Annotated in this window: 94 protein-coding genes, 1 tRNA gene and 2 pseudogenes (1 of these 97 only partly in view); 39 read left to right on the top strand and 58 right to left on the bottom strand. The window is 70.9% G+C overall.

What is annotated here, in order from left to right; translation table 11 throughout:
- Together ACZ6I3_RS05180 and ACZ6I3_RS05175 are read left to right on the top strand one after the other, a co-directional pair.
- On the top strand, positions 1–99 hold the end of the coding sequence (locus ACZ6I3_RS05180; protein ID WP_469411859.1) for a TetR family transcriptional regulator. The gene continues 567 nt to the left of window position 1, outside the view; only the last 99 of its 666 coding nucleotides appear in the window; its start codon lies beyond the left edge, outside the window; the stop codon is at positions 97–99.
- 162 nt (positions 100–261) lie between these two features.
- A complete protein-coding gene (locus tag ACZ6I3_RS05175; RefSeq protein WP_469411857.1) occupies positions 262–1,620 on the top strand; it encodes an MFS transporter in 1,359 nt (452 codons plus the stop codon).
- 12 nt (positions 1,621–1,632) lie between these two features.
- Here the strand turns inward: ACZ6I3_RS05175 and ACZ6I3_RS05170 are convergent, their stop codons facing one another.
- Together ACZ6I3_RS05170 and ACZ6I3_RS05165 are read right to left on the bottom strand one after the other, a co-directional pair.
- Positions 1,633–2,043 carry a VOC family protein gene (locus ACZ6I3_RS05170; protein ID WP_469411855.1) on the bottom strand — a complete coding sequence of 137 codons (411 nt, stop codon included), beginning with the start codon at positions 2,041–2,043 and terminating at the stop codon, positions 1,633–1,635.
- Positions 2,044–2,169: 126 nt separating this feature from the next.
- Positions 2,170–2,559, bottom strand: a complete 390-nt coding sequence (locus tag ACZ6I3_RS05165; RefSeq protein WP_469411854.1) for a VOC family protein — start codon at positions 2,557–2,559, stop codon at positions 2,170–2,172.
- 151 nt (positions 2,560–2,710) lie between these two features.
- Between ACZ6I3_RS05165 and ACZ6I3_RS05160 the strand changes: the two genes are divergently transcribed.
- Positions 2,711–3,940: a serine hydrolase domain-containing protein gene (locus ACZ6I3_RS05160; protein ID WP_469411852.1), complete on the top strand. Its 1,230-nt coding sequence runs from the start codon at positions 2,711–2,713 to the stop codon at positions 3,938–3,940.
- 6 nt (positions 3,941–3,946) lie between these two features.
- On the opposite strand, the gene ACZ6I3_RS05155 is transcribed toward ACZ6I3_RS05160, so the two are convergent.
- The 3 genes from ACZ6I3_RS05155 to ribA form a co-directional block, all read right to left on the bottom strand.
- A complete protein-coding gene (locus tag ACZ6I3_RS05155; protein WP_469411850.1) occupies positions 3,947–5,104 on the bottom strand; it encodes a saccharopine dehydrogenase family protein in 1,158 nt (385 codons plus the stop codon).
- The gene (locus ACZ6I3_RS05150; RefSeq protein WP_469411848.1) at positions 5,094–6,155 is read right to left on the bottom strand and encodes a saccharopine dehydrogenase; all 1,062 of its coding nucleotides are present in this window, start codon (positions 6,153–6,155) and stop codon (positions 5,094–5,096) included. Before ACZ6I3_RS05150 ends, ACZ6I3_RS05155 begins: the two co-directional genes overlap by 11 nt.
- Positions 6,156–6,243: 88 nt before the next feature.
- On the bottom strand, positions 6,244–6,903 hold the full coding sequence (gene ribA / locus ACZ6I3_RS05145) for a GTP cyclohydrolase II (RefSeq protein WP_468184156.1): 660 nt from the start codon (positions 6,901–6,903) through the stop codon (positions 6,244–6,246).
- Between the two features lie 41 nt (positions 6,904–6,944).
- On the opposite strand from ribA, the gene ACZ6I3_RS05140 reads away from it, so the two are divergent.
- Positions 6,945–7,688, top strand: coding sequence for a creatininase family protein (locus ACZ6I3_RS05140; protein ID WP_469411845.1), 744 nt, complete (start codon positions 6,945–6,947; stop codon positions 7,686–7,688).
- A 140-nt stretch (positions 7,689–7,828) separates the two neighbouring features.
- Here the strand turns inward: ACZ6I3_RS05140 and ACZ6I3_RS05135 are convergent.
- The 5 genes and pseudogenes from ACZ6I3_RS05135 to ACZ6I3_RS05115 all read right to left on the bottom strand — a co-directional run.
- Positions 7,829–8,812 (bottom strand): annotated as a pseudogene (locus ACZ6I3_RS05135) (lysylphosphatidylglycerol synthase transmembrane domain-containing protein); the annotation flags it as partial.
- Positions 8,809–9,891: a methyltransferase domain-containing protein gene (locus ACZ6I3_RS05130; protein ID WP_469411844.1), complete on the bottom strand. Its 1,083-nt coding sequence runs from the start codon at positions 9,889–9,891 to the stop codon at positions 8,809–8,811. The pseudogene ACZ6I3_RS05135 and the gene ACZ6I3_RS05130, both read right to left, overlap by 4 nt.
- Positions 9,888–11,090, bottom strand: coding sequence for a glycosyltransferase family 4 protein (locus ACZ6I3_RS05125; protein WP_469411842.1), 1,203 nt, complete (start codon positions 11,088–11,090; stop codon positions 9,888–9,890). The genes ACZ6I3_RS05130 and ACZ6I3_RS05125 overlap by 4 nt, the downstream gene beginning before the upstream one ends.
- Complete coding sequence (locus ACZ6I3_RS05120) at positions 11,087–11,485, bottom strand: 6-pyruvoyl trahydropterin synthase family protein (protein WP_184588322.1); 399 nt, start codon at positions 11,483–11,485, stop codon at positions 11,087–11,089. The genes ACZ6I3_RS05125 and ACZ6I3_RS05120 overlap by 4 nt, the downstream gene beginning before the upstream one ends.
- A gap of 195 nt (positions 11,486–11,680) precedes the next feature.
- The gene (locus tag ACZ6I3_RS05115) at positions 11,681–12,661 is read right to left on the bottom strand and encodes a zinc-dependent alcohol dehydrogenase (RefSeq protein WP_469411839.1); all 981 of its coding nucleotides are present in this window, start codon (positions 12,659–12,661) and stop codon (positions 11,681–11,683) included.
- A 108-nt stretch (positions 12,662–12,769) separates the two neighbouring features.
- Between ACZ6I3_RS05115 and ACZ6I3_RS05110 the strand changes: the two genes are divergently transcribed.
- The gene (locus ACZ6I3_RS05110; RefSeq protein ID WP_469411837.1) at positions 12,770–13,531 is read left to right on the top strand and encodes a CDP-alcohol phosphatidyltransferase family protein; all 762 of its coding nucleotides are present in this window, start codon (positions 12,770–12,772) and stop codon (positions 13,529–13,531) included.
- A gap of 25 nt (positions 13,532–13,556) precedes the next feature.
- On the opposite strand, the gene ACZ6I3_RS05105 is transcribed toward ACZ6I3_RS05110, so the two are convergent.
- Positions 13,557–13,940 (bottom strand): winged helix-turn-helix transcriptional regulator, encoded by a 384-nt coding sequence (locus ACZ6I3_RS05105; protein WP_469411835.1) that lies wholly within the window; start codon positions 13,938–13,940, stop codon positions 13,557–13,559.
- A gap of 124 nt (positions 13,941–14,064) precedes the next feature.
- Here ACZ6I3_RS05105 and ACZ6I3_RS05100 point away from each other — a divergent pair, with 124 nt between their 5' ends.
- On the top strand, positions 14,065–14,466 hold the full coding sequence (locus ACZ6I3_RS05100; protein WP_469411834.1) for a Rid family hydrolase: 402 nt from the start codon (positions 14,065–14,067) through the stop codon (positions 14,464–14,466).
- Positions 14,467–14,472: 6 nt separating this feature from the next.
- Here the strand turns inward: ACZ6I3_RS05100 and ACZ6I3_RS05095 are convergent, their stop codons facing one another.
- Positions 14,473–15,987 (bottom strand): ABC transporter substrate-binding protein, encoded by a 1,515-nt coding sequence (locus ACZ6I3_RS05095; protein WP_469411832.1) that lies wholly within the window; start codon positions 15,985–15,987, stop codon positions 14,473–14,475.
- A gap of 153 nt (positions 15,988–16,140) precedes the next feature.
- Between ACZ6I3_RS05095 and ACZ6I3_RS05090 the strand changes: the two genes are divergently transcribed.
- Positions 16,141–17,097: an ATP-binding protein gene (locus ACZ6I3_RS05090; RefSeq protein ID WP_469411831.1), complete on the top strand. Its 957-nt coding sequence runs from the start codon at positions 16,141–16,143 to the stop codon at positions 17,095–17,097.
- A gap of 20 nt (positions 17,098–17,117) precedes the next feature.
- Here ACZ6I3_RS05090 and ACZ6I3_RS05085 read toward each other — a convergent pair whose 3' ends face one another.
- Positions 17,118–17,660 carry a hypothetical protein gene (locus ACZ6I3_RS05085; RefSeq protein WP_469411829.1) on the bottom strand — a complete coding sequence of 181 codons (543 nt, stop codon included), beginning with the start codon at positions 17,658–17,660 and terminating at the stop codon, positions 17,118–17,120.
- A gap of 170 nt (positions 17,661–17,830) precedes the next feature.
- Here ACZ6I3_RS05085 and ACZ6I3_RS05080 point away from each other — a divergent pair, with 170 nt between their 5' ends.
- The gene (locus ACZ6I3_RS05080) at positions 17,831–18,454 is read left to right on the top strand and encodes an HD domain-containing protein (RefSeq protein WP_469411828.1); all 624 of its coding nucleotides are present in this window, start codon (positions 17,831–17,833) and stop codon (positions 18,452–18,454) included.
- Between the two features lie 284 nt (positions 18,455–18,738).
- Here the strand turns inward: ACZ6I3_RS05080 and fusA are convergent, their stop codons facing one another.
- The 8 genes from fusA to ACZ6I3_RS05040 form a co-directional block, all read right to left on the bottom strand.
- A complete protein-coding gene (gene fusA, locus ACZ6I3_RS05075) occupies positions 18,739–20,778 on the bottom strand; it encodes an elongation factor G (RefSeq protein ID WP_469411826.1) in 2,040 nt (679 codons plus the stop codon).
- 342 nt (positions 20,779–21,120) lie between these two features.
- Positions 21,121–22,035, bottom strand: a complete 915-nt coding sequence (locus ACZ6I3_RS05070; protein WP_469411824.1) for a YceI family protein — start codon at positions 22,033–22,035, stop codon at positions 21,121–21,123.
- Between the two features lie 168 nt (positions 22,036–22,203).
- The gene (locus tag ACZ6I3_RS05065) at positions 22,204–23,046 is read right to left on the bottom strand and encodes an NmrA family NAD(P)-binding protein (protein ID WP_469411823.1); all 843 of its coding nucleotides are present in this window, start codon (positions 23,044–23,046) and stop codon (positions 22,204–22,206) included.
- A gap of 85 nt (positions 23,047–23,131) precedes the next feature.
- Positions 23,132–24,127 (bottom strand): hypothetical protein, encoded by a 996-nt coding sequence (locus tag ACZ6I3_RS05060; RefSeq protein ID WP_469411820.1) that lies wholly within the window; start codon positions 24,125–24,127, stop codon positions 23,132–23,134.
- A 95-nt stretch (positions 24,128–24,222) separates the two neighbouring features.
- Positions 24,223–25,089, bottom strand: a complete 867-nt coding sequence (locus ACZ6I3_RS05055) for a GNAT family N-acetyltransferase (protein ID WP_469411818.1) — start codon at positions 25,087–25,089, stop codon at positions 24,223–24,225.
- Positions 25,090–25,142: 53 nt separating this feature from the next.
- On the bottom strand, positions 25,143–26,219 hold the full coding sequence (locus ACZ6I3_RS05050) for a maleylacetate reductase (RefSeq protein ID WP_469411817.1): 1,077 nt from the start codon (positions 26,217–26,219) through the stop codon (positions 25,143–25,145).
- A complete protein-coding gene (locus ACZ6I3_RS05045; protein WP_469412464.1) occupies positions 26,216–27,085 on the bottom strand; it encodes an intradiol ring-cleavage dioxygenase in 870 nt (289 codons plus the stop codon). The genes ACZ6I3_RS05050 and ACZ6I3_RS05045 overlap by 4 nt, the downstream gene beginning before the upstream one ends.
- A gap of 46 nt (positions 27,086–27,131) precedes the next feature.
- Positions 27,132–28,916, bottom strand: a complete 1,785-nt coding sequence (locus ACZ6I3_RS05040) for an FAD-dependent oxidoreductase (RefSeq protein ID WP_469411815.1) — start codon at positions 28,914–28,916, stop codon at positions 27,132–27,134.
- Between the two features lie 121 nt (positions 28,917–29,037).
- On the opposite strand from ACZ6I3_RS05040, the gene ACZ6I3_RS05035 reads away from it, so the two are divergent.
- Complete coding sequence (locus ACZ6I3_RS05035; protein ID WP_469411813.1) at positions 29,038–30,936, top strand: helix-turn-helix domain-containing protein; 1,899 nt, start codon at positions 29,038–29,040, stop codon at positions 30,934–30,936.
- Between the two features lie 92 nt (positions 30,937–31,028).
- Here the strand turns inward: ACZ6I3_RS05035 and ACZ6I3_RS05030 are convergent.
- A tRNA-Leu gene (locus ACZ6I3_RS05030) sits at positions 31,029–31,113 on the bottom strand.
- 142 nt (positions 31,114–31,255) lie between these two features.
- Here ACZ6I3_RS05030 and ACZ6I3_RS05025 point away from each other — a divergent pair.
- Complete coding sequence (locus ACZ6I3_RS05025) at positions 31,256–32,608, top strand: DUF2254 domain-containing protein (RefSeq protein ID WP_469411811.1); 1,353 nt, start codon at positions 31,256–31,258, stop codon at positions 32,606–32,608.
- 17 nt (positions 32,609–32,625) lie between these two features.
- Here ACZ6I3_RS05025 and ACZ6I3_RS05020 read toward each other — a convergent pair whose 3' ends face one another.
- The 3 genes from ACZ6I3_RS05020 to sucC form a co-directional block, all read right to left on the bottom strand.
- A complete protein-coding gene (locus tag ACZ6I3_RS05020; RefSeq protein ID WP_469412462.1) occupies positions 32,626–34,167 on the bottom strand; it encodes an aldehyde dehydrogenase family protein in 1,542 nt (513 codons plus the stop codon).
- 68 nt (positions 34,168–34,235) lie between these two features.
- Positions 34,236–35,150, bottom strand: coding sequence for a succinate--CoA ligase subunit alpha (gene sucD, locus ACZ6I3_RS05015; protein ID WP_469411810.1), 915 nt, complete (start codon positions 35,148–35,150; stop codon positions 34,236–34,238).
- Positions 35,151–35,164: 14 nt separating this feature from the next.
- Positions 35,165–36,295 carry an ADP-forming succinate--CoA ligase subunit beta gene (sucC, locus tag ACZ6I3_RS05010; protein ID WP_469411809.1) on the bottom strand — a complete coding sequence of 377 codons (1,131 nt, stop codon included), beginning with the start codon at positions 36,293–36,295 and terminating at the stop codon, positions 35,165–35,167.
- A 142-nt stretch (positions 36,296–36,437) separates the two neighbouring features.
- Here sucC and ACZ6I3_RS05005 point away from each other — a divergent pair, with 142 nt between their 5' ends.
- The 4 genes from ACZ6I3_RS05005 to ACZ6I3_RS04990 all read left to right on the top strand — a co-directional run bounded on the left by ACZ6I3_RS05005 (position 36,438) and on the right by ACZ6I3_RS04990 (position 43,035).
- Complete coding sequence (locus ACZ6I3_RS05005) at positions 36,438–38,120, top strand: thiamine pyrophosphate-binding protein (protein ID WP_469411807.1); 1,683 nt, start codon at positions 36,438–36,440, stop codon at positions 38,118–38,120.
- 9 nt (positions 38,121–38,129) lie between these two features.
- A complete protein-coding gene (gene frc, locus ACZ6I3_RS05000; RefSeq protein ID WP_382826065.1) occupies positions 38,130–39,371 on the top strand; it encodes a formyl-CoA transferase in 1,242 nt (413 codons plus the stop codon).
- A gap of 4 nt (positions 39,372–39,375) precedes the next feature.
- A complete protein-coding gene (locus ACZ6I3_RS04995; RefSeq protein ID WP_469411805.1) occupies positions 39,376–41,520 on the top strand; it encodes an acetate--CoA ligase family protein in 2,145 nt (714 codons plus the stop codon).
- 120 nt (positions 41,521–41,640) lie between these two features.
- Positions 41,641–43,035 (top strand): OFA family MFS transporter, encoded by a 1,395-nt coding sequence (locus ACZ6I3_RS04990; RefSeq protein ID WP_469411804.1) that lies wholly within the window; start codon positions 41,641–41,643, stop codon positions 43,033–43,035.
- Positions 43,036–43,126: 91 nt separating this feature from the next.
- On the opposite strand, the gene ACZ6I3_RS04985 is transcribed toward ACZ6I3_RS04990, so the two are convergent.
- From ACZ6I3_RS04985 to ACZ6I3_RS04915, 15 genes are all read right to left on the bottom strand, one after another.
- On the bottom strand, positions 43,127–44,185 hold the full coding sequence (locus tag ACZ6I3_RS04985; RefSeq protein ID WP_469411802.1) for a sugar phosphate isomerase/epimerase family protein: 1,059 nt from the start codon (positions 44,183–44,185) through the stop codon (positions 43,127–43,129).
- Between the two features lie 92 nt (positions 44,186–44,277).
- Entirely contained in the window at positions 44,278–45,696 is a 1,419-nt protein-coding gene (locus ACZ6I3_RS04980) for a nucleotide pyrophosphatase/phosphodiesterase family protein (protein WP_469411800.1), read from the bottom strand.
- A complete protein-coding gene (eboE, locus tag ACZ6I3_RS04975) occupies positions 45,693–46,862 on the bottom strand; it encodes a metabolite traffic protein EboE (protein WP_469411798.1) in 1,170 nt (389 codons plus the stop codon). The genes ACZ6I3_RS04980 and eboE overlap by 4 nt, the downstream gene beginning before the upstream one ends.
- Positions 46,863–46,865: 3 nt before the next feature.
- The gene (locus ACZ6I3_RS04970; RefSeq protein ID WP_469411796.1) at positions 46,866–47,786 is read right to left on the bottom strand and encodes a TatD family hydrolase; all 921 of its coding nucleotides are present in this window, start codon (positions 47,784–47,786) and stop codon (positions 46,866–46,868) included.
- Positions 47,786–48,520 carry an EboA domain-containing protein gene (locus tag ACZ6I3_RS04965; RefSeq protein WP_469411795.1) on the bottom strand — a complete coding sequence of 245 codons (735 nt, stop codon included), beginning with the start codon at positions 48,518–48,520 and terminating at the stop codon, positions 47,786–47,788. Before ACZ6I3_RS04965 ends, ACZ6I3_RS04970 begins: the two co-directional genes overlap by 1 nt.
- Complete coding sequence (locus ACZ6I3_RS04960) at positions 48,517–49,497, bottom strand: sugar phosphate isomerase/epimerase family protein (protein WP_469411793.1); 981 nt, start codon at positions 49,495–49,497, stop codon at positions 48,517–48,519. The genes ACZ6I3_RS04965 and ACZ6I3_RS04960 overlap by 4 nt, the downstream gene beginning before the upstream one ends.
- Positions 49,494–50,534 carry an SCO3242 family prenyltransferase gene (locus ACZ6I3_RS04955; RefSeq protein ID WP_469412461.1) on the bottom strand — a complete coding sequence of 347 codons (1,041 nt, stop codon included), beginning with the start codon at positions 50,532–50,534 and terminating at the stop codon, positions 49,494–49,496. The genes ACZ6I3_RS04960 and ACZ6I3_RS04955 overlap by 4 nt, the downstream gene beginning before the upstream one ends.
- Before the next feature lie 26 nt (positions 50,535–50,560).
- Positions 50,561–51,745, bottom strand: coding sequence for an inositol-3-phosphate synthase (locus ACZ6I3_RS04950; RefSeq protein WP_469411791.1), 1,185 nt, complete (start codon positions 51,743–51,745; stop codon positions 50,561–50,563).
- 81 nt (positions 51,746–51,826) lie between these two features.
- Positions 51,827–55,558: a ThuA domain-containing protein gene (locus tag ACZ6I3_RS04945; RefSeq protein WP_469411789.1), complete on the bottom strand. Its 3,732-nt coding sequence runs from the start codon at positions 55,556–55,558 to the stop codon at positions 51,827–51,829.
- A 102-nt stretch (positions 55,559–55,660) separates the two neighbouring features.
- On the bottom strand, positions 55,661–56,659 hold the full coding sequence (locus tag ACZ6I3_RS04940; RefSeq protein ID WP_469411787.1) for a sugar phosphate isomerase/epimerase family protein: 999 nt from the start codon (positions 56,657–56,659) through the stop codon (positions 55,661–55,663).
- A 14-nt stretch (positions 56,660–56,673) separates the two neighbouring features.
- Positions 56,674–57,888, bottom strand: coding sequence for a Gfo/Idh/MocA family protein (locus ACZ6I3_RS04935; RefSeq protein ID WP_469411785.1), 1,215 nt, complete (start codon positions 57,886–57,888; stop codon positions 56,674–56,676).
- A 61-nt stretch (positions 57,889–57,949) separates the two neighbouring features.
- Positions 57,950–58,996 carry a substrate-binding domain-containing protein gene (locus ACZ6I3_RS04930; RefSeq protein WP_469411784.1) on the bottom strand — a complete coding sequence of 349 codons (1,047 nt, stop codon included), beginning with the start codon at positions 58,994–58,996 and terminating at the stop codon, positions 57,950–57,952.
- Between the two features lie 17 nt (positions 58,997–59,013).
- The gene (locus ACZ6I3_RS04925) at positions 59,014–60,033 is read right to left on the bottom strand and encodes an ABC transporter permease (protein ID WP_469411782.1); all 1,020 of its coding nucleotides are present in this window, start codon (positions 60,031–60,033) and stop codon (positions 59,014–59,016) included.
- The gene (locus ACZ6I3_RS04920; RefSeq protein WP_469411780.1) at positions 60,030–61,547 is read right to left on the bottom strand and encodes a sugar ABC transporter ATP-binding protein; all 1,518 of its coding nucleotides are present in this window, start codon (positions 61,545–61,547) and stop codon (positions 60,030–60,032) included. The genes ACZ6I3_RS04925 and ACZ6I3_RS04920 overlap by 4 nt, the downstream gene beginning before the upstream one ends.
- A gap of 87 nt (positions 61,548–61,634) precedes the next feature.
- Entirely contained in the window at positions 61,635–62,816 is a 1,182-nt protein-coding gene (locus ACZ6I3_RS04915) for an ROK family transcriptional regulator (RefSeq protein ID WP_469411778.1), read from the bottom strand.
- 165 nt (positions 62,817–62,981) lie between these two features.
- Here ACZ6I3_RS04915 and ACZ6I3_RS04910 point away from each other — a divergent pair.
- Positions 62,982–63,239: pseudogene (locus ACZ6I3_RS04910) on the top strand (PaaI family thioesterase); the annotation flags it as partial.
- Between the two features lie 7 nt (positions 63,240–63,246).
- Here ACZ6I3_RS04910 and ACZ6I3_RS04905 read toward each other — a convergent pair.
- From ACZ6I3_RS04905 to ACZ6I3_RS04890, 4 genes are all read right to left on the bottom strand, one after another.
- Positions 63,247–63,924 carry a GntR family transcriptional regulator gene (locus ACZ6I3_RS04905; protein WP_469411776.1) on the bottom strand — a complete coding sequence of 226 codons (678 nt, stop codon included), beginning with the start codon at positions 63,922–63,924 and terminating at the stop codon, positions 63,247–63,249.
- 153 nt (positions 63,925–64,077) lie between these two features.
- Complete coding sequence (locus ACZ6I3_RS04900) at positions 64,078–65,016, bottom strand: beta-ketoacyl-ACP synthase III (protein ID WP_469411774.1); 939 nt, start codon at positions 65,014–65,016, stop codon at positions 64,078–64,080.
- A 163-nt stretch (positions 65,017–65,179) separates the two neighbouring features.
- On the bottom strand, positions 65,180–65,320 hold the full coding sequence (locus ACZ6I3_RS04895) for an MFS transporter small subunit (RefSeq protein ID WP_423569003.1): 141 nt from the start codon (positions 65,318–65,320) through the stop codon (positions 65,180–65,182).
- Positions 65,289–66,620 (bottom strand): OFA family MFS transporter, encoded by a 1,332-nt coding sequence (locus ACZ6I3_RS04890; protein ID WP_469411772.1) that lies wholly within the window; start codon positions 66,618–66,620, stop codon positions 65,289–65,291. The genes ACZ6I3_RS04895 and ACZ6I3_RS04890 overlap by 32 nt, the downstream gene beginning before the upstream one ends.
- Positions 66,621–66,847: 227 nt before the next feature.
- On the opposite strand from ACZ6I3_RS04890, the gene ACZ6I3_RS04885 reads away from it, so the two are divergent.
- The 5 genes from ACZ6I3_RS04885 to fdhD are packed head-to-tail and all read left to right on the top strand — an operon-like array spanning position 66,848 to position 73,284.
- On the top strand, positions 66,848–67,819 hold the full coding sequence (locus tag ACZ6I3_RS04885) for a 2-dehydropantoate 2-reductase (protein ID WP_469411770.1): 972 nt from the start codon (positions 66,848–66,850) through the stop codon (positions 67,817–67,819).
- On the top strand, positions 67,816–69,741 hold the full coding sequence (locus ACZ6I3_RS04880) for a molybdopterin oxidoreductase family protein (RefSeq protein ID WP_469411769.1): 1,926 nt from the start codon (positions 67,816–67,818) through the stop codon (positions 69,739–69,741). The genes ACZ6I3_RS04885 and ACZ6I3_RS04880 overlap by 4 nt, the downstream gene beginning before the upstream one ends.
- 6 nt (positions 69,742–69,747) lie before the next feature.
- On the top strand, positions 69,748–71,571 hold the full coding sequence (locus ACZ6I3_RS04875) for an NAD(P)H-dependent oxidoreductase subunit E (RefSeq protein WP_469411767.1): 1,824 nt from the start codon (positions 69,748–69,750) through the stop codon (positions 71,569–71,571).
- Positions 71,568–72,428 carry a 2Fe-2S iron-sulfur cluster-binding protein gene (locus tag ACZ6I3_RS04870; RefSeq protein WP_469411766.1) on the top strand — a complete coding sequence of 287 codons (861 nt, stop codon included), beginning with the start codon at positions 71,568–71,570 and terminating at the stop codon, positions 72,426–72,428. The genes ACZ6I3_RS04875 and ACZ6I3_RS04870 overlap by 4 nt, the downstream gene beginning before the upstream one ends.
- 7 nt (positions 72,429–72,435) lie before the next feature.
- Positions 72,436–73,284, top strand: coding sequence for a formate dehydrogenase accessory sulfurtransferase FdhD (gene fdhD / locus ACZ6I3_RS04865; RefSeq protein WP_469411764.1), 849 nt, complete (start codon positions 72,436–72,438; stop codon positions 73,282–73,284).
- A gap of 103 nt (positions 73,285–73,387) precedes the next feature.
- On the opposite strand, the gene ACZ6I3_RS04860 is transcribed toward fdhD, so the two are convergent.
- Positions 73,388–73,825: a MarR family winged helix-turn-helix transcriptional regulator gene (locus ACZ6I3_RS04860; protein ID WP_469411762.1), complete on the bottom strand. Its 438-nt coding sequence runs from the start codon at positions 73,823–73,825 to the stop codon at positions 73,388–73,390.
- Positions 73,826–73,928: 103 nt separating this feature from the next.
- Between ACZ6I3_RS04860 and ACZ6I3_RS04855 the strand changes: the two genes are divergently transcribed.
- From ACZ6I3_RS04855 to ACZ6I3_RS04845, 3 genes are all read left to right on the top strand, one after another.
- On the top strand, positions 73,929–74,846 hold the full coding sequence (locus ACZ6I3_RS04855; RefSeq protein ID WP_469411761.1) for a quinone oxidoreductase family protein: 918 nt from the start codon (positions 73,929–73,931) through the stop codon (positions 74,844–74,846).
- A 154-nt stretch (positions 74,847–75,000) separates the two neighbouring features.
- Entirely contained in the window at positions 75,001–76,872 is a 1,872-nt protein-coding gene (locus ACZ6I3_RS04850; protein WP_469411759.1) for an exo-alpha-sialidase, read from the top strand.
- Between the two features lie 11 nt (positions 76,873–76,883).
- On the top strand, positions 76,884–78,122 hold the full coding sequence (locus tag ACZ6I3_RS04845) for a DUF4185 domain-containing protein (RefSeq protein ID WP_469411757.1): 1,239 nt from the start codon (positions 76,884–76,886) through the stop codon (positions 78,120–78,122).
- Here the strand turns inward: ACZ6I3_RS04845 and ACZ6I3_RS04840 are convergent.
- The gene (locus tag ACZ6I3_RS04840; protein ID WP_469412459.1) at positions 78,058–79,071 is read right to left on the bottom strand and encodes a bile acid:sodium symporter family protein; all 1,014 of its coding nucleotides are present in this window, start codon (positions 79,069–79,071) and stop codon (positions 78,058–78,060) included. The two genes, ACZ6I3_RS04845 and ACZ6I3_RS04840, sit on opposite strands and share 65 nt — an antisense overlap.
- Before the next feature lie 169 nt (positions 79,072–79,240).
- On the opposite strand from ACZ6I3_RS04840, the gene ACZ6I3_RS04835 reads away from it, so the two are divergent.
- The 3 genes from ACZ6I3_RS04835 to ACZ6I3_RS04825 all read left to right on the top strand — a co-directional run bounded on the left by ACZ6I3_RS04835 (position 79,241) and on the right by ACZ6I3_RS04825 (position 83,142).
- Positions 79,241–80,119: a LysR substrate-binding domain-containing protein gene (locus ACZ6I3_RS04835; protein WP_469411755.1), complete on the top strand. Its 879-nt coding sequence runs from the start codon at positions 79,241–79,243 to the stop codon at positions 80,117–80,119.
- Positions 80,120–80,363: 244 nt separating this feature from the next.
- On the top strand, positions 80,364–82,190 hold the full coding sequence (locus ACZ6I3_RS04830) for an AMP-dependent synthetase/ligase (protein WP_469411753.1): 1,827 nt from the start codon (positions 80,364–80,366) through the stop codon (positions 82,188–82,190).
- A 160-nt stretch (positions 82,191–82,350) separates the two neighbouring features.
- Positions 82,351–83,142 carry an aldo/keto reductase gene (locus ACZ6I3_RS04825; RefSeq protein WP_469412457.1) on the top strand — a complete coding sequence of 264 codons (792 nt, stop codon included), beginning with the start codon at positions 82,351–82,353 and terminating at the stop codon, positions 83,140–83,142.
- An 84-nt stretch (positions 83,143–83,226) separates the two neighbouring features.
- Here ACZ6I3_RS04825 and ACZ6I3_RS04820 read toward each other — a convergent pair whose 3' ends face one another.
- On the bottom strand, positions 83,227–84,141 hold the full coding sequence (locus tag ACZ6I3_RS04820; RefSeq protein ID WP_469411752.1) for a class I SAM-dependent methyltransferase: 915 nt from the start codon (positions 84,139–84,141) through the stop codon (positions 83,227–83,229).
- Positions 84,142–84,290: 149 nt separating this feature from the next.
- Positions 84,291–86,012, bottom strand: coding sequence for a glycoside hydrolase family 6 protein (locus ACZ6I3_RS04815; protein ID WP_469411750.1), 1,722 nt, complete (start codon positions 86,010–86,012; stop codon positions 84,291–84,293).
- A gap of 407 nt (positions 86,013–86,419) precedes the next feature.
- Between ACZ6I3_RS04815 and ACZ6I3_RS04810 the strand changes: the two genes are divergently transcribed.
- Positions 86,420–89,338 (top strand): glycoside hydrolase family 48 protein, encoded by a 2,919-nt coding sequence (locus ACZ6I3_RS04810; RefSeq protein WP_469411748.1) that lies wholly within the window; start codon positions 86,420–86,422, stop codon positions 89,336–89,338.
- Positions 89,339–89,548: 210 nt separating this feature from the next.
- Positions 89,549–92,203 carry a cellulose binding domain-containing protein gene (locus tag ACZ6I3_RS04805; protein ID WP_469411746.1) on the top strand — a complete coding sequence of 885 codons (2,655 nt, stop codon included), beginning with the start codon at positions 89,549–89,551 and terminating at the stop codon, positions 92,201–92,203.
- Between the two features lie 201 nt (positions 92,204–92,404).
- Here ACZ6I3_RS04805 and ACZ6I3_RS04800 read toward each other — a convergent pair whose 3' ends face one another.
- Entirely contained in the window at positions 92,405–93,145 is a 741-nt protein-coding gene (locus ACZ6I3_RS04800; RefSeq protein ID WP_469411744.1) for a class I SAM-dependent methyltransferase, read from the bottom strand.
- A 259-nt stretch (positions 93,146–93,404) separates the two neighbouring features.
- Between ACZ6I3_RS04800 and ACZ6I3_RS04795 the strand changes: the two genes are divergently transcribed.
- The 3 genes from ACZ6I3_RS04795 to ACZ6I3_RS04785 are packed head-to-tail and all read left to right on the top strand — an operon-like array spanning position 93,405 to position 97,163.
- On the top strand, positions 93,405–94,694 hold the full coding sequence (locus tag ACZ6I3_RS04795) for a tyrosine-type recombinase/integrase (protein WP_469411742.1): 1,290 nt from the start codon (positions 93,405–93,407) through the stop codon (positions 94,692–94,694).
- Positions 94,688–95,617, top strand: coding sequence for a hypothetical protein (locus tag ACZ6I3_RS04790; RefSeq protein WP_469411740.1), 930 nt, complete (start codon positions 94,688–94,690; stop codon positions 95,615–95,617). The genes ACZ6I3_RS04795 and ACZ6I3_RS04790 overlap by 7 nt, the downstream gene beginning before the upstream one ends.
- Entirely contained in the window at positions 95,568–97,163 is a 1,596-nt protein-coding gene (locus ACZ6I3_RS04785; protein WP_469411738.1) for a tyrosine-type recombinase/integrase, read from the top strand. The genes ACZ6I3_RS04790 and ACZ6I3_RS04785 overlap by 50 nt, the downstream gene beginning before the upstream one ends.
- A 119-nt stretch (positions 97,164–97,282) precedes the next feature.
- Here ACZ6I3_RS04785 and ACZ6I3_RS04780 read toward each other — a convergent pair whose 3' ends face one another.
- Positions 97,283–97,912, bottom strand: a complete 630-nt coding sequence (locus ACZ6I3_RS04780) for a class I SAM-dependent methyltransferase (protein WP_469411736.1) — start codon at positions 97,910–97,912, stop codon at positions 97,283–97,285.
- Between the two features lie 588 nt (positions 97,913–98,500).
- On the opposite strand from ACZ6I3_RS04780, the gene ACZ6I3_RS04775 reads away from it, so the two are divergent.
- The 3 genes from ACZ6I3_RS04775 (at position 98,501) to ACZ6I3_RS04765 (ending at position 101,483) form a co-directional block, all read left to right on the top strand.
- Positions 98,501–99,133 (top strand): hypothetical protein, encoded by a 633-nt coding sequence (locus ACZ6I3_RS04775; RefSeq protein ID WP_469411734.1) that lies wholly within the window; start codon positions 98,501–98,503, stop codon positions 99,131–99,133.
- Positions 99,134–99,731: 598 nt separating this feature from the next.
- A complete protein-coding gene (locus ACZ6I3_RS04770; RefSeq protein ID WP_469411733.1) occupies positions 99,732–100,622 on the top strand; it encodes a hypothetical protein in 891 nt (296 codons plus the stop codon).
- An 84-nt stretch (positions 100,623–100,706) separates the two neighbouring features.
- Positions 100,707–101,483, top strand: coding sequence for a hypothetical protein (locus tag ACZ6I3_RS04765; RefSeq protein ID WP_469411731.1), 777 nt, complete (start codon positions 100,707–100,709; stop codon positions 101,481–101,483).
- Between the two features lie 382 nt (positions 101,484–101,865).
- Here ACZ6I3_RS04765 and ACZ6I3_RS04760 read toward each other — a convergent pair whose 3' ends face one another.
- Positions 101,866–103,737 (bottom strand): rhamnogalacturonan lyase, encoded by a 1,872-nt coding sequence (locus ACZ6I3_RS04760; protein WP_469411729.1) that lies wholly within the window; start codon positions 103,735–103,737, stop codon positions 101,866–101,868.
- A 38-nt stretch (positions 103,738–103,775) separates the two neighbouring features.
- Positions 103,776–104,744 carry a helix-turn-helix transcriptional regulator gene (locus ACZ6I3_RS04755; RefSeq protein WP_469411727.1) on the bottom strand — a complete coding sequence of 323 codons (969 nt, stop codon included), beginning with the start codon at positions 104,742–104,744 and terminating at the stop codon, positions 103,776–103,778.
- Positions 104,745–104,783: 39 nt separating this feature from the next.
- Here ACZ6I3_RS04755 and ACZ6I3_RS04750 point away from each other — a divergent pair, with 39 nt between their 5' ends.
- Positions 104,784–105,263: a hypothetical protein gene (locus ACZ6I3_RS04750; protein ID WP_469411725.1), complete on the top strand. Its 480-nt coding sequence runs from the start codon at positions 104,784–104,786 to the stop codon at positions 105,261–105,263.
- Positions 105,260–105,736 carry a hypothetical protein gene (locus ACZ6I3_RS04745; RefSeq protein ID WP_469411723.1) on the top strand — a complete coding sequence of 159 codons (477 nt, stop codon included), beginning with the start codon at positions 105,260–105,262 and terminating at the stop codon, positions 105,734–105,736. Before ACZ6I3_RS04750 ends, ACZ6I3_RS04745 begins: the two co-directional genes overlap by 4 nt.
- Here ACZ6I3_RS04745 and ACZ6I3_RS04740 read toward each other — a convergent pair.
- Together ACZ6I3_RS04740 and ACZ6I3_RS04735 are read right to left on the bottom strand one after the other, a co-directional pair.
- Positions 105,705–106,463: a class I SAM-dependent methyltransferase gene (locus ACZ6I3_RS04740; RefSeq protein ID WP_469411721.1), complete on the bottom strand. Its 759-nt coding sequence runs from the start codon at positions 106,461–106,463 to the stop codon at positions 105,705–105,707. The genes ACZ6I3_RS04745 and ACZ6I3_RS04740 overlap by 32 nt on opposite strands.
- 4 nt (positions 106,464–106,467) lie before the next feature.
- Positions 106,468–106,773, bottom strand: a complete 306-nt coding sequence (locus ACZ6I3_RS04735) for a 4a-hydroxytetrahydrobiopterin dehydratase (protein WP_469411719.1) — start codon at positions 106,771–106,773, stop codon at positions 106,468–106,470.
- A gap of 127 nt (positions 106,774–106,900) precedes the next feature.
- On the opposite strand from ACZ6I3_RS04735, the gene ACZ6I3_RS04730 reads away from it, so the two are divergent.
- A complete protein-coding gene (locus ACZ6I3_RS04730; RefSeq protein ID WP_469411718.1) occupies positions 106,901–107,716 on the top strand; it encodes a helix-turn-helix domain-containing protein in 816 nt (271 codons plus the stop codon).
- Here the strand turns inward: ACZ6I3_RS04730 and ACZ6I3_RS04725 are convergent.
- Complete coding sequence (locus tag ACZ6I3_RS04725; protein WP_469411716.1) at positions 107,698–108,123, bottom strand: hypothetical protein; 426 nt, start codon at positions 108,121–108,123, stop codon at positions 107,698–107,700. The two genes, ACZ6I3_RS04730 and ACZ6I3_RS04725, sit on opposite strands and share 19 nt — an antisense overlap.
- A gap of 238 nt (positions 108,124–108,361) precedes the next feature.
- Here ACZ6I3_RS04725 and ACZ6I3_RS04720 point away from each other — a divergent pair, with 238 nt between their 5' ends.
- Together ACZ6I3_RS04720 and ACZ6I3_RS04715 are read left to right on the top strand one after the other, a co-directional pair.
- Positions 108,362–109,225, top strand: a complete 864-nt coding sequence (locus tag ACZ6I3_RS04720; RefSeq protein ID WP_469411714.1) for a helix-turn-helix domain-containing protein — start codon at positions 108,362–108,364, stop codon at positions 109,223–109,225.
- A gap of 93 nt (positions 109,226–109,318) precedes the next feature.
- Positions 109,319–109,786: a nitrate reductase molybdenum cofactor assembly chaperone gene (locus ACZ6I3_RS04715; RefSeq protein ID WP_469411712.1), complete on the top strand. Its 468-nt coding sequence runs from the start codon at positions 109,319–109,321 to the stop codon at positions 109,784–109,786.
- A gap of 21 nt (positions 109,787–109,807) precedes the next feature.
- Here ACZ6I3_RS04715 and dnaK read toward each other — a convergent pair whose 3' ends face one another.
- The 3 genes from dnaK to ACZ6I3_RS04700 form a co-directional block, all read right to left on the bottom strand.
- Complete coding sequence (gene dnaK, locus ACZ6I3_RS04710) at positions 109,808–111,673, bottom strand: molecular chaperone DnaK (protein ID WP_469411711.1); 1,866 nt, start codon at positions 111,671–111,673, stop codon at positions 109,808–109,810.
- 72 nt (positions 111,674–111,745) lie between these two features.
- Positions 111,746–112,486: a glycerophosphodiester phosphodiesterase family protein gene (locus tag ACZ6I3_RS04705; RefSeq protein WP_469411708.1), complete on the bottom strand. Its 741-nt coding sequence runs from the start codon at positions 112,484–112,486 to the stop codon at positions 111,746–111,748.
- Positions 112,483–113,865, bottom strand: a complete 1,383-nt coding sequence (locus tag ACZ6I3_RS04700; RefSeq protein ID WP_469411707.1) for a hypothetical protein — start codon at positions 113,863–113,865, stop codon at positions 112,483–112,485. Before ACZ6I3_RS04700 ends, ACZ6I3_RS04705 begins: the two co-directional genes overlap by 4 nt.
- Between the last annotated feature and the right edge of the window lie 165 nt (positions 113,866–114,030).

Here is a 114,030-nt window from a genome sequence, read left to right as displayed (position 1 = left end):
GGCCGTGACCTGCTGGACCAGGCACGGCGGGCGCACTACCGCACCATGCTCGGCGACATGGTGATCGCGTACCTCACGGCCGAGCGCACGGCGGACTGAACGTCCGGCGCGCAACCTCTTGACACCGGCGGCATGCGGGCGCAGCATCACTGGCCATCCCCTACTAACTACCCAGTGGGTTAATTAGCCGCGATCCGGCCCGCCCTCTCTGCTCTCCGTTCGTCTCACTCCGCCTAGGGTGGAGCCCGCCAAGGAGCCGCCGTGTCCGTCCCCGCCACGCCCCAAGGGGCCGCAGCCCCACCCGGTCAGCCCAGGAAAGCCGCGACCGCCGCCTGGATCGGCAGCGCACTGGAGTACTACGACTTCTTCATCTACGGCAGCGCCGCCGCGCTGATCTTCCCCGCCGTGTTCTTCGACGAGTCCGACCCGGCCACCGCGACCCTGCTGTCGCTGGCCACGTTCGGCGTCGCGTACGCCGCCCGCCCGGTCGGCGCGCTGGTCCTCGGCCACTTCGGGGACAAGCTCGGCCGCAAGAAGATCATGGTCTTCACGCTGATGCTGATGGGCCTGTCGACGTTCCTCATCGGCTGTCTGCCGACCCGGGACCAGGTGGGCAACCTCGCCCCGGCCCTGCTGGTGCTGTGCCGGGTGCTCCAGGGCATCTCGGCGGCGGGCGAACAGGCCAGCGCCAACTCCATGACGCTGGAACACGCGCCACCGGGCCGGCGCGGCTTCTTCACCAGCTTCACCCTCAGCGGCACACAGGGCGGCCAGCTGCTGGCCACGCTGGTGTTCATCCCGGTCGCCGCGATGCCCGAGGAGCAGTTGCTGTCGTGGGGCTGGCGGGTGCCGTTCTGGCTGAGCGTCGGCGTCGCCGTCGTCGGCTGGGTCATCCGGCGCAAGCTGGACGAGACCCCGGCCTTCGCGCAGCAGACCGCCGAGGAGGGCGTCGTCAAGCTGCCGCTGGTGGTGCTGATGCGCGAGCACTGGGCGGATGTGCTGCGGGTGATCGGGGGCGCGCTCATCGCCTCGGTCAGCACGATCTTCACGGTGTGGGCGCTGGCGTACGCCACCAGCGACGCGGTGGGCATGTCGCGTACGGCCATGCTGTGGGTGGGCGCCCTGGCCAATGTCGTGGCGCTCGCCGCGATCCCGCTGTGGGCCACGCTGTCCGACCGGATCGGCCGCCGCCCGGTGTTCCTGATCGGCGCGGCCGGCAGCGCGGTGACGATGTTCCTGTACCTGTGGGCGGTCTCCACGGGCTCCTACCCGCTGACCTTCCTGACGGGCATCTTCTGCTTCGGCGTGGTCTACAGCGCCGCGAACGGTGTGTGGCCCGCCTTCTACGGCGAGATGTTCACGACCCGGGTCCGGCTGTCGGGCGTGGCCATCGGCACGCAGATCGGTTTCGCCGCGGCCGGTTTCGCGGTGACGTTCGCCGCGCAGATCGCCGGGCCGGACGGCGACGACTGGTCGGCGGTGGCGCTGTTCACGGCGGCGCTGTGCGTGCCGCCGGTGATCGCGGCGATGTCGGCGCGGGAGACGCACCGGGTTCCCACGGAGGTGCTGGGCGAGCGCGCCGCCAGGGAACCCGTCCAGTCGGAGAAGGTGACGGTCTGACCGCCCGTTGAGTCAGCTGTTGGACCAGCCCCGGCGGCACAGCACGAGCCGGTAGCCGTCGGGGTCCTCGATGGTGACACCCCATTCGTTCCAGTAGGGGTTGGGGGATTCCACCCGCTTGCCGCCGTGCTGCTCCAGGCGGGCGATCAGATCGTCCGGTACCGGGCCGTCGGCGTAGATCACCAGCAGGTCCTCCTCGGTGGGGCGGGGCTCGACGGGCCGGGCGGCCTCGTGCACGAGCTCCAGGTGCCAGTCGGCGTCGGGCCAGCCGAGCATCAGGAGATCGTGCTCCCCTGGTTCGCCCCCGCCCTCGGCCCGCCACACCACGTCGAGCCCGAGCCCCTCGCGCCAGAACCGCTCGGCAGCGGCGAGATCCCGGGAGGGGCGGGCGACGCGGATGTGGCTGCGACCGTGCACGGGCATGGCGACCTCTTCTCGTGGCGTCCTGGTCCGCGGCGGCCGCGCACCCGCCTCGCAGCATAGGAAGCCGGCCGCCCCATGACATCGGCCATCGGTCCTGCGCCCAGGGGCTTAGGTCGTGTCCGCGGTCTAGGCCTTGGTGTGCACGATCTGGATCAGGTTGCCGCAGGTGTCGTCCAGCACCGCGGTGGTGAGCGGGCCCATCTCCAGCGGCTCCTGGGTGAACCGCACCCCGAGCCCGCGCAGCCGCTCGAACTCCGCCTGTACGTCGTCCACGGCGAACGAGGCGGCCGGGATGCCGTCCTCGACCAGCGCCGTCTTGTACGGCTGCACCGCCGGATGGCCCGATGGCTCCAGGAGCAGCTCCATCCCGTCGAGATCCTCCGGCGAGACCACGGTCAGCCACCGGTCCGTCCCCACCGGGACGTCGTGCTTCTTCACGAAGCCCAGCACGTCGGTGTAGAAGCTCCGGGCTTTTTCCTGGTCGTCGACGAAGACGCTGGTGATGTGGATCCTCATGGGCTGCTCTCCGGAGTGTCGGACCTGATCTCGGACAGGCTGCGGCCGTCCCGTTCGACGGTACCGGTGACCTCTGACATTCACCTGTTCCCGCACGGCCCTGGCGGGGTATGCCGGATCTCACCTCGACGAGCGCGACGGAGGAAGAGCGATGGCACAGCTGCGACAAGAGGCCGATCCGGGTGAGGCGGGGCTCGACCCGCGGGTGCTGGACGACATGGACCGGCACTTCGCCCGACTGGTCGACGAGGGACGGCTGCCGGGCTTCCTGGTGTCCGTCGCCCGCGCCGGACGCGTCGCACACCTGGCGACGCACGGGCTGCGCGACATCGCGGCCGGGCTCCCGGTCGAGCCCGACACGCTGTGGCGGGTCTACTCCATGACGAAGCCGGTGACCGCGGTCGCCGCGCTGCTGCTGGTGGAGGAGGGTCGGCTGTCGCTGGACGACCCGGTCGCCGACCATCTGCCGGCCTTCGCCGAGCCCCGCGTGTACGTCGGCGGCTCCGGGGCCGACGTACGGACCCGCCCGGCCGAGAGCCCCATACTCGTCCGGCACCTGATGACCCACACCTCGGGTCTGACCTTCGGCTTTTACCACACCCACCCCGTCGACGCCCTGTACCGCGCGGCCGGCCTGGAGTCGTCCGTGCCGCCGGGTGCCGACCTGGCCGAGACCATCGAGGTGTACGCGAGTCTGCCGCTGCAGTTCGAGCCGGGCACCCAGTGGAACTACTCGGTGGCCAGCAATGTCCTGGGCCGGATCATCGAGGTCGTGTCGGGGCAGCCGCTCGACGTGTTCTGTGCCGAGCGGGTCTTCGGCCCCCTCGGCATGACGGACGCGGGCTTCCACGTCACGGACGAGCAGGCGCCCCGGCTGTCGGAGATGTACGGCGAGAAGGAGGGCGGCGGCATCGAGCCGATACCGGGGCTGCCGCTGCGCGGCCGGCCGCGGTTCCTGTCGGGCAGCGGCGGCATGGTGGCCTCCGCCCACGACTACCACCGCTTCATGGAGCTGCTGCGCCGCCGCGGCGAACTCGACGGCGTACGGCTCCTCGCCCCCGGGACCGTGGACCTGATGACCCGCAACCACCTGCCCGACGGCGCCGACCTGCGCGCCTTCGGCAGCCGTCCCGCCCATGACGAGCCGGGTAACGACGGGGTCGGCTTCGGCCTCAACTGCTCCGTGGTCATCGACCCGTCCCGCACGCTCGTACCGTCCGGACTCGGTGCCTACGGCTGGAGCGGGGTGGCGACGACGACGTTCTGGGTGGACCCGGGCCGCGACCTGACGGTGCAGTTCATGACGCAGGTGCGGCCGCGGTCCTCGCACACGGTGTTCCGGGACCTGAAGAGGCTGGTCCACGAGGCCCTGTCGGGCTGAGCCCCGCTACTGGTCGACGCGCAGGGTGAACTCGACTCCGTCCTGGGCGAGTTCACGCAGCCACTGTTCGGACCGGGCCGCCGTCTCGGCGGCGCGGTTCAGGCCCGGGGGCAGGGAGCCGTCCAGGACGTGGCGGACGCCCAGGGCGAGGGTGCGCGAGACGCAGCGGGCCATCGCGCTCTCCCCCGCGTCCCCCACCATGTCCAGGAGGTAGCCGCCGGCCCAGGTCCGCCCGGTCTCGGCCCGTACCTCCAGCGACACGGCGAGAACGACCCGGTCACGGTCCTCGTCCGTGGTGGGGTGGGCGGCGGCCAGCTCCTGGGCCAGGGCTGCGATCCGGGTGTCGTCGCCCCTCTTCAGCTCCTCGAAGACGCCGTCCCAGGCCCGCAGCCAGCCCTCCAGACGCAGGGTGCCGCGTACGAACGTCCGCGGCGTCCAGGCGCCGGGGAGTTCGTACTGCGCGACGAACGGGACGCTGTCGCGGTTGGGATAGACCTCGAACGTCTCCCCTTCGACGACATGCCGCCGGGTCTCCTCCCACGGACGGTCGGCGATGGTCTCGGCACCACCCTCGATGTAACGGGCCGGGGAGCGCAGGGCGTTGAGGACGCCCGCGGGTGCCCAGCTGAAGCGGTACGTGAAGTCGTTCGGGACGGCGGGGACACCGCCGCAGTACGAGGTGAGGGTGTACGAGGCAGGGGTCCCGTCGCCGATGGCGTCCCGGGCCCGGGCGACGAGGGCGTGCGCGAAGAGGTGGTCGATGCCCGGGTCGAGCCCGGACTCGGTGAGGACGACGACGCCGGCCTTCTCGGCGGCGGGCACCCGCTCCAGTACCTCCGGGGACACATAGCTGGAGCAGGCGAAGTGCGCTCCCTGCCGTACGCACTCGGCGAGCAGCGGCGCGTGCTCCGGCGCCGGCAGCATGGACACGACGACGTCACCGGGGGCGAGTTCGGCGGCGAGCGCGGCCAGCGTGTACGCACGGGGCTCGGCCCGTCCGGCGAGGCCCAGCCTGTCCAGGGCGTCGGCCGCGCGGCTCTCGGTGCGGTGCCAGAGCCGTACGCGCTCGGCGGTGTCGCAGAGCGCGGCCAGTCCGCTGCCGGTGGAGAGGCCGGCGCCGATCCAGTGGACGGTGCCGCTCGCGGGTACTGAGTCAGTGGTCATGGAACTCCCCCTTTTCGAGTCCGTGTTCACGGCTGGCCTGACGGAACCGGTCCAGGCAGCGCCCCCAGGGCCCGGCGACATCGAAATCGAGGAGATGCGGATACAGGGCGGCCGAGAAGTCGGCGCTGGACTCCAGCGGCAGCAGGGAGGGGAGGTTGTCGATGGCGATCAGGTCGAGCGGAGGGTCGTCGCGCAGCCGGCGTACGGGCGCGTCCCAGTCGGTGGTGTCGTCGTACACCGGAAGGACGTTGAGCGGGGAGCCGACGTCGCAGGTCACGTCGCACAGGGTGCGCAGCCGGCGGTGCGGGGTGTCGAGGTCCTGATCACGGAGGAAGGGCGGGACGGGGGTGGTGGCGAGGACCGCGTTCACCATCACGTCGTGGTCGAGCAGGGCGCGGCGGTCCAGGTCGCGGGTCTCGTCGAGGTCCCAGCAGGTCGGGTCCACCCCGGCGGCGGCGAACGCCACGCGGGCACCGCGGCCGCTGCGTCCCAGGGCGCCGATGACCAGGCCGGTGAACTCGGGGTCGTCGGCGGTGGGCTTGAGGGTCTCGTCCAGCTCCGCCTTGGTGGTGGGCGTCAGCGGTGCCCGCAGCCGGCCCCGGTGCTGGAGCACCGCGAGGGCGGCGCCCAGGTAGCCGGCCCAGAAACCGAAGGCGGCGAGGCGCCGCCCGGTGTCGTCGACCAGGTACTCCAGGTCGAACAGTGTCCCGCCCCCGGCCGTGAACCGGCCCAGCAGGTCGGCTGCTCCCGGCTGGCCCTTGTAGGCGTGGCCGAAGAAGATGTGCCGGTGCGTCAGTTCCGCCGGTTCTGCGGGCAGTTCCTTCAGGCCGAGCACGACGGCGTCCCGCGGCGCCGTCACCCAGGAGCCCGAGGGCGCGACACGGCAGCCGGCCGCCTCGTACTCCTCGATCGGGAAGACCCGCTGAGGGGACTCCTCGACGGTCAGTTCCACCCCGTGCCCGACGAGCCGCCGGGCGTCGTCGGGCACGATCGGTGTACGTCGCTCGGTCGTTCGAGCCTCGTGGCGCAGCCACAGATGGAGCTCGGTCATACCTGGTGTGCCTCCGGACGTGAGGCGTCGGCCGCTGAGGGCCGACGCTCAAGGGGCTGACGTCCACGAAGCGTACGCGGCAGGCACCTCAGGAGGAGCTGACCACCGCGTCCAGATGGGGCAGGTGGTGGTCGAGACGCTCCCGCTTCGTCCGCAGATAGGTGATGTTGTTCTCGCACGGCGGGATCAGCAGCGGCACCTGCTCGGCGACCTGGATGCCGTGGCTCACCAGGGCGTCGCGCTTGCGCGGGTTGTTGGACATCAGGCGGACGGACTTCACGCCGAGGTCCTCCAGGATCCGGGCGGCCACCCCGTAGTCGCGGGCGTCGACCGGAAGCCCCAGGGCGAGGTTGGCCTCCACCGTGTCCAGGCCCTCCGCCTGCAGGGCCATCGCGCGCAGCTTGGCGAGCAGGCCGATGCCACGGCCTTCATGCCCTCTGAGGTAGACGACGACACCGGCGCCCTCGGCGACGACCGCGCGCAGGGCGGCGTCGAGCTGGTCGCCGCACTCGCAGTGCTGGGAGCCGAAGGCGTCGCCGGTCAGGCACTCCGAGTGCAGCCGGATGAGAACGTCGTCCGTGCCGAGTTCGCCGTAGACCAGCGCCACCTGTTCGTCACCGCGGTCGTGGTCCAGGTAGCCGACCGCCTGGAATTTCCCGTACACGGTGGGCAGGGGCGCATTCACGACGCGTTCCACGCCGGTCCGCTGCGGTGACTTCTTGCCGAGTACACCAATTTTTTCTGTCATGATTCTCGAGTTCCTAAGCAGAGACGAAAGGCCGTGACGTAATGAGTGATCTGGTGCCGGCGGACACCACGGAAGACGTACGGACGCGGGGCGCCGGTGTCTCACGGCAGGTCGCGGTGCTTCCCGTGGGGAGCTTCGAGCAGCACGGTGCGTTTCTTCCCCTGGCGACCGACACGCTCGTCGCCTGCGCCGTCGCGCGGGAGATAGCCGGCGCGTACCCGGTGCACCTCCTTCCTCCGGTGACGATCTCGTGCTCGCACGAGCACGCGGCCTGGCCGGGGACCGTCAGCATCTCCTCGGTGACCCTTCATGCGGTGGTGCGGGACATTGCGGCTTCGCTCCGCCGGTCCGGCGTCGAGGCCCTGGTGGTGGTCAACGGGCACGGCGGAAACTACGTACTGGGCAACGTGGTTCAGGAGTCCTCCGCCCGCGGCGAGCGGATGGCTCTCTTCCCGGCCGCGGAGGACTGGGAGGAGGCGCGCGAGCGGGCGGGTGTGGTCACCTCGCTGCTCACCGACATGCACGCGGGGGAAATAGAAACCTCCATCCTTCTGCACGCTCATCCCGAAATGCTCCGACCCGGATATGAGACCTCCGATTTCGTCGCTGACGACCGGCGCCATCTGCTCACCCTCGGCATGTCCGGCTATACCGATTCCGGTGTCATCGGACGGGCTTCGCTGGGCTCGGCGGAAAAGGGGAAGGAACTCCTGGCGAGCCTCGCCGATTCCTTCGGGGCGTATTTCTCGATGCTGACCTCCGCGGACGGCGGGACTGACGGGTAGTCGTTCGCCGCGGCGGCCCGGGACCGGCCGCGCAGGCCCGTGTACCAGCGGGCGACGAGGACGATCAGGCCGGGCAGGCTCGCCGCGAGGCTGAGCACTCCGTAGACGACCGCGACGGCGAGTCCCCGGCCGGCGCCCAGACCCGCGGCGCCGAACGCCCAGGCGGTGACGCCCTCCCTCGGCCCCCAGCCGCCGACGTTCAGCGGCAGCCCCATCGCCAGCAGCGCGAGGACCGCGAGCGGCAGCAGGACGGCCACCGAGGCGGTGGTCCCGGCGACACGGGCGGCGAGGACGAACATGGCCACGTAACCTGCCAGAACGACCACCGAGGAGACAATGACTCCGGGCGCGTTGCGGCGGGACAGCAGCCCTTCGCGTGCCTCAGCGAGGACCCCGCGCAGCTTCCGGCCCCGGCGTGAGGGCGTCGCCCGGTTCATGCGCAGGGCCAGCACGACGGCGAGGGCGCCGACCGCGGCCAGGGCCGCGAGCGGGGCGATGTGCCGGGCCTCGGCCAGCACCGGGGACGGCATGGTCAGCAGCACCACGGCCCCGACGGCGAACAGGGCGATCTGCCCGGCGGCCCGTTCGAGAACGACCGCCTTCACACCCCGGCCCAGGTCGCCCTCGCTCTGCCCGTGCCGGACCGCCCGGTGCACGTCGCCGAGGACGCCGCCGGGCAGCGCCGCGTTGAGGAACAGCGCGCGGTAGTAGTCGGCGACGGCCGGTCCGAACGGCAGCCGGATCCGGAGCCCCCGGGCCACCAGTGCCCACCGCCACGCGCTGAACACCGTGGTGACGAGCCCGATCCCGAGCGCCAGCAGCAACGACGTCCCGTCGATCCGGCTGAGCCCGTCCAGGAAGACACCGGTACCGAGCCGCCACAGCAGCACACCGAGGATGGCGATCCCGGCGAGGGTGCCGAGATGGGTACGGACCTTGCGGGAGCCGATCCGGGCCAGGGCGGCCCGGACCGGGCCGGGCGACGGGGAACCGGCAGGGCGGGAGGCCTCCGGTGCCGGGGCATCGGATGCCCCGAGCGGACCCCCGCTGTCGCCGCTGCGGGGCAGCCGGTCGCTCTCGATGGACGTCGGTCGCGGACGTGTCCCCGTCGCCTGGGGGCTCATGACGCTCCGCCCGCCGGACGGCTCAGGGCCAGGAGATCGGTGTGGTGGACGATGACGCGCAACTCGCCGGCGGCACAGGCGGCCAGGCGTTCGGCGAGGTAGGCGTCGGCGCGGTCGCGCAGGTCGGGGCGTTGCTCGACGGCGGCGCCGACCCAGCCGCGCAGCCACTGCTCGGTGAGCGCGGCCTGCTCGGGGCCGAGCCGCCAGGGGCTCGGGTGCAGCCGTACGGTCGCGCCCTGTTCGGAGAACGCCTCGGCCGCCGCGGTGACCGCGTCCGGGCCGAGCAGGCCGTCGCGGCGCTGGTGCTCGTTGAACGCCTGGGCGATCTCCGTGTCCAGCGGGTGGGACGGGGTCAGTTCGACGCGCCCGGCGACGGACAGGGTCAGCAGGGCGGGGCAGCCGGCTCCGGCGCAGGCGGCGGCGAGGGCGTCGATCTCCTCGCGGGTGAGGACGTCCAGCAGCGCGGACGCCGTCACCAGGGACGCGCCCTTGAGGGCGTCCGGAGTGAGGCGGGCGACGTCACCGCGCCGCGTCTCCACCGAGACCCGGCTGCCGTCTGCGGCGGAGCGCGGGGAGGCGACGGCGGCGAAGTGCAGGAGGTAGGGGTCGCGGTCGTGCAGGACCCAGTGCTGGGCGCCGTCCAGGCGGGGGGCGAGCCAGCGGCCCATCGACCCGGTGCCGCAGCCCAGGTCGTGGATGGCGACGCCCGACTTCCCCGGCAGGTTGGCGAGCCGGATGCGCAGCGGGTCGAGCAGGTCGTGCGCCCGTGCGGCGGCGTCGGCCGGCTCGCGCAGCTCCAGCCACTCGGGCGCGTAGCGGGGCGGATCGTCGGGGTCGGCCTCGCGCAGCTTCACGGTGGGCCGCGAGCCGGGTGTGCCGCTGGGGCCGGCGCCCGGGATGACGGCGCCGTCGGCGCCCGCCGTCACGGCGTCACCCGCCCACGCGATCACCGAGTCACCCGGTGCCATCGCGGTGCCACCCGGCTTCGGAGCCGTGGCGTCCACCGGCTCGGCGACTTCTCTGGGTCCGGGCTGCGTCGGAATCGCCCCGCTCTGCTGGGTCGTCACCGGGTTCGTCATGCGGCCCTCCGGGGTTCGGTCGGAAGCCGGCGCAGTACCGCCGCCAGGCTCTGTGCGGTCGTCGCCCAGCCGTCGAGCGAGGCGCGGCGACTGCGGGCGGCGGCCTTGAGGCGACGCCGTACGTCCGCCTCGCCGAACCAGCCGCGCAGCTCGGCGGCGATGGCGGCGGGGTTCTCCGGCGGGACGAGGATGCCGGGCACGCCGCCGTCGGGGGCGCGGCCGACCGCCTCGGGGAGCCCGCCGACGTCCGTGGCCATGACCGGGATGCCCCGGGCCAGGGCCTCGGTGACGGCCATGCCGTAGGTCTCGGCGTAGGAGGTGAGGACCATCAGGTCGGCGGTGGAGTAACTGGCGTCGAGTGCGGCGCCGGACTTCGGGCCCGCCAGCTCCAGCCGGTCCTCGAGGCCGTGCTCGGCGATGAGGGACCGCAGATGGGCGACGTACTCGGGCTCCTGGGTGAGGCTGCCGACGAAGACGCAGCTCCACCGCAGGTCGGTCACCGTGGCCAGCGCCTCCACCAGCCGGTGCTGCCCCTTGCGCGGGGTCACGGCGGCCACGCACAGCAGACGCGAGACACCGTCGGTGCCGGGCGCGAGGGGCGCGATGTCGGCGCCCGGGGCCGCGACGTGGACCCGCTCCGGGGGGAGGCCGTGGTGGGAGACCAGGCGGCGGACCGCCCAGTCGCTGGTGGCGATGACCGCCGGCACCGCCCGCAGCACCGCCCGCTCCTTGGCGTCCAGTTCGGCGGCCACGACCGGGTCGAGCCCCGTCTCGTCGCCGAGCGGGAGATGGACGAGGACGGCCATGCGCAGCCGTTCCGCCTCCGGCACGACGATCTCCGGGACCCCGCAGGCCACCAGGCCGTCGAGCAGGACGGCGGCACCGTCGGGCAGTTCGCTCAGGGTGCGGGCCAGTGCCGTACGGGCCGCCGCTCCCGGCCGGGGCCAGTCACCGGCGACGGCGTGCTTGGTGACCTGCCAGCCGAAGCCGGGCAGGTCCAGGCAGACGCGCCGGTCGTAGGCGTTGCCGCCGCTGGGCGCCGCCGGGTCGTCGATGCCGCCCGGGAGCACGAAGTGCACGGTGCGCAGGGACATGGGGATGATCTCGGCGTTCTTCAGGGCGGCGTGCTGCACCGGAACGTAGTTCAGGCGTGCCGGTGGTCCGGTCTGCCCGGGCCGCTCGATGGTCGTGTCGGTCACAGCGCACGCTCGTAACTCGCCCAGGCGATGTGCGACTCGTGCAGCGTGACGGACAGGCCCGCGATGCCCTTGGCGCCCTCGCCGAGTGCCCCCTTGTGGATGCGCTCGGCGAGCCGGTCGGCGATGACCTTGGCGAGGAACTCCGTGGAGGTGTTGACCCCGGCGAAGTCGGGTTCGTTGTCGAGATTGCGGTAGTTCAGCTCGCTGACAACGGCTCCGAGTTCCTGGGTGGCCAGCCCGATGTCGACGACGATGTTGTCCTCGTCCAGCTGCTCGCGCCGGAAGGTGGCGTCCACGAGGAACGTGGCCCCGTGCAGGCGCTGGGCCGGTCCGAAGACGTCGCCACGGAAGCTGTGGGCGATCATGATGTGATCGCGGACGGTGATGCTGAACAACGGACGACCCTCCAGGTGCGGCGCGTCTGCTTCCCCGGCTGTTGGCTGCCGGGGATGCCGGGTAATACGGCTGCTTGCCTTCCCCTGTTCAGCCTCCGCTACGTCTTTTCTCAGGTCAGGCGCTCTTGTCGTGCCGATGTCGTACCGGATGGAACGAATCGTCAGCCGATGTGCCGATCGCTCTCGTCGTACGGGTTACTCACTTCGGTCGTAGCGGACGCGGTGACACAGCGCGGGAATCTCGCCCGAGGCGAGCCTCGGCAGCACGTCCGGCAGCTCCTCGAACGCGGATTCGCCGGTGACGAGGGCGTCGAGCGCCGGGTCGGCGAGCAGGTCGAGGGCGACGGCGAGCCGGTCGGCGTAGGTGCGGTTCGGGCGGGCCGGGGAGACGGTGCCGACCTGACTGGAGCGGATGACGAGCCGCCGGGAGTGGAAGGCCTCGCCGAGCGGCAGGCTGATCTGCCGGTCGCCGTACCAGCTCAGTTCGAGCACGGTCCCTTCGGCGGTGAGGAGTTCCAGGGACCTGGCGAGTCCCTGCTCGGTGGCGCTGGCGTGGACGACCAGGTCGCACTCGCCCTGGGCATCCGCGGGGGTGGCGAAGCCGACGCCCAGGGCCTTGGCGATGGCGGCGCGGGACGGGTCGGCGTCCACCAGCTGGACGCGGACGCCGGGGAACCGGGCGAGCAGGGCGGCCACCGAGCAGCCGACCATGCCGCCGCCGACCACGGCGATCCGATCGCCGACCAGGGGCGCGGCGTCCCACAGGGCGTTGACGGCGGTCTCCACGGTCCCGGCGAGCACGGCCCGTTCGGCCGGCACGGTGTCCGGCACTGGTGTGACGGCGTGCGCCGGGACGACGTACCGGCTCTGGTGCGGATAGAGGCAGAACACCGTACGTCCGGCCAGCTCTTCGGGCCCTTCCTCCACCAGGCCGACGTTGAGGTAGCCGTACTTCACCGGGCCCGGGAAGTCGCCCTCCTGGAACGGTGCCCGCATGGCCGTGTGCTGGCTGGCCGGCACGCCGCCGCGGAAGACGAGCGTCTCCGTGCCGCGGCTGACACCGGAATACAGCGTGCGGACCAGCACCTCGCCCTCGCCGGGCTGCGGCAGGGTGACGTCCCGGATGCCGCCTCGCCCAGGCGAGTCGATCCAGAACGCCCGTGCGGTGTGCTTCATCGAAGTCCTCCTGAACGATCGGGAAGCTGCTTGCGTACCGAGGGGTGCACAGGCCGCGCACAAGGTAGCGGCGTTGATCGACTCTGTCACACGGCCGGAGGGTGTTCGGTGGCCCTGAACAACACTTACGACGCGAGGCTCGTACAGCAGGAGACCGCCCTGGGGGCGGGAGTGCAGGTCCTGCTGCTCGCCCTGATCGGTACGGCGATCGGGATGGGCCCGGCGGGCTGGCTGACCGGCCTCGCGTTCGCCCTCGCCACCTGGGCGGTGCTCTCCCGGGCCCTGCACCGTTCCCGGCTGCGCTCCTTCGGCGCGGCCAACCGGGTCACCCTCGGCCGCGCCACCCTCGTCGGCGGGGTCACCGCGCTCGTCGCGGACTCCTTCCAGAGTTCGCCGCCCGTGTCGCTGTTCGTCGGCCTGACGGCGGTCGCCCTGATCCTCGACGGCGTCGACGGCAAGGTGGCCCGCCGCACGGGCACCTCGACGGCGCTGGGCGCGCGCTTCGACATGGAGGTCGACGCGTTCCTGATCCTGGTGCTGAGCGTGTACGTGTCGATGGAGCTGGGCCCGTGGGTGCTGCTCATCGGCGGTATGCGCTACGTCTTCGTCGCCGCCGCGCGGGTCTGGCCCTGGTTGACCGCCGCCCTCCCGCCGAGCACCGCCCGCAAGACGGTCGCGGCTCTCCAGGGCGTGCTGCTGCTGGTGGCGGGCGCCGATCTGCTGCCGTACGCGGGCAACTTCGGGGTCGCCGCCCTGGCCCTGGGCGCGCTGGTGTGGTCGTTCGGGCGTGATGTGCTGTGGCTGTACCGGACCTCGCGGGTCGAGGAGACCGCGGCCCGGCGGCAGGTGCGGGAACTGGTCGCGAGCTGACGCCCCGGGCCGGCCTCGGGGCCGGTCAGCCGTCGAACCGCCCCCGCGCCGTCTCGATGTGACCGAGGTACTGGTGGGTCCAGCCGCAGAGCAGGTCGACCGTGGCGCGCAGCGCCCGGCCCGGCTCGGTGAGTGTGTACTCGACCTTCGGCGGCACGGTGGGGTGCACCTTCCGGTCGACCAGGCCGTTGCGCTCCAGCATCCGCAGGTTCTGGGTGAGCATCTTGTGGCTGACGCCCTCGACCTCGTCGCGCAACTCGCTGAAGCGCAGGGTGCGTTCACCGAGGGCTTCGATGATCAGCAGCGCCCACTTGTTGGCGACGTCCGAGAAGATCTCACGCGCCAGCGAGTCCGCCCGCCGCAGATCCGCGTCCGCGGGCAGACCGCTCAACTCCTGCTTGGTCACCATCTGGTTCCCCAGTCACCGAAAAGTGCGTTCTTCCAGGTCGGCGGTCACTCTCCTACAGTTCCCGAGTAACCGCAAGAGAGCACGCGAGCGCGTGCTCGGCGGAAGGAACGGAAGGACAGGAACTGTGACGACTCCCGATGTCTACGACCACGCCATCCCGGCCGAGACCCACTTCGGCTATGCGCAGGCGATCAGGTCCGGCGACCTGATCCATGTCTCCGGGCAGCTCGCGTTCGACGAGGCGGGCGGCTTTCGCCCCGAGGACGACGTGGCCACCCAGCTCCAGCTGACCCACGTCAACATCGACAAGGTCCTGGCTCACTACGGCGTCACCCGCAACCAGGTCGTCTCCCAGACGCTGTACGCGGTGGACCTGATGCGCCATGCCGACGCGGTGGCTATAGCCAACCGGGCGTACTTCGGCGCCCACCGCCCGGTCGCCACGGCCCTCGGCGTCACCGAGCTGACCTTCCCCGGGCAGTTGGTCGAGATCAGCTGCGTGATCGACACCAAGCTGCCCGCGTGAGAGAGCTCAGCGACGCGTCCCGATCCCCACCAGGGTCCGCTCGTACGGGTCGAGGACGACGCCCTGGACCTTGGTGGAGACGCCGGCGATGATCTGCTGGTGGGCCAGCGGCACGACGGCGTCCGTACCGAGGATCGCGGCCTCGGCGGCCATGGCGGCGTCCTGCCGCTCACCGGTGCCGTCGGTGCTGTCGGCCTTGGTGACGGCCCGGTCGACGTTCTTGTCGCACAGCAGGGCCAGGTTGTAGCTGCCGTCGCAGGTGTAGTCGCTGCCGAGGACGCCGACGGGGTCGCCGGTGTCGAGGAGGCTGTTGCGGGCGCCGATGAACGCGTCGAACTTCCCGGCGAGCGCGTCGCTCTCCAGCCGTGAGTACTCGCGCACCTCCAGCTTCACCTTGAAGCCGGCCTTCTCCAGCTGCTGTTGCACCACCTGGGCCGTCTCGGGCAGCTCGGGCCGGTTGTCATAGGTGGCGAGGGTGATCTGCTCACCGTCGGGCTCGGCGGCGTCCGCACGCCCGGCCGGCTTCACCCGCTTGCTCTCGGCCCAGGTGACGGCGGGACCGTAGATACCGGCGCCCGGGTCGGCGTACCCCTCGAAGACGCCCTTGACGATGGTGGAGGAGTCGATCGCCGTGCGGGCGGCGGCGCGCAGCTTCGGGTCCTTGAAGGGACCGCTCTTGGTGTTGAGCTGCAGGCTGGTGGTGCGGGTGGTGCCGGCTTCCTTCAGGGTCGCCTTGTCGAGCGTGGCGGCCTGGGCGACGGGGATCGCCTCGGCGATGTCGATGTCGCCGGTGCGGACCGCGTTGGCGCGTGCGGTGCCGTCCTTGACGAAGCGCGCGTCGATGCCGGAGGCCTGGGCGCGGCCGCCCCAGTAGTCGTTGAAGCGGTCGAGGGCGGCGGAGCCGCCGCCGTTGACCTTCGTGATCTCGAAGGGCCCGGTGGCGGTCCCGACCGGGTCGGGGTTGCCCTTCTCCCCGTACGCCTTCGGAGAGAGGATCGCGAGGCTCGGGCTGGACAGCCGCATGGGCAGAACGGGGTCGGCGGCGGCCGTCGTGATGCGCAGGCCGCGATCGCCGTCGGCCTTCGCGTCGAGCGAGACACCGGCGAGGGCGGCGGGCGCGGGCTTCGCCTTCGTGGCGCGGGTGAGAGCAGCGGCCACGGCGGACGGGGTGACGTCCGCGCCGTCCTGGAAGGTGGCCTCACGCAGGGTGAACCGCCAGGTGCGCTCGCCCTCGCGGCGCCAGGACTCGGCGAGCGCGGGGGCCGCGGCGCCGTTGGCGTCCAGGGCCGTCAGTCCCTCGGTGACACCGAGACGGCTGAGGAGCGTGGCGTCGGCTCCGTACGGCGAGAAGTTCTCGGCGGGCGGGAAGGCGAGGGCGACCCGCAGCCGGGAGCCCGACTGCCCGCCGTTCGACGACGACTCCCCTCCCGGGGAGGCGAAGCAGCCGGCCAGGCACGGGACGAGGACAAGGGCGGCGAGGAACCGGGGGCGGCTCTTGATGCTGTGGGGACGCACTTGCACAGCATATGCATCAGCAGGACGGGACCGATCGGCCGGGTGAGCCACGCCCGGACGGAAGAACAATTCTCATATGGCCCAAGCGATTTGACAGTGACGGCGATCACTCCTTAAACCTAGCCACATGACAACCATTTCCAAAAAGGTGGAGCGGTCGTGAGGATCGCGTTCGTCGGCAAGGGCGGCAGCGGCAAGACCACGCTGTCGGCGCTCTTCTCCCGCCACCTGGCACGCTCCGGCGCCCCGGTCCTCGCCATCGACGGCGACATCAACCAGCACCTTGCCGAGGCGCTCGGCGGGCAGGAGAAGTCCGCCCCTCCCCTGGGCGCCCACCTGTCCTCGATCAAGGACTGCCTGCGCGGCACGAACCCCCGCATCACCTCCCCCGAGGCGATGATCAAAACGACCCCGCCCGGACGCGGCTCCCGCCTCCTCCGCCCGCTCGGCGACGACGAACTCCACACCCGGCACGTCGGCCGCGCGGGCGGCGTGCCCCTGATGGTCACGGGCGAGTTCGACGAGTCCGACCTGGGCGTGGCCTGCTACCACTCCAAGCTCGGCGCGGTAGAGCTGTACCTCGGCCACCTGCTGGACGGCCCCGGCGAGTACATCGTGGTCGACATGACGGCAGGCGCGGACGCCTTCGCCTCCGGCCTCTTCACCCGCTTCGACATCACCTTCCTGGTGGCCGAACCCACCCGCAAGGGCGTCTCGGTCTACCGCCAGTACCGCGACCACGCCCGCGAGTTCGGCATCCGTGTCGCTGTGGTCGGCAACAAGGTGACGTGCGAGGACGACCTGCTCTTCCTCAAGGAAGAGGTGGGGGACGACCTCCTGACCCACCTGGTCCACTCTCCCTGGGTCCGCGCGGCGGAGCAGGGCCACACGGAGGCCGGCCCGGAGGCACTGGCGTCATTGGAGCCGCAGAACCTCCACGCCCTCCGCGTTCTCCGTGAGACGGTCGACGCCCACGTCCGCGACTGGACCCGACTCCACCGCCACGCGGTCGAGTTCCACCTGCGCAACGCCCGGTCCTGGGCGGACGCCCGCACGGGCGGGGACCTGGCGGACCAGGTGGACCCGGACTATGTGCCGGACCCGGCCGTCCCGTAGACCGCTGCCCCACCCACCGGCTACTCGATCCCCGTCGCATCGAGTAGCCGGACCACGTCTTTGCGCCCGTATCCGAGCAGCCGGGCGCGGTCAGCGGCCATCAGCACCAAGTGCGCGACGGTCTTCGCCGCGTATCCGTTCTTGTTGTCCGCGTCGAACCATTCCTGGGGCTTCTCGACACCCAGGCTGTTCATCACCAGACCGTGCTCTTGCCGGACCTCCGCGACGGTACCGGCGACCGCGTCCATGAGCGTCTTGCCCGGCCGCTCGCACTCCAGGCCGAAGCACCCCCAGTCGACCGGGACGCACCCCTCCGGCGGACGGGCCCGCAGCCCCGCATACCTCTCGTCCCCGAACCCGGAGGCCCGGAACTCGTCGTGCACCAAAGAGAACCGATGGAACCCGGGCGGAACCGGGGGCGGTGGAGGTGTGTACTCCCACCCGGCGTCCTCGTACAACTGCCGCTTCACCTCTTCTTCTTCGGCATGCGTCACGGTGAAGCCGTTGGCCTCGTTGCGCCCGGTCGTCGTGCCGTCGGGGTTGCGGTGGAAGTGCAGGCCCATGGTGTTCTCCAGCTGCCGTGGTGTCGATGGACGAGAAGTCCCCGTCACCAGCTCGAACGGTCCGCACGGCCGGCCCGTGCCCGCTGCTCCGCGGCATCACCCGATCACGTGAAACAGGCAGGATCGGGAACTGGCCGACCGAGCGGGATCGGCGTTGTTACGCTCCTCCGGTGAGCATCCCGGGCCCCGCAGAGATCCGAGCGCTGCACGAGAAGCACGCGCCCACCGCCGAGGCGTTCACGCTCGTCCACACGCACTGCGAGATCGTCTGGGGAATCGCCGAGCAGCTGCTCTCCGCGCCCCACCTCGCTCACCTCGACGCCGAACTGGTCCGCGCGGGCTGCCTCCTCCATGACATCGGCGTCTACCGCCTCTACGGGTACGACGGTCGCCTGGACCACGAGAACTACATCCGGCACGGCCTGCTCGGCCACGAGATCCTCGAAGCGGAGGGCTTCCCCGAAACCCTCCGCCGCTTCTGCTCCCACCACACCGGAGTGGGACTCACGCGGCACGACATCGAGAGCCAGGGCCTACCCCTCCCTCCGGGGGACTACCTGGCGGTGACCGAGGAGGAGAGGCTGGTGATGTACGCCGACAAGTTCCACACCAAGTCCAGGCCGTCGACGTTCCTCTCCCCCGGCGAATACGCCGCCCACATCGGCCGCTTCGGCGCGGACAAGGTGGCCGCTTTCCAGGCACTGCGCGCGGAGTTCGGCGACCCGGACCTCACCGGGCCGGTGCCGGGCGCCGGAGCGGGCGAAAGCGCCACGACGGCCGCCGTTCAAACGTAGGGGTGGACCCCGCGCCGGTGTCCTTCACGACGAGAGGGCGGAGGCAGCACTGCTCGTGGTCGAGTGCGGCTCTTCCGTCGCCCAGTTGCCGCACACCATCGGCGAGCAGACGCAGGCGGCGGAGCGTTGACCGAACCAGCCACCAGCCGGCGCGCCGACCTCGAGAAGGCCGTGCGGACGTACGGCGGCTACCGGGACACCCGGCTTGACCAACCGCCCCTTCTCCACGATCCGGATCGGCCCCTCCTCTTCCGGCGCAGGAAGGGGAGGGGCCTGAGCGGGCGTCACCGCACCGGCGTCACCACCGGCGCCGGCGCATAACCGGTCGGCCGGGCCGTGAAGGTGCCGCGGCCCTGGGTGCGGCTGCGCAGCCGGGTCGCGTAGCCGAAGAGTTCGGCCAGCGGCACCGTCGCGGTGACGACCGCCGCGCTCGCCCGGGTGGCCGAGCCGGTCACCCGGCCGCGCCGGGCGGCGAGGTCGCCGAGCACGCCGCCCACCGCATCCTCGGGCACGGTGACCGTGACCTCGACGACCGGCTCCAGCAGGACCATCGCGCAGGCGCGCAGGGCCTCGCGGAGACCGAGGCGGCCGGCCGTACGGAACGCCGTGTCCGAGGAGTCCTTCACATGGGTCGCCCCGTCGGTGAGCGTGACGCGCAGCCCGGTCACCGGGTGACCGCCGAGCGGCCCTTCGGCGAGGGCGTCGCGGCAGCCGGCCTCCACCGCCCGGACGTACTCCTGCGGCACGCGCCCGCCGACGACGGCCGAGCGGAAGGCGAAGCCGTCGTCGTACGGCTCAACGTCGAGGACGACATGGGCGAACTGCCCCGCCCCGCCGTCCTGCTTGACGTGCCGGAACACCAGCCCGGACACACCCCGGCCGACCGTCTCGCGGTAACTGACCCGGGGGCGGCCGATGTTGACGTCCAGCCCCAGCTCGCGCCGGAGCTTCTCCACCGCCACCTCCAGGTGCAGTTCACCCATGCCCGACAGCACCGTCTGACCGGTCTCCGGGTCGGTCCGCGCGACCAGCGAGGGGTCCTCCTCGGTCAGCCGTGCGAGCCCCGACGCCAGCCGGTCGGTGTCGCCCGCCCTGCGGGACTCGACCGCGACCGAGACCACCGGCTCGGGCACGCCCGGAGGCTCCAGGACGAGCGGGGCGTCCGGCGCGCACAGGGTCGAGCCGGCGCGGGCGGACTTCAGCCCGACGACGGCGACGATGTCGCCGGCGACCGCCCGGTCCAGTGGTGCGTGCCGGTCGGCCTGGACGCGCAGGATCCGGCCGATCCGCTCGGTGCGCCGCGCGGTCGCGTCCCACAGGGTGTCTCCCTTCTCGATCGTTCCCGAGTAGATCCGCAGGTAGGTCAGCCGGCCCGTCGCGGTGGCGTGCACCTTGAAGGCGAGGGCCGCCGGCCGTGCCGCCGGATCGGCGGGCCGTTCCTGGTGTTCGTCGTCGTGTGTGCCCCGGACGGGCGGCACGTCCAGCGGCGACGGCAGATACGCGACGACCGCGTCCAGCAGCGGCTCGACACCGCGGTTGCGGTAGGCGGAGCCGCACAGCACGACCACGCCGTCGCCGTCCCGGGTCAGGTCCCGCAGCGCCGAGGAGAGGGTCCGCTCGCCGAGCGTGCCCGTGTCGCAGAACTCCTCCAGCGCGCCCGGATGGAGTTCCGCCACGGCTTCCTCCAGCGCCCGGCGGCGTGCCAGGGCTTCGTCCCGGAGATCGTCCGGTACCGGCAGCTCTTCGCAGGCGTCACTGTCGCTCCACAGCAGCGCGCGCAGCCGTACGAGGTCGACGACGCCGGTGAAGGCGTCCTCCGCGCCGACCGGCAACTGCACGACCAGCGGCGCCGGGTGCAGCCGCTCCCGGATCGATGCCACGGCCGCGTCGAGGTCGGCTCCGGCACGGTCCATCTTGTTGACGAACGCGATCCTCGGTACGCCGTGCCGGTCGGCCTGCCGCCACACCGACTCGCTCTGCGGCTCCACCCCGGCCACCGCGTCGAACACGGCCACCGCACCGTCGAGCACCCGCAGCGCACGCTCCACCTCGTCGGCGAAGTCGACGTGCCCCGGCGTGTCGATCAGATTGATCCGGTGACCGTCCCAGGCGCAGCTCACCGCCGCGGCGAAGATGGTGATGCCCCGGTCGCGCTCCTGCGGGTCGAAGTCCGTGACGGTCGTGCCGTCGTGGACCTCGCCGCGCTTGTGCGTGGTTCCGGTGGCGAACAGGATCCGCTCGGTGACGGTGGTCTTGCCGGCGTCGACGTGGGCGAGGATGCCGAGGTTGCGGACGGCGGCGAGCGGGTTGTGGTGGGTGCGCACGGCCCATGGCCTTTCGAGGCGATCAGGAAGGGGGCAGCGCGATTTCCGGGCGAGACAGGTGGGGTGACACACGCCTGCTTCGGCCTGCTGGCGTCAGGTCAGCAGGCCGAAGCAGGCGCTTCTCAGGCTTTCGTCCCGGTCATCCGGCACCCGCCGCGCAGCGGGCACCGGAGCGACGAGGACACGAGGATCACCTCGTAGCGCGGCAGGGAGACGGCGACAGCGGTGTGGTCACGCATGGCGGTCTCCCTTCGTTCGTCACGACGGCGCGCGCCGCTCACGTCGTGGGCGGCGCCGGGTACTCCGTGAGTGTAGGGAGGGCGGGTGGAATCGGGCCAGGGATTATTCCGGCGGGGTCGGGGTGTCGTGGGTCCGGTACATCGCCTGGACGTCCAGCTCCAGTTGGACCGTCGGCCCGACCACCGCGATGCCCCGGGCCAGCATGGTGCGCCAGTTGAGGGTGTAGTCCTCGCGGTGCAGCTCCGCCGTCGCCAGGGCCGCGCAGCGCAGCTCCTGCCCGTAGCCGCCGTTCACCGTGCCGAGGTACGTCGTGTCGAGCGACACGGAGCGGCTCACGCCGTGCATCGTGAGGGAGCCCAGCAGTGACCACTTGCTGCCGCCGCGATAGGCGAAGCGGGTGCTGTTGAAGTCGATGTACGGGAAGCGTTCGACGTCGAGGAAGTCGGCGGACCTCAGATGGTTGTCGCGGGTGGTGTTGCCGGTGGTGATGCTGGAGGCGTCGATCCGGACGGACACCCGGGAGCCGGTCATGTCCTGGGAGATCTGGATCCCGCCGTCGAAGCGTTCGAATCGGCCGTGGACGTTCGCCATGCCGACGTGCTTGGCGATGAACCGGATCGCGGTGTGCGGCGGGTCGAAGAGCCATGTGCCGGGCGCCGGCAGCTGGAGCGCCTCCGCCGGCTGCAGCCAGACGCGCTCGGTGGGCGTCGGTGTACCCGTGCCGATCTCGATCGTCTCGCGGTGCGGCCGCAGGCCCTCCGTCGCGACCATCAGGCTGTACCGGCCGGGCGGCAGCGCGGCGAGGAAGTAGCCGTACGGGTCGGTCGTCCCGCGGGCGGCCACCCGGTGGGTGTCCAGGGCGGTGACGGTGACGTCCGCGGCCGCCAGGGGCGAGCCCATCGGGTCCACGACCTCACGGGCCACGGCACCCGCGCCGGACGGAAGGGGGAGCGCGAGGCCCGCCGCCGCGGCGGAGGCGCCCTTGAGCCGCCGGCGCCGGAGCAGTGCGAGGGCCATGATGTTCACCTTTCATCAGGTGGCACGGCCGTACGCACGGCGGTTCAGCGCACGCCGACGGCCGCACCCTGTTGCGGTCACACCCCCCTTTTCGATCTTGCGGCAGCGGGCTCCGGGACGGGTGTCTCAATACGAGACAGTCAGGACGAGACCGTCAGGACGAGACCGTCAGGCCCGCTTCCGGAAGACGTCGGCGTGTTCGCCGGCCCACTGGGCGAAGGTGCGGGCCGAGCGGCCGGTGACCTTCTCGACGGTGCCGGACACCGTACGGCCCACCTCCGGGGTGTTCCCGTATGCCTCGAGCAGGAAGCCGATCACGTCCTCGGGGAGGTACGCCGCCCGCCACCGGGCGACGGCCTGCTCCTCGGTCAGCTCGACCAGGGCGATCTCCCGGCCTGACGCGGCGGCGACGGCCGCCACCTTGTCGCCGACGGTGAGCAGTTCGGGGCCGGTGATCACGTACTCCTGGCCCGCGTGCCCCTCCTCCGTGAGCGCGACCGCCGCGACGGCTCCGATGTCGCCCTCGTGGACCATGGCACTCAGCCGTGCGACGAACGGCTCCCGCACCTCGCCCGCCGCCTGGATCCCGTCGGCCCACTCCAGGGCGTTGGCCATGAACTCGACGGGCATGAGCACGGTCCAGCTCACTCCGTCGTCGCCGCGCACCGCGTCCTCCAACGGGGTGGGCCCGCCGCCGTGCAGCACGGTGATCCGTCGGACTCCGGCCGAGCGGGCCAGTTCCAGGATCCGGGGGCCCGTCTCCAGCGGGGTGAAGGCGGCCCCGCCGAAGGTGATCAGGTGGAGGCCGGTGATCCCCTCCAGGGCGGGGGCCAGGCTGCCGGGATCGGTCAGATCTCCCTCGACGACCTCGACACCGTCCGGGAAGACCGCTTTCGCGGCGTCCCGTGTGAGGGCGCGGACCGCGTGGCCCCGGGCGAGCAGTTCGGCGACGACCTGGCGGCCGACGGTTCCGGTGGCACCGGTGACAAGAATCCTCTGCGTCTGCGTCATGCCACGACCGTAGGAACCCTTGCGGTCACCTTCTGTCCGCGATCGCCCGGCCTCTCCATGGAGAGGCCGGGCTTGCGAGGGCCGGTCAACCGGACGACACGGTCCCCGCGTCCTCACGAGCGCGCAGCTCGCCGTGGAGCCGGGCGAACACCGCGCACACCAGCGGCATCACCACCGGGGGCAGCAGGAGAAGGGCCACGGCCGTGGGCAGGATCAGCACCAGCACGCCGGTGATCCACACATTGTCGTCGCTGAGCCACAGCATGCCGAGTCCGGCGAAGTGGGCGAGGGGCGCGGCCGCGTATCGGGCCGGCCAGAAGACGAGCACGGCGAACGCGGTGACCAGCGCGCCCACGCCGAGAACACGCCACCGTGCGGGGCGGGTGAGCACCCAGGAGCGGTACAGCGCCACGAACGGGGAACGGCGCTCCAGCACCGTCTCGGCGGTGGCCGGCGCCAGGCGGGCGTACAGCAGCGGGCCGAGACACCCGACGGCGATCGGCAGCACCCACCCCACCAGTGTGTACTGCGGGGACGCGGTCTCGCCCAGCGGCGTGGGCTCGACACCCGGCACCTCGCCGCTCTCGACGAGGGCCCACATCACCAGGGCCGCCAGCTCCACGGCGCCCACGGCCAGACCGGTCAGCGCGTTGACCGCGAGGGCGGCGGGAAACCGCCGACGGGTGCGCCGCCACAACTCGCGGACGGAGAGCGGCCCGCCGTCGCGCGTGGCATGGGAGTCGCCGACGGCGTACGCGGTGTGCAGGACGGAGACGACGAGGAGTCCCAGCACGAGCAACAGCACCGACACCACGGCACCCACCCGCACCAACGGGGGCCTGCCACCATCGGCGTAGGCCACATAGGAGTCCTCGTTGGCGATGTTGCTGTCCGCGTAGTCCCGGACGTTCTCGAAGGCGTCCCATGCCGCCGCGAATCCGCCGGCCAGGATCGCGCAGCCGAGCACGGCGGTCAGGACGGACACGAGCAGGGTGAAGCTGTACAGCGGGCGACGGTGGCGCCTGATGACGTCGAGCGCCCCGCCGATGCCGTCGGTCGGGCGGTTTCCGTCGTGTGCCATGAGCTGGGCCGGCCTCCGTGCGGATCTGTGGTGACAAGATCCAGGACGCCGCGCCGGCCGAATGGGGTTCCCGGGATTTTCCCGGACACGACGACCTACACGGGCCGGTACAGGTCCCGGACCTCGGGGCGTTGGCGGAAGCCGGCTGCCTCGTAGGTGGCGACGGCACCGGCATTGGAGCTCGGAGTGCAGACGAGCGCGCTCGAAGAGCCCAACTCCTGGAGTGCGGCCGCCGCGGCGACGGTGATCGCCTTGCCGTAGCCGTGCCGGCGATGTTCCCGGTGCACACCCATCGGTTCGAGCAACCCGGGCCTGCCCGGACCGGCCGACCACACCGTCACCGCCGCCACCGCGTCGCCCCGGTCGTCGTGGGCGACCAGACACCGGGCGTCGGCGTACGGCAGTCCGGCCGCCATCGCCCGCCAGTGCCCGTCCGTGAACCTCGACCCGTCGAACGACGCCCGCTGTACGGCGGCCCGGACATGTGCCTGCTCCGGCCCGGCCACCTCGATCCGTACGCCCGGGTCCTCCACCGGCTCCGTGAGGTCGCGGCGCAGCGGGGTCCACGGCTCGTCGGTGTTCCAGCCGTTCTCGGACAACAGGTCCTGGACCAGTGCGCCCATCGGCGCCTCGACGTTCGCCTTCCCCCCGGGCAGCACGCCGCGTTCCGGCTCGGTCACGTCCGCGACCAGTTGCCGTGCCAGCTCCTCGTCCCGAAGGGCGGCGGGCGCGATCGTCAGCCGTAGCAGCCCGGGCCCGTCCAGCAGACCGACGGCCAGGATCCGTCCGTCGCGGCTCCACGTCCGGACCGCCGCGGCGGTCGCTTCCGCACCCGACCGCCAGAACCAGCCCACGTCGCCCGGATGCAGTTGCGTCGGCGCCCCCTCGTACTGCCACTCCCGCAGTACGCCCACGGCCACCCTCAGCCCGTCGACTCCCGGCTCGCCCAAGACAATCGCCATGTCCCGATCACACACCACGGGACCGACAGCCCGCACCCGGTTTCCCACCGGCTCTAGGCGGGCTCCGGTGGCCCTCCCTCGTACGCCGCCCGCAACACGGCAAGGGCCCCGTCCGCCGTCACCGGGCGCGGGTTGGCGTACGGCTCGCCCGCGACCCGGGCCGCCGCCGGTGCCACGTCGGCTTCCGTGAGGCCGAGTTCGGCGAGGGAGCGCGGTGCGCCGAGGCGTCCGGCCAGCTCCCACAGGGCGCGCGGCACGTCGTCGGTGCCGAGCGCCCGCCCCAGTACGGTCAACGCCTCAGGGGCGGCGGGGGCGTTGTAGGCCAGGGCGTACGGCAGCACCACGGTGTGTGTCTCGGCGTGCGGCAGCCCGAAGGTGCCGCCCAGTACGTGGCACATCTTGTGGTGCAGCCCCATGGTGGTCGCGCCGAGGCACGCGCCGCACAGCCACGCCGCGTAGAGCGCCCGGCTGCGCGCGTCCAGGTCCTGCGGGTCTTCGGCCAGGTGCGGCAGTGCCCCGGCCATCGCCCGCACGCCCTCCTCGGCCATGACCGAGACGAGCGGCGAGGCGTCCGGGGCGTACAGCGCCTCGACGGCGTGCGCCAGCGCGTTGACGCCGCTGGTCACGGTCAGCGGCACGGGCAGGGAGAGGGTGAGCCGGGGGTCGTAGACGACGCTGCGGGGCTGGACGACCGGGTCACGGCCGGTGCGCTTGGCGCCGTGCTCGGTCAGGCCCCAGACCGGAGTCATCTCGGAGCCCGAGTAGGTCGACGGCACGGCGATCAGCGGCAGCCCGGTGCGCAGGGCGATGGCCTTGCCGAGCCCGATCGCGGAGCCACCGCCGACCGCGACACACCCGTCCGCCCCGGCCGCGCGCACCGCCTCGACGGCGCGGTCGGCGTCCTCGGCCGGTACATGCATCCGGGCCTCGGCGTGCACGCCCGCACAGGTGTCGCCGAGCGCGTCCGCCACCGCCCGGGCGACCGTTTCGCCCCGGCTGCCGCACACCACCAGCAGGCGCCGCAGGCCGAGGCGCGCGGCCTCGTCGGGGGTCGCGGTGACGGCCGCGCCGGGCCGGAAGACGACCCGCGCGGGCCGGGTCTCGTACGAGAACTCGCTGCGGAACGTCATACGGCACGCTCCAGGACGAGGTCGAAGCGGGCGAGCCGGAAGGGGTTCGGCACGCCGAACTCCTTGGCCAGGGAGGGGTCGTCGGTCTCCGTGAAGTCCTTGACCAGGCTCTGCTTCACGGCGAACACCGCGTCGGTGTCCAGGTACTCCCCGCCCGCCACGAAGATGTGGGTGGTGACGGGCGTGTGTCCCTCGGCCGTGGCGATGAAGTGGATGTGCGCGGGGCGGTAGGGGTGCCGCCCGGTCGCGCGCAGCAGCCCGCCGACCGGGCCGTCGGTGGGGATCGGATACGCGGCGGGAACGCAGGTGCGGAACCAGAAGCGGCCCTCGGCGTCGGCGGTGAACAGCCCGCGTCCGTTGCCCGCGGGCTGGACGCCGGGCTGCTGGACGTCGTAGTAGCCCTTGTCGTCGGCCTGCCAGACGTCGACGACGGCGCCGGGCAGCGGTGTGCCGTCCCCCGCCCGTACCCGGCCGCTGATCACGCACGTCTCGTCGCCGCCCACCAGGTCGATGTCGGCGCCGAGTTCACGGACCGGTGACTCGGTCATGTGGAAGGGGCCCAGCACGGTCGACTCGGTGGCGCCGGGCGCCCGGTCGCCGTTGACGGTCTCCACGAGCATGGACAGGCCGAGCACGTCCGACAGCAGGATGAACTCCTGCCGGGTGTCGGTGCAGGCCTGCCCGGTCGCCGTCAGAAAGGAGATCGCCCGCTCCCACTCCTCCTGCGTGAGCCGGGTCTCCCGCGCGAAGTCGTGGAGATGACGGACGAGTCCGGTGAGCAGCTCGCGCAGCCGCGGGTCGGCGGTCCCTCGGAGGCTGGCGAGGGCCTGCTGGGTGACGTCCGCCCCGGTCGCGTCGGTGGTCAATGTCGGCTCCCCTTCGTCGACGTCCGCTTCCTCCATGATTGCGCGTTCAGGCGTGACCGAGGATCCGCCGCAGCGTGTCCGCGAGCAGTTCTCCGGCGTCCGGAGCAGCGGACGCGCGCCGGAAGGCGACGAAGCCGTCGGGGCGTACGAGGAGGGCGCCGGTGTCCGTGATCTCGCGCAGCCGCGCCCAGTCGCCGTACGGGTCCTCGTACTCCTGCCCGGGACCGATCACCACGGTGGCGATCTCGATGTCCTGGGCCTCGGCCGCGCGCACCCAGGCCTCTCCCCCGATGCCGGTCAGCAGCGTGAAGCGGCCCCGGCCGACGGTGTCGAGGGTGGAGAGCGTGCGGGTGCCGGAGGTGATCCAGGCGTGCGGGATCCGGGCGCCGGGGCGGGAGGACGGCTGGTGGTGCAGCTCGGGGTCGCGGGCGAAGCCGGGGTCGGGCGTGCCGTCCGGGACGATCGCGGCGGAGCTCTCGGCCGTATAGCGCTGGTTGAGGTCGACGCCGTGCGCGTTGAACTCGTACACCTTGAAGGCGATCGCCTCGCGCAGTTGAGCGCGCTGCTTCTCGGCCGCCTCGGTGGCGTCCTTGCGGGCGGCGATGTTGGCCCACAGCTGCTCGGGGGTCTGCGGGGAGAGCCCGTCGAGGGCCTCGAAGACCGGGGCGGTCTCGCGGATGGACTGGTTGGCGCGGGTGACGATCTGCCGGCCGATGGGCGCGCGTTCGGCGGTGTAGCTGTCGAGCAGCCTGGGGTGGGCGGTACCGTCGAGGACGAGCTTGAGCTTCCAGGCCAGGTTGTAGGCGTCCTGGACGGAGGTGTTGGAGCCGAGGCCGTTGGACGGCGGATGCCGGTGCACGGCGTCGCCGGCGCAGAAGACGCGGCCGTTGGCGTAGCTCTGCGCGTACATCTCGTTGACCGTCCACGCGGAGGACGACTTGATGGTGACGGGGATGTCGTCGTCGCCGACAAGCTTGCGGACGACGGATTCCGCGTACGCGGTGGTCAGGTCGGGGGCGCCCGCGGTGACGTCGTAGCCCCACACGATCAGCCACTCGTTCCAGGGCCGGACACAGCGCACCAGGCCCGCGCCGATGCCGCCGACCGTCGCGCCGGGCGCGAGGACCCAGTAGAGGGTGGACGGCCGGTGGGCGGTGTACTTCGCCAGGTCCGCCTCGAACACGATGTTGACGCTGCCGGCCACGCCCATCTGGCCGCCCATCGGCAGCCCGGCGTCCGCGGCGACCTTCGACCGTCCGCCGTCGGCGCCGATCAGGTACTTGGCGCGGATCTCGTAGGTGTCCCCGCGCAGCCGGTCGCGGACGGTGGCCGTGACGCCGTCCGCGTCCTGGGTGTGGGACAGGTACTCGTTCTTGAAGCGGAGCTGGGTGCCACGGGCGACGGCCGCGTCCACGAGGACCGGCTCCATGAGGTGCTGCGGCATGTCGCACATGCGGGTGGGGCTGGCGAGTTCGTGTTCCGCCTGGACGAGCGGGTCGTTGCCCCAGGAGCGCACCCGGCCCAGTTCCTCGCCCGCCAGGCTGGTGCAGAAGGTCGTGTTGCCCATCAGGTGCTGCGGGGTCGCCCGCGCGACGACCTCCTGCTCCACGCCGAGGTCGCGCAGCACCTCCATGGTGCGCTGGTTGGTGATGTGCGCGCGGGGCGTGTCGGCGAGGCTCGCGTAGCGGGTCACCACGAGGTTGGGCACGCCGTAGGTGCTCAGGGCGAGCGCGGCCGAGGCACCGGCCGGGCCGCTGCCCACGATCAGGACGTCGGTCTCGACGACGGTGGTCACGGGGCACTCCTGCGGGGGGAATCGGACTTCGGCCATTCATGATCATGGAGGGGATCGGCGGGAGCCGGGTGTCTCATTACGAGACATCGTGTGGGCCGGACGTTCCGGACACGGCAGTTGTTGTCCGTTCAACGGAACCCGATACGGTGGACATGTCGTGACCACCACAGAGCACACCTCCGCCGCCGCCCTGCCCTCGCTGTACGACGCCCGCGAACGCTTCCTGACGGGGCGCGCGTTGCCCGACGGCGTACCGGAGGAGGTCGCCGCGGCGTGGCGGCGGGCCCGGTTCTTCGGAGTGCCGCACGACTTGAAGGAACCGGCAGTTCGCCCGGTACGTCCGGTGACGTCGGCCCTGCTCGACGCCGCCCGCCCGGTGCTCGACCGGATCGTCCCCGCTGTGGGCGCGGGCAGGTCGCTGCTCATCCTCACCGACGAGCGGCTGCGCGTGCTCTGGACGGCGGGGAGCGCGCCCGGGCTCGAGACGTGTCCCGTGCTGTCGGAGCAGGAGGTCGGCAACAACAGCGCGGCCCTCGCCCTGCGCACCCGGCGCCGGGCCGAGATGCACGGGCCGGAGCACTTCCTCGACCGGTGGCAGGACGTGTCCGCGGTCACCGTCCCCGTGCTCGACCCGGAGAGTGCCCACGTGCTCGGCACGGTGACCGTCGTGTCGCGGCTGTGCACCACGCGTTCGCCGCATCCGCAGGCGGCACTCGCCGAGGCCGCCGCGGCCGCGGTCGAGACGGAACTGCGCACGCGGGCGGGCCGGGCCGAGCGGGTGCTGCTGGACGCGTATCTGCGGGCGGCCGGGCCGGACGGGACACGCGGGGCGGACCTGGCCGTGGTCGCCCTGGACGGCCGCAACCGGCTGGTCAGCGAAGCTGCGCAGCGATTGCTGACTCCGGAGGTGCTCGAGGCGCTGGAGCGTACGGCGGTGAGCGTACGGCGTGGAGACGGCGCGGGCGGGGCTGAGGACACCGGGGAAGCCGGGTGCACCGCGCGACGTGCGGGCGGTGCGGGTGAGACGGAAGGGACCACCCTGCCCGCCCTGCCCGCCCGGCCCGGTGGGCTCGCCGCGCGGCTCGACGACGACGGCGACGGCGACGGCGACGGCGACGGCGGTGCGAGTGGGGCGGGGGCGGCCGAGGAAGCCGGATACGCCGCGCGGATCACCCCGGTGTGTCTGGACGACGGAACAGCCCTCGGGATCGTCGCCGTCCTGGAACCGCTCGGCGATCCCGTACCGTCGGCGCCGGTCCCGCCGCGCCCGCCCGTCGCCCTCACCGGCTCCTCGGTGTCGTGGCGGCACGCCGTCGCGCGTGCGGTGGAGCTGGCGCGCTCCCCGGAGCCGCTGCTGCTGACCGGTGAGCGCGGAACCGGCAAGTCCGCGCTGGCCCGGGAGTTGCTCGGCCAGGGCCCGGTCCGGGTCGCCGACGCGGCGCGGGACACCGGGCTCGACGGGGCCCTGACCGCGTGGCCTGCCGACCGGCCGCTCCTGCTGCTGCACGCCGAGCGCCTCGCGCAGCCGGGCGTGGCCGCGCTCAACTCGCTGCTCGACACGCGCCCTGACACCCGCGTGCTGGTCACCTACACGCCCGGCGCGCAGATCGGCCCCTGCCTGCAGCGTCTCCTGGACAAACTGTCCGCCCGCTCGGTGACCCTGCCCCCGCTGCGGGAACGCGCCGAGGACATCCGGGAACTCCTGCCGGTCCTCGCACCACGCCCGGCGCCCGGACAGCCCCCGCTGACCTGGACCCTGGACGCCCTGCGCGCGCTCGAACTGCACCCGTGGCCCGGGAACGTCACCGAGCTGGCCCATGTCGTCCGCGCCCTGGCGGAGCAACGGCGGATGTCGGGCCCGGTCCGCCGGGCCGAACTCCCGGACCCGGTGCGCGAAGGCCCGGCCGCGCGGCCCCTCAGCCCGATGGAGCACGCCGAGCGCGCCGCAATCCTGGAGGCACTGCGCCGCCACGGCGGCAACAAGGCACGCGCGGCGTCCGCGCTGGGGATCGGCCGGGCGACGCTGTACCGCAAGTTGCGGGGTTACCGGGACTGAGCGATCGGTCCCTCCCGGGCTTCGGCACCGGGGGACCACGCACAACAGCTCGGGCGGGTCGAGGAGAACCTCGACCCGCCCGAGCTGATCTGTGTCCGAGGGGGGACTTGAACCCCCACGCCCGATAAAGGGCACTAGCACCTCAAGCTAGCGCGTCTGCCATTCCGCCACCCGGACAAGGTGTCCGCCGCCTGGTCAGGAGTGCTCCCCGCGGCGACATGGACAACAATACCAAGGTTTCGGAGTGCCTTTCACCTGCGTTTCCGTCCACCTGGCGGGGGTCCGGGACCTCGCGGCCCGATACCCCTAAGGTCGCACCATGAGTGACTGGATGGTTACGCGGAGCCCCGCTCCGGGTCGTCGCCCGCGTGCGCTGTCGCCGCTCCGGGAGCATCTGCGGGACACGTTCTGGTTCGCTCCCACCCTGGCCATGGTGAGCGTCTTCGTGGTCTGGGTGGGGGCGGAGGTTCTCGACACGGTCATCGTCGACGCGCTCCAGGAGGACGGCGACTACGAGACGCTCGACGAGCTGTTGCGGTTCGCGGAGGACGCGAAGGCCGTCGTGACCGTGGTCGGCTCGGCGATGATGACCTTCATCGGTGTGGTCTTCAGCATCTCGCTGGTGGCCGTGCAGATGGCGAGCGGGCAGTTCACACCGCGCGTGGTGCGGCTCTTCGTGCGGAGCCGGATCACCAAGGCGACCTTCGCGGTGTTCCTGGCGACCTTCGTGCTGACCCTGCTGGTCCTGACGTCCTTCGACACCGCCGACGACCCCCGTGACGTGGCGTCCGTGCCGCTGGTGCAGTCGGTCCTCACTCTCTGCATGGTCGCGCTGAGCCTGTTCCTCTTCGTGCTGTACGTGAACACCACCCTGCGGCTGATGCGGATCAGCCATGTCATCGCGCGGATCGCCACGGAGTCCTTCCGGGTGGCCGCCTCGATGCCCGTGCCGACGGGCGGACACGACGGGCACGACGGGCACGAAGAAGCAGCCCTCCTCGGCTCCGCGACCGCGTGGGTACCGCACGAGGGCCGGGCGGGTGTGCTGCGGGACGTGCACATCGCGCGATTGGTGCGGGTGGCGCGCAAGCACGGAATCGTTCTGCGGCTGATCCCGAGGATCGGGGACTTCGTGGTGCCCGGTACGCCCGTGCTGGCCGTCCACGGCGGGCCCGCCCCGCCGCGCGGGGCGCTGCGCTACACGGCCTCGGTCGGGGTGGAACGGACCTACCACCAGGATCTCGGCTTCGGACTGCGGCAGTTGTCCGACATCGCGCTGCGCGCCCTGTCGCCCGCGATCAACGATCCGACCACCGCCGTCCAGGCGCTGGACCGCATCGTCCAGTTCCTGGCCTCGCTGAGCCGGCGCCCGCTGGACACCGCCCTGCACCGGGACCGGGCCGGTGCGGTGCGGCTGGTGCAGCCCGTGCCGGGGTGGACCGAGCTGGTGGATCTGGGGTTCACCGAGGTACGGGGGTGCGCCATCGGGAGCCCGCAGGTCTCCCGGCGCATGCTGGCCGGACTGGACGACCTGCTCCTGCTCGTGCCGGCGGAACGGCGGGAGCCGCTGCTGCGCCACCGCGCACTGCTCCGCCAGGCGGTCGGCCGGGCCGAATCGTCCCCCTCGGACCGCGCGTTTGCCCTGCGCCCGGACCGGCAGGGCATCGGCTGAGTCCGAGGGGATCCTCCTCACGGCAGGAGCTGGTACTCCGGGAAGTTGCCCGGCAGCCGCTCCCCCGCCGGTCCCCGCGTCACCGCGCGCACCAGCAGCTCGCCGCCTACGAACGCGCCGCGCCAGGACGCGCCGAGGCCGCCGAAGAGCTCGTCGCGGTCGCCGCGGGAGCGGGGCCGGCCGTGGCCGACCTTGAAGGCGCGGATGTGCGGGGCGAGCCGCTCGTAAGTGGCCCGGTCGTCGGTGGACAGCGTGGCCACGAGCGCGCCGTTCGAGGCGTTCATCGCGGCGAGCAGCTCCGCCTCCGTGTCGACCAGGACGATGGTGTCGACCGGGCCGAACGGCTCCGCGTGGTGCAGCGGAGAGGAAGCGGGCGGGTTGAGGAGCGTGACCGGCTGGACGTAGGCCGAGGTGTCCTGGCCGGGCAGGAAGCGGGCGTCGGCCGGGCTGCCGCGGTGCAGGGGTACGGCGCCGCGCTCGATCGCCTCGGCGACCTGGTCCTGTAGCTCCTTCGCCTTGGCGGCGTTGATCACCGGTCCGAAGTCCAGCTCGGCGTACGGGTCGTCGGGCTTCTCGACGGCGAGCGGGTGGCCGACCCTGACGTCGCGGACCGCAGGGAGGTACGCCGCCAGGAACGCGTCGAACAGGTGCCGCTGGACGACGAAGCGCGGGTACGCCGTGCAGCGCTGCTTGCCGTAGTCGAAGAGCTTGGGGATCAGCGCGGTGAGCGCGTCCCAGTCCGAGTGGTTCCAGATGCCCCAGGTGTTGAGTCCTTCCTGTTCGAGTACGTGTCGTTTGCCGAGGTCGGTGACGGCCGTGGCCACCGCGGCGCCGGTGTCGCGGCCGCCGACGAAGGAGACGCAGCCGATCTCGGGCGCCCGCACCAGCGCCTGGGACAGCTCGCCTCCGCTGCCGCTGACGAGGGTCACCGGGATCCCTTCGCGCGCGGCGAGGGCACTGGCCAGGGTCAGGCAGGCGACACCGCCGTCGGTCGGGGTCTTGGCGATGACCGCGTTGCCTGCCAATGCCTGCACCAGTAATGCGTGAACGAGCACGCTCATCGGGTAGTTCCAGCTGGCGATGTTGGACACCGGCCCGTCCAGCGGGGCCCGTCCGGCGACCATCGGTTCGATGCCATCGACGTACCAGCGGACCCCGTCGATGGCCCGGTCGACGTCCGCCTGGGCGAGCCGCCAGGGCTTGCCGATCTCCCAGACGAGCAGGAGTGCGAGCAGTCGGCGGTGTTCGGTGAGGGCGTCGAGCGTGGCGGCGACCCGGGTCCTGCGCTCCGGCAGGGGGACGTGCCGCCAGGCGCGGTGCTGATCGAGGGCCGCGCGCACGGCCCGGCGGGCGGTGGATCCGTCCAGGCGTGGCGGCCCGGCGATGGGGCTGCCGTCGACCGGGCTGACGGCGGGCAGGACCCTGCCGTCCGCCTGCCAGGCGGAGTTCCAGAGGTTGAGGACCCGGTCGTCGCGGAAGGCCTCGGGCGCGACGGTGCGGCAGCGCTGCCACGCGTCGGGCCATGACGTGCCGGATTTGAGGGTGAGGGTGGGTGCCATGGGGTTGCTCATGGGGTTGCTCCGCTCTCGGTGCACAGTCGGGGGCGGGGATCGGTCTTGGCGGACCGTTATCGGCCTTCGAGACGTGCCGGCACGAGCTTCGCGGTCTCGGTCGGTGTGCTTCCCACGCTCACCCCGACCGCCTCCAGTGCCTCCTTCTTCGCCTGCGCGGTTCCGGACGAGCCGGACACGATGGCGCCCGCGTGGCCCATGGTCTTGCCCTCGGGTGCGGTGAATCCGGCGATGTAGCCGACGACCGGCTTGGTGACGTGCTCGCGGATGTACGCCGCCGCACGTTCCTCGGCGTCGCCGCCTATCTCGCCGATGAGGACGATCAGTTCGGTGTCCGGATCGTCCTGAAAGGCGGCGAGGCAGTCGATGTGCGTGGTGCCGACGACCGGGTCGCCGCCGATGCCGACGCACGTGGAGAAGCCGATGTCGCGCAGTTCGTACATGAGCTGGTACGTCAGGGTGCCCGACTTGGAGACCAGGCCGATACGGCCCGGCTTGGCGATGTCGGCCGGGATGATGCCCGCGTTGGACTCGCCGGGGGTGATGAGGCCCGGACAGTTGGGGCCGACGATACGGGTGCCCTTCTCCTTGGCGTACGCGGTGAAGGCGACGGAGTCGTGGACGGGGATGCCTTCGGTGATGACGACCGCGAGGCCGATGCCCGCGTCGGCGGCTTCGACGACGGCCGCCTTGGCGAAGGCGGGCGGTACGAAGACGACGGTGACGTCCGCTCCGGTCGCGCGCATGCCCTCGGCGACCGAGCCGAAGACCGGCACGGCCATGGGGGTGCCTCCCGGGCCCGTCAGGCCATGAGGGACGTCGAAGTCGACCGTGCGGCCCGCCTTGCGCGGGTTGACTCCGCCGACGACGTTCGTGCCGGCCGCGAGCATGCGCCGGGTGTGCTTCATGCCCTCGCCGCCGGTCATGCCCTGGACGAGGACCTTGCTCTCCTTGGTGAGGTAGATGGCCATGGCGTTCCCTCTCCTCAGGCCGCGGTGGCGAGTTCGGCGGCGCGGCGGGCGGCGCCGTCCATGGTGGTGACCTGCTGGACCAGTGGATGCGCCTGCTCGTCGAGGACGGCCCGGCCCCGGGCCGCGTTGTTGCCGTCGAGGCGCACGACGAGCGGCTTGGTCAGCCGGACGGTGTCAAGGGCCCGGACGATGCCGTCGGCGACCGCGTCGCAGGCGGTGATCCCGCCGAAGACATTGACGAAGACGGACTTCACGTCCGGGTCGGAGAGGATCAGCGACAGTCCGTCCGCCATGACCTGGGCGCTCGCTCCGCCGCCGATGTCGAGGAAGTTGGCGGGACGTGCGCCGCAGCCCGCGACCACGTCCAGGGTCGACATGACGAGTCCGGCGCCGTTGCCGATGATGCCGACCTCGCCGTCGAGCTTGACGTAGTTGAGGCCCTTGGCGGCAGCGGCGGCCTCGAGTGCGTCGTCGCGCCCTCCCTCGTCGGCACCCCATCGCGCCTGTCGGAAACGGGCGTTGTCGTCGAGGGTGACCTTGCCGTCGAGGGCGAGGATCTGCCCCTGCCGGGTACGGACGAGCGGATTCACCTCGACGAGGAGGGCGTCCTCGCGGACCAGGACGTCCCAGAGACGTACGAGGACGTCGACGGTCTGCGGCGGCAGTCCGGCCGCCCGGGCGATCTCGCCCGCCTTGGCGGAGGTGACGCCCTCGGCGGGGTCGACGGGGACACGGGCCACGGCCTCAGGACGGCCGGCCGCCACCTCCTCTATCTCCATGCCGCCTTCCGCCGAGGCGATCGCGAGGAAGCGGCCGGCCGCGCGGTCGAGTACGTAGGACACGTAGAACTCGGTCTCGATGTCGACCGGTTGGGCCAGCATCACCTTGCCGACCGTGTGGCCCTTGATGTCCATGCCGAGGATCTGACGGGCGGTGAACTCGGCGGCGGCCGGGTCGGCGGCGACTCTCACTCCGCCCGCCTTTCCGCGTCCTCCGGTCTTCACCTGGGCCTTGACCACGACTCGGCCACCCAGCCGGCGTGCGATCTCACGGGCCTCCTTGGGTGAGTCCGTCACCTCGGCCCTCGGCACCAAGATGCCGTGTTCTTCGAAGAGTTCCCTTGCCTGGTGTTCGTACAGGTCCATTCCGGCTCCTGTCTGAAAGTGCCGCACGCCCCCTGGACACCACCCACCGGATGCGGGATAACAAGCTTCATACAGTATTCGTCGACTGTATGCAATGTACCGCGAGCCGTTCCAACCCCCTACGAAGGGACAGGACTTCGCCATGCCCGACGACACCCAGGACCTGATTTCCGGTGGTCATCTCGTAGCCAAGGCACTGAAGGCCGAGGGGGTCGACCGCATCTACACGCTGTGCGGCGGCCACATCATCGACATCTACGACGGCTGCGTCGACGAGGGCATCGAGGTCGTCGACGTACGCCACGAACAGGTCGCCGCCCACGCCGCCGACGGCTACGCGCGCATCACCGGCAAGCCCGGCTGCGCGGTGGTCACCGCGGGCCCGGGGACGACCGACGCCGTCACCGGTGTCGCCAACGCCTTCCGCGCCGAGTCCCCCATGCTGCTGATCGGCGGTCAGGGGGCCCTCACCCAGCACAAGATGGGGTCCCTCCAGGACCTGCCGCACGTCGACATGATGAACCCCATCACCAAGTTCGCGGCGACCGTGCCCGACACGGCGCGCGCGGCGGATCTGGTCTCCATGGCGTTCCGCGAGTGCTTCCACGGCGCGCCCGGTCCCTCCTTCCTGGAGATCCCGCGTGATGTTCTGGACGCCAAGGTGCCCGCGGCCAAGGCCCGGGTGCCGCAGTCCGGCGCCTACCGCGCCTCGACCCGCTCGGCCGGCGACCCCGAGGCGATCGAGAAGCTCGCCGACCTGCTGGTGCACGCCGAGAAGCCGGCCATCCTGCTCGGCAGCCAGGTGTGGACGACCCGGGGCACCGAGTCGGCCATCGAGCTGGTGCGCACCCTGAACGTCCCGGCGTACATGAACGGCGCCGGCCGCGGCACCCTCCCACCCGGCGACCCGCACCACTTCCAGCTGTCACGCCGGTACGCCTTCTCCAACGCCGACGTGATCGTCATCGTCGGTACGCCCTTCGACTTCCGCATGGGCTACGGCAAGCGGCTGTCGCCCGAGGCGACCGTCGTGCAGATCGACCTCGACTACCGCACGGTCGGCAAGAACCGCGACATCGACCTCGGCATCGTGGGCGATGCCGGGCTGGTGCTGAAGGCGGTGACCGAGGCGGCTTCCGGGCGCATCAACGGAGGCGCGTCGAAGCGCAAGGAGTGGCTGGACGAACTGCGGGCGGCCGAGCAGACCGCTCTGGAGAAGCGGCTGCCGAACCTGCGGTCCGACGCCTCGCCCATCCACCCGTACCGCCTGGTCAGCGAGATCAACGACTTCCTCACCGAGGACTCCATCTACATCGGCGACGGCGGCGACATCGTCACCTTCTCCGGGCAGGTCGTACAGCCCAAGTCACCCGGGCACTGGATGGACCCGGGACCCCTGGGCACGCTCGGCGTCGGCGTCCCCTTCGTGCTCGCGGCCAAGCAGGCGCGGCCCGACAAGGAGGTCGTCGCGCTCTTCGGCGACGGCGCGTTCTCCCTCACCGGCTGGGACTTCGAGACCCTCGTCCGCTACGACCTCCCCTTCGTCGGCATCGTCGGCAACAACTCCTCCATGAACCAGATCCGCTACGGCCAGTCCGCCAAGTACGGCAAGGACCGCGAGCGGATCGGCAACACCCTCGGCGACGTCCACTACGACAAGTTCGCCCAGATGCTGGGCGGCTACGGCGAGGAGGTCCGCGACCCCGCCGACATCGGCCCGGCCCTGCGGCGTGCCCGTGAGTCCGGCAAGCCGTCCCTGATCAACGTCTGGGTCGACCCGGACGCGTACGCCCCCGGAACCATGAACCAGACCATGTACAAGTGAGGTGCCCCGATGACTGCTCCGTCCACCAAGGCCCTCGAAGGCATCCGCGTCCTGGACATGACCCACGTCCAGTCCGGGCCCTCCGCGACCCAGCTGCTCGCCTGGCTCGGCGCGGACGTCGTCAAACTGGAGGCGCCGACCGGCGACATCACGCGCAAGCAGCTGCGTGATCTGCCGGACGTCGACTCCCTGTACTTCACGATGCTCAACTGCAACAAGCGGAGCATCACCCTCAACACCAAGACCGAACGCGGCAAGGAGATCCTCACCGAGCTGATCCGGCGCTCCGACGTCATGGTCGAGAACTTCGGACCGGGCGCGGTCGACCGAATGGGCTTCACCTGGGACCGCATCCAGGAGATCAATCCACGGATCGTCTATGCCTCCATCAAGGGGTTCGGCGAAGGCCCGTACACCAACTTCAAGGCGTACGAGGTCGTCGCGCAGGCCATGGGCGGGTCGATGTCGACCACCGGTTTCGAGGACGGGCCGCCGCTGGCGACGGGAGCCCAGATCGGGGACTCGGGGACGGGTGTGCACGCCGTGGCGGGGATTCTCGCGGCGCTGTTCCAGCGGGAGAACACCGGGCGCGGTCAGCGGGTCAACGTGGCCATGCAGCATGCCGTCCTCAACCTCTGCCGGGTGAAGCTGAGGGACCAGCAGCGGCTGGCACATGGCCCGCTCCGTGAATATCCCAACGACGACTTCGGCGACGAGGTTCCCAGGTCCGGAAACGCGTCCGGCGGCGGCCAGCCCGGCTGGGCGGTCAAGTGCGCGCCGGGCGGCCCGAACGACTACGTGTACGTCATCGTGCAGCCCGTCGGCTGGCAGCCGATCAGCGAGCTCATCGGCCGGCCCGAACTGGCCGACGACCCCGAGTGGGCGACGCCCGAGGCGCGGCTGCCCAAGCTGAACAAGATGTTCCAGCTGATCGAGGAGTGGTCCTCGACGCTGCCCAAGTGGGAGGTGCTGGAGCGGCTCAACGCGCACAACATCCCGTGCGGGCCGATCCTGTCCACCCGGGAGATCATCGAGGACCGGTCGCTGGTCGCCAACGAGATGGTCGTCACCGTCCCGCACCCGCAGCGGGGCGAGTTCGTGACCGTCGGCAGCCCGCTCAAGCTGTCCGACTCCCCCGTCGAGGTGACCGGTTCACCGCTGCTCGGCGAGCACAACGAAGAGGTCTACGTCGGCGAACTCGGCCTCGGTGACGAGGAAGTGCGCCTGCTCAAGTCGAACGGAGTGATCTGACGTGATGGCAGAAGACCGCCTCCTGCGGGTGCGCGGCCTCCTCGACTCCGTGCGGGCCGAGGGGCGGACCGCGCTGACCGCGCCCGAGGGCAAGGTGATCGCCGACGCGTACGGGATCGCCGTACCGGGCGAGGAGCTGGCGACCGACGTCGAGGAGGCCGTGGCGTTCGCGGCGCGCTTCGGCGGGCCCGTCGTGATGAAGATCGTCTCGCCGGACATCCTGCACAAGACCGACGCCGGCGGGGTCGTCGTCGGCGTCGAGGGCGCCGCGGACGTACGGGCCGCGTTCCACACCATCATCGACAACGCGCGCGCCTACGACGCGGACGCCCGCATCGACGGTGTGCAGGTGCAGGAGCTGCTGCCGAAGGGGCAGGAGGTCATCGTCGGCGCGGTCACCGACCCGACCTTCGGGAAGGTGGTCGCGTTCGGGCTCGGCGGGGTCCTCGTCGAGGTCCTGAAGGACGTCACCTTCCGGCTCGCCCCGGTGGACGCCGACGAGGCCCTGTCGATGTTGGACTCGATCCGCTCGGCGGAGATCCTGCGCGGGGTGCGCGGCCAGGCGGGTGTGGACCGGTGGGCCGTGGCCGAGCAGATCCGCCGCGTGTCCGAACTCGTCGCGGACTTCCCGGAGATCGCGGAAGTCGACCTCAACCCGGTGATCGCCACCGCGGAGGGGGCGGTGGCGGCCGACATCCGGGTCATCCTCGCCGAGTCGCAGCCCGCGCCACGCCGGAAGTACTCGAGGGACGAGATCCTCGCGTCCATGCGCCGGCTGATGCAGCCGAGTTCGGTCGCCGTGATCGGTGCCTCCAACGAGCAGGGCAAGATCGGCAACTCGGTGATGCGCAACCTCGTCGACGGAGGTTTCGCCGGGGACATCCATCCGGTGAATCCCAAGGCCGATGACATCCTGGGCCGCAAGGCGTACAAGAGTGTCACGGACGTTCCCGGAGAGGTGGATGTGGCGGTCTTCGCGATCCCCGCCAAGTTCGTGGCCTCGGCCCTGGAGGAGGTGGGACGCAAGAAGATCCCGAACGCCGTGCTGATCCCCTCCGGTTTCGCCGAGACCGGCGAGCACGAACTCCAGGCGGAGATCGTGGAGATCGCCGAGCGGCACGGCGTACGACTGCTGGGCCCGAACATCTACGGCTACTACTCCACCTGGCAGGACCTCTGCGCCACGTTCTGCACGCCGTACGACGTCAAGGGCGGAGTCGCGCTGACCTCGCAGTCGGGCGGCATCGGGATGGCGATCCTGGGCTTCGCCCGCACCACCAAGACGGGTGTGTCGGCGATCGTGGGGCTCGGCAACAAGTCGGACCTGGACGAGGACGACCTGCTGACCTGGTTCGGGGAGGATCCCAACACCCAGTGCATCGCGATGCACCTGGAGGACCTCAAGGACGGCCGCGCCTTCGTGGAGGCCGCGCGGGCGACCGTGCCGAAGAAGCCGGTGGTGGTACTGAAGGCGGGGCGTACGGCGGCGGGCGCGAAGGCGGCCGGTTCGCACACCGGTGCCCTGGCGGGCGACGACGCCGTGTACGACGACATCCTGCGGCAGGCCGGGGTCATCCGGGCCCCCGGGCTGAACGAGATGCTGGAGTACGCGCGCGCGTTGCCGGTGCTTCCCGCCCCCCAGGGCGACAACATCGTCATCATCACGGGGGCCGGCGGCAGCGGTGTGCTGCTCTCGGACGCGGTGACGGACAACGGGCTGTCGCTGATGGAGATCCCGCCCGACCTGGACGAGGCGTTCCGGAAGTTCATCCCGCCCTTCGGGGCCGCGGGCAACCCGGTGGACATCACCGGGGGCGAGCCGCCGTCGACGTACGAGGCGACGATCCGGCTGGGGATGGAGGATCCGCGCATCCACGCGCTCGTCCTCGGCTACTGGCACACCATCGTCACCCCTCCGATGGTCTTCGCGGAGCTCACCGCGCGCGTGGTGGCCGAGTTCCGGGAGCGGGGCATCGAGAAGCCGGTCGTGGCGTCGCTCGCGGGCGACGTGGAGGTCGAGGAGGCCTGCCAGTACCTCTTCGAGCGCGGGGTCGTGGCGTACCCGTACACGACCGAGAAGCCGGTGGCCGTGCTCGGCGCCAAGTACCGCTGGGCGCGGGAGGCGGGGGTGCTGGGGGGCGGTACATGAGGTGAGGGAGCGGGGGCCGGCCGACGGTGCGCGTCGGCCGGCCCCGGGACCCGTACGCGCACGAAAGGCATGGGACAGGGGGCGCTGGCCAGATCTTTCGACGCAAGGGGTGCAATCCACGTGACAACCACCGACGTTCCACGGGTCGCCGCCTATCGCGAGCTGACCGACAAGAACGGACGCGTCTATCGCGTCGGCGAATCCGACATCGACATCATGGGGCGCAAGCGCAAGTGGATGGTGATCCTGCCGTGGATCGGCATGATGGGCATCTCCTCCGCCGAGTACGCGTTCGCCTCCGCCGAGGACACCCTGCACACGGCGCACAGCTGGAACAGCATGCACATCTTCTGGATGATGACCGTCTGGGTCTTCTTCCAGGCCGCGGTGGCCTTCCCCGCGGGCAAGCTGCGTGAGAGCGGAAGGCTTCCGGCCCGCTGGGCGATGATGTGCGGGGCGACGGGCACCCTGCTGGGCTATCTGTCGCTGGCGTTCGCGCCGCACGTCGTCTTCGCCTACATCGGCTTCAGCATGTTCAGCGGCATGGGCGCGGGCATGGTGTACGCCACCTGCGTCAACATGGTCGGCAAGTGGTATCCGGAGCGCAAGGGCGGCAAGACCGGCTTCGTCAACGGCGGTTTCGCCTACGGCTCGGTGCCCTTCGTCTTCCTCTTCAACGGCTACATGGACCTGACCAACTTCCGCTGGGTGCTGGTCTCGGTGGGTGTGTTCCTGGCCGGAATCGTCGCGTTCTCCGGCTACTTCTTCAGGGACCCGCCGAAGAACTGGTGGCCCTCCGCGATCGACCCGCTGAACCCGCCCGCCGACCCGCGTGCGGCCCGCTCGATGCGGATGAACCCGCCGGCGGTCCACCAGTACTCCCCCAAGGAGGCGTGGAAGACCGGCCGGGTGGCCCTGATGTGGTTCTGTCTGGCGTGCACGTCCGGCGTGAACATCTTCGGTATCGCGTTCCAGGTGGACATCGGCGAGGAGGCCGGCTTCGCGGGCGGGATCGTGGCCACGGCCATGTCCCTCAAGGCGATCGTCAACGGTACCGGCCGCGGCGTCATCGGCTGGCTCTCCGACCTCTACGGCCGCAAGCGGTGCCTGCTCGCCGTGTGCGTCATCCTGGGCCTCGCCCAGTTCGGCATCCTCTGGTCGGCGGACAGCAAGAACCTGACCCTGTTCCTGATCTTCTCCGCGATCTCCGGCTTCGGCGGCGGCGCGATCTTCCCGATGTTCGCGGCCCTCACCGCGGACTACTTCGGCGAGAACAACAACGCGTCCAACTACGGCATGGTCTACAGCGCCAAGCTCGTCTCCGGTCTGGGAGCGGGCATGGGTGCCGTGGTCGTCGGCGCATGGGGGCACTCCGGTGCCTTCATCCTGGCCGGCTCGATCTCGCTCTTCGCCGGCTGCGTGGCGCTGTTCCTCAGCCCGCCGGGACGCGACAAGGAAGGGAGCCGCATCGTTCCCAATCCACAACCGCTCGGCGAGGACACGGCCGGACCGTGACCCGCCCGGACAGAGCTCGTGGGCTGACCGTCCCACCTGTGAGGAGGCCCCTCCCTGACGCGGGAGGGGCCTCCTCATGCCGGTACGGCTCTCAGCACTTCTCCCTCAGGGAGTGCAGGTGCGCGCTGGAGCGGCGCGCGAAGGTGAGGGACTCGGCCGGGTTGTCGTGCTCGGCCTGCCAGTGGTGGGCCATGCGGTGGCCGCGCAGCCGGGTGACGGCGGAGATGAAGCGCTGGTAGTCGATGTCGCCGTCGCCCACGTCGGTCATGTTGTAGCCGTACGGGTTCGACGGGTCGCTCTCCCCGTCCTTCACGTGGAACAGCGGGTAGCGGTCGGGCCGCCTGAGGACGTAGTTCAGCGGGTCGAACGGCGCGGGCTTGCCGTCGGGACGCTTGGAGAAGCGGAACTGGCCGACGTACGCCCAGTAGATGTCCATCTCCAGGTAGACGAGGTCCGGGTCGGTCTCCTTGAGCAGGATGTCGTAGAGGCGGACCTTGGGGTTGTCCGTGGCGAAGGAGAACTCCTCGGAGTGGTTGTGCTGGTAGAACTTCATGCCCCGGGCCTTCGCGGCGGCGCCGTAGGTGTTGAAGTCCTCGGCGGCGCGCTTCCAGGCGTCGACGGTCGAGCCGTAGCGGAACGGGCCCGAGGCCGTGCCGATGTGCTTGAGGCCGAGGGCCTGGGCGTCGTCGAGGACCTTGGTGAGGTTCTGGGCGAAGGTGTAGGCGTTCGGGTCGTTGGAGTAGTAGCCGACGTGGCTGCCGATGGGGTTCAGGCCGTGGTTCCGTGCCAGCCGCTTGAGCTGGGCGAGGGTGATGGGGCCCGCGGAGCCCTGGGTGTAGCCGGCGAACTCGACCTCGTCGTAGCCGTATCTCTCCAGTTCGGCGAAGACAGGGCCGAAGCCGAGGGTGGAGACCTTGTCGCGCAGGCTGTAGAGCTGGATGCCGAGGCGGCCGGGCGGCAGCACGGGGCGGCCTCGGCCCTTGGCGCCGGACGCGGTGCCGGTGGTGGCCGCCGCGTTGCCGGTGGCAGCGGTCGCGGGTGCGGCGGCACCGAGCAGGGCGGCGGCGGTGGCGCCGGCGGCCACGCCGAGCATGCCGCGTCTGCTGAGGCGGTGGGTGAGCTCGGGATCGGGCTGGGAGAAGCGGCTCATGCGTGGAACTCCTCGTGATCGCGGGGCGTTGTCAGTGGTGAGTGCTTCACTTGTGACCGGTCGGGACTGAGACAGGGACTGAGGCTCTGTCCTCAGCCGAGACCGGCGAGTTCGAGCAGCAGTGACTTCACATCGGTGGCCGCGACGCGGTCACCGACAGCACGGGGGGTGGAGCAGATGAGGAGCGGACCGTCGTCGTCGCTCGCCGGAAGGCGGCCGTGGCTGCCGCGAATAGGTGAGGGGTCCAGGGGCACGACCGCCATGCGGTAGCGCATGCCGAGTTTCTTGCGCGCCAGTGCGGTGGCCGCCTTGACCTTGACGTAGGGGTCGAGGGGATCCATGAAGAGTTCGACCGGGTCGTAGCCGGGTTTGCGGTGGATCTCGACGAGTCGCGCGAAGTCGGGCGCGTGGGCGTCGTCGAGCCAGTAGTAGTACGTGAACCAGGCGTCGGGTTCCGCCACGGCGACGAGTTCGCCCGCGCGCGGATGGTCGAGGTGATGGGCCTTCTTGCCCTCGTCGTCGAGGAGTTGGCCGAGGCCGGGCAGACCGTCGAGGGCGGCCCGGGTGGCGTCGATGTCCTCGGGGCGGCGCACATATACGTGGGCGATCTGGTGGTCGGCGACCGCGAAGGCACGGGACGCCATCGGGTCGAGGTACTCCATGCCGTCCTGCGTGTGCACTTCCAGGAGGCCGGCGCGGCGCAGAGCGCGGTTGATGTCGACGGGCCGGCTCACGCGGGTGATGCCGTACTCGGACAGCGCGACGACCGTGCGGCCCTCGGCGCGGGCGTCGTCCAGGAGCGGGGCCAGGGCGGCGTCCAGGGCGGCGGCCGCCTTCAGGGAGCGCGGGTCGTCGGGGCCGAAGCGCTGCAGGTCGTAGTCGAGATGAGGGAGGTAGCAGAGCGTCAGATCGGGGTGCCGGGTGCGGTTGATGTGGCGGGTCGCGTCGATGATCCACCGGCTGGAGACGAGGTCGGCTCCGGGGCCCCAGAAGTGGAAGAGGGGGAACGTGCCGAATTTCTCGGTGAGTTCGTCGTGCAGCGCGGCCGGCCGGGTGTAGCAGTCGGGTTCCTTGCGGCCGTCGGCGTAGTAGACCGGACGGGGGGTGACGGTGAAGTCGGTGTCGGCGCCCATGGCGTACCACCAGCAGATGTTCGCGACGGTGTAGCCGGGGTGGGCGCGGCGGGCGGCGTCCCAGAGCTTGTCGCCGGCCACGAGCCCGTTGTGCTGGCGCCACAGGAGGACGTCGCCGAGTTCGCGGAAGTACCAGCCGTTGCCGACGATGCCGTGCTCCGAGGGCGTGGTGCCGGTGAGGAACGTGGACTGGGCGGCGCAGGTGACGGCGGGCAGGACGGTGCCCAGCGCGGCGCGGGAGCCGGACTGTCCGAGCGCCTTGAGACGGGGCATGTGGTCGAGGAGCCGGGGGGTGAGGCCGACGACGTCGAGGACGAGGAGGGGGGTGGGGCCTGCCGGGGCCGAGCGGGTGCCCGGGTCGGAAGGGTGGGTGCTCATGGCAGCTCCTTCAGGCCGAGGTCCGTCAGCAGGTCGCGGGCGAGGGTGAGTTCGGCGGCGATGCCCTCGGCGAGCTGGGCGCGGCCCCGGGGGCGCAGCTCGGGCGGGAGTGCCTGCCAGGTGTAGGTCTCGACCTCCAGGTGGCGGGTGAGCGGGGCCGGGCCGCCGACGAGCCGGGTCAGTGCGGACTTCAGGACCGGGAGTGTGGAGGTGAGGGGCGCGGCGGGGGCCGCGTGCAGGGGGACGTGGAAGTGGGCGCGCCAGGGTGCGCTGTCCGGCAGGGCGTGGCCGGCGAGGGCCTCGTCGAGGTCGTCGGTGGCGCGCAGCCCGGCGGCTGTGGCCGTGCGGGTCTGGTGCAGGAAGCGGGGTTCGGCGAACGCGGCGAGTGCCTCGCGGACCTCGGGCAGATGGGGGTGCTCGGCGTGCAGGGCGGCGGAGAGCTGGGACTTGACGACGGGGACACGGGCCTGGGTGAGGGCGTCCAGGGCGGTGTCCGGATCTTCGAAGGAGGTGGCGAGATGGCAGGTGTCGACACAGATGCCGATGCGGTCGTGGCCGATCGCGGTGAGCGGGGCGATGGCGTCGCGGGTGGTCTCGACGACGCAGCCGGGTTCCGGTTCCAGGCCGACGCGGATGGAGCGGCCGGTCAGTTCCTCGATGGCGTCGAGGCGTTCGGCGAGGGTGCGCAGGGCGGTGTGGGCGGTCTCCGCGCGCTCGTCGTCGTACGCGGTGCGCCAGGCGAGGGGCAGGGTGGAGATGGTGCCCTCGGCCACGTCGTCGGGGAGGAGCCCCGCGAGGACCCGGGCCAGGGCGCTGGTGTGGTCGAGGCGTTCCGGGTCGGACCAGTCCGGCTTGTAGACGCGGTACTTGACCTCCTCGGCGCCGAAGCCCTCATAGGGGAAGCCGTTGAGAGTGACGACTTCGAGGCCGCGGCGGTCGAGCTCGGTGCGCAGGCCGCGCAGCGCGGAAGGGTCGGTGACGAGGGCGTGGGCGGCGTCCTTGGCGAGCCACAGCCCGATCCCGAGCCGGTCGCGGCCCAGCCGGCGGCGGACGGGCTCGCAGTGGTCACGGAGCTGGGCGAGGACCCCGTCGAGGGTTTCGGCGGGGTGGACGTTGGTGCAGTAGGCGAGGTGGACGGTGGACCCGTCGGGGTGGCGGAAGCGCATGGTTCACGCCTCCGCGACGGGGACCCGAGCCGGCTGGTCGCCGTCTCCCGGGCCGGGATCCGGCTCGTGCGGGTCCTTGGGGGCGCCGCGGAGGATGGAGTTGCCCTCGTGCGTGGCCTCGGTGCCGGTGACGTCGAGGTTCAGGCGGCCGCTGAGCCCGTAGAAGGCGACGGGGTTGCGCCACAGCACCCGGTCGACGTCGTCCTCGTCGAAGCCCTCGGCCAGCATCAGGTCGCCGACCTTGCGGGTCTTGAGGGGGTCGCTCCTCCCCCAGTCGGCGGCGGAGTTCACCAGGACCTGCTCGGTGCCGTAGGCGCGCAGGATCGCGACCATCCGTTCCTCGTCCATCTTGGTGTCCGGATAGACGGAGAAGCCCAGCCAGCAGCCGCTGTCCTTGGCCTCCTTGACGGTGGTCTCGTTGAGGTGGTCGACCAGGACGCGTTCCGGGGGCAGGGCGGACTCCCGGACGGCGTCGAGGGTGCGGCGCAGGCCGGCGAGCTTGTCGCGGTGCGGGGTGTGCACCAGGGCGGGCAGGCCATGGTCCGCGGCGAGCTGGAGCTGCGTGGCGAGGGCGGTGTCCTCGGCGGGGGTCATGGAGTCATAGCCGATCTCGCCGACGGCCACGACGTTGTCCTTGACGAGATACCGGGGCAGTTCGTCGAGGACGGGCGCACAGCGCGGGTCGTTCGCCTCCTTGGGGTTGAGGGCGATCGTGCAGTGGTGGGCGATGCCGTACTGGGCGGCGCGGAAGGGTTCCCAGCCGAGCAGCGAGTCGAAGTAGTCGCGGAAGGAGGCGGGCGAGGTGCGGGGCTGGCCGAGCCAGAAGGAGGGCTCGACGACGGCGCGGACGCCGGCGGCGTACATGGCCTCGTAGTCGTCGGTGGTCCGGGAGGTCATGTGGATGTGGGGGTCGAAGATGCGCATCAGGACTCCTTGCCGTGGGGGTGGTCCGTGCCGTCCGTCCGGTGGGCCGGGGTGGCGGACTCGGTCAGGTCCAGGACGCGGTACAGGTCCTCGGGGACGGTGCGGCCTGCGGCGGTGCGCTCGGCGGCGTAGTCGCCCAGCATGCGGGCGAGTTCGTCGTCGCCGTGGGCGCGCCGGGGCAGGTCGGCCACGTGGTCGACGGGGACGCCGGTGAACAGGCACTTCAGCACGGCGTGGCGCCAGTCGTGGGCGGCCAGGTGCCGGGCGGCGTACGGGCCGACGGCGGCGGTGAGGAGCCGGGTGTCGTTGGTGCGCAGGGCGTCCTCGACGAGAGGGAGGGCGGCGGGGCCGGACACCAGGTGGGGCAGGGCGTGCAGGACGGCGCGGCGCTCGTCGGCGGTGCCCTGGAAGTACACCCGGGTCAGGGCGTCGGTTCCGGCGCGGGCCGCGTGGAGGATGAGGACCCGGGCGGCGTCGGCGTGCGCGGCACCGCAGCGCCGACCGGCCTCGGCGAGACGCAGCTCCCACGGGGAGATCGGCCCGTGGATGCCGGGGTGGGAGGCGGCCTCGTCGAGGGCGTGCTCGAGCCAGGACCGGGCGGCTCGGTCGAGGTGGGTGGTGAGGTGGCGACGGAGGTCGGCGGGCGAGGGGGTGGGAGCGGTGCCGGGACCGGGTTGGCCGGTGTGGGTGGTGCTGTCGGTTCTCGCCGCCGGTGTGGTGCGGGGCTGGGTCATGGGGTGCTGCTCCCTTCAGGGGTGGCGGAGGGAGCGCCGTGGGGTGGCGCGGCCTGCTGGAGGGCCGGAGCGGGGTGGGGCGATGTGCTGGCCGCGGTCCGCTCGGCGTGGCGGAGGAACGGGAGGGAGTGTGCGGCGAAGTGCGGGCCGGCGTGGGAGTGGCGGGGCAGTTCGACGACGGTCAGGCCCTGGTAACCGGTGGCGGCGAGGGCCGCCAGGACCGGCGGGAAGTCGATCTCCCCGTCTCCGAAGGGGAGGTGCTCGTGGACGCCTCGCCGCATGTCCTCGATCTGGACGTGCCGCAGCCAGGGTGCGGCGGCGCGCACGCAGTCGGCGGGAGAGAGGGGTTCGAGGCACTGGCAGTGGCCGAGGTCGAGAGTGAGTCCGAGAGGCTCGGGGTCGCCGAGCGTGCGGCGGAGGTGGTGGAAGTCGGCCAGGGTGGCGAGGAGGTGGCCCGGTTCGGGTTCGACGGCGAGCGGGATGCCGGCGGAGGCGGCGGCGTCCAGCACGGGCGTGAGGGTCTCGGCGAGACGCTTCCACGCGGTGTCCGTGTCGGTGCCGTCCGGGAGGACGCCGCTGAAGCAGTGGACCGCGTGGGCGCCGAGGTCGGCCGCGACCCGCACGGCACGGACGAGGAGGTCGGCCCGGCGCGCCCGGTCACCGGGGTCCGGGTCCAGCAGGGAGGGGCCGTGTTTGCGGCGTGGGTCGAGCACATAGCGGGCGCCCGTCTCCACGGTGACGCCGAGGCCGAGCGCGTCCAGCCGCCGCGCGACCCGTCGGGTGCGGGTGGCGAGGTCGGGGGCGAGGGGGTCGAGGTGCATGTGGTCGAGGGTCAGACCGACGCCGTCGTAGCCGAGATCGGCGAGGAGGGAGAGCGCGTCGTCGAGCCGGAGGTCGGCGAGACCGTTGGTGCCGTAGCCGAAGCGGAGGGGCTGGAGGGGCTGGAGGGGATCGAGAGGGGAGTTCTCCGGGGTCACGTCACGCTCACCTTCTTCGCGAACCGTGCTCCCAGCGGGGCCAGGGCCGCGATGAGGAGGGCCGTGGCCGTGCCCTTGGAGCGGGCGGTCAGGGTGGCCTGAAGGGGGATCGTGGCGCGGACGCCGGCGCCGACGGCTCGTTGGGTGAGCGGAGGTGAGGGGTTGAGCGTGGCGTGGAAGTAGGGGCGGGCGGTGGCCGCGACGTAGGCGGCCGCGAGAGCGGTGGTGACCGCCATGCCTCTCTCCGGCGGCCTCGCGGGACTGAGGTGGGCTGCGGGTTTCCGGCCGGGCAATGGTCCTGGAGGCCGAGTCGTTTCTGGCCCGAGAGGGTCGAGAGCGGTTGCCCCTCGGTGCTCGGACGGGCGGTGCGTCACCGCACGGGTCAGCAGGGCGGTCGTCGCGAGCGCCGCCAAGGGGGCCAGCGGTGAACCGCCCTGGGCTTCCTGACGGGAGACCGTCGTGACGGCCAGCGTGTGGGTGCCCAGCAGGGCCGCTGAGCGGAGCGCCGGTCGGGTGCGGCCGGTCGTCGCGGCCGCTCCCAGAAGGAGGTCGAGGCCACGGGCCGTGGCCATGGCCACGGGGCCCGCGGGGGTGTGTTTCAGGCCGAGGTCGTACGCCCAGACGGTCGCCGCGAGGGGCACGGCGACGGCCAGGGCGGGACGGCCGGCGCGGGCGGCGAGGGCCAGTCCGGCACCGGTGAGGGCACAGGCCGCCGTGAGCGCGGCGGCCGGGCGCACGCGGCCGGAGGGAAGGGGGCGGTGCGGGCGTTCGACGGCGTCGATGTCGCGGTCAGCCCAGTCGTTGAGGGCCATGCCGGCCTCATAGAGACAGAGGGAGGAGCCGATGGCGAGCAGGGTGCGGGCGTTGGGCGCCGCGCCGGTGGCGGCCGTGCCGGCCAGGGCGTCGCCCGGGACGCTGAACAGGGCGGGCAGACGGAGAAGTTCGGCCCAGGCGCGTCGGCGGGAGTGGCCGGTGCGTGGGCGGGGGGCCGTGTCACCGGAGCCGCCTCCAAGAGCGGCTGTGGACGCGCCCTCGATGCGTCCGCGAGAGCTGTCGCGCGCCGTCACAGCGCTTCCCCCGTCTCGTCGGGCTGTGCCACCGGCCCCATGACCTGGCCCTCTCCACCGGCCTGCCCCAGGCTCCGCCCGAACCGGACCAGTTCCTCGTACTGCTCGGCGAGACCGGACGGCCCGTCCCCGACGGGGTCCTTGAAGTAGAAGCCGAGGGCGTCGAGCGGGCCGGACAGGCCGGTCTCGTGGGCGCGGAGGGTCAGCCGGGCCAGGTCCAGGACCAGAGGTGCCGCGAGCGCCGAGTCGCAGCCCTGCCAGATGGTCTGGAGGATCATGCGGGTGCCGAGGAAGCCGTCGAAGGCGATGTGGTCCCAGGCGGTCTTCCAGTCGCCCAGGGCCGGGACGTCGTCGATGTGGACCTCGCCCTCGGGGACGGTGCCGAGGGTGTCGGCGAGGACGCGTTCCTTGCCGGCGTTCTTCGCCGCGGCGGCGGCCGGGTCGGCGAGGGCGGCGCCGTCGCCGCCGCCCAGCAGGTTCGTGCCGGACCAGGCACGGACCCTCAGCGCCCGCTGCGCGAACATCGGGCCCAGCACGGCCCGCAGCAGTGTCTGTCCGGTCTTGCCGTCCCGTCCGGCGTACGGCAGGCCGCTCCGCTCGGCCTCGCGGCCGGCGGCGGGGTGGTGGATGCCTTCGGAGGGGGTGAAGTTGACGTAGGGGCAGCCGGCGCGCAGGGCGGCCAGCGCGTACAGGGTGCTGGGAGGGAGAGGGGCGTCGGGGCCCTGGGACGCGGGCTCGGTGGAGGCGACGTTCACCACCACGGTCCGCTCCAGCGCGTGGCGGTGCGCGAAGTCGCGTATGTCGTCGGCGAAGGCCGTGATCAGTTCGGCCTCGCTCCTGGTGTCCCCCGGGGTGGGGCCACCGGGCCTGATCTCCCGGTCGGCGGCGGCGAGGTCGGCGGCGACGGCGGTGGCGACGCCCGGTGGGAGGACACCGCCGGCGGTCAGGGTCTCGGCGCGTTTGGGCAGGGGGCAGTCGAGGGTGTCGTGGCCGCCGAAGACGAGGTCGGACAGCGCGGGCAGACCGCTGTCGGTGAACGCCGGGGTCTCGGTGACCATGCCGGTGGGCGGGTGGAGTCCCGCGGTGATGGCGGCGCACCCCGTGACGACGGTGGTGGCGACGGAGCCTCGGGCTCCGATCAGCCACACCCCCACACGCGGTCGGGAGAGGGACGCGGACATGGGCAGCCTCCTGGTCGTGCGCGAACCCGAGGGGGAAGGGAGACGGCGGGCGGGGGTCCGGCGTCCCCCGCCCGCCGCCGTTCAGTCGCCCTTGACGGGCAGTTCCTTCAACTGGATGTTGCGGAAGGAGACCTGGTCGCCGGCGCCATGGTTCTGGAGGCCGATGTAGCCGTCGGTCAGGCTCCGCTGGGGGTCCTTGTTGGTGAAGTCGTTGATCTTGACTCCGTTGAGGAACACCTGGAGGCGTTCGCCCTGGACCTTGATCTCGTAGGAGTTCCACTGGCCGGGCGGCCGCAGCACCTGGTCACGGGCCTTGATGTTCGCCGACTTGAACGAGTAGACGGAGCCCGTGGTGCGGTCGGCCGCGTCCGTGGCGTCGATCTGGATCTCGTAGCCCTTGTTCACCGCGGACCAGGGGTCGTCGGAGGCCGGGAAGCCCACGAAGATCCCGGAGTTGTCGTCGCCCCGCATCTTCCAGTCGAGCTTGAGGGAGTACGACTTCAGCTCCTTGGCCTGGTACCAGAGCAGGCCCATGCCGCCCTCGGACTCCATCACGCCGTCCTTGACGGCGAACTTGCCGGGTCCGGCCTGCTTCCAGCCCTCCAGGGTCTGGCCGTTGAAGATCTTCCGGTAGTCCTTGCTCGGCTTGCAGTCCGCCTTGACCTGGCCGGTGGCGTACTGGAGGCCGCCGAGCAGGTGGGCCCGGAAGGCCTCTTCGGCGTAGGACTCCTTGGTGTGGCCACCGCCGGTGTAGAAGGACCGGCCGCCGCCGTAACTCTGGCACCAGGCGATCGGGTGGTCGCCCTTCATGTTCCCGCCCTGGTAGGTGGTCTCGTCCAGGGTGGCGAGGACCTTGGCCTGCTCACGCGGGTTGGTGCGGTAGTTGTACCACTCGTCGGTGCGCTCCCAGGCGTCGCCCAGGTGGGCGGTCGACGGGTGGTCGTGGTCCTCGACACGGACGGTGGCCTTCTGGTTGGCCGGGTGCGAGTCGAAGTAGGCGCCGACGAGGCCGCCGTAGAAGGACCAGTCGTATTCGGTGTCGGCGGCGGCGTGGATGCCCATGTACCCGCCGCCGCCCGCCACGTAGTTCTCGAACGCCTTCTGCTGTTCGGCGTTGAGGACGTCACCGGTGGTGGACAGGAAGGCCACCGCGTCGTACTTGGCGAGGTTGGTGGTGGTGAACTGCTTGGCCTCCTCGGTCGCGTCGACCGTGATGCCGGCCGGGCCGCCGAGCTCCTTCAGCGCGGCGATGCCGGCCGGGATGGAGTCGTGGCGGAAGCCGGCGGTCTTGGAGAAGACGAGGACCTTCTTGCCTCCCTTGAACGGCTCCTTGGAGAACTCGAAGTCGTCCACGTCGTACAGCGCGCCCGCGCCGCCCTTGAAGACCAGGTAGATGTCCGTGGTCTTCTTGGGCAGGGACCGCAGCGGTACGTCGACGTTCTGGAAGGTCTCCCAGCCGCCGGTCGGCGGGATATACGCCGAGCCGTGCAGCGGTCCGTCGGGCGAGCCGGTGCGCAGTTCGATGAAGCCGCCCGCGCCGCCGGAGGAGGCCCGCACGGTCATCTTCTTCTGCCCGTCGAACCGGTAGGGGGTGAAGGAGATCCAGTCGCCGTCGTCGATGTTGCCGACGGTCTTGCCGCCGTTGGCGCCGGTCTTGTCGATGACCGTGACGCCCTGCTGCTTGGAGAAGTGCTCGCCCTGGCGGTGCAGGGGCTGGAGCACGGTGCGGGCGGTGCCGGTCAGGGCCTCCTGGCCGTTGGCCCCGCCGTCCGTGTAGCCGGCGCCGACGACGCCGTAGATGTTGGCGTTGGGGTCGTGGCCGCCGTCACCGGGGGGCGGCTTCAGGGTGCCCTCGCAGCCCATCTCGCTGGTCAGCTCGTGGGCGTGGGAGTCGTGGCCGAGGCTGTAGGCGACCTTGACCTTGGAGCAGTCGACCGTCTCCTCGGGGTCGGTGACGGTCACCTTGAACGGGACGGGCTTGCCGAACTCGGCCATGGTGCCGTTGCCCGGGATGTCGATCCGCACCTTGGGCTCGGTGTTGCCGACCACGATCCGGGTGCTGGCGTTGCCGGTGTTGCCCTCGGCGTCCTTGGCGGTGAAGGTGGCGGTGTAGGTGCCGATCTTCTTGTACCTGTGGGTGGGGTTGAGACCCTCGCCCTTGGTGCCGTCGCCGAAGTCCCAGCTGTAGGTGAGGTCCGGGGAGTCGGCGTCCTTGGCCGAGCCGGTGAACTTGACCTTCAGGCCGGCCGCTCCGGACGTCTTGTCGGCGCTGACCTCGGCGATCGGCGAGAAGCCGTCCTCGGCGTTCTCGATCCGGTACAGCGCGGAGTGCTCGTCGCCCTGGAACCAGGAGACGCCGTAGTCGAGGACGTAGAGCGCGCCGTCGGGGCCGAACTCCATGTCCATGATCTGGGTGCCGGTCCACGGGAAGTCGTTGATCTTCGCTACGGACCCGTCGCCGTTCTGCTCGATCCGCTTGATCCAGCGGCGGCCGAACTCACCCGCGAAGAAGTCGCCGTCGTAGGCCTCGGGGAACTTCACCTTGGAGTCGAGGTCGGGGTCGTAGCGGTAGACCGGGCCGGCCATCGGGGACTCGGAGCCGGTGCCGAACTCGGGCACCGAAGCGCCGTCGTACGGGATCCAGGCGGCCTGCGCGGGCGGCAGGTCGGTGAGGCCCGTGTTGTACGGCGAGGTGTTCTTCAGGGCGGCGCAGTCGAACTTCTCGCCGGACTCCTTGGTAGCGAAGTCGTAGTCGAGGTAGGCGTCGTTGTTGCCGGTGCAGAAGGGCCAGCCGAAGTTGGCGGCCTTCGTCACCTTGGCGAACTCGACCTGTCCCGCCGGACCCCGCTTGGGGTCGGCGGCGCCCGCGTCGGGGCCGTAGTCGCCGACGTAGACGATGCCGGTCTTGTCGTCGACGCTCATCCGGAACGGGTTGCGGAAGCCCATCGCGTAGATCTCGGGGCGGGTCTTGTCCGTTCCCGGGGCGAAGAGGTTGCCGTCCGGGACGGTGTACGAGCCGTCCTCGGCGACCTTGATGCGCAGGATCTTGCCGCGCAGGTCGTTGGTGTTGGCGGAGCTGCGCCGGGCGTCGAAGGCGGGGTTGCGGCCCTCGCGGTCGTCGATGGGCGTGTAGCCGTCGGAGGCGAAGGGGTTGGAGTCGTCGCCGGTCGACAGATAGAGGTTGCCGGCCGCGTCGAAGTCGATGTCGCCGCCGACGTGGCAGCAGATGCCGCGGGAGGCCGCGACGTCGATGACCTTCTTCTCGCTGGCCTTGTTCAGCGTGCCGTTAGCGTTCAGGACGAAGCGGGAGAGGCGGTTGACGCCGTCGAACTTCTTGAACTCCTCGGCGGTGCCGGTCTCCGGGGCGTCCCCCGCGGGGGTGTCGAGCGGCGGGGCGTAGTAGAGGTAGATCGCCCGGTTGTTCTTGAAGTCCGGGTCGATGCCGACGCCCTGCAGTCCCTCCTCGTCGTGGCTGTAGACGTCGAGCTTGCCGGCGACCTTGGTGACGCCGCCCTGGTCGGTGAGGCGCAGTGTGCCGTCGCGCGAGGTGTGCAGCACGCTGCGGTCCGGGAGCACGGCGAGCGACATCGGCTCGCCCGTCTCGGGTTCGCCCTTGGCGAGCGGCACCTGCTGGAACTGTCCCTCGGCGGCTGCCGGATCGTCGTGTTCCGGGTGGCCGGGGTGGGCGCCGGCGACGGTGGCCGGGGTGCCCACGGCCAGGAGCAGGCCGGTGAACAGGGCGACGGTGGCGCGAAGCCCGGGACGCCCGGGATGCCTGGGGGTGCGGGTGCTTCTGAGTCCGGTTCTGTGCACGAAGTCCCTCCGGGAACGGGGTGGGCCGTACGGGGTGGGTGCGTAGACGTGCGGTGCGGGCGCCGGGGTGCGCCGTCACCCCGGAGGTTCGTTGTTCCTGGTTCAGCTGTTGAACGCCGCGTCGAAGGACGCGCTCGGTGGGTCGAAGTCGAAGGCCTTCAGCCGGGTCAGCGCCTCGGGCGCCCCCTGGAGCCGGTCCATGCCGGCGTCCTCCCACTCGACCGAGACCGGGCCCTGGTAGTCGATGGAGCGCAGCATCCGGAAGACGTCCTCCCAGGGGACGTCGCCGTGCCCGGCGGAGACGAAGTCCCAGCCGCGCCGCGGGTCGCCCCAGGGCAGGTGGCTGCCGAGCCGGCCGTTGCGTCCGTCGAGGCGCTTGCGGGCCTCCTTGCAGTCGACGTGGTAGATCCGGTCGCGGAAGTCCCAGAGGAAGCCGACCGGGTCGAGGTCCTGCCACACGAAGTGCGAGGGGTCGAAGTTGAGGCCGAAGGCGGGGCGCCGGCCGACCGCCTCCAGGGCGCGGACCGTCGTCCAGTAGTCGTAGGCGATCTCGCTGGGATGCACCTCGTGCGCGAACCGCACGCCCTCGGCGTCGAAGACGTCCAGGATCGGGTTCCAGCGGTCGGCGAAGTCCTGGTAGCCGCGTTCGATCATGGCGTCGGGGGCGGGCGGGAACATGGCGACCAGGTGCCAGATCGCGGAGCCGGTGAACCCGATGACGGTGTCGACGCCGAAGGCGGCCGCGGCGCGCGCGGTGTCCTTCATGCGTTCCGCGGCCCGCTGCCGTACGCCCTCGGGGTCTCCGTCGCCCCACACGGCGCCCGGCACGATGGCCTGGTGACGTTCGTCGATGATGGCGTCACAGACGGCCTGGCCGACGAGGTGGTTGGAGACGGCCCAGCACTTGAGGCCGTACTTGTCGAGCACGGCCCGGCGGCCGTCGAGATAGCCGGGGTCGGAGAGCGCCTTGTCGACTTCGAAGTGGTCGCCCCAGCAGGCGAGTTCGAGTCCGTCGTAGCCGAAGTCGCGGGCGAGCCGGCAGACCTCTTCCAGGGGCAGGTCCGCCCACTGGCCGGTGAACAGCGTGAACGTACGCGGCATCCGCGTCAGCCTCCTCAGACCGCGATCGGCGTGTAGACGGAGTTCTTCTCCGCGCTCTCCTCAACCGCCGCGAGCACGCGCTGCACCTGCAGCCCGTCGGCGAAGGAGGGTTCGGGGCGGCGGCCCTCGGCGACGGCGTGGACCAGGTCGCGGGCCTGGTGGACGAAGGTGTGCTCGTAGCCGAGGCCGTGGCCCGGCGGCCACCAGGCGTCCAGGTAGGGGTGGTCGGGTTCGGTGACGAGGATCCGGCGGAAGCCGGCCTCCGGGCCCGGTTCGGTGCCGTCGTGGAACGACAGCTCGTTGAGCCGCTCCAGGTCGAAGGCGAGCGAGCCGCGCTCCCCGTTGAGCTCGATGCGCAGGGCGTTCTTGCGGCCGGTGGCGTAGCGGGTGGCCTCGAAGGAGGCCAGGGCGCCGGAGGGGAAGCGGGCGGTGAACAGGGCGGCGTCGTCCACGGTGACCTGGCCGGTGCCGGCCGAGGAGACCGCGGCCAGGCCGCTCGTGGCGCCGGTGGGCAGCGGCCGCTCCCGTACGAACGTCTCCGTCAGCGCGGAGACGCCCGCCAGCCGCTCCCCTGTCAGGTACTGCGCGAGGTCGATGATGTGTGCGCCCAGGTCGCCGAGCGAGCCTGAACCGGCCTGCTCCCTGCGCAGCCGCCAGGTCAGCGGGAACTCCGGGTCGACGAGCCAGTCCTGGAGGTACGTCACCCGCAGGTGCCGCAGCCTGCCCAGGCGGCCCTCGTCGACCATCCGGCGGGCCAGGGCGGTGGCCGGCACCCGGCGGTAGTTGAAGCCGACCATCGCCACCTGGCCGCGTGCGTACGCCTCCTCGGCCGCGCGTTCCATCGACGCGGCCTCCTCGACGGTGTTGGCGAGGGGCTTCTCGCACAGGACGTGCTTGCCCGCGGCCAGGGCGGCCAGCGCGATCTCGGCGTGGCTGTCGCCGGGGGTGCAGATGTCGACGAGGTCGATGTCGTCCCGTTCGACGAGGGCACGCCAGTCGGTCTCGGTGGACGCCCAGCCGTGCCGGTCGGCCGCGGCCCGCACGGCGTTCCGGTCCCGGCCGCAGATCGCGGCCTGCACCGGGTTCAGCGGCAGGTCGAAGACGCGGCCCGCGGTGCGCCAGCCCTGGGAGTGGGCGGCGCCCATGAAGGCGTAGCCCACCATCCCCACGCGCAGGGGTGGCTTGCCTGCCTCCTCGGTCCCTTCTGACTGCTGCTGCGGCTGTCCCATGTGGGAGTCCTCCTCGTCCTGGTCGGGGTCGCGCACGTGGGGGGTGCGGGGGCGAAACCGGTCACTGGAAGCCGGTGGGCATGTACTGGTCGACGTTGGTCTTGTCGACGACGGCCGAGTAGAGCGTGATCGACGCGGGGATCTCGAACTCGGCCATGCCGCCGACGCCCTTGCCCTGGCCGAGGGCGCGGGCGAGGTCGATCGCGGAGGCGGCCATGGTCGGCGGGTAGAGCACCGTCGCCTTGAGCACGCCGTCGTCCTGCTTGATGGCCTGGAAGGCGGAGAGCGCACCGGCTCCGCCGACCATCAGGAAGCCGTCGCGCCCGGCCTGCTCGATGGCCCGCAGCGCGCCCACGCCCTGGTCGTCGTCGTGGTTCCACAGCGCGTCGAACTTCGACTGGGCCTGGAGCAGCTGGGCCATCTTGGCCTGGCCGGACTCGACGGTGAAGTCGGCGGCCTGGCGGGCGACCTTCTTGATGTTGGGGTAGTTCTTCAGGGCGTCGTCGAAGCCCTTGGTGCGCTGCTTGGTCAGCTCCAGGTTGTCCAGGCCGGCCAGTTCGATGACGCGGGCGCCCGACTTCCCCTTGAGCTTCTCGCCGATGTAGTGCCCGGCGTTGAGGCCCATGCCGTAGTTGTCGCCGCCGATCCAGCAGCGGTAGGCCTGCGGGGTGTTGAAGATCCGGTCGAGGTTGACGACCGGGATGCCCGCGCGCATCGCCTTCAGCCCGACCTGGGTGAGGGCCTTGCCGTCGGCGGGCAGCACCACCAGGACGTCGACCTTCTTGTTGATGAGGGTCTCGATCTGGCCGATCTGCTGGGCGGTGTCGTTGGACCCCTCGGTGATCTCCAGCTTGACGTCCGAGTACTTCTCGGCGCGCTCCTGTGCGTTGTCGTTGATGGCGTTGAGCCAGCCGTGGTCGGCCTGCGGTCCGGCGAAGCCGATGGTGACCCGCTTGCCCGGCTTGTCGTCGGCGGCGGGCTGGTCGTTGCCGGCCGGCTCGTCCTTGGAGTCGGAGGGCTCGTTGCTCGTGCAGCCCGTGAGGAGGGCACCGGCGGAGACGGCGGCGGCCCCGAAGAGCAGTCCTCTGCGGCTCGTGATCTCTGTCATGGCGGTGAACCCTTTCCTCAGGTCGTGCTCGCGGTACGGCGCTGGACCAGCACGGCGGCGACGATGATCGCGCCCTTGGCGATCTGCTGGACGTCGCTCTGCAGGTTGTTCAGGGCGAAGATGTTGGTGATCGTGGTGAAGATCAGGACGCCCAGCACGGAGCCGGTGATGGTGCCGCGGCCCCCGGTGAGCAGGGTGCCGCCGATGATCGCGGCGGCGATGGCGTCGAGTTCGTAGAGGTTGCCGTTGGTGTTCTGGCCGGAGCCGGACAGGATGATCAGCAGGAAGGCGGCGATGCCGCAGCACAGGCCGGACAGCAGATAGAGGTAGAGCCGCTGACGGCGTACGTCGATGCCGGCGAGCCGGGCCGCCTCCGGGTTGCCGCCGACGGCGACCGTGCGGCGGCCGAAGGTGGTGCGGTTGAGCACCAGCCAGCCGATGACCGTCACGAGGGCGAACACCAGGACCAGGGGCGGGATGCCGAGGATGTAGGCGTCGCGCTCGCCCAGGTCGAGGACGGAGGGCACGGTGACGATCTGGGTCTTGCCGTCGGTGAGCTGCAGGGCGAGGCCGCGGGCGGAGGCCAGCATGGCGAGGGTGGCGATGAACGGCACCATCGCTCCGTAGGCGATGAGCACTCCGTTGACCAGGCCGCAGCCGACTCCGACGACCATCGCCGTGAAGAGGATGCCGGCGAAGCCGTACTCCTGGGTGGCGACGGTGGTGGCCCACACCGAGGCGAGGGCGACGATCGCGCCGACCGAGAGGTCGATGCCGCCGGAGACGATGACGAAGGTCATGCCGACGGTGACGACGCCGATCACGGAGGCCTGGGTGAGGACGAGTTGCAGGTTGCGGGTGTCGAGGAACTCGTCGGGCTTGGTGACGCCCCCGATGAGGATCAGCGCGGCGAGCACGCCGAGCAGGGAGAGGGTGCGGACGTCGGCGCGGAACAGCAGGCCGCGCCAGGCCGGGGGCTGAGCCTCGGGCACCTTGTCGGTGCTGCTGTCCCGCGGTGGGGAGACGGGCTGCGTCATGACGCCGGGCTTCCTTCCATGACCAGGTCGAGTACGCGGTGTTCGTCGAGTTCGCGCGCGGGTGCCGTGTGGACGACACGGCCCTCGCGCAGCACCAGGACGCGGTCGGCGAGGCCGAGCACCTCGGGCACCTCGCTGGAGACCAGCAGCACGGCGAGGCCTTCGTCGGCCAGCCGTCGGACCACGGCGTACAGTTCGGCGCGCGCGCCGACGTCGACGCCGCGGGTGGGTTCGTCGAGCAGCAGCACCTTGCAGCCGCGCAGCAGCCAGCGGGCCAGGACGGCCTTCTGCTGATTGCCGCCGGACAGGGTGCGCACGGGCACGGACGGGTTGTCCGGCCTGAGCGACAGCTCGCGCGTCGCGGCCCGGGCGGCACCGAGTTCGGCGCCCCGGTCGATCCAGCCGCCGCGCGAGAAGCGGGACATGGAGGAGACCGACACATTGCGGGTGACGGACTCCAGCATCAGCAGGGCCTGGGCCTTGCGTTCCTCGGGGGCAAGCCCCAGACCGGCGCGGACGGCGGCCCGTACGCTGCCCGGCCTCAAGGCCCGTCCGTCGACCAGGACCTGACCGGACGTCGGTTTGCGGGCCCCGTAGACGGTCTCCAGGATCTCGGAGCGGCCCGAGCCCACGAGTCCGGCGAGGCCGACGATCTCGCCGGGCCGCACCTCCAGGTCGAAGGGCTCGAACTCCCCTTGGCGGGCCAGTCCTTGAATCCGGAGAACCGATTCTCCGGTCGGCGGGGAGACGGGCCGGTCGGGGAAGACGTACTCGACGTTGCGGCCCGTCATCAGTGCGACGACCTCGCGGGTCGGTGTCGACTTCGCCGGGAGCCCGTTCGCGACGGCCCGTCCGTCCTTCAGCACGGTGACCCGGTCGCCGATGCGCCGGATCTCCTCCAGACGGTGCGAGATGTAGACGACGGCGACTCCGGCGGCCGTGAGATCGCCGACGATGCGGAAGAGGTTGTCGACCTCGTCCGGGTCGAGGGCGGCGGAGGGCTCGTCCATCACGATGAGCCGCACGTCGTGGGAGAGCGCCCGGGCCATGGACACGATCTGCTGCTGCGCGGCCGACAACTCCCCGACCAGGCGGGCCGGATCGACCTCCGGATGCCCGAGCCGTTTGAGGAGCCGAGCGGTCGACTCGCGCGCCGTCTTCCCGCGTACGACGAACCCGGCGGCGGTCGGCTCATGGCCGAGATGGACGTTCTCGGCGACCGACAGATGCTCCACCAGGTCGAGTTCCTGGTAGATGGTGGCGATGCCGAGGCGCATGGCGGCGATCGGCGAGCGGAGCGTGACCTCCTCGCCGCGCCAGCGGATGGTACCGGTGTCGGGTTGGTGGGCACCGGCCAGGACCTTGATGAGGGTCGACTTGCCGGCGCCGTTCTGGCCGAGCAGGCAGTGCACCTCACCGGCCTGGACGTCGAGGTCGACGCCGTCGAGGGCCCGGACTCCGGGGAACGACTTGGTGATGCCGGACATGCTGAGCAGCGGTGGTTCTGGTGCCATGCGAATTCCCCTTGGCGGGCGTGCGGGCCGGTTTCAGGGCAGGGCAGAGCAGGGCGCGGTACTGGTACGCCGTACTGAACTGTGCGCTTACGCAGGTGAGAACAGGTGATCACTGATGAGCCGGGCCGCGCCGATGACACCGGCGGCGGGTCCCAACTCGCCCAGGACGATGGGCAGATTGCCGGTCGCAAGCGGAAGCGACTGGCGGTAGACCTGGGTGCGGATCGCGGCGAGCAGCGTGTGGCCGAGGCCGGTCACCCCGCCGCCGATCACCACAAGGCCCGGGTTGAAGAAGCTGACCAGGCCGGCGATGACCTGGCCGGTGTGATTGCCGCCCTCGCGGATCAGGTCGAGTGCGGTGGCGTCGCCCGCGGCCGCCGCGGCGGCGACGTCGACGGCGGTGAGGCCGCCGCTTGTCTCCAGCCGCGATGCCAGTTCGGCCGAAAGCCCCTGCTGGGCGGCCTCCGTGGCGTCGCGGGCGAGGGCCGCCCCGCTGAAGTGGGCCTCCAGGCAGCCCCGGTTGCCGCAGGCGCAGGGCCGCCCGTCGGGCACGGCCTGGATGTGCCCGATGTCGCCGGCGCTGCCGGTCGTACCGCGGTAGACCTCACCGCCGACGACGATGCCGCAGCCGATGCCGGTGCCGATCTTGACGCAGAGGAAGTCGGCGACGGTGCGGGCGACGCCCGCGTGCTGCTCCCCCATCGCCATGAGGTTCACGTCGTTGTCGACCATGACCGGGCAGCCGAGTTCCTGGCTGAGCGCCTCCCGTACGGGGAAGCCGTCCCAGCCGGGCATGATCGGCGGTGCCACCGGGATGCCCTCGGGGAAGCGGACCGGGCCCGGGACGCCGATGCCGGCGCCGTCGAACCCCTCCGCGAGCCCGGAGGCCCTCAGTTTCGCGGCCATCGCCAGGACCTGCTCGAAGACCGCGACCGGGCCTTCGCGTACGTCCATGGGCTGGTTGATGTGGCCGAGGGTCTCCAGTTCGGCGTTGGTGACGGCGACGTCGACCGAGGTCGCGCCGATGTCGACGCCGAGGAAGCGCAGACCGGGGTTGAGCCGGATGTTGTGGGAGCGACGGCCACCGCGCGAGGCGGCGAGTCCGTCGGCCACGACCAGCCCCGTCTCCAGCAGCCGGTCCACCTCCACGGCGAGCTTGGACCGCGAGAGGTCGACCTGGTCGCCCAGCTGGGCACGGGAGTTGGGGCCGCCGTCGCGCAACAGTGTGAGCAGTCGGGCCTGGTGGGCGTTTCCGGGTCGTGCGGTCATACGTCTCACGAGCCCCTCCCCGCCTCGATCGGCCTGTGCGCGCCGGTTTTCCGCCACATCAGTGGCTTGCTTTCGAAGGGAACGTAGCAGCGGCTGCCGGAGGTGGGAAGAAGTAGCGCAGGAATTGCCCTCTACTTTTTCCACTCACAGGACAAAGAGGAGTGCGGTGGAGCCCTGATGGTGTTCGCCGACACGGTCGGCGCGGTCTGCGCGTTGCTCAATCTGCCGCCGGGTGCGGGCACCTCGACGGTCGAGTCGAAGACGAACTTCTTCCGCGCCGTGCGGTCGGGCGTCGTCCGCGCCGAGGCACGGCCCGTACACGTGGGACGCTCGCTCATCGCCGTACGGACGGACCTGCACGACGAGGACGGCACCCTGGTGGGCCAGACGACGCAGACCCAGGCGGTGCTGACCGCCGGCTGAGGGAGCTCTACGAACGCGCTCGCGCGTGGTACGACCGCCTTGTGTGCTCGGTGTGTTCGCGCATCAGCCGGGTCGCCCGCTGTTCGTCGCGGTCGGCGATCGCCGCGATCAGTTCGCGGTGTTCGATCCAGGACTGGTGGCCGCGCTGCCGGGCCACGGGCGTGTAGTACCAGCGCACCCGCCGGTCGACCTGGGCGGCGAGTTCGGCGAGGACGGCGTTGCCCGCGAGTTCCATGATCTTGGCGTGGAAGCGGGCGTTCATGGCGACGGCGCCGTCCACGTCGTCGGCCTCGACGGCCTTCTCGCCCTCGGCGCAGAGGGATTCCAGGGCGGTGAGGCCCGCGCTGCCGGCGTTCGCCGCCGCGAGTCGGGCCGCCTCGGCCTCCAGGAGCGTACGGACCGTGAGGAGCTGGTCGGCCTCCTCCTCCGTCGGCTCGTGCACGAACGCGCCCTGGGCGGGCCGCAGATCGACCCACCCCTCGGTGTTGAGCCGCTGCAACGCCTCGCGCACCGGCTGCCGGGAGACCCCCAGATGCCCGGCGAGTTCGCTCTCGACGAGGTGCTGGCCGGGCTGGAGGGCGCGGGTGGTGATGAGTTCGAGGAGTGCCTCGTAGACGCGGTCACGCAGCGGACCCGGGCGTTCCAGCTTGGGTACCGCCCCCTGGGGCAGGCCTGTCGACAGCATCGCGGTCCCCCTCCTCGGCAGGGCCGTGCACAGCGCGGCGGCTACCGGTGTCGCCGCAGAGTCAGTATCGATTGTCTTTCGTCTACAGTCTACGGCGCACAAAGGCCAGGGTTTCGGGCAGTTGGCCGCGTCACACCACGGCTCCCCGAGGGCTCACGGGCAGCGCACGACCTGTCCCGCGTACGACAGGTTCCCGCCGAAGCCGAACAGCAGGACCGGGTCGCCGGTCGAGACCGCGCCCTGTTCGACGAGCTTGGAGAAGGCGAGCGGGATGCTCGCGGCGGAGGTGTTGCCGGACTCGGTGACATCGCGCGCGACGACGGCGTTCACGGCGCCGATCTTCTCGGCGAGGGGTTCGATGATGCGCAGGTTCGCCTGGTGCAGGACGACCCCGGCGAGGTCGGCCGGCTCAAGACCGGCCCGCTCGCACGCCCGGCGCGCGATGGGCGGCAGCTGCGTGGTGGCCCAGCGGTAGACACTCTGCCCTTCCTGGGCGAAACGGGGCGGAGTGCCCTCGATCCGCACCGCGTGTCCCATCTCGGGCACCGAGCCCCACAGCACCGGTCCGATGCCGGACTCCTCGGCGGCCTCGACGACCGCGGCCCCGGCCCCGTCCCCGACGAGCACGCAGGTGGTGCGGTCGCTCCAGTCGGTCACCTCGGACATCTTGTCGGCCCCGATGACCAGCGCACGGCTCGCGCCCCCCGCGCGAACGGCGTGGTCGGCGGTGGCCAGGGCGTGGGTGAAACCGGCGCACACGACGTTGAGGTCCATGGTGGCCGGGTGCGGCATCTCGAGGCGGGCCGCGACCCGGGCGGCCATGTTGGGCGAGCGGTCGACGGCGGTGGACGTGGCGACCAGCACCAGGTCGATGTCGGCGGGGGCGAGGCCGGCCGCCGCGAGGGCCTTGGCACCGGCGTGGGCGGCCAGCTCGTCGACCGGTTCGTCGGGCCCGGCGATGTGGCGGGTGCGGATGCCCACCCGGCTCCTGATCCACTCGTCACTGGTGTCCACCAGGCCCGCCAGGTCCTCGTTGGTGAGCACCTTGGCGGGCTGGTAGTGGCCGACGGCGGCGATGCGCGAGCCGTTCATCTGGGTGGGTCCCCCTCGTTGCCTTGGGTAGCGTGACCCACCAGTCTGATCAGTGACTCACGGGTACGACGGCAGCCAAGGCAACAGGAAACGAGCGCCAGGGTTGTCAGCTTCGGTCAGGACCTCGGACACCCGGACACCTGTCGAAAGCCCGGCCACGCCGTCACCCGGTGAACAGCTGGGTCGCCTTCCGGACCAGCTCGTACAGCCCGTAGGCGAGCGGTACGCCCACCCACACCCAGGCCAGGGCGATCAGCCACCGCCGGTCCGGGCTAGGCGGACTCTGACTGCTGCTGGACACGATCGGCCTCCTTCGGCTGCGGGACGTGATGGCGGGGGTCGACGGGCCGGACGAGCTCGTTGGCGACGAAGCCGACGACGAGCAGGCCGATCATGATGACGAACGACAGCCCGTACAGGGACGCGCCGTGCCGGCCCGCCTCCTCCTGCCGGTCGGCGATCCAGTTCACGATGAGCGGCCCGAGCACACCGGCCAGGGACCAGGCGGTGAGCAGCCGACCGTGGATGGCACCGACCTGGTACGTGCCGAAGAGGTCCTTCAGATACGCCGGGATCGTCGCGAAGCCGCCGCCGTAGAAGGAGAGGATGACCAGCGCGCACAGGATGAACAGCGGCTTGGAGGTGTCGCCGAACAGGGCGATGAGCGCGTACATCAGCGCGCCGACGCCCAGGTAGAGGCGGTAGATGTTCTTGCGGCCGATGAGGTCGGACGTCGAGGACCAGCCGATGCGGCCCGCCATGTTCGCCGCCGACAGCAGGGCGACGAAGCCGGCGGCGGCCGTCACGGACACCGGGGTGGAGGTGTCCGCGAAGAAGTCCGTGATCATCGGCGCGGCCTTCTCCAGGATGCCGATGCCGGCGGTGACGTTCATGCAGAGCACGAGCCACAGGAACCAGAACTGGGGGGTGCGGATGGCCTGTTTCGCGGAGACCTGCGGACCGGTGGTGGCTTGCGGCGCGGTTCCCGGCGCCCCTGGGGCATGACGCGGGACCCGGACCAGGAGCACACCCAGCAGCATGAAGACGGCGTACGACAGGCCGTGCACCAGGAAGGCCAGGGCGATGCCGGAGCTGTCGCCGCCGAACGACTCCAGCATCTGCGCCGACCACGGCGAGGCGATCAGCGCACCGCCGCCGAAGCCCATGATGGCGATGCCGGTGGCCATGCCGGGCCGGTCCGGGAACCACTTGATCAGGGTGGAGACGGGCGAGATGTAGCCGATGCCGAGACCGATGCCGCCGACGAAGCCGTAGCCGAACACGATCAGCCAGTACTGCTCCAGGGACGCGCCCAGCGCGGAGAGCAGGAAGCCGGACGAGAAGCAGACCAGGGCGACGGTCATCGCCCAGCGGGGGCCGTTGCGTTCCACGAGCGTGCCGCCGAACGCGGCGGACAGGCCCAGCATGACGATGCCGAGTTGGAAGGGCAGCGCGCTCTGCGTGCCGCTGAGCCCGAGCGCGGACTCGAGGGGCGGCTTGAACACGCTCCAGGCGTAGGCCTGGCCGATGGAGAGATGTACGGAGAGAGCGGCGGGCGGGACGAGCCAGCGGCTCCAGCCCGGGGGCGCGACTGGGGGACTCATGATCCCCGGACGGTAGGCAGTCGCAGGGGAGTTGAAAAGGCGGCGCGTCGACCGTATGCGGTGAGCGGTATTCAGCATGCGACGAACGGTCGCCGCGCGGACCCTTGCCGCCCCAACCTCCATACTGTAGACAATATTTCGTCGACACAAGCCGTACGGCGCGTTCCTGAGCGGTCGTACGGCGGTCACACCTCCGCGGTATCCCTCAAACCGAACGGAGTGTTCCCGTGAAAGTCGCAGTTCTCGGCGCCGGTGCCATCGGCGCCTATGTCGGCGCCGCGCTCCATCGCGCGGGTGCCGATGTGCACCTCATCGCCCGTGGACCGCATCTGGCGGCCATGAGGCAGCACGGAGTCCGGGTGCGCAGCCCACGCGGCGATTTCACCGCGCACCCCCACGCGACCGACGACCCGGCCGAGGTCGGCCCGGTCGACTACGTCTTCCTGGGCCTGAAGGCCAACGCGTACGCGGCGTGCGGGCCGCTGATCGCGCCGTTGCTGCACGGGAGGACGGCGGTCGTCGCGGCCCAGAACGGCATCCCCTGGTGGTACTTCCACCGGCACGGCGGCCCGTACGACGGCCACCGCGTCGAGAGCGTGGACCCGGACGGCGCGGTCAGTGCGGTGCTCGCGCCCGAACGGGCCGTCGGGTGTGTCGTCTACGCGGCGACCGAGCTCGAAGGGCCAGGCGTCGTACGGCACTTGGAGGGCACACGGTTCTCGATCGGCGAGCCCGACCGCAGCCGCTCGGCCCGCTGTCTCGCCTTCAGCGAGGCCATGCGGGCGGGCGGACTCAAGTGCCCGGTGGAACCCGGCCTGCGGGACGACATCTGGGTCAAGCTGCTCGGCAACATCTCCTTCAACCCGATCAGCGCGCTGGCCCGCGCGACCATGCGGCAGATGTGCCTGCACGGCGGCACCCGCCGGGTCATCGAGATCATGATGACCGAGACGCTCACGGTCGCTCAGGCCCTCGGCTGCGAGGTCGGTGTCTCCATCGAGCGCCGGCTCGCGGGTGCCGAGCGGGTCGGCGACCACCGCACCTCCACGCTCCAGGACCTGGAGCGGGGCAAGCCGCTCGAACTCGACGTACTCCTCGCGGCGGTCGTCGAGCTGGCGGAGATCACCGGCGTGGAGGTGCCCACCCTGCGCACCGTGCACGCCATCTCGGACCTGCTCGCGCTGAGGAGCGCCGCATGAGGAAACGCGATCGAAGCCCGAAGACCTACACCCGGCTGACCCACCCGCTGGTCCGGGAGTCCCGCGACGAGCCGTTCCGGCAGGCGAGCTGGGAGGAGGCCCTGGACCGCGCCGCCCGGGGGCTGGACGCCGCGCGCGGCGCGTTCGGGATGTTCTCCTGCGCCCGCGCCACCAACGAGATGAACTACGTGGCGCAGAAGTTCGCCCGGGTCGTCATGGGCACCAACAACGTCGACTCCTGCAACCGCACCTGTCACGCCCCGAGCGTGGCGGGCCTGTCGGCGGCGTTCGGCTCGGGCGGCGGGACGTCGTCGTACGAGGAGATCGAGCACACGGACCTCGTCGTGATGTGGGGCTCCAACGCCCGCTTCGCGCACCCGATCTTCTTCCAGCACGTGCTGAAGGGGATCAGGAACGGGGCCCGGATGTACGCGGTCGATCCCCGCCGGACCTCGACCGCCGAGTGGGCGGAGAGCTGGCTCGGCCTCAACGTCGGCACCGACATCCCGATGGCGCACGCGATCGGCCGCGAGATCATCCACGCGGGCCTGGTCAACGAGGCGTTCGTAGAGCGGGCGACCACCGGCTTCGAGGAGTACCGGGCGCTGGTCGAGCCGTGGACGCTGTCGCTCGCCGAGAAGGTGACGGGCGTACCGGCCGCCGCGATCCGCGAGCTGGCGCACGCCTACGCCCGGGCCGAACGCGCCCAGCTGTGCTGGACCCTCGGCATCACCGAGCACCACAACGGCACCGACAACGTCCGCGCCCTGATCAACCTGTCCCTTCTCACCGGCCATGTCGGCCGCTACGGCTCGGGCCTGCAACCCCTGCGCGGGCAGAACAACGTGCAGGGCGGCGGCGACATGGGGGCGATCCCCAACCGGCTGCCGGGCTTCCAGGACATCCTCGACCCGGACACCCGGCTGAAGTTCGAGTCGGCCTGGGACACCGTCATCCAGCCGCACTACGGCCTGAACCTCACGGAGATGTTCGAGGCGATGGAGGACGGCGATCTCAAGGCCGTCTACTGCATCGGCGAGAACCCGGCCCAGTCGGAGGCCGACAGCGAGCAGGCCGTACGGCGGCTCAGCGCCCTCGACTTCCTCGTCGTCCAGGACATCTTCCTCACGAAGACGGCCGAACTCGCGGACGTCGTGCTGCCGGCCACCGCCGGCTGGGCGGAGACCGAGGGCACGACCACCAACAGCGAGCGGCGGGTGCAGCGGGTCCGCAGGGCCGTCACCCCGCCCGGCGAGGCCCGCGAGGACATCGACATCCTCTGCGACCTCGCGGCCCGGCTCGGCCACGACTGGAAGTACGCCGACGCCGAGACCGTGTGGAACGAGCTGAGGGCCGTCTCGCCCGACCACTACGGCATGACGTACGAGCGGCTGGAGGAGCACCAGGGCATCCAGTGGCCGTGCCCGAGCACGGACGGGCTCGAACCGAGCTATCTGCACGGCCGGTTGTGGGAGGCGGACCGTGCGAAACGCGGCCCGCTCGCTCCCTTCGGGATCGTGCAGCACGACCCGCCCGTGGACCTCACCGACGAGCGGTACCCGATCCGGCTGACCACCGGGCGGCGGCTCGACTCGTACAACACCGGTGTGCAGAGCGGCGGTTACGCCTCGCCGCTCAGGCGCGGCGAGTTCATCGAGCTGTGCCCGGAGGACGCCGAGCGCTACGGGGTCGTGGTCGGTGAGCAGGTCCAGGTCACCTCGCGGCGCGGGTCGGTGACCGCGCCCGTGTGGGTGGACACCGCGCTGCGCCCCGGGCTGGCCTTCATGACCATGCACTTCCCCGACGAGGTGGACACCAACGCGCTGACGATCGAGGCGAACTGCCCGATCGCGGGGACGGCGGAGTTCAAGGCGTCGGCGATCCGGATCGAGAAGCTGCCCATCGCGACCATCGTGGGGTGACGCACTGTGGACCTGCACTTCGGTGACAGCAAACCGACGGACGAGGAACGGGCGGCCGTCGACGCCCTGCTCGGCCCTCCGGAGTCCTCCTGGGAGGGCGCCGACCGTTCCGATGCCGATCTCAGGTGGGCCCGGGGCGGACGCGAGGCCCGCGACCGCCGCGAGCTGCTGCTGCCGGGGCTGCACGCCCTCAACGACCGGATCGGCTGGATCAGCGACGGCGCCCTCGACTATCTGTGCCGGCGGCTGACGGTGCCGCCGGCGGAGGCGTACGGGGTCGCCACCTTCTACGCCATGTTCTCGGTCAAACCGCGTCCGGCGACCGTGCTCCATGTGTGCACGGACCTGGCGTGCGCGGCGGCCGGGGCGCCGGAGCTGTGCGCCGGGATCGAGGCCCGGCTCGGTCTCGGCAGCGGTGTGTCGGTCGAGCGCAGCCCGTGTCTGGGGCTGTGCGAACGGGCCCCGGCCGCGCTCGCGATCAGGGCCGGGGATCCCGTGCGTACGGCGGTCTCGGCGCCGGCGACCGTCGAGCGGGCCGTGCTCGCGGCGAGCGCGCCCGACTCGGCGCCCGAGGAGCCGGCCGCGGCTCTGGCGGTGCCGCAGGCCGGGCAGGACGGCCTGCTGCTGCTCCAGCGCGTCGGCGTGGTCGACCCGGCGTCGCTCGACGACTACCGCGCCCACGGCGGCTACACCGCCCTGCGCCGGGCCTTCGAGCTGGGCCCGGCCGGGGTCATCCGCGAGGTCACCGACTCGGGCCTGGTCGGGCGCGGCGGTGCCGCCTTCCCGACCGGCCGCAAGTGGCAGGCCACGGCGTCCCAGCCCGATCGTCCGCACTACCTCGTCTGCAACGCCGACGAGTCCGAGCCGGGCACCTTCAAGGACCGTGTGCTCATGGAGGGCGATCCGTACGCGCTGGTCGAGGCGATGACGATCGCCGCGTACGCGACCGGCGCCCACCGGGGCTACCTCTATCTGCGCGGCGAGTACCCGCGCGCCCTGCACCGGCTGGAGCACGCGATCGCGCAGGCACGCGCGCGTGGACTGCTCGGCGACGACGTCCTCGGCCAGGGTTACGCCTTCGACATCGAGATCCGGCGCGGTGCGGGCGCCTACATCTGCGGTGAGGAGACGGCCCTGTTCAACTCCATCGAGGGCTACCGGGGTGAGCCCCGCTCGAAGCCGCCGTTCCCGGTGGAGAAGGGCCTGTTCGGCAAGCCGACGGTGGAGAACAACGTCGAGACGCTGGTCAACGTCCTGCCGGTCCTCACCCTGGGCGCCCCGGCCTACGCGGCTATCGGCACGGACCGGTCCACCGGGCCGAAGCTGTACTGCGTCTCGGGAAGTGTGGAGCGGCCCGGTGTCTACGAGCTGCCGTTCGGCGCGACGCTGGGCGAACTGCTCACGCTCGCCGGGGTACGGGAGGGGCTGCGGGCGGTGCTGCTCGGCGGGGCGGCGGGCGGCTTCGTACGGGCCGACGAGCTCGGCATCCCGCTCACCTTCGAGGGGACGCGGGAGGCCGGTACGACGCTCGGCTCGGGGGTCGTGATGGCCTTCGACGACACCGTGCCCCTGCCCCGGCTGCTGCTGCGCATCGCCGAGTTCTTCCGGGACGAGTCGTGCGGGCAGTGCGTGCCGTGCCGGGTCGGGACCGTGCGGCAGGAGGAGGCGCTGCACCGGATCGTGGAGCGCACCGGCGCCGACGCCGCCGGGGACGTCGCCCTGCTGCGGGAGGTGGGCCGCGCGATGCGGGACGCCTCGATCTGCGGTCTCGGGCAGACCGCGTGGAACGCCGTGGAATCCGCCATCGACCGTCTGGGGGCGTACGAATGACCGTCACACCGCTGGGGATCCCGCGCCGGCTGCTGGAGTTCACGCTCGACGGGGAGCCGGTGCGGGCGCCCGAGGGCTCGACGATCCTCGACGCCTGCCGGGCCGCCGGGAAGGACGTCCCGACCCTGTGCGAGGGCGACACGCTCCGGCCGAAGAACGCCTGCCGCGTCTGCGTCGTCGAGGTGGAGGGGGCCAGGACTCTGGTCCCGGCCTGCTCCCGCAAGGCCGAGCCCGGCATGGAGGTGCGCACCGACACCGAACGGGCCCGGCACAGCCGGAAGGTCGTCCTCGAACTGCTCGCGTCCTCCGTGGACCTGTCGACGACCCCGAAGGTCGCCGAGTGGCTCAAGGAGTACGAAGCGAAGCCGGACCGCTTCGGCCCGGACGCGGCCCGGCTGAACGAGGAACCGAAGGTCGACAACGACTTGTATGTGCGCGACTACGACAAGTGCATCCTCTGCTACAAGTGCGTGGACGCCTGCGGCGACCAGTGGCAGAACACCTTCGCGATCTCGGTCGCCGGGCGGGGTTTCGACGCCCGGATCGCCGTGGAGCACGACGCGCCGCTGACCGACTCGGCGTGCGTGTACTGCGGCAACTGCATCGAGGTGTGCCCCACGGGCGCGCTGTCCTTCAAGTCCGAGTTCGACATGCGCGCGGCGGGTACGTGGGAGGAGTCGCGCCAGACGGAGACGACCACGGTGTGCGCGTACTGCGGAGTGGGCTGCAACCTGACGCTCCATGTGCAGGACAATGAGATCGTGAAGGTCACCTCGCCGCACGACAACCCGGTGACCCACGGCAATCTCTGCATCAAGGGCCGCTTCGGCTACCAGCACGTACAGAACCGGGGCTGATCAGGACATGGGACGTGTCACGGAACGACGCAAGGTGCTCCGCATCCGGGACGGGGTGGTCTCCAGCCGTCCGGACACGCTCGTCTCGGAGGAACCCCTGGAGATCCGGCTCGACGGCAAGCCCCTGGCGATCACCATGCGCACCCCGGGCGACGACTTCGCCCTGGCGGCGGGTTTCCTGGTGAGCGAGGGGGTGCTGGCCGAGCGGCAGGACCTCCAGAACATCGTCTACTGCGCCGGGGCGACGGTCGACGGCTCGAACACGTACAACATCGTCGATGTGAAGACGGCGCCGGGCGTGGTGATTCCCGACATCACGCTGGAGCGGAACGTCTACACCACTTCCTCCTGCGGACTGTGCGGCAAGGCGTCGCTGGACGCGGTGCGCACGACGGCGCGATGGCCCATCGCCGACACTCCCCCCGTCCGGGTCACCCCGGAGCTGCTGGCGAGCCTGCCCGACCGGCTGCGCGCGGCCCAGCGGGTCTTCGACCGGACCGGGGGCCTGCACGCGGCGGCCCTCTTCTCCGAGGACGGGGAGCTGCTGGACGTCCGCGAGGACGTGGGCCGGCACAACGCGGTCGACAAGCTGGTCGGCCGCGCCCTGCAGAACGGGGACCTGCCGCTGTCGCGGACGATCCTGCTCGTCTCGGGCCGGGCCTCCTTCGAGCTGGCGCAGAAGGCGGTGATGGCCGGCCTGCCGATGCTGGCCGCGGTGTCGGCGCCGTCCTCGCTGGCGGTGGATCTGGCCGCCGAGACGGGCCTGACGCTGGTGGGCTTTCTGCGGGGCGGTTCCATGAACGTGTACGCGGGTGAGGACCGGATCGCTCTGCGGGCGGCGGCCGCCCAGGGCTGAACAGGTTCCTCCGCGACACGGCGGCGGGGCCCCGAACGGCGGGGAGCGCCCCCTGCGCCGCAGGGGCCCCGTCTCGAACCCCGTCCGGCCGCGTCCGGCCGCGTCAGCCGTCCGTGCCGGATATCCGGCGCAGCATCCCGGTGAACTGTTCGCGTTCGGACGCCGACAGCGGGGCGAGCAGCTCGTCGTTGGCGGCCCGGGCCGCCTTCTCGCAGCGCCCCAGCAGCCGGGCTCCCCGTGAGGTGAGGGACACCGCGTTCTTGCGGCGGTCCCTCGGGTCCGGCTCGCGCAGCACCAGGCCCGCGGACTGGAGGTCGTCGAGGACGCCGACCAGGTCCTTGGGGTCGAGCCGGATACCCCGGCCGAGGTCGGCCTGGGCGACGGGCCCCAGGTCACGGACGGCGGACAGCACCACGTGGTGCCACATCCTCATGTCCTCCTCGGCCAGCGCCTCGGCCACCAGGGTCCGGCCGCGGGCGGCGGCGCGGCCGAGCAGCCAGCTGGGCAGGGAGCGGATCGCGGGGAGAGGGGCTTCCGACATGGCCGCAGCCTAGCCAAGAAATCGTTGGTTCTTCCTATGATCGTCCTATAGCGTTGGGCTCCCCAATGAATTCGTTGGGAACACCAACGACCCCGGAGGTGCGATGCGCCGCGTCCGCTACGAATCCCGAGGCGGCCCCCTCTTCGTGGAGGAGGCTCCGGTCCCCGAGCCCGGCCCCGGAGAGCTGCTCGTACGCGCGCAGGCGATCGGCGTCACGCTCCCGGTCGTACGCAAGGTCACCGAGGCGGCCGAGCCCGTCCCGCTCGGCGGCGAGATCGCCGGGGAGGTCACGGCCGTCGGCGAGGGCGTCACCCGCTTCGGCACCGGCGACCGGGTGACCGGGCTCTGCTTCGGCCACGGCTACGCCGACTTCGCCCTCCTGCACGAGGCCGTGGCCTCCCCGGTCCCGGCCGGTGCCCGCGCCGTCGACGCGGTCGCCCTGGTCCGCAGCGGTCTGGTCGCCCTCGGCGCCCTGGCGGCGGCACGGCCCGAGCCCGGAGAAGCGGCCCTGGTCACGGCGGCGGCGAGCGGCGTCGGCCATCTGGCCGTCCAGCTGGCCAGGTCGCGGGGCGCCGGACGGGTCGTGGGGGCCGTTTCCGACCCGGCGAAGACCGGCTTCGTCCGCGGCCTGGGCGCGGACCACGTCGTCACCTACGGCGAGGACGGCTGGGGCGCCCCGGTCGACTACGCCCTGGACGCGGTCGGCGGTGAGTTGCTCACCCCGACCCTCGGCGCCCTCGCCCCGGGAGGACGACTGGTGGCGTACAGCTCGGGCGGCGGCACCGTCCGGGCGTACGACCTGCTCGTGGGCGCCAAGTCGGTGATCGGGTTCCAGATGGCCCGTATCGCCCGCGGGAACCCTGAGCTGTACGAGCGGTGGCGCGAAGAGCTGTGGCGGCTGTTCGCGGCGGGAGAGGTGAAGCCGGTCGTCCACGGGGAGTTCGCCTTGGCGGACGCGGCGAAGGCACACGGGGAGATCGAGGCGCGGGCCAACCGCGGAAAGGTCGTCCTGATCCCCTGACGCACGCTTCTTGTGGGGGGTCTGTGAGTCCAAGTACCGTCTGTGGCCCCACACATGGGACGTGGGATGTCCGGTTGTCCGCATCAGCCGCCCGGATGTCCATTCCCATGGCTCGGTGGTCCAGCCGACAGACGCATGAAGGGCAGGTCGCACCATGCCGTCAAGTCTTCGCGCACGTCTGAGATCCACCCTGACAGCCGCTCTCGCCGCCGCAGCGCTGCTCGCGCCGGCCCTCCCCGCCCAGGCCCGACCGGCCACGGCCTTACCGGAGTTCGAACAGCAGGTCCTCTTCAAGGCCTCCCAGGACCCCGGCTACGCCTGCTTCCGGATCCCGGCGATCGTGCGGACCACGACCGGCACGCTGCTCGCCTTCGCCGAGGGCCGCGTCCTCAACTGCGGTGACGCGGCCGACATCGACCTCGTCCTCAAGCGCTCCACCGACGGCGGCCGCACCTGGGGACCGCTCCAGGTCGTCACCGAGGGCGCCGGCGACACACACGGCAACCCCGCGCCCCTCGTGGACCGCAGGACCGGCCGGATCCTGCTGGCCGAGACGTACAACACCGGCCGTACGGACGCCGGGAACTGCACCGTCCCCTGCGACCGCACCCCTCATCTGCAGTACAGCGACGACGACGGCAGGACCTGGTCGAAGCCGCGCGACCTGAGCGACCAGATCCTGCCCGCGCACTGGAACTCCTGGTACGCCACGGGTCCCGTGCACGGCATCCAGCTCACCCGCGGCAAGCACGCCGGGCGGCTCGTGTTCGGTGTCAACACCGAGACATGGGACGGCGGCCGGGTCACCGCGAACCACGCCGCGCTCATCGTCAGCGACGACGGCGGCGACCACTGGCGGGTCGGCGCCACGGACTCCTGGCCCATAGCCCTCGACGGCACGTTCCGTCAGAAGCCGTCCGAGGTGACGCTCACCGAACGCACCGACGGCGCCGTACTCGTCAGCGGCCGGGAACAGGACGGCACCGATCTGGGCCACCGCTCCCAGACCCTCAGCCGGGACGGCGGCGACAGCTTCGCCACGCCCTTCCGCGACCTCCCGGACCTCTACACCCCGCAGGTCCAGGGCGCGACCGTGCGCCTGGGCGACCGGCTGCTGCTGTCCGCTCCGGCCGACCCCGACCGCCGCCGGACGATGATGGTCCGCTCCTCCTACGACGGCGGGCGCACCTGGGACAGCGTGGACCGGGGCACGGTCGTCACCACCGACTGGTCCGGCTACTCCGACATGGCGGCCGTCGACGGCACGACCGTGGGCCTGCTGTACGAGGGCGGAGCGGTCGACGCCCGCGACGAGATCCGGTTCGCCCGCTTCACCGAGGACTGGCTGAAACCGCGCCGGGGCCCCGACCCGACCACCCGTGACGCCGCGTCGGTGGCGACACCCGCGGCCGTGCTCGGCGGCGCCGCCCGGACCACCGGCGTGCGCGGCGGTGCGCTGTCCTTCGACGGCACCGACGACGCCGTACGACTGCCGTACCGGTCCCGGCTCCCGCTCGGCGAAGGCGACTTCACGGCCTCGCTGTTCTTCCGCTACACGGCCACGACCGGCGAACAGCCCTTCCTGTGGATGGGCGGCATCGGCAGCACCCAGCCGCAGATCTGGCTGCGCGGGGAGCCGGCGAGCAACCGGGTCCGCGGGTTGATCACCACCCGGTCGGGCGCGACGACCGTCAGGTCGGCCTCGGTGTGGACCGACGGAGCCCACAACGACGGCGGCTGGCACCATCTGGCGCTGCGCCGGGGCGGAGGGCAACTGACGCTCTTCCTCGACGGGGCGCCGGTCACCACCACGGACGTGCCGGGCTCGGTCAGCCGCAACTCCCCGTTCGGCGTGCACGTGGGTCAGCGCATGGACAGCAGGGCGTTCCTCAGCGGGGCGATCGACGACGTCCGCGTCTGGAACCGGGCGCTGTCCGACGAGGAGTTGGCGTCCGGCGCCGCGAAGGCGGCCGCCGGGGGCACCGTGCTGTGGCTGCCCATGGACCAGGTGAGCGGCAGCAACTAACGTCACGGAACGTGCCCGACGACGCAGACGCAGCACGAGCACGACAGCGCACCGGAACCGGGATCGGCCTGTCGCTAATCCTGGTTCTCGGTGCCGCCCTGCTCTTCGCCCTGCCGGAGGACGAGAGTCCGGACGACGACGGCGGCTGCCGGGCACGGACGGTGGACTCCTGGCAGGCGGACGACGGCCTCACCGCCGAGTTCGCCCGCTACGGCGACGACGCGAGCCGCAGCGACGACTGGACCGGCGGCGACGGCACCCACTCGCTGCGGCTGCCGGACGGCCGGGTGCTGTGGCTGTTCTCGGACACCTTCCTGGGCCGGGTGTACGGCCCGCCCAACCCGGCCGGCGAGTCCTACGCCTGGCGGGACACGGCCGAGCCGCTGGTGCGCAACTCGGCCGTGCTGATGCGCGACGGCAGGCTCGAAACCACCCTGCCCGCCCCGCTGTTCGCCGATCCGGCGCCGAACCAGTGGCGCTGGCCGGTCGCCGCCCGCGTCGAACCCCGCTCCCCCGGCTCCTCCGAGCAGGTCGTCCGGGTGCTGCTGTGGGTGCGCACGGCGGGGCAGGCCCCGTGGATCTACGGCGTGCCCACCGCGACCGAGGTCGCCACCCTGTCGCTGCCCGCTCTGCGCCTGGAGTCGATCGTCAAGGTGCTGGACCAGCAGCTGGTCCCCGACCCGTCCCGGCGGGTGCTGTTCGGCACGACGCTGGTCGAGGAGGACGGCTGGACGTACGTCTTCGGCGGCGACGACGGCCAGGCCGCCTCCCGCCCTGCCTCGCACGCGTACGTGGCGCGCGTACGGGAGGGCGGGCTCGGGGATCCGGCGGCCTGGCGGTACTGGAACGGCTCGGCGTGGACGGCCGCCGCCCGCCCCCGGCCGGTGCTCGGGGACGGGCAGCGCAGGGGCGTGGGCAGCGCGTTCTCGGTCGTCCGGGACGGCGGCACCTACGTGCTGTTCACGATGGCCGCGGGCACCAAGGGCCTGACCACCGTGGCCTCGTACTGGGCGTGCTCCCCGGCCGGGCCCTGGCACGGGCCGGCGAAGGAGTTCAGTCCGTCGCTGCCGCAGGGCCAGGTGGCCGCCTACAACCCGCAGGCCCATCCGGTGCTGAGCGGCGACGGGCGGCTCGTGCTGAGCTACGACGTCAACTGGCTGGAGACGACCGGCGCGGCGGCCCAGCTCAGCCGGAACGTGTCCCTGTACCGACCGCGGTTCGTGTCTCTGCGGCTGGCTCCGGCGAGGTGACCTCCGTACGCGGGTCGTGCGAGCGGCGTTTGGCGATCACCGCGCACACCATCAGCTGCATCTGGTGGAAGAGCATCAGCGGCAGCACGGCCAGCGAGGCGTGCGCGCCGAACAGGACGCTCGCCATGGGCAGTCCGGAGGCCAGGGACTTCTTCGATCCGGCGAACTGCAGAGTGATCCGGTCCTCCCGGCTGAAGCCGAGCCCCTTGCCGCCGTACCAGGTCAGCAGCAGCATCACGGCGAGGATCACGGCCTCGACGCCGAGCAGCGCACCCAGCCGGGCGGGGCTGACCTGGTGCCAGATGCCCTGCACCATGCCCTGGCTGAACGCGGTGTAGACGACGAGCAGGATCGAGCCGCGGTCCACGAGCCCGAGGACCTTCTTGTGGCGGGTGACGAAGCCGCCGATCCAGCGGCGCAGCAGCTGTCCGGCGAGGAACGGCACCAGCAGTTGCAGCACGATCTTCAGCAGCGAGTCCGCGGAGAACCCGCCTCCGCTGCCGCCGAGCAGCGAGGCCGCGAGCAGCGGGGTGGCGATGATGCCGATGAGGGAGGAGAAGGAGCCCGCGCAGATCGCGGCGGGCACGTTGCCGCGGGCCATCGAGGTGAAGGCGATCGACGACTGGACGGTCGAGGGGACGAGCGTGAGGAAGAGCAGCCCTTGGTAGAGGGGGTCCGTGAGGATCACCGGCACCAGCCCGCGGGCCGCGAGGCCGAGCAGCGGGAAGACGACGAAGGTGGCGGCCAGGACCGTGAGGTGGAGCCGCCAGTGCCGCATGCCGTCCAGCGCCTCCCGGGTGGAGAGCCGGGCTCCGTAGAGGAAGAACAGGAAGGCGATCGCCGCCGTGGAGGCCCCGGACGCCACATCGGCGACCAACCCGCGGGCCGGGAGGAGCGCGGCGACTCCCACGGTCGCCAGCAGGAGAAGGATGAACGGGTCGATCGGCATCCGGCGCGGCCGGCGCAGGCGTTTCACGGTGCTCCACTTGCTCGGTACGTACAGGCGGTACAAGGCCGGGGAGGCCCCCTCCCATCCTGCTCCGCGGACCGGCGATCGGGAATCCCGTATACCGCTCTTACTGCCATCGCGTTCCGCGATAAGCGATAGCCTGAGGGACATGTACGAGCCGTCCCATCTGCGCACCTTCCTGTCGGTGGCGCAGACGCTGAGCTTCACGCAGGCCGCGCGGCGGCTCGGGCTGCGGCAGTCGACGGTCAGCCAGCATGTGCGGCGACTGGAGGACGCCACCGGGCGGACGCTGTTCACCCGGGACACGCACTCGGTGGAGCTGACGGAGGACGGCGAGGCCATGCTCGGTTTCGCACGCCGGATCCTGGAGGTGCACGAGCAGGCGACGGCGTTCTTCACGGGCACCCGGCTGCGCGGCCGGCTGCGCTTCGGCGCCTCCGAGGACTTCGTGCTGACCCGGCTGCCCGAGATCCTCGAGGGCTTCCGGCACGACCACCCGGAGGTCGACCTGGAACTCACGGTCGAACTGTCGGGCACGCTGCACGAGCAGCTGGCGGCCGGGAAGCTGGACCTCGTCCTGGCCAAGCGGCGCCCCGAGGACCCGCACGGCGAGCTGGTCCGGCACGACAGGCTGGTGTGGATCGGCGCGGAACGCCTCCGGCTCGACCCGGACCGCCCGGTGCCGCTGATCGTCTACCCGCCGCCGGGCATCACCCGCGCGCTCGCGCTGGAGGCGCTGGAGCGGCAGGGCCGCGAGTGGCGTGTGGTGTGCACCAGCGGCAGCCTCAACGGCCTCGTCGCGGCGGCCCGCGCGGGCCTCGGCGTGATGGCCCACTCCCGCGGCCTCATCCCGCCGGGCCTGGTCCGGGTCCCGGACCGGGCGGGGCTGCCCGAGTTGGGCCAGGTCGACTTCGTGGTGGTCCACGGCCGGCGCCGCCCCTCCGCGCAGGGTGCGGCGGACGCCCTGGCCGCGGCGATCCTGGCGGGCGGGGACCGGCTGCACCGCAGTGCGCCGAAGGGCCTGTGAGGCGTACGCCGGGCCGTGGCAGGGTCGTACAGATTCAGTGGAGATTACGGCACCGAAACTTACTCAACCGTCAGTAATCTGTCCGACCCTTCCCTGTCTGAGCGCATTTTCCCGCGTTGACCAGCGCGAACCAGAGCGTTGCTCGGCTTCGCGCCCCTCCCGCACCCCTGGCCGGGTGGGGTAGCTTTCACGGCGCTGTGCGGAGCGTCACTCAACAGAAGCGCTGAGGAGCGGGGAGCGGGGTTTGCGCGAGTTCACCAACCCTCCGTTGGCGTTGGCACCTCCGGTGGGCGGTCTGGCCGACGTGGTCTTCCAGCATGCCCAGGAAGACCCGCTGTACATCGCCCTGGGCCGCAAGGACGACACGGGGTACTGGCGGGATGTCACCGCCGCCGAGTTCCGCGACGAGGTGCTCGCCCTGGCCAAGGGGCTGCTGGCGAGCGGCATCCGGTTCGGTGACCGGGTCGCGATCATGTCCCGTACGCGCTACGAGTGGACGCTCTTCGACTACGCGCTGTGGACGATCGGCGCCCAGGTGGTGCCGGTCTACCCGACGTCCTCGGCCGAGCAGTGTTTCTGGATGCTGTACGACGCCGAGGTGACGGCCGCGATCGTGGAGCACGAGGACCACGCGATGACGATCGCCACCGTCATCGACCGGCTGCCGCAGCTGCGCCGCCTGTGGCAGCTCGACTCGGGTGCCGTGCACGAGCTGTACGACGCCGGCGCGCACCTCGACGACGAGGTGGTGCACCGCCACCGGCAGGCCGTCACCCCCGAGTCGGTCGCCACGATCATCTACACCTCGGGCACGACCGGACGCCCCAAGGGCTGTGTCATCACGCACGGCAACTTCGCCTACGAGGCGGACACCGTCATCGAGCGCTGGGAGCCGGTGTTCCACTCCAAGCGGGGCGACGAGGCCGCCACCCTGCTCTTCCTGCCGCTCGCACACGTCTTCGGGCGGATGGTCCAGGTCGCGGCGATTCGCGGTGGGGTGAAATTCGGCCATCAGCCCCAGCTCAACGCGGCGGCCCTGCTGCCCGATCTGGCCGCGTTCAAGCCGACGTTCTTCCTGGCCGTGCCGTACATCTTCGAGAAGGTGTTCAACGCGTCCCGCCGCAAGGCCGAGAAGGAGGGCCGCTCCGGCCCGTTCGAGAAGGCCGTGGACATCGCGATCAAGTACGCGGACGCCGTCGAGGCCAAGGCCTGGGGCATCGGCCCCGGCCCCTCGGCGGGGCTGCGCATGCAGCACCAGCTGTTCGACAAGCTCGTCTACTCCAAGATCCGGGCCGCGATGGGCGGCCGGATCCGGCACGCCATGTCGGGCGGCTCGGCGATGGACCGACGGCTCGGCCTGTTCTGGGCCGGGGCGGGCGTCCACATCTACGAGGGCTACGGCCTGACCGAGTCGACGGCCGCCGCGACCGCCAACCCGCCCGGCCGCACCCGGTTCGGCACGGTCGGCCAGCCCATCCCGGGCATGACCGTGCACCTCGCGGACGACGGCGAGATCTGGCTGCACGGCCAGAACGTCTTCCAGGGCTACCTCAACAACCCCAAGGCCACGGACCAGACCCTGCACGACGGCTGGCTGGCCACCGGCGACCTCGGCTCGCTCGACGAGGACGGCTACCTCACCATCACCGGCCGCAAGAAGGAGATCCTGGTCACATCGGGCGGCAAGAGCGTTTCGCCCGGTGTGCTGGAGGAACGCGTCCGGGACCATCCGCTGGTCAACCAGTGCATCGTCGTCGGCAACGACCGCCCCTACATCGCGGCCCTCGTGACCCTCGACCAGGAGGCCGTGGAGCACTGGCTGGCGATGCGGAACAAGCCGCAGCTGTCCGCGGCGGAGCTGGTGCGGGACGCGGACCTGGAGACGGAGGTGCGACGCGCGGTGGTCGCGGCGAACACCCTGGTCTCGCAGGCCGAGTCGATCCGCACCTTCCGCATCCTGGCCCAGCCGTTCACCGAGGAGCACGGGCTGCTGACCCCGTCCCTGAAGCTGAAGCGCAAGGCGATCGAAAAGGCGTACGAGAACGAGGTCGAGGCCCTCTACCGGGCATGAACTGCCTGTTAACGGACGGTGTGCCACCCGTCTGAATTCTCCCGTCAGGAATGCATCACGGCTCGTGATCGTTGACGATGGGAGTACACCCGACCACAAACCTAAGGATCGAGAGCTCGTGAGCAAGGTCCCCCAGATCACCCTGAACAACGGCATCGAGATGCCCCAGCTGGGGTTCGGCGTCTGGCAGGTGCCGGACGACGAGGCCGAGTCGGCCGTCGCGACGGCGCTGGAGGCCGGGTACCGCAGCATCGACACAGCGGCGATCTACGGCAACGAGGAGGGCACCGGCAAGGCCATCGCCGCCGCCGGTCTCCCCCGCGAGGAGCTCTTCGTCACCACCAAGCTCTGGAACGCCGACCAGGGGTACGACTCCACGCTGCGCGCCTTCGACACGTCGCTGGAGAAGCTGGGCCTGGACTTCGTCGACCTGTACCTCATCCACTGGCCGCTGCCGGCCAAGGGGACGTACGTCGACACGTACAAGGCGTTCGAGAAGCTGCACGCCGACGGCCGGATCCGGGCCATCGGTGTCTCCAACTTCCTGCCGGAGCACCTGGAGCGGCTGATCGGCGAGACGTCGGTCGTCCCGGCCGTGAACCAGATCGAGCTGCACCCGCACCTGCAGCAGAGCGCCTCCCGTGAGTTCCACGCGGCGCAGGGCATCGCCACGGAGGCCTGGTCGCCGCTCGGCCAGGGCAAGGGCCTGCTGGAGGTTCCGGCGGTCGTGGCCATCGCCCAGAAGCACAACCGCACGCCGGCCCAGGTCGTGCTCCGCTGGCACATCCAGCTGGGCAACGTGGTGATCCCGAAGTCCGTGACGCCGTCGCGGATCAAGGAGAACATCGAGGTCTTCGACTTCGAGCTGGACACCGAGGACCTGGCGGCCATCAGCGCCCTCAACGAGGACCGCCGCATCGGCCCGGACCCGGCGACGTTCGACGGAGCCTGAGCCCTCTCCCGGCCCCTGCGACTGCCCGCGGCCTGACATCCGGCTGCGGGCAGTCGTGCTGTTCGGGGACGGTGGGGGTGCTGCTCAGACCGCCCGAACCGCCGTGTGCACCGTGTGCGCCTCCAGCACGAACAGATCGGACCGCCGGTACAGACCCGCCTCGTCGTCGGGATCGAGAAGCCGGTCGAGGGTGGCGAGATCGTCCGCGTCGAAGCCCTCCGGAATCCGCTCCCGCAGATGGGACAGTGACCCGACGACATAGTCCCGGGCCCGGTCCGAGACGGGCGCGGGAAGGTCCAGCAGGAAGGTGTGCGTCCGGCCCGGCTTCAGCCCCGCCGACGCCAGCAGGGCCGGCCAGTCCTCCGTCTCCGCGACATAGCCCGGCAGCTCCGTCCGCATCCGCGTGAACCACTCCGCCTCCAGCGCGTCGAGCCGCGCCTGGAGCCCGGGCCGGCCGATACCGATGTCGCGCGGCAGATACCGCGGGGGCAGGCCGCCCTCCATGAGGGCCAGCGTGCCGCCGGGCGCCAGCCGGGCCGCGAACGCGGCGAGCGCGGCCCGCTGGTCACCGAGGTGGTGCAGACTGCGGCTCGCCCAGAGCAGGTCGGCCGGGTAGTCCAACTCTTCGAGTACGCCCGGGAGTTCACCGGCGATCGTGCCGAAGCGGTCGGCGACGCCCAGCCGCTCGGCGCGTGCCCGCGCCCGCTCCAGCAGCGGCTCGGAGCCGTCCACCGCGACGATCCGCGCGCCCGGGAACGTCTCGGCGAACAGACACGACACGACGCCCGGGCCGCTGCCCACGTCGACGATCAGGCCCGGCTCGGTCACCTCGTGCGCCAGCCAGCCCATGGCCCGCTCGTACAGGGAAGCGAACAGCTCTGCCTGGGACTCCAGCCTCGGAGCCATCCCGGCCCAGTCGAGGTGCGTGTGGTCGTGACGGTCGTGGTGGTGACGATCGTGGTCGTGGTCGTGGTCGTGACGGTCGTGGTCGTGCGCCATGGTGGTCAGCCTCTCCCTCGGATGCCGCCAGACTGCGCCGACGCACCGGGAGAAGGCCACCGCTGTTGCCGCTCCCGCAAAAAATCCGGGCACACCGAACCGCCGGGGCCGAAGCCCCGGCGGACCCGTGGGGACGGGGTGTCAGCCGGTCAGGGCAGCGGCGGGTACGCGTTCTGCATCAGCTGCCTGAACTGGGCGGAGAACCAGTGCCCGGACAGCGGCGCGTCCGCGAGGGAACCGGACAGGTTGTTGCCGTTGCGCGGGTTGCCCGTGTAGGTCGGGTCGCACATCCGGTCGAAGCCCTTGCCCTCGTCGTTGGCGATCTCCTTGCTCGCCCCGTCGGACTCGCCCGGCGGCTTCATCCACACATAGGCGTCGATCCCCGCGGCCGGACCGGCCTGGGGCCGCTCGCCGAGGCCGGCTCCGGACTGGTTGCACCAGTTGCCGACGTGGATGCGGCGGTCGTAGCGGCCGCCGTTGACGTAGGTGTCGACGGAGGTCTGCGCACCGGGTCCGCTGGGCCGGGCCGAGCCGCCCCAGCCGTTGCGGGAGGTGTCGATCAGCATGCCGATGGAGGACGGGAAGCCCACGGAGACCAGTTGGTTGCGGAAGCCCTGGGCGAAGGACTGCTCGTCCGTGTAGCGGTTCCAGTCCACCCACTTCGACTCGCGGACGGACTTGCCGGCCACGTTGTCGTTGATGGTGAAGTTGTTCTCCTTCAGGGCGCTGTAGTTGGCCGTGTTGGTGATGAAGCCGTGGACGTCGTTCACCGTGGCGCCCTCGGCGGACGCCGCCTCCTTGAACAGGGTCGCGGAGGCACCGAAGTTGTCGTCCCAGCCGATCCAGCCGTGGTGCCCGGCGTCGACGTAGTTGTAGACGTTCGCCACGTCGCCGAGCTTGTTCAGCGCGTAGCCGACACCCTTGACGTAGTTGCCGTTGGCCTTCATCACGTCGCACTGCGGGGTGGCCGTCGGGCGGCTGCCGGTGTTGGTGACGAGGTTCGGCAGCGAGTCGATCTCGACGGTGGTGACGATCCGCAGCGAGGCGTACTTCGAGTCGGCGAGGATCGCCTTGATCGGGTCGATGTACTGCGTCTTGTACTTGTCGATCTCCGTCGGGCCGAGCTCGCCGTTGGAGGCGAGGGCGGCGCAGTCACGGCCGGGCAGGTTGTAGATGACGAGCTGGACGACGAGTTCGCCGGAGCCCTTCTGGCGCAGCGCCTCGTCGAGGTGGGCGCGCAGGCCCATCTTGCCGCCCGCGCCGTTGATCGCGGCGATCCGGTCCAGCCAGACACCCGTCGGCTGGCCGGAGACGCGGCTGCCGCCCGGCTCGGCGGCGGCCTTCGCGGACCACTCCGGGTTCACGTACACCTTGGCGCCGGCATAGGGGTTGTCGACCCGGTTGGAGGGGCCGCCCGGACCCGGCGGGTCGGTCGGCCCCGGGTTGCCGCCGTCGTCGACGTTGCAGGTGACGCCGTCGAGGGTGAATGTGCCCGGGATCGCGTTGCTGCCGCTGTAACTGCCCTGGAAGCCGAAGCTGACCGAAGCACCGGTCGCGAGCTGGGCGTTGTAGCTCTCGTTGGCCGCGGTGACGGCGGCACCGCTCTGGCTCAGCTTGGCGTTCCAGCCGCTGGTGACCTTCTGGTTGCCGGCGTAGGACCACTTCACAGACCACGACGACTTGGCGGCGCTGTTGTTGGTGACGGTCACGGCGGCGGTGAAGCCGGTGCTCCACTCGTTCTGGATCTTGTAGTCGACGGTGCAGGGGACGGCGGCGATGTCGGCGCCGCCGGGGTCGACGGCGAACGCCGTGCCGGTCGCGCCGGCGACCAGGGCCATGGCGGCCAGTAACGCTGTTCTCGTACGGCTCATGAGTGCGGGTTTCCCTTTCGCTGGTGAGGGTGTCAGCTGTTCAGGGCGCGCTCCGACAAGGACATGAGGAACTGAGGAACCCGGCATGGCACTCGCGCAGACGGGGACGACCGCGCTGAGGGCGGCTCAAAGTACTGAACGCGAGAGGTGTCGCATGAGCGACTCCTTGCAGGCCGGGCACGCCGTGACGGACGCGTCGACTGATGGAACCGCTCCCACTGGTGTCAAGGAAGGTAGCGCCAAGTGTCAGCAAAGAACAGGGGAGTCGCTGACTTTCGCTCAACCCGGGGCGTCGAATCTTTTCGACTCTTCAACCCCTTGACCGATACCACACCCTTCCTCACTATGGGAGCGCTCCCACTGGTTCAAGCCTTGACTTCTCCGAGCCGCAAGGAGGAACCAGCACCATGCATCCCCCACCCCGGAGACGCGGAGCGGTGCGGCGCGTGTGGATCGCCGCCGTCGCAGCTCTCGCGCTTCCGTTGACGATGCTCTCCTCAGGGTCGACTCCCGCGCAGGCGGCCGCACTTCAGTGCAGTGTCGATTACAAGACGAACGACTGGGGCTCCGGCTTCACCGCGGATCTGACCCTCACCAACCGCGGCACGGACGCCATCGACGGCTGGACGCTGACCTACGCCTACTCCGGCAACCAGAAGCTGGGGAACGGCTGGAACGGCACCTGGTCGCAGTCCGGTCAGAACGTCACCGTCAAGAACGCCCCCCACAACGCGCGGGTCGCCGCGGGCGCCGCCGTCTCCACCGGCGCCCAGTTCACCTACAGCGGCACCAACGCCGCTCCGGCGTCCTTCTCGGTCAACGGCACCGCCTGCACCGGCGCGCACCAGCCGCCGATCGCCGTGCTGACCAGCCCGTCCGCCGGCGCCGTCTACACCCAGGGTCAGGCCGTCCCGCTGGCGGCCACGGCCGCCGCCGCGGACAGCGCCACGATCAGCAAGGTGGAGTTCTACGACGACACCACGCTGCTGGGCACGGACACGAGCGCGCCCTACTCGCTTTCCGTTTCCAACTTGACCGTGGGCAGTCATTCCCTGGTGGCGAAGGCGTACGACAGCATGGGCGCATCCGCCAACTCCACCCCGGTCGGCATCACGGTCTCCTCCGGTCCGACCGTCGTCGCCTCGCCGCTGCAACTGGGCGTCCAGTCGGGCAAGTCGGGCACCTACGAGGTGAAGCTGTCCAAGCAGCCGGCGTCCAGCGTGACGGTGGCGTCGGCTCGCGCGAGCGGAAACTCGGGCCTGTCGGTCACGTCCGGCGCCTCGCTCACCTTCACCCCGCAGAACTGGAACACCGCGCAGAAGGTGACCGTCACCGCCGCCAACTCCGGCACCGGCTCGGCGGTCTTCGAGTCGACGGCGACGGGCCACGCCAAGGCCTCGGTCACCGTGACCCAGCTGGCGGCGGCGAAGGTCTACGACGCCCGCTTCCTGGAGCTCTACGGGAAGATCACCAACCCGGCGAACGGCTACTTCTCCCCCGAGGGCATCCCCTACCACTCGGTCGAGACACTGATCGTCGAGGCGCCGGACCACGGCCACGAGACCACCTCGGAGGCGTACAGCTACCTCCTGTGGCTCCAGGCCATGTACGGCAAGGTGACCGGCGACTGGGCCAAGTTCAACGGCGCGTGGGACCTCATGGAGAAGTACATGATCCCCACCCGCGCCGACCAGCCGACCAACTCCTTCTACAACGCGTCCAAGCCGGCGACCTACGCGCCCGAGCTGGACACCCCGAACGAGTACCCGGCCAAGCTCGACACCGGCGCCTCGGTCGGCCGAGACCCGATCGCGGCCGAGCTGAAGAGCGCGTACGGCACGGACGACGTCTACGGCATGCACTGGCTGCAGGACGTCGACAACGTCTACGGCTACGGCAACTCGCCCGGCAAGTGCGAGGCGGGCCCCTCGGACACCGGCCCGTCGTACATCAACACCTTCCAGCGCGGCTCGCAGGAGTCGGTGTGGGAGACGGTGCCGCAGCCGACCTGTGACGCCTTCAAGTACGGCGGCAAGAACGGCTATCTGGACCTGTTCACCGGTGACGCCTCCTACGCCAAGCAGTGGAAGTTCACCAACGCTCCGGACGCCGACGCCCGGGCCGTGCAGGCCGCCTACTGGGCCGACCTGTGGGCGAAGGAGCAGGGCAAGGGCGGGGATGTCTCCGCGACGGTCGGCAAGGCCGCCAAGATGGGCGACTACCTGCGCTACTCGATGTTCGACAAGTACTTCAAGAAGATCGGCAACTGTGTCGGGCCCTCCACCTGCCCGGCGGGCACCGGCAAGGACGCCTCGCACTATCTGATGTCCTGGTACTACGCCTGGGGCGGCGCCACCGACACCTCGGCCGGCTGGGCCTGGCGCATCGGCTCCAGCCACGCCCACGGCGGCTACCAGAACCCCCTCGCGGCCTACGCGCTCGGCAACTACGCCCCGCTGAAGCCCAAGTCGGCGACGGGCGCGGCCGACTGGTCCAAGTCCATGGAACGGCAGCTGGAGTTCTACCGCTGGCTGCAGTCGAGCGAGGGTGCCATCGCCGGCGGTGCGACCAACAGCTGGGCGGGCCGGTACGCGACCCCGCCCGCCGGGAAGTCGACGTTCTACGGCATGTACTACGACGAGAAGCCGGTGTACCACGACCCGCCGTCCAACCAGTGGTTCGGCTTCCAGGCGTGGTCCATGGAGCGGGTCGCCGAGCTGTACCAGCAGACGGGGAACGCGCAGGCCAAGACGGTCCTCGACAAGTGGGTCGACTGGGCGCTGTCCAAGACCACGTTCAACCCGGACGGCACGTTCCGGATCCCGTCGACGCTGCAGTGGTCGGGCCAGCCCGACACGTGGAACGCCTCCAGCCCGGGTTCCAACAGCGGACTGCGGGTCACCGTCGCCGACTACACGAACGATGTCGGTGTGGCGGCCTCGTACGCCAAGACCCTGACGTACTACGCCGACCGTTCCGGTGACACGGAGGCCGGTGCGGCGGCGAAGAAGCTGCTGGACGGGATGTGGGACAACCACCAGGACGCGCTCGGGATCGCCGTTCCGGAGAACCGGGCCGACTACAACCGGTTCGACGACTCGGTGTACATCCCCGGTGGCTGGACGGGCACGATGCCGAACGGTGACGCGATCAACGCGTCGTCGACGTTCGACTCGATCCGGTCCTTCTACGAGGACGATCCCGCCTGGTCGAAGATCGAGAGCTATCTGGCGGGCGGTGCGGTTCCGTCGTTCACGTATCACCGGTTCTGGGCTCAGGCGGATATCGCGCTTGCCATGGGCTCGTACGCGGAGCTTCTCGAATAGCCCCCGCCGGGCGCTCCGCGGGTTGTGCGGTTGTCGTCTGCGGGCCGTGTGTGGCTGGTCGCGCAGTTCCCCGCGCCCCCAAGACAGCGTCCGAAGCTCCGCGTGCTTGGCCCTGCACCTGACGCGGGGCCACCACAGCCGGGCGGCCCCCACCCGCACTGGGGGCCGCCCGGTCATCGCACGTTCCCCCCTCACGGAAGGAACCCCACCGTGCGAAGAACCCGTATCCTCACCGCCGTACTCGCGCTGGCGGCCGGGCTGCTGTCGGGCGCCCCCTCCGCCCTGGCCGCCGATCCCCCCTCGACGAAGCTCGCCGCGGACACGTACACCTGGAAGAACGCCCGGATCGACGGGGGCGGCTTCGTCCCCGGGATCGTCTTCAACCGGAGCGAGAAGAACCTCGCCTACGCCCGGACCGACATCGGCGGCGCGTACCGCTGGCAGGAGTCGTCGAAGACCTGGACGCCGTTGCTGGACTCGGTCGGGTGGGACGACTGGGGGCACACGGGTGTCGTCAGCATCGCGTCCGACTCCGTCGATCCGAACCGGGTGTACGCGGCGGCCGGGACGTACACCAACGGCTGGGACCCGAAGAACGGCGCGGTGATGCGGTCCTCCGACCGGGGCGCGAGCTGGCAGAAGGCGAATCTGCCGTTCAAGCTGGGCGGCAACATGCCGGGGCGTGGCATGGGCGAGCGGCTCGCGATCGACCCGAACCGCAACAGCGTGCTGTATCTGGGCGCGCCCAGCGGCAAGGGGCTCTGGCGCTCGACGGACTCGGGCGTGACCTGGTCCCAGGTGGCGAACTTCCCGAACGTCGGCAACTACGTGCAGGACCCGAGCGACACGTCCGGCTACGCCTCCGACAACCAGGGCGTCGTCTGGGTCACCTTCGACGAGTCCACGGGCACGTCGGGCAGCGCCACGAAGACGCTCTACGTCGGGGTCGCCGACGCGGAGAACGCGGTGTACCGCTCGACGGACGCGGGCGCGACCTGGCAGCGGCTGGCCGGACAGCCGACGGGCCAGCTGGCGCACAAGGGCGTCCTGGACGCGAAGAACGGCTACCTCTATGTCGCCTACAGCGACAAGGGCGGCCCGTACGACGGCGGCAAGGGCCGGCTGTGGCGGTACGCGACCGGGACCGGGACCTGGACGAACATCAGCCCGGTGGCGGAGGCCGACACGTTCTACGGCTTCAGCGGGCTGACGGTGGACCGGCAGAAGCCGGGCACGGTCATGGCCACGGCGTACAGCGCATGGTGGCCGGACACGCAGATCTTCCGTTCCACGGACAGCGGGGCGACCTGGACCAAGGCGTGGGACTACACGTCGTACCCCAACCGTGAGAACCGCTACACGATGGACGTCTCGTCGTCGCCGTGGCTGACGTGGGGTGCGAACCCTGCACCTCCCGAACAGACCCCGAAGCTGGGCTGGATGACGGAGTCGATGGAGATCGACCCGTTCGACTCGAACCGGATGATGTACGGCACCGGTGCCACGATCTACGGCACCGAGAACCTCACGAACTGGGACAGCGGCGGGAAGTTCACCGTCAGGCCGATGGTGCGGGGCCTGGAGGAGACGGCGGTCAACGACCTCGCCTCTCCCCCGTCCGGAGCCCCGCTGCTCAGCGCGCTCGGCGATGTCGGCGGCTTCCGCCACACGGACCTGACCAAGGTGCCGCCGATGATGTTCACCCAGCCGAACTTCACGACGACCACGAGCCTGGACTTCGCCGAGTCGAACCCGAACACGGTCGTCCGTGTCGGCAACCTCGACTCGGGCCCGCACATCGCGTTCTCGACGGACAACGGCGCCAACTGGTTCGCGGGCACCGACCCTTCGGGTGTGAGCGGCGGCGGCACGGTGGCGGCGGCGGCCGACGGCAGCCGGTTCGTGTGGAGCCCGCAGGGTGCCGGCGTGCACCACGCGACGGGCTTCGGCACCTCCTGGCAGGCCTCCGGCGGGATCCCCTCCGGGGCTCTCGTCGAGTCGGACCGGGTCGACCCGAAGACGTTCTACGGCTTCAAGTCCGGGAAGTTCTACGTCAGTACGGACGGCGGGGCGACCTTCAAGGAGTCCCCGGCCGGCGGCCTGCCCAGCGGCGACAGCGTCCGCTTCAAGGCCCTGCCCGGCGGCAAGGGCGATGTGTGGCTGGCGGGCGGCGCGAGCGACGGAGCGTACGGCCTGTGGCACTCCACGGACGGCGGGGCGAGCTTCACGAAGCTCTCCAACGTCCAGCAGGCCGACACGATCGGCTTCGGCAAGGCGGCGCCCGGCGCCTCCTACCAAACCCTCTACACGAGCGCGAAGATCGGCGGCGTGCGCGGCATCTTCCGCTCCACGGACAAGGGCGCGAGCTGGACCCGAGTCAACGACGACGCCCACCAATGGGGCTGGACGGGCGCGGCCATCACCGGCGACCCACGGATCTACGGCCGCGTGTACGTCTCGACGAACGGCCGTGGCGTCATCTACGGCGACAGCTCCGACGGCGGCACCACGGACCCGGGACCGGGCCCCGACCCGACACCGACGGGCGCCTGCAAGGTGACGTACAAGGTCACCAACCAGTGGTCGGGCGGCTTCCAGGCGGACGTCCAGGTCACCAACACGGGTACGAGTGCCTGGAGCGGCTGGTCACTGGGTTGGGCGTTCGCGGACGGGCAGAAGGTGTCCCAGGCCTGGAACGCCGAGACCGCGCAGTCGGGTTCGACGGTGACGGCGAAGAACGTCGGCTGGAACGCAAACGTGGCCGCGGGCTCGTCGGTGAGCTTCGGCTTCACGGCCAACTGGTCGGGGACGAACACGAAACCGACCGTGTTCAAACTGGGTGACCAGACCTGCACGGTCGCCTGACAGTCCTGCTGTCGTGACCGGTGGGTGCGTGCTCCCCTGCGGCACGCACCCCCGTGGCCACACGCTTCGAAGCGCGCCTACGTCTTCCAGGGGACCGTCACCCTCGCCTCGATCCGGCTCTGGCTCCGTCCATGATGAGCCGGGCAGGCTTAGGCCTTCCCGGCGAGGGGGTGGTGCCTTCACTTCTCGGCGCGGCGGAGCTTACGGTTTGTGGGTTACCCAGAGCAGTTCCGCCGGCCAGCGGTATGCCCAGTCGGGTGGGTCGGTTTCGTTGTAGCCGTTGGGTGTTCCGAGTTCGGGTCGCGGCTCGATGAGGTCGTCGATGACGAGCCCCGCGCCGCGCAGGACCTTGACCCAGTCGCCGTAGGTGAGCTGATAGCTGGTCGCGCCGTCGTCTTCGGCGATGGTGTTCAGCCCGAAATAGTCCTGCTGCAGCGTCGTGGTCACGCGGCTGGCGGCTTCGTCGTAGCAAGCTTCGAACCATGGGCTGGCGACGTTGAACACCAGGCGCCCGCCTCGGCCCAGGACGCGTGCGGCCTGCGGGACGGCCAGGTGCGGGGGCGCCCAGCTGAGCCCACCGAAGTCGCAGAACACCAGGTCGAAGCTGTCGGCGGCGAAGGGGAGTTGTTCGGCGGCGCCTTGCACTAGCGGGTAGCGGGCCGCTCCCATCGCGCGGGCCGCTGCGGCGAGTTGGGCTTCCGACAGGTCGAGCCCGACCACGGTGGCGCCCTCGGCCGCGAGCGCCCTGGACCACTGGCCGGCGCCACAGCCGAGTTCGAGGACGCGCTTGCCGGTGACGTCACCCAGGGCGTTCAGGTGCGCGTCGGGGATGGAGTACATGCCCCACAGCCGGGGTGTGGCGCCGATTTGCGGGTCGTGCTTGTGCTGGTAGGCGCTGCTGATCCGGTTCCAGAGCCGCCGGTTGGCGGGGATGCTGTCCACGTGCCGACTCCAGCACTGCCTGCCTGAGGCGGTCAACACGAGTAGGGCACTGGCCGACCCTCGCCTCGATCCGGCCCCGGCTCGGCCCATGATCCGCCGGACGAGCCCTAACCGTGGTGTGCTTACGCTTCGGTCGGTGCTGCCTAAACCGGCCGCTGTCATGAGGCTCCGACCCGTTGCAACTGTGGCGCAGGGCCCGTTAACCGAACTAACTCGTGAGTTCTTGCAGGTCAGACGGCTTCTCCACTAGCTTCTCGGGATGCTTCAAGGCGATGTCCCCGAGCGGGACTTGGCAGCGTTCGTCCTGCCCGAGTTGGGCAGACTGCAGGAGACCGGTGATCAGTGGGCGCCGTACCAGTTGCTCGACCAGGATGGCGTTGTTGTCGACCCCGTCCGGGTCTTCTTCGCCGAGCTGCAGGCAGAGGACAAACCTGCCTCCACGGTCCGCTCATACGGCATGGACCTGCTGCGCTGGTGGCGGTTCCTGTGGGCTCTCAACATCGAGTGGAACCGGGCAACGCGTACTGATGCACGGGACTTCATCCGGTGGATGCAGATCGCGAACAAGCCCCAGCGCCTGCACTGGCGACACCGGAAGGCAGGCTACTCCGAGGAGACGGTGCCGAAGCCGCGGACGACGCGCAAGAAGATCCCCGGTACGCCGAACGCCATCACGGGCAAGGTCTCACCCAGCCCGCAGTACGCCGCGAGGACGCGCGCGCACTGCGAAACCGTGCTCCGCACGTTCTACGACTTCCACCAGGACGAGGGCACCGGGCCAATCATCAACCCGTTTCCGCTCGACCGCTCGCGTCGCAGCAGCCGCGCGTCCGCCCACCACACGCCTGACCGGCCCTTTGCCCAAGAGCGGACAGGCCGCTACCGGCCGACCATCCCGAAACGTGCGCCCCGGCGTATTCCGGACGAGATGTTCAACGCGCTGTTCGCCGCCCTCCGGCACAATCGAGATCGCGCTCTACTGGCTTTCTGGGTTTCCAACGGGGCCCGCGCAGAAGAACTGCTCACCAGCCGGCAGCGCGATGCGCTACCCGGTCAGCAGTTGGTCGGCGTGATCCGAAAGGGAACCCGCGCCTACCAGCAGCTTCCTTGCTCAACCGACGCCTTCGTCTGGCTGCGCCTCTACCAGGAGGAAACACGGCGAGATGGCATCCCGCGGGGCAAGAACCTGCCGTTGTGGTGGACCCTGAGGCGTCCCTGGCGCCCGCTGAACTACGACGCGGCGCGGGCGATGTTCAACCGCGCCAACGATCTCCTCGGGGCGAACTGGACGCTCCACGATCTACGCCACACCGCGTCCTACCGACTCGCCCGCGACCCCAACATGCCCCTGACCGACGTCCAATGGGTCCTCGGTCACGCCCATCTGACGACCACACAGCTCTACCTTCCGGCCAGCCAAGACGAAGTGATCGAACGTGTCCGCGCCCATCATGCACGCCGGGCAGAGCAGCGTGACCGGCCGCCCGCACCACCGGCCCCCGGCTACAACCCCGACTCGTTGAAGACTCTCTTCGGGAACTCATGGTGACGAGCACAGAGACCTTGCGCGCTCCGGCCGTCATCCGAGATGCACAGCCACTCGCCGGCGAGGCTCTCCGGGCAGCCAAGAAGCGTTTCCCGCCGCGGCCCTACGAGGACGCCTGGCCTGCCACCGGCCAGTCCTACGAGGAGGTCGTGGCTCAGCTGAACCGGCCTCCGCTTCGGGCCGCGAGCGAGTCCACCCATTTCTACCGGCGGCGAGGCGCAACGCTCATTCTCCGCTGGCTCCTGGACCAGCCGGGCTCCACCTGGCCACAACGGTGGAACGCGAGCCCCGCTGCAAACGCGACCGGGGCACAGTGGAACAAGCTCAACGCCAGCTGGGTCGGCTACGACGCGGCAAATGCGAACGGCATTCTGAACACGGGCCTGTTCGCCCTGGTCTGCGCCGATGTGCTCCGGCCGTCGCTCCACTGGCAGCTCACCCGGACCTCGACCAACCTCCGTGCCATCATCTGCCAGTACCGTGACCCTGAGGGATTTGCCCGCCTTCAGGAGCTGGTGGGCCCAGAATCGTGGTCCTCCCACCTCGGCATCCTCGCCAAGAACGTTCTGGTCAAGCTGGTCATCGCCAAGGGCGGGGGGCTGGCCGACATCAATGTCGGGGACGCCATTGAGTACATGGAAGCGCATCGAGCTCAGCGGGCCACATCGGGCGGGCAAAGCCTGTTCTACTCCTGGCTGAAGGACCTGGGGCACCTGCCACCCGACGCGCCCGTGTCACTGAGGCTTCTGCACCGAACGTCCGGCCAGGTCTCGGTCGAGCAACTCGTCGACCGCTACCGCCCGCAGTCCAAGCCCATCCGGGATCTGCTGGTCGAGTACCTCAAGGAACGCCAGCCCACCGTGGACTTACACGTCCTTGGAGGACGCGTCCCGGACGCTTGTGAGGAACTTCTGGCTGCAGATTGAGCGCATCCAGCCCGGCATCGACACAATCGGGCTGCCGCCTGAAGTCGTGGGCGCATGGAAGCAGGTCAGCCGGACGAAGGTCACACGCCGCCGGCTGCCGGATGGCACAGTCCATGAGGCGGTGACGGAGCGGGCCAACTACGGCAACCTCATGATCGGAGTTCGAGCCCTCTACCTCGACCTGGCCCACTGGGCCGTCGAGGAACCAGAACGCTGGGGCCCGTGGGTTGCTCCCTGCCCGGTCAGCGCCGCCGACGCCAGTACCTCCAAGCACGAGAAACGCCGCAAGGCCAAGATGGACCAGCGCACCCGCGAACGACTGCCCGCGCTGTCCACCGTCGTCCGCGCCGCTAAGGCGAACTGGACAGAGGCCCGTGAGGGGATGGACGCCCTGCAGGCCGCCCCACTCGGCGGCCAGTTCACGTTCAGGGGCGGAACCTACACGCGCCAGAAGAAGGACTCGTCGACTCCGTTCCGGGCCTACGACGAGTCCGGCCGACGCATCCATCTGGGACTGCTCGAGGAACGGGCCTTCTGGGCCTGGGCCACGATCGAATTCCTGCAGCACACCGGCGTCCGGATCGAGGAGATGCTGGAGGCCAGCCATCACGCCTTGATCCAGTACAAGCTGCCCACCAGCGGTGACATAGTGCCTCTGCTCCAGGTCGCTCCCTCGAAAACAGACGAAGAACGGCTTCTCCTCGTCAGCCCAGAACTGGCCGACGTCCTCAGCACGATCATCGCCCGCGTCCGTGACCCTCGAACAGGCGCGATCCCGATGCTGCCCAACTACGACGTCGCGGAGAAGATCTGGAACCCGCCGATGCCGCTGCTGTTCCAGTGGACATACGGAGGCCAGCGCACGCCAGTGTCCCGACAAATGATCCGCGACGGTCTCAACGAGGTCCTGAAACGGACCGGGCTCACCGACTCCGCGGGCCAGCCCCTCGACTTCGCTCCGCACGACTTCCGAAGGATCTTCATCACCGACGCAATCCGCAGCGGCCTGCCGCCCCACATCGCGCAGGTCCTCGCAGGTCACTCCGACATCAACACCACGATGGGCTACAACGCCATCTACCCGGCGGACGCCATTGAAGCCCATCGCGCGTTCATCGCCCGTCGTCGATCGCTTCGTCCCAGCAAGGAATACCGGACCCCGACGAACGAGGAGTGGGACGCCTTCCTCGCCCACTTCGAGAAACTGAAGGTGTCCATCGGTACCTGCGCACGCGCCTTCGGGACCCCATGCATTCATGAACACGCTTGTGTCAGATGCTCACTCCTCCGACCTGACCCGGCCCAACGGGCACGGCTTGCCGAGATCCGCGACAACTTGATCGCCCGAGTCACCGAAGCCGAGACGGAAGGCTGGCTCGGCGAGGTCGAAGGTCTCCAGATCAGCCTGGCTGGCGCCGAGGAGAAACTCAGCCAGCTCGACGTACAGATCTCCCGGCAGCAGGAGTCCGTTGACCTGGGAATTCCCACCTTCCGGGAGATCGTTGCTCACACCACTACCGTGGCCACACCGCCGGAGCCTTCGTGACCAGGACGGTCGTCACCTCCGGCGATGCTCAGTGGACGTCGGCACAGAACGCGGCGGCGCTGACGAGCTTCATCCACGCGGATGATCTACACCACCCCGACCCAGGCCACGGGCACGCTCTACGGGCGGCGGGCCAGAAAGTGGGTGTCGAGGAAGCCACGCTCGGACGCTGGGTCGTGGAGCAACCGAGCCACCGTGACAAGGCCGGCACCGGCCAGCAACTCGGCAAACTGCTCCGCCGGCCAGCTATAAGCGGGCGCCACCTTGTGGTCGAAGCGGACCGGCTCCGGCCCCTCCGTCCCGAAGAAGGACACCAGGAGCAGACCCCCTGGTGCCAGGACACGCACCTGCTCAGCGAGCAGTGCGGGCAATTCTCCAGGTGGGGTATGGATCATCGAGTAGTGGGCCAGCACCCCGCCGAGCGCGCCGTCCTCGACCGGCAGGGCCTCCATGCGCGCTTCGTCGAACCGCAGCGCCGGCTCGGCCCGCCGAGCGTGGTCGACCATGGCCGGGGAGAGGTCGAGCCCGAAGGCGTCCAGCCCCAAGTCGTGCAGCATGGCTGTCAGATGACCGGGTCCGCACCCGACGTCGGCTACCCGCAGGTTCCCCGAATCGCGCACGAGCTCGGCGAAGGTGCCGATCATGTTCCGCGCGAACGGCCGCGTCTCCAACCGACTAGTGAACATCGACGCATAGAGCTCGACGACCCCGTCGTAGGCCGCCCTGGTCTCATCCTGGTGTTTTAACACGGGCAGGAAACTAACACCCGCGCCGTTCGCAGCCGTTCTCCGGCCCTTCCTCTCGGGACTGATCGTCCCGTCACCGGATCACGGGACGCCTCGGTAGTTCGGAGAAGAGGCCCCGAATCTGCTCCGTGTCGTGATCGTGGTGACGGACCAGGCATGGATCACGGACGCACAGACCGCGCACCGATCGTCGTGCCAGGCAGCGAAAGCGATGTACCGCGCCGCCTCTTCGCCCCCCATCGAAGCGGAGCCGAAGGTCATCGAAGGGCCGCCATAGTAGACGGCCACGTCATCCCGAGTCCCACAGCGCCACGTTGTTCGGACGCTTCTGGGTGAGCATCGCAACGCGAAGGGGGATAGGGCACTCGAAGGCATGGCCGACAGCCTCAACGACTTGGCAAAGACAACCGGGACGCACACGGAAGCGCCATCCGAGCCGAGTGTCAGCAGCACGCAGAGCGTCTCCGACGGGATCCAGGAGGGGGCGACTCGACTTCCTAGAACGTCATTTCATCACGACTCGGTGACGTGTACACACATTTCCTCCACATGTGCTTTACGGTGTTCCGACGTTCAACCTTGGGGGGACTCATGCGCATTCGCGCTATTGCAGCCAGTGCTGCCCTGCTCCTGGCCGTTCTCACCGCATGTGGGGGTGGCGGCAGCGACAGCTCGTCGGCTTCGAAGTCGAAGGCGCCGGCCAGCAAGTCGAAGAAGGTCGACTGCACAAGCCGGACTCTCGACCAGGCGGAGTGGATGAAGCACTGCGCCGACGAGGCCAGCCCTGACTCCGGCACCGAGGCGAAGTCGACGGGCCTGAAGTTCAGCGAGTCGTACACCTGGCCCGACGGGCTGAAGGTCAGCGTGGTCGACGCGAAGGTGTTCACCGACTACGACAAGGAGCTGCTTGAGTCGCCGGAGCCCGGCAAGAGGGACTTCCGAGTCACACTGAAGCTGGAGAACGCCGGCAAGGAGCCGGCCGCCCTGGATGACCTGTCGCTCATCGTCGAGGGGGCGACGAACGGTGGGGCGGCTGAGTTCACCGCCTTCGAGAACGGGTCGCAGCCGCTTGAAGGTCGGCTCGCTCCGGGCGTGACCGCCTCGAAGAATGCCGACAACGTCCTCGAGACGAAGTACGGCAAGAAGGTCGTGGTGACAGTGCAGCGGAACAGCGAGGACTTCGACCTGGAGTTCCCTGAGTTCACGGGCGAGATCACCGGCTGAGGTCGGGAACGACGAAGCGCCTCCGTCGCTGTGGTGCAGCCTTGAGCGCCGTGGCGCGATACTTCGCACCGAGTTGCAACGCCGATGCGCGGCGCGGGCGTTGGCCCGGTCGAGGAGAGCACCACTGCGGGACAGCGGGTGTCGGGCGTCGAGCTCGTACCCGATATGGAGGCCGCCGATCCAGCACGGCAGCTGCTGCGAGTGCAGTGAGGCTGCGGCAGGGGCGCCCGTTGCGGAGGTTTCCGGCCACGGGCGCCACCCTTCTGCCTACCGCTTGAGGACTGCCCACTCGGCGTTTCCGGGGAGGCTCTCAGACGTATAGAGGACGCGCTCGGGCCTCTGGTCGCCGGGGACGGCCTTCTTGAGGCAGGCCTTGATGTCCACGGCCCCCAGACGTAGCCCTCGGTGTCGAACTCCTCGTCAGGACTGACGGAGTTCTTGGCGGCGTCCTCCTGCTCGTAACCCATGACGGTCGTCTCGAAGGCGAGGCCTTCGTCAGTAGCTCAGGTGAGCGTCTCCCCGAATACCTTGGGAGGCTCCCGTGCCGCATGGTTCAAGCTGTCCACACCACATCCCCGGCTGCTGTAAGTTCCCGCCCATGGCCACGAGCAAAGAGATCGAGAACCCGGAGTCGCGCTTCTCCGCGGTGCTGGCGAGTGCCGCCAGGCTTCCGGGTGTGCGTATCCACAGGGAGGAATACCTCCGGAAGGCGCTGGCCCGCTATTGCTCCGAGGACGAGATCCGCAGGGCGATCGAAGAGACCCCCGCAGCGGCAGGCATCTCTCTCGATGTCCTGGACAAAGCGGCCAACGACTCCATCAAGTACGAAGCCGCCAAGGCCAGTGCCCTCTCCGCGGCTGCCGGGATACCCGGTTTCATCGCCCTTCCCGCCACTGTGCCCGCCGATACGGCCCAGTACTTCGGCCATATGCTGCGCATCGCGCAGAAGCTCGCCTATCTCTATAGCTGGCCGGATCTGCTCTCCGACGACAACGATGACCTCGACGACGCGACCAAGGGAGTGCTCACACTCTTCTTCGGCGTCATGTTCGGCACCCAGTCGGCGAACGCCGCCGTGGGGAAGGTCGCGGGGATGATGTCGAAGCAGGTCGCCAAGAAGCTGCCGCAGAAGGCACTCACCCAGGGCGTCATCTACCCCATCGTGAAGAAGGTCGCGGGCTATCTCGGCGTTCAGATGACGAAGCAGACCTTCGCGAAGTCCGTCTCCAAGGCCATCCCCGTCGTCGGGGCCGTCGTTTCCGGCGGGCTCACTCTCGCGACCTACCTCCCCATGGCCAAGAGGCTGAAGAAGCACCTCGCCAGCCTGGAGCTGACGAAGCCGGCGCACCGGGTCGTCGACGAGGAGGTCATGGACGGGGAGGTCGTAGACGGGGAAGTTGTGGAAGGGGACGAGTCCTTCCCCACGATCCCCGAGCAGCACGACGCGGACGACACCGCCGTCAAGCTGCAGAAACCGCACTCGTCCTAGCCCGCCCGTAGGAGAAGAAGCACCGTCCCGCAGCTCCGGGGCGCGCATCCGGCGTTGTCGGTGACGCCTGGCAGGATGCGCGCCATGGCATCGAGAGGCGACAGCGACGAGGCGTACGTGGTCGGCCTGTGCAACCGCGTGCTCGGCGAAGAGGCCCTGACCCAGCACCGGTTCGAGTGGCTGTTGGGCGACCCGGGGGCCGGGGGCCGGCAAGTCAGGCTGCCGGTCGACGCGTACTGGCCCGGTCACCGGCTGGTGGTCGAGTACCGGGAGCTCCAGCACGACCAGCCGGTGCCGCACTTCGACAAGCCGGACCGGCTCACGGTGAGCGGTGTGCACCGGGGCGAGCAGCGAGCCCTGTACGACGCCCGCCGCGCCACCGAGATCCCCGCGCACGGGCTGCGGCTGGTGGTGGTCCGCCCAGCCGACCTCGACGCTGACGGGCGCGGGCGGCTGCGGCGCAATGAGGAGGCCGACCTGGCGGCGCTGCGGAGGATCCTGGTCCGGGACAGCGACGAGGACCGGGTCACCGACGCCTTCCGCACCTGGCTGCTCGGCCAGGGGTGGGCACCCGTCGAGCCCACGGATCGCTGGACAGACCTCGAAGCCGTGCGTGGCGAGGAGCGGTTGATCTGCGAGGCCAAGGGCCGCACCCAGGAGAAGGGCATCGATGCGGACATCGCCTATGGCCAGTTGCTGCGCCGAATGACGAGCCGGGACGCCCGGACACGGTACGCACTCGTCGTACCGTCCTCGTCCGTGAAGGCCGTCGAGCGGGTTCCGACCCATGTCCGCAAGCTGCTGCGGATCGACGTGTACGAGGTGACGGACGATAACGACGTGCGTCGGCTGACCGCGTGAGCGGACACGCCCCGACAAGCCCGACAGCCTCGGCCAGGGGTGTGGGCACGGGATCTTCGGGTCATGACCACTTCCCCCCGTTACCGTTTCGTGTCTCCGCAATGGGGCCTTCGGCTCCGGCATGACTTCCCACCGTCATGTTTTCCGCGGTCCTGCAAGAGTGCCGCTGCACTTCATGCCGAAGTCCGGGCAGCGCGGGCGGGCGGCGATCGGCCGGTTCATGGTCGATGAGCTTGCCGAGGCTGATGAGGTGCCCGAGGCTCCCGCTGGAAATGGATCTCCCCAGATTCTCCCCAGCGGTGGTGGATCATGACCGAGGTGGCCTTCCGTGACACCCTGAAGGCCACCCCTAAAGATCACGCGAGAGCAGTGTTTTCCCAGCTCACGGTGTGTAGACCGTCGGGCGAGGGGCGGTCGCCATCCCGTTCCCGAGGAAGAAGCTCGGGTGCGGGGGCTGGTTGTAGGCCGTGTTCTGCCAGGCCAGGGCCGTGCGGTACTGCGTGTCGTGGAGCAGGGTGGTGATCCTCGTGTTCGTCTCGTGCGGGGTCGAGTAGACGCGCAGGGCCGTGTTGTCGCTGGTGCGCCAGACGACTTCCTCGCGCCAGTCGCCGAGGAGGTCGCCGGACAGGACGGGCGTGGACTTCGTGCCGTTGTTGGAGGAGACCCCGGAGCCGGTCAGCAGGCGGGTGTCGCCCGAGGTGCCGTACTTGTCGATGCGGGTGCCGTCGAGGAGTTCGCGGACGGGGTCGCCGTCCCACCAGGACAGGAAGTTGATGCTGGAGGGTTCCCGGCCGAGGGAGGTGCCGGTCGCCGAGCGCAGGGTGGTGTCGGAGGCGGACCAGGCCTCGGCGCCCGCGCTGCCGGCGTAGATGTCGGCGGCCACTCCCCGGCCGTTGTCGGCGCCGGAGGCGGTCTTCCAGAGGATCGCGCCGGTGCGGGCGTCGGCCATCCAGGAGCCGGGCTGGCTGGTGCTCTCCGAGACCTTGAAGTACTCCAGGCCCGCGCGGGACGGGTTCAGGTCGCCGACATGGCCGGCGTCGCCGTGCCCCGTCTTGGTCGTCCAGAGCCCGTTGCCGTTGTCGTCCACGGTCATCGCTCCGTAGACGATCTCGTCCTTGCCGTCCGCGTCGACGTCCGCGACGGAAAGGCTGTGGTTGCCCTGGCCGTCGTAGCCCTTGCCGCTGTTGGTGGAGGAGCTGGTGTCGAAGGTCCAGCGGCGGGTGAAGGAGCCGTTCCGCCAGTCCCAGGCGGCGATCACCGTGCGGGTGTAGTAGCCGCGCGCCATGATCAGGGAGGGGCGGGAACCGTCCAGGTAGGCCGTGCCCGCGAGGAAGCGGTCGACGCGGTTGCCGTAGGAGTCGCCCCAGGAGGAGACGGTGCCGCGGGCCGGGACGTAGTCGACGCTCTGCATCGCCTTGCCGGTCTGGCCGTTGAACATCGTCAGGTACTCGGGGCCCGCCAGTACGTAGCCGCTGGAGTTGCGGTGGTCGGCGGAGGAGCTGCCGAGGACCGCGCCGGTGCCGTCCTTGGTGCCGTCGGCGGTCTTCATGGCGACCTCGGCCTTGCCGTCGCCGTCGTAGTCGTACACCTGGAACTGCGTGTAGTGCGCGCCGGAGCGGATGTTGCGGCCCAGGTCGACACGCCACAGCCGGGTGCCGTCGAGCTTGATGCCGTCGACGATGGTGTTCCCCGTGTAGCCGGACTGGGAGTTGTCCTTGGCGTTGGTGGGCTGCCACTTCAGGACGATGTCCAGGGCGCCGTCGCCGTCGAGGTCGCCGAGGGAGGCGTCGTTGGCGTCGTAGGTGTAGGCCACCCCGTCGGGGGTCGTGCCGCCGGCGGGCGGGGAGATCGGGATGTCCTTGTAGCCGGTGCGGAACTGGACCGCGTGCACCGAGTCGCCCTGCTCCGTGCCGTTCACGACGGCGCGGACCGTGTAGTCGGCCTGGGCGGGGGCGCCGGAGTGGAAGTAGTTCGTGGAGCCGGTGACCGGCGTGGAGTTGACCTTCGTACCGGCCCGGTAGACGTTGAAGGAGACGTTGTCCGGGTCGGTGCCGAGCCAGCGCCAGCTGACCAGGTTGCCGCTGCCGGTGTGGACGCTGACCACGCCCCGGTCGAGCTTCTCGACCTGCCGGGCGGTGGCGGCCTGGGCGTCGCCGGTGGCGAACGTGGTCAGGCCGGCGCCGGCGAGCGCCGCCGTGGCGACGGCCACCGGGAGGAGCACACGGCGTCTGCGGTGTCTGTGGGGGTGCTTCACGTGACGGACCTCCTGGGAGGACGGGCGGGTTCCGCCTCTCAGTCGCCGCCGGGGGCACGGGAGTTGCCGTACCGCTCGGCCAGTTCGGCGACCGTGCGGGCGATGCGCGACCGCAGGTCCTCCGGGGCCAGTACCTCGATGCCCGTGCCGAGGCGCAGGAACTCGGCGTGGGCGTGCTCGACGGACTCGATGGGGACCGTGGCACGCGTCCAGCCGTCCTCGTCCGTACGTCCGTCGCGCCGGACCGCCTCCCCCGCCGGGCCGGTGAGCGTCGTCCCCGGGGCCAGTCGCACCACCGCCTCGCCGCGGTGCAGCCGGTCGTGGAAGTCGCGCTGGTACGCCGTCCAGTACGCGGCCAGGTCGAAGTCGCCGGGGCGGGAGAACTCCTCGCCGCCGGTGGCTAGTTCGAGGATCTGGTCCACGCGGAAGGTGCGCGGTCCCGGCCCGGCGACGACATACCAGCGGCCCGCCTTCAGCACCAGCCCGTACGGCTCCAGGCGGCGCTCCACGTCGGTGGGCTCGCGCCAGCGGCGGTAGCGGACGTGCAGCACGTGTCCGCTCCAGACGGCGTCGGCGACGGCCGGAAGGTACGGGGTGTCGTCGGCGTCCGTGTACCAGCCGGGGGCGTCCAGGTGGAAGCGGCCGCTGATCCGGTCGGCATGGGTGCGCAGCTCCGCCGGCAGGGCGGCGCGCACCTTGAGCTGGGCGGCGGCCAGGACCGAGCCGAGGCCGAGCTGGGCGGCGGCAGCGGGGGCGCCCGCGAGGAAGAGCGCCTCCGCCTCGCCGGTGGTGAGGCCGGTGAGACGGGTGCGGTAGCCGTCGAGGAGGCGGTAGCCGCCGGCGTGGCCCGCGTCGCCGTACAGCGGGATCCCGGCGGCGCCCAGGGCCTCCACGTCCCGGTACACCGTCCGTACCGACACCTCCAGCTCCTCGGCGAGCTGGGCGGCGGTCATCCGGCCGCGGGTCTGGAGCAGCAGGAGGATCGAGACGAGCCGGCTGGACTTCACTGACACAGGATGTCAGTGAAGCGGCCTTAGCGTCCCGCCATGCCCTTCACGGAGAAACACCTGACCGTGCCGCCGCCCATCGAGGTGGCGGGACGGCGGGTCAAGCGCTACCACGTGACCGCCGACCCGGCGGGCATCGCACCCGAGGTGGAGGAGACCGCCTACCGCTTCCTGCCCACGCTGCTGCCGAAGCCGGATGGCACTCCCCCGGCGACGTTCGTCGTCCTGCACCGGGGCGGTGACGACGGTGCCTATCTGAACGCCTACAGCTGGGTGTGGGACAACGTCCTGCACTTCGGGGGCGCGGCGGCGGGCCAGCCCGTCCTCGGCTGCCCGGACAACGACCCCACCCACTTCGTCGCGCCCGGCAGGCCGTGGATCGGCTGCGTCTGGGAGCTGCCGCCGATCCTGCACGAACGCGATGCCTGGGTGCGCCACATACTCGCCCCCGCCACCCCCGACCTCGACGCCTACCTGGCCGACTCCCTGCCCGAGGGAACCACTGGAGACCGCTCATGAGCAGCCCGCACGACTTCGACTTCTTCCATGGCGACTGGCGGGTCCGGCACCGCCGGCTCACCGACTTCCTCGACCCGGACAGCGCCTGGGAGGAGTTCACCGGCACCAGTCACTGCCGGCCGCTGTTCGACGGTGCTGCCAACATCGACGAGATCGACCTGCCGCACCTGGGCTCGAAGGGCGCCACCCTGCGGCTGTTCGACCCGGTCACGAAGCTGTGGTCGCTGAACTGGGCCTCCAGCCGCACCGGCACCCTGTTCCCGCCCGTCTTCGGTCACTTCGAGGGCGACCGCGGCGAGTTCACCGGCAGCGACACCCACGACGGCAAGGACGTGCTGGTGCGGTTCGTGTGGTCGGGGGTGCGTGACACCGCCGCCCGCTGGGAGCAGGCCTTCTCCGTGGACGGCGGCCTGACCTGGACGACCAACTGGATCATGGACTTCACCCGGCCGGAGGATTCCTCGGCTTCCTGAAGGCCCGGAGGGTGAAGACCGGGTCGGGGCGCGGCCGGTCCTGGTCGGGGAGTTCGGCCAGCCGGTTGGCGAAGCCGTCGGCGAGCGGGTCGCCGGGCGGCAGCGTGACGAACCAGCCGCGTCTGAGGTCGGCCACCGTACGCCGTGGGCTGCGGCCCTGCCCGTGCCCCCGGAAGGAGGCCTGCCCGGCCGGGACCAGGCCGTGTGCGGCGGCGCCGGACACGACGTCCGCCGCTCCGTCGCGGACCGGGCTCGGCGGACGGGAGGACAGGACGACATCGATGTCACTGCCCACGTTGTGGGAGGCGGCCTTGTCGACCGTGGTGACGTAGACCCCGCCGGGCCGCAGTACCCGGGCGCACTCGCCGACGATGGCCCGCACATCGGCGGGCCCGGCGGCCAGGTGCAGCAGCCACACGCTGCTGACGGCGTCGAACTCGCCGTCCCGGAAGGGCAGCCGTCTGCTGTCGGCGAGCACGACCGCACCGGGCAGCCGGGCGGCGGCCTGCCGGGCCATCGCGAGGGCGAGGTCCACGCCGGTCACCCGCATGCCCTCGCGTGCGGCGGCGAGCCGCCGGGTCACTATGCCGGTGCCGCAGCCGAGGTCGAGCAGACCGCGCGTGTCCGGCGGTACGAGGCTCAGCACCGCATCCGCGGCGGCGGCCGCCCTGGGCTCGCCGCCGCGCGAGGCGTCGTACCGCGCCGCTTCCTTGTCGTAGTCGAGCACCCGGTCAGTGTGCCCCGTGCCCGGGGGCCAGGTCCTCCACCTTGCGGGCGAGCTCGACGTCCTTCTCGGTGACGGCGCCGCCCGCGCTGTGCGTGTGGACGGACAGCGAGACGGTGTTGTAGCCGAGCGTGAGGTCGGAGTGGTGGCCCAGCTCCTCCTGGACCTGGGCGATGTGCACGACCATCGCCGTCGCCGCGAAGTGCGAGCCGAGCCGGTAGGAGCGGGTGAGGCGGTCTCCGTCGAGCGACCAGCCCGGCAGCTCGGCCAGCCGGTCCTCGATCTCCTTCTGCGACAGCGGTTCGACGGGCATGGGCTGCGCTCCTTCCCTTGCGCCGGAATCCTCGGTGTCCTCTCAGCCTGCCACAGCGGGGCGCCCGAGACCCTGGTCAGAGGCGTGTGCCTGTCGGGCACGGCCGGTTCTCGACTACGGTCCTGACATGACCACTCACCCGTCCACGGCCGGCCAGGGGGTGGGTCCGCTGCTGCGGGCCTGGCGGGAGCAGCGCCGGGTCAGCCAGCTGGAGCTGGCCCTGCGCGCGGACTCCTCGGCCCGGCACATCAGCTTCGTCGAGACGGGCCGGTCCCGGCCGAGCGAGGAGATGGTGCTGCGGCTGGCCGAGCATCTGGACGTCCCCGTGCGGGAGCGCAACGCCCTGCTGCTGGCGGCCGGTTACGCCCCGCGCTACCCGGAGACGCCGCTGGACGACCCGGCGCTGGGCGCGCTGCGCGAGGGCATCGAGCGGCTGATCGGGGGCTACGAGCCGTATCCGGCGCTGGTGGTGGACGCGCTGTACGACGTGGTGGCGGCCAACCGGGGGATCATGACGCTGGTCGACGGCGTCTGCGCGTCCCTGCTGGAGCCGCCGCTGAACGCGATGCGGCTCGCCCTGCACCCGCGGGGCCTGGCCCCCCGCATCCGCAATCTCCGCGCCTGGCGCGGTCACCTGCTGGAGCAGATGGAGCGGCAGATCGCCCTGCACCGCTCCGAGCCGCTGCGGGAGCTGTACGAGGAGGTGGCGGCGTATCCGGTGCCGGAGGAGGACCCGGAGGCCGGGCCCGAGGAGCCTTCGGAGCCGGTGCCGTACTTCGCGCTGCCGCTGCGGATCGAGCACGAGGGGCGGACACTGTCGTTCATCTCCTCCATCTCCACGTTCAACACCCCGATGGACGTGACCGTCGCCGAACTGGCCATCGAGACGCTCCTGCCGGCCGACCCGGCGACGGCCAAGTACCTTCAGTCGCTGCTGTCCTGACGGGCTTTCAGGGCCGTGTGCTGGAGGACGGCGAACCCGGCCACGGTCAGGGCCTGGAGCACCGTCCACACGGCGCCCGCCGTGCTCGGCGTGAGCCACAGCGCCAGGGCCGCGAGGCTCACGACCGTCCAGGCGAGGTTGGCCTCGACGACGGCCCGCACGCCGAGTGCCGGCGGCTGCCGGCGGAAGGCCAGCAGGCCGACGCCCGCCGCGTAGGCGGCGAGGAACGCGCCGAGTGCGAGCAGCAGCGTGGAGCCGACGCCGAGGAAGCGCCCGAGGGATCCGGGGAACGCGAGGTAGGCGAGGGCGTTGGCGCCGGTCACCGCGGCGTCCAGCGCCAGGAAGCGGCGCAGCATCGACTGCGGCTCGGAGGTCCGGGCGAGTGCGGCGAGCTGGATCGCGGACATGGGACATCACCCTCCGTCGGGTCATGGTGCGGCTGGGAGCCGGGTCCCGGGCCGGAGTGCGCCGGCCCGGGGCGCGGTACGTCCACGATCGCGTTCCGGCCGCGCCCGGTCGATTACCCGCGGGGTAATGCCCCGGCGACACGTTCTCTCCGGTGATCTCCTCGCCGTCGGCCCTGGGAGACTGTCGGCGGTACATGGCAGACTGATCGCGGGCTTGGGCGCGTTGGGGAGGCGTGGCGTGAGTGAACGACGGGCCGCACCCACCGTGGGCCAGGTGGTGCTGGGCAAGCGGCTGCAGGAACTGCGCGAGGCGGCGGGCATCGGCCGTGACGAGGCCGCCCGGGTGCTGCGCGTCGCCCCCGCGACCGTCCGGCGGATGGAGACCGCCGACGTCGCGCTGAAGATCCCTTACGTGCAGATCCTGCTGACCGCGTACGGCGTGCCCGAGGACGAGGTGAGCGCGTTCGTCGACCTCGCCGAGGAGGCGAACCGGCCGGGCTGGTGGCAGCGGTTCCACGACGTGCTGCCGGAGTGGTTCAGCCTGTACGTGAGCCTGGAGGGCGCCGCCCGGATCATCCGCTCGTACGAGCCGCACTTCGTGCCGGGGCTGCTGCAGACCGAGGGGTACGCGCGTGCGGTGCTGCAGGCCGGGACCATCGCGAACGCGGGGCCGGAGGCGGTGGAGCGGCATGTGTCGCTGCGCATGGAGCGGCAGCGGCTCCTGGAGCGTGAGAACCCGCCGCACCTGTGGGTGATCATGGACGAGACGGTGCTGCGCCGCCCGGTGAGCGTCGACGGCCGGGTGATGCGCGACCAGCTGGACAAGCTGCTGGAGTACGCCGCGCGTGACCGGGTCACGCTGCAGATCGCAGAGTTCAAGGACGGCCCGCATCCGGGGACGTACGCCCCGTTCTCGCTGTTCCGGTTCGCCGAGCCCGAACTGCCCGACATGGTCTTCACCGAGTATCTGACGGGCGCGCTGTACCTGGACTCCCGCAAGGAGGTCTCCGCGCATCTGGAGGTCCTGGACCACATGACGGCAGGCGCGGGCTCGGCACAGCGTACGGAGACGCTGCTGCGCGAGTACCGCGAGGGGTTCTGACCCGTACGGGCCCCGTCGGCGGGTGTCCTCCCCGGCCCGCCCCTAGCGTCGGCATCACGCGGCAGGCAAGGGAGCGCACGCGAAGGAGGTCCGATGCCCGGATTCGAGCTGCTGTACCAGGCGGCCGCGCTGTGCCTGATGTACCCCGACGACGACTTCCGCGCCCGGCTGTCGCTGCTGCGCGAAGCCGCCCCGCAGCTGAGGGAGTTCGCCGACCACGCGGCCGTCACCCCGCCCCGGGAGCTGGCCGCGCACTATGTCGAGGTCTTCGAGGCCGGGCAGGACCACAGCCTGTACCTCAGCGTGTGGCGTGAGGCGGCTCCGGCGCCCTCCGAGGAGGTCTACCGCGCGCACGGCCTGGAGACCACCGGCGAGGAGCCGCCCGACTTCCTGCCCGCGGTGCTGGAGTTCGCGGCCCGCACGGGCAGCACCGAGCTGCTGACCGAGCACCGCGACGGCCTGGACCAGCTCCGGTCCAGGCTCACCGACTTCGGTACGCCGTACGCGACGGTCCTGGACGCGGTGTGCGCGACACTGCCGCCCTCGCACACCGGTCCCTAGGACCGGCGACGGTGGTCCGGCCTACGCGGCGCCGCCCTTCTCGTCCCGCTGGTCCTTCTCCTCGTCCACGATCTCCGCGTCGACCACGCCCTCCTCTTCCTGCGCGGTGCCGGGAGACTCCTGGGTGGGGGCCTGCTGGGCCTGGGCGTACATCGCCTGGCCCATCTTCTGGCTGACGGAGGCGAGTTTCTCGACCCCGGTGCGCAGGGCGGCGGTGTCCGCCTGCTGCTCCAGGTGTCCCTTCACCTCGGTGACGGCCGACTCGACCTCGGCCTTGGTGTCGGCCGGGATCTTGTCGCCGTTGTCGCGGAGGAAGTTCTCCGTCTGGTAGACGAGTTGCTCGGCCTGGTTGCGGGTCTCGGCGGCCTCGCGGCGGCTCCGGTCCTCCTCGGCGTACTGCTCGGCCTCGCGCATCATGCGGTCGATGTCTTCCTTGCCCAGGGCCGAGCCGCCGGTGACGGTCATCTTCTGCTCGCGGCCGGTCGCCATGTCCTTGGCGGAGACGTGCATGATGCCGTTGGCGTCGATGTCGAAGGCCACCTCGATCTGCGGGACGCCGCGCGGTGCCGGCGGCAGGCCCGTCAGGTCGAAGACGCCGAGCTTCTTGTTGTAGGCGGCGATCTCCCGTTCGCCCTGGTAGACCTGGATGCCGACCGAGGGCTGGTTGTCGGCGGCCGTCGTGAAGATCTCCGAACGCCGGGTCGGGATGGTGGTGTTGCGCTCGATGAGCTTCGTCATGATGCCGCCCTTGGTCTCGATGCCCAGGGACAGCGGGGTGACGTCGAGCAGCAGCACGTCCTTGACGTCGCCGCGCATGACGCCCGCCTGGAGCGCGGCGCCGAGCGCCACGACCTCGTCGGGGTTGACGCCCTTGTGCGGCTCCTTGCCGGTGAGTTCCTTGACCAGCTCGGTCACCGCGGGCATCCGGGTCGAGCCGCCGACGAGAATCACGTGGTCGACCGCGGAGAGCTTCACCCCGGCGTCGTCGACCGCCTGGTGGAAGGGCGCCTTGCAGCGGTTCAGCAGATCGGAGGTGAGCTCCTGGAACTGGGCCCGGGTCAGCTTCTCGTCGAGATGCAGCGGCCCTTCGGCGGAGGCCGTGATGTAGGGCAGGTTGATCGTCGTCTCGGTGGAGCTGGACAGCTCGATCTTGGCCTTCTCGGCGCCCTCGCGCAGCCGCTGCACCGCCATCTTGTCGCCCGCGAGGTCGACGCCGTACTGGCCCTTGAAGCGCTTGACGAGGTACTCGACGATCCGCTGGTCCCAGTCGTCGCCGCCGAGGTGGGTGTCGCCGTTGGTGGCCTTCACCTCGATGACGCCCTCGCCCATCTCCAGCAGCGACACGTCGAAGGTGCCGCCGCCGAGGTCGAAGACGAGGACCGTCTGGTCGTTCTCCTTGTCCAGCCCGTACGCCAGCGCCGCCGCCGTCGGCTCGTTGATGATCCGCAGCACGTTGAGGCCCGCGACCTCCCCGGCCTCCTTGGTCGCCTGCCGCTGGGTGTCGTCGAAGTAGGCCGGGACGGTGATCACCGCGTCGGTGACGTCCTCGCCGAGGTAGGACTCCGCGTCCCGCTTCAGTTTCTGCAGCACCCGGGCGGACAGCTCCTGCGCCCGGTAGCGGGTGCCGTCCACGTCGCCCTGGTCCGGGAAACGCCAGCTCGCGTCGCCCATGTAGCGCTTGACCGAGCGGGCGGTGCGCTCCACGTTCGTCACGGCCTGCCGTTTGGCGACCTCCCCCACCAGCACCTCGCCGTTCTTGGCGAACGCCACGACCGAGGGTGTGGTTCTTGCCCCCTCCGCGTTGGCGATGACCGTGGGCTCACCGCCCTCCAGTACGGCCACCACCGAGTTCGTGGTCCCGAGGTCGATCCCGACCGCTCGTCCCATCGCTGTCCCCTTCCGTCAGGGCACCGGCCACTCACTCCCCACTCTCCAGCACAAAACTTGAGTGCGCCGTTGTCAATGCCGCGAAGGGGTGATGGGCCCGCGCAGGGCCACGGCGCGCCGGGGCCGGTCGGTGACCAGCACGTCCACGCGCGGGTGGGCGAGGAACGCCCGCATCAGGGTGTCGTCGTTGACCGTCCACACCATGGTGAACAGGCCGCGCCGGGTCGCCTCGCGCAGCACGGTGGTCCTGGCCAGCCGCTGGTGCACGGCGACGCCGTGGGCCCCGCAGGCGCGGATCCGGCGGGCGGGGAACAGCTCGCTCAGCCGGGTTCCCGGCAGCTGTGCCACGGCCAGGTCCCTGCGGTCGCGTCCCAGGGACAACGCGGTGCGCACCCCGGGGAAGGCCCGTGTCACGGCGGCGAGGGAACGGTCCTCCAGTGTCGTCACCACGAGTCCGTCCGTGCCGAGCAGGGCCACCGCCCGGTCGACCACCTCCTGCTCGTAGCCCACCTCCTTGAGGTCCAGGTGGGCCACGAGGCGCCCGGCGATCAGCGCCATGACCTCGTCCACCACCGGCACGTCGTAGCCGGCCCGCTCGCTCAGCTCGGCGTGGGTGAGCCGGGACAGCGGCGGCCCGCTGGGCCCGACCCGGGGGTCGTGGTAGACGACGAGGACACCGTCGGCCGTGCGGCGGATGTCGAACTCGACGTACTCCGCGCCGGACTCCAGCGCGTCCTTGTACGCCTCCCAGGTGGCGGCGTCGGCGCGCTCGGAGCCGCCCCGGTGGGCGGAGACGGCGGGGCGGGGCGTCATGGTCGGGGGCTCCCGGAGGGCGGGCGTGGGGGCGGTACGGGTACGGCGTCGTCGCCGGACGTGGGCAGCAGGGAGCCGGAGCGGGTGCTGACGCGCCTGAGCAGGACGTATCCGATCACGACGAGGACGACGAAGGGGAGCCAGGCCAGCGCGTAGGCCGTTCCGTAGGCGCGCAGGTCGAGGATGGAGCGGTGCTCGTCGACGTTGGTGCCGTTCACGCCGAAGAAGGCGAGCAGCAGGGTCGGCGGCAGGGCGATCAGGGTGGCGGCGGCGACGAGGCCCGACACGGTGCGGTCGCGGCGCTCGTCGCGCTCGGCGAGTTCGGCGTCCAGGGCGGCGGAGCGGGCGCTGATCACCGAGGTCAGCCGCTCGACCATACGGGCCGAGTTCTCCAGGCTGTCGCGGATGCCTAGGGCGTCGCGCTGCGAGGACTGGAAGGCCTCCATGACCATCTCGGGGATCAGCAGGCTGTCGACGTAGGCCTCGACGCCGAAGGCGAGGTCCAGCTGTAGTTCGTTGACGCCCGCGGACAGGCGGGAGATCAGGGTGCGGATCTCGGTGGGCGAGTCGGTGAGGGCCTGCTCGTTGGCCTTCATCATCGCGAAGGCGGCGAGCCGGGTGCGCTGGAGCACGGCCAGGGCGGAGACCATGCCGACGGCGACGAGCATCAGGCCGTTCTCGACGTGCGGGGCCCAGCCGGCCTGGACGGAGACGCCCCGGCCGAGGGCGGACAGGGTGAGGCCGTGGTTCCTGAGGTGCGGCGCGAGGCTGGCGTCGTAGGGCGTGGCGGGGTTCCAGGGCATCCGGCCGCGATAGACGATCTCGTTCAGCAGGATCGCCTTGCGGGCCTCGTCGGCGCTGAGCAGTTCCCGGTGTAACCGGCCGCCGGGGAAGACGAGTTGGTGCACGTTCTGGCCGAGGGCGAGCGGGCGGCCGAGCTGCTCGGTCAGTGTCTGGAGCAGCGGGCGGTCGTCGAGTTCGATGCGCTCGCGGTCGAAGCAGGTCGTGGCCAGCCAGGCGGCGAGGTCGCCGGCGGTGGTCTCGCCCGCGAAGGCGCAGTCCACGACCAGGGTGGCGTCGCCGCGCGGGGTGGCGACGACGAGGATCCGCGAGGAGGCGAGGCCCAGGCCGTGGTCGCCGTGCGGCAGCCGCAGCCGGCGGGGCGCGATCTGTTCGTCGAGGACCGGGACGGGGAGCACGTCCTGGCTGGTCATCAGGTGGGAGGCGAAGCGGCCGTAGTCGTAGCGGTCGACGAGGGCGCCGAGGCCGGTGTCCCGGGGGCGGAGCCGTCCGGAGAGGCTGAACAGCAGCAGGACGCGGGTCCGGTCACGGGTGGCGGAGTCGAGCACCGTGGCGTTCGGGGACGTTCCCGGCAGCATCGCGTTCCTTCCGGCCGGCCGGTTCGAGAGCGTCTGGTTCCTACCCCGGCCGCGGGTGGCGAACCGACGTCGGGGGGGGGGGGGGGGGGGGGGGGGGGGGGGGGGGGGGGGGGGGGGGGGGGGGGGGGGGGGGGGGGGGGGGGGGGGGGGGGGGGGGGGGGGCGG

The organism is Streptomyces sp. NPDC041940 (assembly GCF_055589465.1).
The sequence above is the reverse complement of the archived record's forward strand: the minus strand, read 5'-3'. Positions and strand labels throughout refer to the sequence as shown.

Excerpts from the sequence above, each read along its gene's own strand:
- ACZ6I3_RS05170 (WP_469411855.1), bottom strand. The coding sequence starts at position 2,043 with ATGCCCGTGCACGGTCGCAGCCACATCCGCGTCGCCCGCCCCTCCCGG.
- ACZ6I3_RS05165 (WP_469411854.1), bottom strand. The coding sequence starts at position 2,559 with ATGAGGATCCACATCACCAGCGTCTTCGTCGACGACCAGGAAAAAGCC.
- ACZ6I3_RS05160 (WP_469411852.1), top strand. The coding sequence starts at position 2,711 with ATGGCACAGCTGCGACAAGAGGCCGATCCGGGTGAGGCGGGGCTCGAC.
- ACZ6I3_RS05155 (WP_469411850.1), bottom strand. The coding sequence starts at position 5,104 with ATGACCACTGACTCAGTACCCGCGAGCGGCACCGTCCACTGGATCGGC.
- ACZ6I3_RS05150 (WP_469411848.1), bottom strand. The coding sequence starts at position 6,155 with ATGACCGAGCTCCATCTGTGGCTGCGCCACGAGGCTCGAACGACCGAG.
- ribA (WP_468184156.1), bottom strand. The coding sequence starts at position 6,903 with ATGACAGAAAAAATTGGTGTACTCGGCAAGAAGTCACCGCAGCGGACC.
- ACZ6I3_RS05140 (WP_469411845.1), top strand. The coding sequence starts at position 6,945 with ATGAGTGATCTGGTGCCGGCGGACACCACGGAAGACGTACGGACGCGG.
- ACZ6I3_RS05130 (WP_469411844.1), bottom strand. The coding sequence starts at position 9,891 with ATGACGAACCCGGTGACGACCCAGCAGAGCGGGGCGATTCCGACGCAG.
- ACZ6I3_RS05115 (WP_469411839.1), bottom strand. The coding sequence starts at position 12,661 with ATGAAGCACACCGCACGGGCGTTCTGGATCGACTCGCCTGGGCGAGGC.
- ACZ6I3_RS05105 (WP_469411835.1), bottom strand. The coding sequence starts at position 13,940 with ATGGTGACCAAGCAGGAGTTGAGCGGTCTGCCCGCGGACGCGGATCTG.
- ACZ6I3_RS05085 (WP_469411829.1), bottom strand. The coding sequence starts at position 17,660 with ATGGGCCTGCACTTCCACCGCAACCCCGACGGCACGACGACCGGGCGC.
- ACZ6I3_RS05070 (WP_469411824.1), bottom strand. The coding sequence starts at position 22,035 with ATGGCCCTCGCACTGCTCCGGCGCCGGCGGCTCAAGGGCGCCTCCGCC.
- ACZ6I3_RS05065 (WP_469411823.1), bottom strand. The coding sequence starts at position 23,046 with ATGACGCAGACGCAGAGGATTCTTGTCACCGGTGCCACCGGAACCGTC.
- ACZ6I3_RS05060 (WP_469411820.1), bottom strand. The coding sequence starts at position 24,127 with ATGGCACACGACGGAAACCGCCCGACCGACGGCATCGGCGGGGCGCTC.
- ACZ6I3_RS05055 (WP_469411818.1), bottom strand. The coding sequence starts at position 25,089 with ATGGCGATTGTCTTGGGCGAGCCGGGAGTCGACGGGCTGAGGGTGGCC.
- ACZ6I3_RS05050 (WP_469411817.1), bottom strand. The coding sequence starts at position 26,219 with ATGACGTTCCGCAGCGAGTTCTCGTACGAGACCCGGCCCGCGCGGGTC.
- ACZ6I3_RS05040 (WP_469411815.1), bottom strand. The coding sequence starts at position 28,916 with ATGGCCGAAGTCCGATTCCCCCCGCAGGAGTGCCCCGTGACCACCGTC.
- ACZ6I3_RS05025 (WP_469411811.1), top strand. The coding sequence starts at position 31,256 with ATGAGTGACTGGATGGTTACGCGGAGCCCCGCTCCGGGTCGTCGCCCG.
- ACZ6I3_RS05020 (WP_469412462.1), bottom strand. The coding sequence starts at position 34,167 with ATGGCACCCACCCTCACCCTCAAATCCGGCACGTCATGGCCCGACGCG.
- sucD (WP_469411810.1), bottom strand. The coding sequence starts at position 35,150 with ATGGCCATCTACCTCACCAAGGAGAGCAAGGTCCTCGTCCAGGGCATG.
- sucC (WP_469411809.1), bottom strand. The coding sequence starts at position 36,295 with ATGGACCTGTACGAACACCAGGCAAGGGAACTCTTCGAAGAACACGGC.
- ACZ6I3_RS05005 (WP_469411807.1), top strand. The coding sequence starts at position 36,438 with ATGCCCGACGACACCCAGGACCTGATTTCCGGTGGTCATCTCGTAGCC.
- frc (WP_382826065.1), top strand. The coding sequence starts at position 38,130 with ATGACTGCTCCGTCCACCAAGGCCCTCGAAGGCATCCGCGTCCTGGAC.
- ACZ6I3_RS04995 (WP_469411805.1), top strand. The coding sequence starts at position 39,376 with ATGGCAGAAGACCGCCTCCTGCGGGTGCGCGGCCTCCTCGACTCCGTG.
- ACZ6I3_RS04985 (WP_469411802.1), bottom strand. The coding sequence starts at position 44,185 with ATGAGCCGCTTCTCCCAGCCCGATCCCGAGCTCACCCACCGCCTCAGC.
- ACZ6I3_RS04980 (WP_469411800.1), bottom strand. The coding sequence starts at position 45,696 with ATGAGCACCCACCCTTCCGACCCGGGCACCCGCTCGGCCCCGGCAGGC.
- eboE (WP_469411798.1), bottom strand. The coding sequence starts at position 46,862 with ATGCGCTTCCGCCACCCCGACGGGTCCACCGTCCACCTCGCCTACTGC.
- ACZ6I3_RS04970 (WP_469411796.1), bottom strand. The coding sequence starts at position 47,786 with ATGCGCATCTTCGACCCCCACATCCACATGACCTCCCGGACCACCGAC.
- ACZ6I3_RS04965 (WP_469411795.1), bottom strand. The coding sequence starts at position 48,520 with ATGACCCAGCCCCGCACCACACCGGCGGCGAGAACCGACAGCACCACC.
- ACZ6I3_RS04950 (WP_469411791.1), bottom strand. The coding sequence starts at position 51,745 with ATGTCCGCGTCCCTCTCCCGACCGCGTGTGGGGGTGTGGCTGATCGGA.
- ACZ6I3_RS04940 (WP_469411787.1), bottom strand. The coding sequence starts at position 56,659 with ATGCCGCGTACGTTCACGCTGTTCACCGGCCAGTGGGCGGACCTGCCC.
- ACZ6I3_RS04935 (WP_469411785.1), bottom strand. The coding sequence starts at position 57,888 with ATGGGACAGCCGCAGCAGCAGTCAGAAGGGACCGAGGAGGCAGGCAAG.
- ACZ6I3_RS04930 (WP_469411784.1), bottom strand. The coding sequence starts at position 58,996 with ATGACAGAGATCACGAGCCGCAGAGGACTGCTCTTCGGGGCCGCCGCC.
- ACZ6I3_RS04925 (WP_469411782.1), bottom strand. The coding sequence starts at position 60,033 with ATGACGCAGCCCGTCTCCCCACCGCGGGACAGCAGCACCGACAAGGTG.
- ACZ6I3_RS04920 (WP_469411780.1), bottom strand. The coding sequence starts at position 61,547 with ATGGCACCAGAACCACCGCTGCTCAGCATGTCCGGCATCACCAAGTCG.
- ACZ6I3_RS04915 (WP_469411778.1), bottom strand. The coding sequence starts at position 62,816 with ATGACCGCACGACCCGGAAACGCCCACCAGGCCCGACTGCTCACACTG.
- ACZ6I3_RS04905 (WP_469411776.1), bottom strand. The coding sequence starts at position 63,924 with ATGCTGTCGACAGGCCTGCCCCAGGGGGCGGTACCCAAGCTGGAACGC.
- ACZ6I3_RS04900 (WP_469411774.1), bottom strand. The coding sequence starts at position 65,016 with ATGAACGGCTCGCGCATCGCCGCCGTCGGCCACTACCAGCCCGCCAAG.
- ACZ6I3_RS04890 (WP_469411772.1), bottom strand. The coding sequence starts at position 66,620 with ATGAGTCCCCCAGTCGCGCCCCCGGGCTGGAGCCGCTGGCTCGTCCCG.
- ACZ6I3_RS04880 (WP_469411769.1), top strand. The coding sequence starts at position 67,816 with ATGAGGAAACGCGATCGAAGCCCGAAGACCTACACCCGGCTGACCCAC.
- ACZ6I3_RS04870 (WP_469411766.1), top strand. The coding sequence starts at position 71,568 with ATGACCGTCACACCGCTGGGGATCCCGCGCCGGCTGCTGGAGTTCACG.
- fdhD (WP_469411764.1), top strand. The coding sequence starts at position 72,436 with ATGGGACGTGTCACGGAACGACGCAAGGTGCTCCGCATCCGGGACGGG.
- ACZ6I3_RS04860 (WP_469411762.1), bottom strand. The coding sequence starts at position 73,825 with ATGTCGGAAGCCCCTCTCCCCGCGATCCGCTCCCTGCCCAGCTGGCTG.
- ACZ6I3_RS04855 (WP_469411761.1), top strand. The coding sequence starts at position 73,929 with ATGCGCCGCGTCCGCTACGAATCCCGAGGCGGCCCCCTCTTCGTGGAG.
- ACZ6I3_RS04850 (WP_469411759.1), top strand. The coding sequence starts at position 75,001 with ATGCCGTCAAGTCTTCGCGCACGTCTGAGATCCACCCTGACAGCCGCT.
- ACZ6I3_RS04840 (WP_469412459.1), bottom strand. The coding sequence starts at position 79,071 with ATGCCGATCGACCCGTTCATCCTTCTCCTGCTGGCGACCGTGGGAGTC.
- ACZ6I3_RS04835 (WP_469411755.1), top strand. The coding sequence starts at position 79,241 with ATGTACGAGCCGTCCCATCTGCGCACCTTCCTGTCGGTGGCGCAGACG.
- ACZ6I3_RS04825 (WP_469412457.1), top strand. The coding sequence starts at position 82,351 with ATGCCCCAGCTGGGGTTCGGCGTCTGGCAGGTGCCGGACGACGAGGCC.
- ACZ6I3_RS04820 (WP_469411752.1), bottom strand. The coding sequence starts at position 84,141 with ATGGCGCACGACCACGACCGTCACGACCACGACCACGACCACGATCGT.
- ACZ6I3_RS04815 (WP_469411750.1), bottom strand. The coding sequence starts at position 86,012 with ATGAGCCGTACGAGAACAGCGTTACTGGCCGCCATGGCCCTGGTCGCC.
- ACZ6I3_RS04810 (WP_469411748.1), top strand. The coding sequence starts at position 86,420 with ATGCATCCCCCACCCCGGAGACGCGGAGCGGTGCGGCGCGTGTGGATC.
- ACZ6I3_RS04795 (WP_469411742.1), top strand. The coding sequence starts at position 93,405 with ATGCTTCAAGGCGATGTCCCCGAGCGGGACTTGGCAGCGTTCGTCCTG.
- ACZ6I3_RS04790 (WP_469411740.1), top strand. The coding sequence starts at position 94,688 with ATGGTGACGAGCACAGAGACCTTGCGCGCTCCGGCCGTCATCCGAGAT.
- ACZ6I3_RS04775 (WP_469411734.1), top strand. The coding sequence starts at position 98,501 with ATGCGCATTCGCGCTATTGCAGCCAGTGCTGCCCTGCTCCTGGCCGTT.
- ACZ6I3_RS04770 (WP_469411733.1), top strand. The coding sequence starts at position 99,732 with ATGGCCACGAGCAAAGAGATCGAGAACCCGGAGTCGCGCTTCTCCGCG.
- ACZ6I3_RS04765 (WP_469411731.1), top strand. The coding sequence starts at position 100,707 with ATGGCATCGAGAGGCGACAGCGACGAGGCGTACGTGGTCGGCCTGTGC.
- ACZ6I3_RS04750 (WP_469411725.1), top strand. The coding sequence starts at position 104,784 with ATGCCCTTCACGGAGAAACACCTGACCGTGCCGCCGCCCATCGAGGTG.
- ACZ6I3_RS04745 (WP_469411723.1), top strand. The coding sequence starts at position 105,260 with ATGAGCAGCCCGCACGACTTCGACTTCTTCCATGGCGACTGGCGGGTC.
- ACZ6I3_RS04735 (WP_469411719.1), bottom strand. The coding sequence starts at position 106,773 with ATGCCCGTCGAACCGCTGTCGCAGAAGGAGATCGAGGACCGGCTGGCC.
- ACZ6I3_RS04730 (WP_469411718.1), top strand. The coding sequence starts at position 106,901 with ATGACCACTCACCCGTCCACGGCCGGCCAGGGGGTGGGTCCGCTGCTG.
- ACZ6I3_RS04725 (WP_469411716.1), bottom strand. The coding sequence starts at position 108,123 with ATGTCCGCGATCCAGCTCGCCGCACTCGCCCGGACCTCCGAGCCGCAG.
- ACZ6I3_RS04715 (WP_469411712.1), top strand. The coding sequence starts at position 109,319 with ATGCCCGGATTCGAGCTGCTGTACCAGGCGGCCGCGCTGTGCCTGATG.
- dnaK (WP_469411711.1), bottom strand. The coding sequence starts at position 111,673 with ATGGGACGAGCGGTCGGGATCGACCTCGGGACCACGAACTCGGTGGTG.
- ACZ6I3_RS04705 (WP_469411708.1), bottom strand. The coding sequence starts at position 112,486 with ATGACGCCCCGCCCCGCCGTCTCCGCCCACCGGGGCGGCTCCGAGCGC.
- ACZ6I3_RS04700 (WP_469411707.1), bottom strand. The coding sequence starts at position 113,865 with ATGCTGCCGGGAACGTCCCCGAACGCCACGGTGCTCGACTCCGCCACC.